The following is a 115,343-nucleotide window of genomic DNA, read 5'->3' on the forward strand; positions in this document are numbered from 1 at the left end:
CACCATCGGATAGAAACCGCGTTCCTGCATCAGTCCATGGAGGATTTTCTCGGCTTCCTCTTTCCGGCCCTGCTCTAACAGCAGGTCGGCCTGCCAGTATTGCCACTCATCTTTCTGTTTGGCTTCAACCGGCAGGCGGGCTATCCAGGTATTCAGACCGCGACGATCGTTATTGCCGAGCGACATCCTGACCCGGCGCTCAATCAGTGACGTGGAGTCGCTGCGCATCACCACATCATCACGCCAGCGGGCCTGTTCAGAGGTGATATCGTTGCCCATCAGACGCCAGGCGACCGCCTCTTTCAGATCCTGCGCTTCCCGATCGCTCATCTTCTGCGCGGTCATCAGCGACGGGATCATCGCCCGGGCATTTTCCGCGTCTTCACGCGCCACGCGAGCAAACGCCAGCGAGGTCGCCTGACGGGTGAAATCGGTTGGGCCCACGGCGCGGGCAAAGGTCACCACCGTTTGGGGATTGTTCTGCAGATCCATTACCGCGTTGGCCATGGTCTGATAATCTTCCGGCAGCTGTTTCGCGAGGAAATTGACCAGGTTGGTATTGCCTTCCTTCATCGCCAGACGCATACGCTCAAGGGTGGTGATAGGCGTTTGCTGACCAGCAGCCTGCCAGACGCTGAACAGCTTATCGCAGGTGGCTGGCAGAGACGTGCCGCGCAGCCAGATGGCTTTCGCGCCATCCCAGGCGACCTGCTGCTGCCCGGTCGCCCATTTAGCGTAATACCAGTTACAGCGCGCGGACACCGGCTTCGGCTCTTCCGGACTGAACACCAGCAAACCGCGCCAGTCTTCACGACGGGCCAGTTCGTTAACAAAGCGGGAAGGTAAGGAGCGTACCGGCGGTAAGGTCGGATACTGCTTAATAAAGGCATTCACCGCCAGCCCGGTTTCCTGATCCAGGTGCTGAGCCAGCTCACGGTATTCAAGATAAGGATAAAGAGGATAGTCACGTAACGTGGGCATCAGCTGCGCCACCGTATCCATTTGATTGCTGTCCCACGCCTGCTTAATCTGCAAATAACGACCGCGCTGCGCATCCAGCGAATCGGCGTGTGCCATTCCTGTAACTACCGTTAAACAGGCGCCTGCTATCCACAACTGCCACTTGTCCGCCATGACTTTCCCCACGTTAACGCCTCTCTTTATCCTGAACTCACGTTACAACTTCCTTCATGCTAACCAGGCTTACGCACTACTGCACTGATATGCACAAATATTTACTAAACTTTGGTCAGTTTTTTAGCGGATATGCATCACATTTCACCGATCAAGTGATTGCGGTATCCGCACCCGCCGTTAATCATGGCGCATGATTGTTACTGTGCATGACACAGGCAAAACCTGGCACACCGTTCTCCCGGTGGGTCAGGTTTTTTTATTTTCAGGGCGGATAAATGAAGATCGCAAAAATCCTTAATAATAATGTGGCGATTATCCTGGCGGACAACGGCCACGAACAGGTGGTGATGGGACGCGGTTTAGCCTTTCAAAAACGCGTCGGCGATGAGCTGGATGCAGGCCTGATTGAAAAAGTGTTCGCGCTGCAAAGCGATGCGCTGACCGCCCGTCTGAGCGAACTGCTGTCGGAAATCCCGCTGGAGGTGATCACCACCACCGAGCTGATTATCGCCGAAGCCCGTCGCGAGCTGGGCACGCCCTTACATGAGAGCCTGTCGATTGCCCTCAGCGATCACTGCCACTTTGCGCTGGAGCGGCACCGGCAAAACCTGCCGATCCGCAATGTGCTGAAGTGGGAAATCAAAACGCTGTATCCTAAAGAGTTCGCGCTGGGCCTGAACGCCCTTGAGCTGATTGAAAAACGGCTGGGGGTAACGCTACCGGAGGATGAAGCCGGGTTTATTGCCCTGCATCTGGTCAACGCCCAGCTGGGCAGCGATATGTCCGATGTGTCGCATATCACCCAGTTTATGCAGGAGATCCTGCATATCGTGAAGTACCGCCTCCAGCTGGATTACCGCCTCGACAGCCTGAGCTATAACCGCTTTGTAAACCATCTGAAGTTCTTCGCCCAGCGCATGCTCGGCAAACGCGGCGTGTGGAGTGACGATGAGTCGCTGCATGATGTGGTGCGCGATAAATATCCGCTCTCCTACCAGTGCGCGCAAAAAATTGACCAGCATATTCAGCAAAAACATCACTACACGCTCTCCTGTGAAGAACGCATGTTTCTGACCATCCATATTGAGCGGGTGCGGAAGGAAACGCTGGCGTTAGCGGAGGACGCGGACGAGGCGTAACGCCGGGCGCGAAACGCCCGGCGAGCGGTTATTTCAGTGACTCACCGTGGCTGCGGATCACCTGCTGATACCAGTAAAAGCTCTGCTTACGGGACCTGGCCAGCGTTCCTTTCCCCTGGTCATCACGATCGACATAGATAAAGCCGTAGCGTTTGGAGAACTCCGCTTTCGAGGCGCTGACCAGGTCAATCGGCCCCCAGCAGGTATAGCCCATCACTTCCACACCATCTTCAATTGCTTCGCGCACCTGCACTAAATGATCGTTCAGATACTGAATGCGGTAATCATCCTGGATGCTGCCGTCGGCTTCGACCTTATCTTTCGCGCCCAGACCGTTTTCAACAATAAACAGCGGCTTCTGGTAACGGTCATACAGCATATTCATCAGAATGCGCAGGCCTTCCGGATCGATCTGCCAGCCCCAGTCGGAACTGGCAAGGTACGGGTTCGGCACCATTGAGAGAATATTGCCGCGCGCTTTCTGATTCTCTTCTTCATTGGTGGTGACGCAGCCGGTCATATAGTAGCTGAAGGAGATGTAATCGATGGTGTGTTGCAGGTCCTGCTTATCCTGCTCGCTCACCTCCAGCGTGATATTACGGTCGGCAAAGAAACGGCGCATATAGGCCGGATAATAGCCGCGCACCTGCACATCACCAAAGAACAGCCATTCGCGGTTCTGCTGCAGGGTTTCCATCACGTCTGCCGGGCGACAGCTCAGTGGGTAAAGTAATCCGCCCAGCAGCATATTGCCGATCTGCCCGTCCTTGACGATCTGATGGCACGCCTTCACCGCGCGGGCGCTGGCCACCAGCTGATGATGGATCGCCTGATAAATTTCCGCCTCGCTGCTCTCTTCCGCCAGACCGACGCCGGTGTAGGGCGCGTGAAGCGACATATTGATTTCATTGAAGGTCAGCCAGTGCTTCACCTTGTGCTGATAACGGCTGAACACCGCACGGGCATAACGCTCGAAACAATCGATGGTGGTCCGGCTTCCCCAGCCACCGTATTGCTCGACCAATCCCACCGGCATTTCATAATGAGACAGGGTCACCAGCGGCGTAATCTGGTATTTGGCCATCTCGTCGAACAGGCGATCGTAAAACGCCAGCCCTTCTTCATTCGGCGACGCTTCATCGCCCTGCGGGAAGATGCGCGTCCAGGCAATCGAGGTGCGCAGCACGGTGAAGCCCATCTCGGCGAACAGCTTGATGTCTTCCGGGAAACGATGGTAGAAGTCGATCGCCACGTCCTTGATGCCAGCATCCCCCGGCACGCGTTCCACCCGCCCGCCAAAAATGCCATTGGGTTGCAGATCGGAGGTCGACAGCCCTTTGCCGCCCTGCTGATACGCCCCTTCAACCTGATTGGCCGCGACCGCGCCGCCCCATAAGAAATTATCCGGAAAACGTGTGTTCATGGTGAATCTCCTGTTAGTTCAATACGGTCAGTAACGGCGCACCTGCAGATACCGCGCCGTCGCTGAGGATAAGTACGTCGATGTAGTCATCGCTGTTGCTAACCAGCACCGGCGTGGTCAGGTCGTAGCCCGCCGCTTTGATCGCCTCTAAATCAAATTCCATCAGCAGATCGCCGACCTTCACAGGCTGGTCGTTGCTGACGCGCGGGAAGAAAAACTGTCCGTCGAGTTTGACGGTATCCAGCCCAACGTGGATCAGCACTTCGGCCCCGTCGTCGGAGGTCAGCCCAACCGCGTGGCCGGTGCGGAACATCGATGACACGATGCCGTTCACCGGCGACAGCACGCGCCCCTGCTGTGGAACAATCGCCACCCCTTTGCCCAACAGCCCGCTGGCAAAGGTGGCGTCCTGAACCTGCTCCAGCGGCAGCGTTTCACCGCTGATCGGGCTGACTACCGCTTGCCTGCGCGAGGAGGCTTTCTCAACCGGCGGCTCAACGGGCACCTCAACCGGCGCGGCAGATAAGCCGAAACCCCAGGTGGTTACGGCGGCAAAAATCAGCGCCACCGCAGAGCCAACAAAGGCGGCCCACACGCTGGCGTCAATGCCGGTGGGCGGCACGATTTGCAGGAAGGTGAAGATGCTGGCAAAGCCGAAGGAGTAGATGGTGGTATGGAAATAGCCGAGGATGGCGGCGCCCAGTGCCCCGCCGATACAGCCAAAGATAAACGGACGGCGATGCGGCAGGGTTACGCCATACACCGCCGGTTCGGTGATACCGAAAATGCTGGCGGTGAAGGCAGATCCGGCAATCGCTTTCAGCTTCAGATCGCGGCTTTTCAGCATCACGCCGAGGGTAGCGCCGGCCTGTCCCATCACCGCAGGCAGCAGCAGTGGCACCAGCGTGTCCTGGCCGAAGGTGGCAAGATTGTTCAGCATCACCGGAACCAGTCCCCAGTGCAGGCCGAAAATCACGCAAATCTGCCAGATAGCGCCCATAAACGCGCCAGCCACCGTCGGGCTGAGGCTGTAAATCCAGACATAGCCTTCCGCCAGACAGCGGCTCAGCCAGGTGGCAGCGGGGCCGATGATCAGGAAGGTCAGCGGCACCGCCAACAACAGGCAAATCAGCGGGGTGGTAAAGTTGCGCACCGCAGACGGCGATCGCGGATGCACTACCCGCTCAATCAGGCTGGCAACCCAGGCGGCAAAAATAATCGGGATTACCGAGTAGCTGTAATTGAGGATCTCAAGCGGGATGCCGAAGAAGTTAAGCGACTGCCCCAGCTTCTGGCTTTCCACCACCGCCATGATTTGCGGATGCACCAGCGCGGCGGCGATGGCCATGCTGATAAACGGATTGCCGCCAAATTTTTTCCCGGCGCTGAAGCCGAGCAGGATAGGCAGGAAGAAGAAAAGGCCATCGCTGGCGACAAACAGCACCTTGTAACTGCCGCTCTCCTGATGCAACACGCCCAACACCAGCATCAGCGCCAGCAGCCCCTTGATGATCCCCGACGCAATCATCACGCCGATAAACGGGGTAAAAATGCCGGACACTAAGTCGATAAAGCGCGCGAACAGGTTCTCTTTGCTGGCGTCCGCAGCTTCTGACGGCCCGTTCTCGGTACCTAACAGGCGATAGACCTCGCCGACATTATTGCCAATCACCACCTGATACTGGCCGCCGCTCTCGACCACCATAATCACCCCAGGGTTCAGCTTCAGGGCCGCCGTATTGGCCTTGCGGCTGTCTTTCAGCTTGAAACGCAGGCGGGTCGCACAATGCATGACGCTGTAAATATTGCTCTTGCCACCGACACCGTCGATGATTTCATCTGCCAGCTGCTGGTATTGCATACCCTGTCTCCTGAACGCGCCTGTGAAAAATGAGCAAAAAAAAACCTCAGGCACGGCGTCTTGGGGAAGACGCCGTGCCTGAGGTTTTGCCTGTAAACAGTAACAATCCTGTGGCCGCTATCAATCTCATTTCAGCGGCAAACAGGCAAGATTTTTAACCGGTTTCAGTGGCGAACTGTGAGGCGAGTCAAATTTCGCCGGCCTGTGCGGGGGTTAAACGGCGCGATTGAGCGGGAAAATGTGGGCAGCCTGCCGCCGGCATTGCGAGGCTAATCATCGGCTTGTGGCGTTATTCTTATTAGCGGGCTAAAACGATGATAATAATAATTATTATGCTATTATCCAGCCTTGCTCCTGCCCAAACCCTGACGATTTCTTAACTGATTCTATACTTCCGTTGATCGCAGGCTTATGTCCGTGGTCAGGGGTCAGTGAGGGTTCCCTTAAGAAGAGAAACGTTATGAACCACATAGTTTATGTTGTTGATGATGATGAGTCTGTGACCACCGCGCTGACCAACCTACTCAGCTCACAAAATTATGACGTGGCGGCCTTTTCGTCCCCTGACGCGTTTCTGGCGCATCCCTTTTACCCGTCGCCCTGCTGCCTGATTGTCGATATTAATATGCCGGGCACCGACGGATTCGGCGTGGCCAGCGCGTTGATTGAACGAGGCTATTCCATCCCCACCATCTTTCTGACCGGGTTTGGCACCATTCCGGTGACCGTCCGGGCAATGAAAGCCGGTGCCTTCGAGTTCCTGACCAAGCCGGTCGATCCCGAGCGACTGTTGCAGGCGGTGGAAGAAGCGCTGAGGATTTCCGAAGACGGTATGGCTTCCTCGCAGCAAAAGCTGGAGCTGACCGCGCGGCATCATTCGCTGACGCCGCGTGAAGGCGAAGTGATGTTGCTGGCTATTGGCGGCTTACAGAATAAGCAAATCGCCGCCGAAATGGGGATCAGCGAAATCACCGCTAAGGTGCACAAACGCCGGGTGATGGAGAAAATGCAGGTGCGTTCCCTTTCCGATTTGGTGCGGGCGGCCGAACGGCTCAATATCGAAAAAACCCGGGGCCGCTAGCAGCCCCGGCTTAACTCCTACGCGTGCGGTTCGGTCGGCAGCGTAAACCAGAAAATACTGCCGCCGCCTTCCCGATTTTCAGCCCGCAACTCGCCCCGATGCTTTTTAATGATCTCATCACTGATGGTCAGTCCCATGCCCATGCCCTCTTTCTTGGTGGTGTAGAACGAATCAAAGATCCGTTTTATCACCGGTTCAGGCAGGCCGGTGCCGGTATCGGACACCTCAAAGCGGATCAGCGCAGGCGTTGGATTGGACGACGACAGCGTCAGCAGATGCGCCCGCTGCTGGCTTTCATCCATCGCTTCGATGGCATTCAGCACCAGATTTAACAACAGCTGTTGGATCTGCACGCGATCGCAATACACTGCGTCATTGCTGGCGCGCAGCTTAAGCTCAAGGCCAATCCAGCGCCTTTCCAGCTCCATCCGGGACAGCGTGAGGATATCGCGGGCAATCAGGTGCAGATTCGCCCGGCCAAATTCAGAGGCATGATTGCGGGTCAGCGATTGCAGGCCACGGATAATATCGCCCGCCCGTTTCCCTTCGTTGATGATCTCCTGCAGGCTGGAACAGGCATTTTCGAGGTGGATCGGGTCACGGTTAAGCCAGCGCAGGCTGGCACCCGCATTCGCCACAATCGACATCAGCGGCTGGTTGATTTCATGAGCGATGGAGGAGGTCAGCTGCCCGACGGTGGTGGCGCGGGAAACCCTGGCAAGATCGGCCTGCGCCATGCGCGCAGCATCTTCCGACAGCCGCTGCGCGGTGATATCGCTGATGGTACCGAAATACTCTTTCACCTCCGCGCCGCTGTCGACCGGCTCGCCAATCCCTTTGATATAGCGACACTCGCCATTCGGCCTGAGCACGCGAAACTCCGCCTGCATGATGATGCCGTTACCCACGCTGTCGCTCACCAGCTCGCTGATACACTGGCGATCGTCAGGATGCACGCGGGTTAAAAAGTTGGCCATCGACAGGCTCTTTTGCTGTTCAGGCAGCCCGAGGATCATCCGGTATTCATCCGAAATCTCCATCATGTCCTGCTCCAGATACCAGTGCCAGGTGCCGGTATGGCTGATCTTCTCCCCAAGCATCAGCGAAGTCTGGCTGGATCGCAGCTGTTTCTCGACGCGGCGTCGCTGAATATTCTCTTCCAGCAGCTCACTGTAGAGCCGGGTGGTTTCCAGCGAAATCGCCGCCTGCGCGCCCAAAATCGCCACGATTCGGGAGTGTTCCGCGGTAAACACCTCCGGCATCAGCCGGTTTTCCAGATACAGCACGCCGACCATCCGCGCCTGCTTAAACATCGGTACGCACATCACCGCCGCGCCAGATGCCACCAGATAGGGATCCTGGCTGAACGGGCTAAACACCTCCGGTTTGCCGGTGCGGATCTCCTGGCCGGTGCGGATCACCGCCGATAAAACCGACAGCGGCAAATCCGTTGAGGTCGGGGTGACCTGCAAAATTTTCACCCGGGTGCCATCGGCCGTGGCGGTGGCCATCGCTTCGATTTCAGGAACCTGCCCTTCCAGTAAGCGGATCAGCAGGCACCGCTGCGCACCGGCCCGCTCCAGTAACATCATCATCAGGGTATTGATCAGGCGATCCAGGTTGATCTCTTCAGTCAGCGCGCGCATCGCGGCGATCACACTCTGCAGATCGCTGACCGCTTCATTCTGATCGAAGCTGACGGTATTAAAAGGCGACTGCCGGGCGGCCGGTGCCAGATAAGCATGGCGGGATCCCAACTGCCGGACTTTGGCGTCGGCTCCCCAGCGTTTCCAGGCCTTGATCGCTCCTTTCAGGTAAGCCTCTGCCGCCACCGATAATCCGCGCGCGCTGGCAAAGCGGGCGGCCAGCTCATGCGCCACGCCGTTGATGTGCTCAAACTGGCCGCTGCGGGATAAGGCGATGGCCTGTTCATAATGCTCAGCGGCGGCACTGTTATGGCCTTCCAGCCGCAGGATTTCGGCCCGCAGCAACGCCTGTTTATCGGCAAACGTTTTGGCATTTTCAGTGGCCCAGGTGGCGATTTTTTCAAAATGCGCCGCCACCTGTTGCTGCTTATCGGCAGTGAAGGTCGCCGGTTCCAGCTGCAGGGTCAGCGACAACGCGCTGTAGAGATGAAAATCGAGCATATGAATATGCCCGGGGATTAAATCCGTAAAGCGCGCCGCCTGGGCCAGGCAACGTTCCGCATGGGGGTATTCGCCCGAGAAAAAATGCGCCATTCCGCGGTAAAGCCAGTGCCAGAACTGCATCAAAAACAACGGCTGCGTGGCAATACCGCTGCCGGCCAGTCGCAGTCCGCCCGCAACAAAATGCTCGCCTGACATCTCGCTTTGCGAGCCATCACGCAGGAACAACACGAAGTCGCGCTGCATCTGCAGCACGCTTTCCACATCCTGATACTGCGCCTTGCGCACATAGGCCAGGCCGCGTTCAATGGTGGTCAGCACGCCTTCCAGGTGATCGCCTCGCGCCAGGTAGTTCATGGTTTGATGGCGTAACGCCAGACAGGCAGAGGTGCGATCGCCATTGGCCACCGCCACGTTAAAGGTTTCCTTCGCGCGCTCGATGGCATAGGCCAACGGCATGGTCCAGACGCTGACCTGATCCAGCGGCATCAGAGTGCGGGCCTTATAGCGGGTGAAATCGTGGTGATAAACCAGCTCCCGCGCCAGCAGCGCACTGGCATAGCCGCGGCTGTACTCGTCGTAATGGCTGCCGCACAGCACGCCATACCAGGACAGCGCAAAGGTCGAGGCCCCGCTGATCCCCTGGTCCAGGGTCAGGTGCAGCATTTTGCAGACGATCATAAAGTGCAGTCGCGGATTGCAAAACGCCGCAAACATGCTGGCGCTGGCCATCAGATTGATGATCGCCTGGCTCTCACGGCTGGCCATCAGCGGCAGCGAGCGGAAGCGGGTGTAGGGATTGATGCCGACATCCGCCTTCAGCAGAATCCTCGCGGCATCACATTCGGCCTTGTCGGGATGCCGATTCAGCTGGATGCCAAATACCGCCAGCCAGCCAATGGCGGTTTCCAGCGCCAGGCTGTTGTCAGACTGGCGCATATGTATTTCCGCCAGCCAACAGGCGGCGATCGCTTTATCGGTGATGTTGCCCGGTGCTGCCAGCAACTGCTCGCAGTGCGCCCGCGCCACGGCAAGATTGCCCTGAAGAAACGCCCACTCGGTCTCTTCCAGCAGCGTCCGGCGGGTAACCGACACCGATTCCAGCGGCGGTAACACAAGGGCGGCATGTTCCCTGTACCGGCAGGCGCGCAGGCCTTGCCGATCGTAACCCCATTTCTGCGGCGTGCGGCCGTGATGGATGAGGCCATCCTGCACCGCCTGACGGAAAAACGCCTGGGTCGCGAGCGGATTACCGGCGGTTTTCTCGTGGATCAGCTGCGCCAGTTCCTCTGTTGCCGCCGGACGGCCATGGAAGATGTCCGCCAGCCACAGCGCGATAGCGTTTACCGACAGGGGCTGAGGAACGATCTCAAGCGAGCGGCCCGCCGAACGCTGAAGCGCCGTTAGCTGCTGGCCGATCTGCGCACTGGGCAGCGAAGCCAGATCGTGATGGGCGATCACCAGCATCAACGGCGCATCTTCACTCATTTCCAGCAGGTTTTGCAGCAGCTGCAGGCTGGCCCGATCGACCCAGTGAATATCGTCGATCAGCATCACCAGCGGCCTGCCCGGCCGGGCCAATGCGTTGACCAGCCGACAGACCATATGGGTAAAACGGTGTCGGGCATCGGGCGATTCGACTTCGTCAGGCGCTTGCGCCTTCTGCTGCAACAACACCCCCAGCTCAGGCACAAAATCGATCGCCAGCCCGACATAATCGCCCAGCAGCCGGACAAGATGCGATCGCCAGCGGGCGACCTCCTCCGCCGACAGCCCCAGCAGATTCAGCACCACCATCCGAAACGCGGCGTTAAAGACGCCATAAGGCCGCAGCGGCGCGTAGCGATCGGCTGTCACCACCGTTAACAGCAGCGGCTTTTGCTGTAATTTTTTCACGCCTGAGGCCAGCAGCGCGGATTTTCCGCTGCCCGCCGCTCCCACGATCGCCGTCAGCGCGGATCGGCCGCTGTGCATCACTTCATCGAACTGCGCCAGCAGTTGGTCAGTCTGAGGGTGTTCGGTATTGAGGGTGCCGCAGGCAAACCCGTTGCGCTGGGTATCCTGCAAGCCTGGGGTAAAAGGCGCAATCTGGCCATCGGGCGTCAGAGTCGCCAGGCAGCGCTGCAGATCGGCCTGCAGCCCCTCCACCGTCTGATAACGCTGCTGCGGGGATTTTTCCAGCAGCTTCAAGAGGATGGCAGACAGTACCGGCGGGACATCGCTGCGCATCAGGTGCGGCGGAGGCGGCTCGGAGGCGACATGATGATGAACCCATTCGGCATGGCCGCCGTCGGCGTTGCCGAAAGGCAACTTCCCGGTCAGCAGCGCGTACAGCACCATGCCTAAGCTGTAGAGATCGCTTAATGGCGTCACCTGCTGCGCGGTGCGGCGGGTATGCTCTGGCGACATATACGCAAGCGTGCCGCCGGATGCCGGTAATCCCGGCGGTAACGGCGCCGTTGACGCCTGCGAGGCCAGCCCGAATCCGCCTAAACGAAACGTGCCGTCGTCGGTGAGAAAGAAGTTGGCGGGCTTGATGTCGCCGTGAACCAGCCCCTGCTGATGCATCTGGCTTAACGGCGCGCAAAGCCGGATGGCGCGGGTGAGAAAGTCGGCCAGCGTTTGCGGCGTCAGGCTAAGGGAGTCTGCCAGCGTGCGATGGGAAAAGAGGTCATAAATCAGCGCGTAACGCCCCTGAAAATGGCTTTGCGCCAGCGGCCGGATCGCCCAGCGTTCGCTAAGTTGCTCACGCAGCGCGTACTCATTTTTCAGCAGTGGCGTCACCTGAAAGGTGGCGTCTTCGCTGGCGGCGGTGGCAATAATAAAGCTGTCAGCCGTACTGCGGCAGAGAGTCCAGGCCAGCTGACTTTCCTGTGCCAGCGGACTGAGGGTCAGATCTTCCGGCAGCGAAAATCCCTCTTCGCCGACCAACTGCAGTGCGGCGGGTGACAGGCTCATGACGGCGCTTCTCCTGGCGATAACAGCTGGCGGATGTGAGTGAACAACGTATCAATCTCGATGGGTTTGGGCAAAAAAGCAAGCGCGCCCAACTCAATCGCCACCCACAGCATGTTCTCGTCCCCGTCGCCCGAGATAAGAATGGCAGGCGGTGCCTCCAGCCGACGGCTCAGCTCGCTGAACAGCTCAACGCCGCCGATCCCCTGCAGCCGGACATCAATGATAAACAGCGCCGCCTCGTGCAGCGCGATGTGATCCGCCAGCAGAGCCTCTGCCGACTCAAAGGCCAGCGTGCAGTAACCTTCTGATTGCAATAAGTTACTCAGCCCACTGCGGACTGAGGGTTCGTCATCCACAATAATAATGGGCCGTGAACGCATCCGGATATCCTTTTACATGGCGCGGGCGAGCGGACGTTAAGCAGCGCATAAAACAGTCCGACAAGGACACCCGCGCCCAGTGATGTGAGTAACGGACTCATGGCCATCCACCTTCATGCGTCAACGCCGGCCAGCCGCTGAAGGCTGGCCGACAGGGATCAGCGCGCAGGCACCGGTGCCAGCGTGCGGTGCTCGCTCTTCTGACGGGAAGGGGCTTTGTGCACCATGGTATAGGCGTAATCCACGCCGATGCCGTAAGCACCCGAATGCTCTTTAGCAATGTTCATCACCGCGTCATAGGTATCGCGATGCGCCCAGTCACGCTGCCACTCCAGCATCACCTGCTGCCAGGTGACCGGCACCACGCCCGCCTGGATCATGCGCTGCATGGCAAAGTCATGCGCTTCTTTGGTGGTGCCACCGGACGCATCGGCCACCATATAGATCTCATAGTCCCCTTCCAGCATCGCGCAGAGGGCAAAACTGTTGTTGCACACTTCGGTCCACAGGCCGGAAACCACCACCTTCTTTTTACCGTTGGCGGCCAGCGCATCACGCACTTTCTGGTCATCCCAGGAGTTCATTGAGGTGCGTTCGAGGATATCCAGGCCTGGGAACACGTCCAGCAGCTCGGGATAGGTATGGCCGGAGAAGCTCTCGGTTTCTACTGTGGTGATAATGGTGGGAATGTTGAAGACGTTTGCCGCTTTCGCCAGCGCCACGGTATTGTTTTTCAGCACCTGACGGTCAATTGACTGGACGCCAAAGGCCATCTGCGGCTGCTGGTCGATGAAAATCATCTGGCTGTTATGAGGCGTCAAAACTTCAAGTTTAGCGTTAGTCATTGTTGTTACCCATTGAGGTTGAAAAGCGAATTAAGCTTCCGAAAAATCACTGTCAGCCCGCAGTCTAAGGCGATTAAATCACCGTCACTATTATCTCTGCGTATAACTATACGGACGTATAGTTATCCCTTCGTATAACTAGACGATCGGCCAAACTCCTCACCATACTTCTTCTACGTTGGTGCTCTGCCTCCCGGCACGCAGCGCCCCTCTCCGTACTGCCGCCTGCGCCGGGCGGTACGGACATCTCACGTCAGGAGGATCCATGGTCACGCCCGCTAAAGCCGATCTTATTTTCACCAACGGCAGGTTCCACACCGTTGACGGTCAACAGCCCTTCGCGGAAGCCGTCGCGATTTCACAGGGTAAATTTCTGCAGGTGGGCACGGTGGCCGAGGTCATGCAGTACCACGATGACGCCACTAAAGTGATCGACCTTAAAGGCCACACGGCGGTGCCGGGCCTGAATGACTCCCACCTGCATTTGATCCGTGGCGGGCTGAATTACAACCTGGAATTACGCTGGGAAGGGGTGCCTTCATTAGCCGATGCGCTGCGGATGCTGAAGGAGCAGGCGCTGCGCACCCCGTCTCCGCAGTGGGTGCGGGTGGTGGGTGGCTGGACCGAATTCCAGTTTGCCGAGCGTCGGATGCCGACGCTGGACGAAATCAATGAAGCCGCGCCCGACACGCCGGTGTTTGTCCTACACCTTTACGACCGCGCCCTGCTCAACCGCGCCGCGCTAAAGGTGGTCGGCTACACCAAAGACACGCCGAATCCACCGGGCGGCGAAATCCAGCGTGACGGCAACGGCAACCCGACCGGCATGCTGATTGCCCGGCCAAATGCGATGATCCTCTATGCCACGCTGGCAAAAGGGCCGACGCTGCCGCTGGAACAGCAGGTCAACTCGACGCGTCAGTTTATGCGCGAACTTAACCGCCTTGGCCTGACCAGCGCCATCGATGCCGGCGGTGGCTTCCAGAATTACCCCGAAGACTACCAGGTGATCGCCGAGCTGCACGAGAAAAAGCAGATGACGCTGCGCATCGCCTACAACCTGTTTACCCAGCGACCGGGCCATGAACTCGAAGACTTTGAGAAGTGGACCGACATGCTGTCACCCGGTCAGGGCAGCGACTACTTCCGCCACAACGGCGCCGGCGAAATGCTGGTGTTCTCGGCGGCAGACTTTGAAGATTTTCTCGAGCCGCGACCGGATTTAGCGCCCGGCATGGAAGACGAGCTGGAACGCGTGGTGCGACATCTGGTCGAGCATCGCTGGCCGTTCCGCCTGCATGCCACCTATGACGAATCCATCAGCCGGATGCTGAACGTGTTTGAGAAGGTGAACCGCGACATTCCGTTCAACGGCCTGCACTGGTTCTTCGACCATGCAGAAACCGTCACCCAGAAGAATATCGACCGCATTAAAGCGCTGGGCGGTGGGATCGCGGTGCAGCACCGTATGGCGTTCCAGGGGGAATACTTTGCCGAGCGCTACGGCATTGAAGCCACCCGCCACACGCCGCCGGTGGCGCGCATGCTCGACACTGAGGTGCCGGTGGGTCTCGGCACCGACGCCACCCGCGTCGCCAGCTACAACCCGTGGACCGCGCTCTACTGGCTGGTCTCCGGGCGCACCGTCGGCGGAATGCAAATGTATGAGGCCAGCGCGCGACTGGATCGCGAAACCGCGTTGATGCTGTGGACCCAGGGCAGTGCCTGGTTCTCCAGCGAGCAGGGGAAAAAAGGCCAGATCAAGGTCGGACAGCTGGCCGATATGGCGGTGCTGAGCAAAGACTTCTTCAGCGTGCCGGAAGAGGAGATCAAAGGCATTGAATCGGTGTTGACCGTGGTCGATGGCAACGTGGTCTATGCCGCCGGGACCTTCACCGCTGAGGCACCGCCGTCCATTCCGGTGCTGCCAGACTGGTCGCCAGTGGTGAAAGTGCCGGGACATTATCGCAGCGCGCCCCCGCAGACCGCATCGAGGGTGGGGATGATGCCATCGGTGCACCATTGCAGCGGCCCGTGCGGCGTCCACAGTCATCAGCATGATGTGGCGCGCGGCGCAAACGTGCCGGTGTCGGAAGATACTGCTTTCTGGGGCGCGCTGGGTTGCAGCTGTTTTGCGTTCTGAGCCGATGAATAACGCCACGACTCCACCGTCTGAGGTACCCGAATGGCGCAGGTAAATGATATTCACAGTGCCAGCACGCCGCTGCCTGAAGATCTGCCGACGGCGAGCGTTTCGCCCTGGCAGCCTTTACGGCTGCCGGTGTTCCGTATGCTGTGGCTGGCGACGGTCGTTTCCAACATCGGTTCATGGATGAACGATGTGGGGGTGAACTGGACGATGCTGACCCTGAGCGCCGATCCGCTGTCGGTGGCAATGGTGCAGGCGGCCAGCAGCCTGCCAATGTTCCTGTTTGCGCTGCCGTCCGGGGTGCTGGCCGATATCGTCGACCGGCGCAAATACCTGCTGTTTTCGCAACTGTGGGTATTTATCGCCGCGGCGATCCTGACGGTGCTGTCGTTTACTGGCCACGTCACGCCGCTGGTGTTGCTGGTGGCGGCGTTCTTCCTCAGCGCCGGTGCAGCAATGAGCTCGCCGCCGTTTCAGGCCATCGTGCCGGATTTGGTCGACAAGCCGTCGCTGGGTTCCGCCATTGCCCTTAACTCCCTCGGCATCAATATCAGTCGCGCTATTGGTCCGGCGCTGGGCGGGTTGATCCTCTCCTTCGTGGGCCCGTGGATGGTGTTTATGCTCAATGCGCTATCGGTGCTGGGGGTCGCGCTGGTGCTGTATCGCTGGAAAGCCGAGCCAACCGTGCAGCGCCTGCCGCCCGAGCATTTTTTCTCTGCGGTCCGCGCCGGTCTGCGTTACGTCCATGCCGCGCCGGTGTTGCGTAATGTGCTGGTGCGCACCGTCGCCTTCTTTGTTTTTGGCAGCGCGGGGTGGGCATTGTTGCCGCTGGTCGCCCGCCGTGAGCTGGGGCTGGGGCCAGGCGGCTACGGCATCATGCTGGCATTTATCGGCGTTGGGGCGATTTGCGGTGCGCTGCTCCTGCCGGGGATGCGCAAACGTTTCAGTGCCGACCGGCTGATGGTGCTGGCCAGCCTGATGTTTGCCCTCACCATGCTGGCGCTGGCCTGGGTGCGTCATTTCTGGCTGCTGAACGCCTTTGAATTCTTCACCGGTTTTGCCTGGATTGCGGTGCTGTCTACCCTCAATCTTGGCGCACAGCGCAGCGCCGCCAGATGGGTAAAAGCCCGCGCGCTGGCGGTGTACCTGACGGTGTTCTTTGGATCGATGACCGCCGGCAGCGCCATCTGGGGGCAGCTGGCGTCCCACTATGGCATTCCGGCCTCGCTGTGTATTGCCACCGCCGGGATGATCCTCGCCAGCGCCACCGTCTTGCGCTGGCGGCTGGATCAGGATCCCGATCTGAATCTCGACAGCATCGCCCGCGATGAAAACGGCACCCTGCCCGATGTCCGTCACGATCGCGGGCCGGTGATGGTCAGCTATGAATACCTGATCGCCAGCGAACAGGCCCACAGCTTCACGGTCTGTATTCAGGAGATGCGCCGGGTAAGACGGCGCGGCGGTGCGATCAACTGGTGTCTGTACGAAGACATTTTGCGCCCCGGTATTTTTGTCGAAACCTTTGTCGTCGGCTCCTGGATGGAGCACCTGCGGCAAAAGGAACGTTACACCATCAACGACAGCAAAATTCAAAACCGGGTGCTGGCCTTCCATCAGGGAGACAGCCAGCCTGAAGTTCGCTATCTGGTCGCTCCGGTCTGACCGGAGCCCGTTATCACCGTTTGACTCAACGACAGGATAAACACCATGAGCACGATTAAAACCTCCGACGGCACAGCGATCTATTACAAAGACTGGGGCACCGGCAAACCGGTGCTGTTCAGTCATGGCTGGCCGTTGGATGCGGATATGTGGGACAGCCAGATGAACTTCCTGGCGGAACGAGGCTACCGGGGCATTGCCTTCGATCGCCGAGGCTTTGGCCGCTCCGATCAGCCGTGGACCGGCTACGATTACGATACCTTTGCCTCTGATATCAACGAACTGATCGTGCAGCTTGATCTGAGCGACGTGACGCTGGTGGGCTTCTCGATGGGCGGCGGCGACGTGGCGCGTTATCTCGGCACTTACGGCAGCGATCGCATTGCCGGGCTGGTGCTGCTGGGCGCGGTGACGCCGATCTTTGGCAAGGCGGATGACTATCCGGAAGGGGTGGATCTGTCGGTATTCAGCGGTATAAAAGACGGACTCAGAAAGGATCGCGCGCAGTTTATCATTGATTTTGCCGTACCTTTCTACGGCACCAACGCCGGGCAGACCGTCTCCGCTGGCGCACTGACGCAGACCCTGAACATTGCGCTGCTGGCGTCGCTGAAAGGCACCATCGACTGCGTTACCGCCTTCTCAGAAACGGACTTCCGTGGCGATGTGCAGAAAATTACCGTGCCAACGCTGGTGATCCACGGCAGTAACGATCAGGTGGTGCCGTTCGACACCACCGGCAAAGTCGCTGCGGCGATGATCCCCGGTGCCGAGCTGAAAGTGTATGACAATGCGCCGCACGGTTTTGCCGTCACCCATCAGGATCGCCTTAACGAGGACCTGCTGGCCTTCCTGCAGAGCCACTAACGTTGCGCGCCACCACGAAAAACGGCCACCTTGCGGGTGGCCGTTTTTCGTGCGTGATTAACGCGTCTGGTGATTCACTTCCACCGGCCGCAGGTCAAATAACAACACTTCCGCTTCATCACCGTCACTGAAGGTCAGCGTGGTTTCATTACGCACCCGGGCACCATCACCGGCTTTAAAGCGAATGCCGTTTACCGTCAGGCTGCCGCGTGCCAGCTGAATATAGGCATAGCGATCGGCATTCAGGGTGAAGGTTTGCTGCTCGTCACCGTTAAACAGACCGGCGTAAATCCTCATGTCCTGCCGCACGGTCAGCGCGTTATCTTCGCCATCCGGGGAGACAATCAGCCGCAGATTGCCGCGTTTCTCAGCGTCACTGACCGACACCTGCTGGTAGCCCGGCGGGGTATTTTTCTCTGACGGCATAATCCAGATCTGCAGGAAATGCACGCCTTCAGTGGCCGAGTGGTTAAACTCGCTGTGCGTGACGCCGCTACCGGCACTCATCAACTGCACATCGCCAGGGACAATCACCGAGCCGGTACCCATTGAATCTTTATGCTCCAGCGAACCTTCCAGCACATACGAGATGATCTCCATATTGCTGTGCGGATGGGCACCAAATCCGCGGGCTTTCGCTACCCGGTCGTCATTGATCACCAGCAGATCCGAGAAGCCAACCTGTTTTGGATCCCAGTAGTTAGCAAACGAAAAAGTATGATGCGAGTTCAACCAACCGTGGTCGCCCACTCCGCGTTGTTCTGACAGTCTTTGTTCGATCATGATCTGCTCCGGTAATCTCAGTGTCGGTTTCTGGAGAGCGGTTGCCCTTCCGATGAACCCAGATTACAAGTAAACTCATTTGCTCAACAATGGCCTGTAAAGGCAATCACTGTCACAAATAAGTGGACACTATGCAGATTGACGATCTGAAGATTTATCTGGTAGTGATCGCCTCCGGCAGCTTTACCGCCGCAGCCGACCAGTTGATGCTCTCCAAGCAGTACGTCAGTCGCCGGATGGCGGCGCTGGAGGACGCGCTGGGGGCCAGGCTGTTGATCCGCAACACGCGTAAGCTGTCGGTCACCGATACTGGCCACACCTTTGCCCAACACGCGCAGCGCATCCTGGAAGATATCGAGGAAGCCCAGCAGGCGGTGTCCGAGCGGCATCAGGCGCTGCACGGTGCCTTTCGCATCAGCATGCCGATGTCCTACGGCATGAGTCACCTTTCTCCGCTGATTGCCGAATTTCTGTCGCACCATCCGGCGGTTAATTTCCAGATCGAACTGGCCGATCGCTATGTCGATGTGATTGGCGAAGGGTTCGACATGGCGATCCGCATCGGCACGCTGGCGGATTCCACGCTGGTGGCCCGCAAGCTTGGCGAGTTGCCACGGGTGATCTGTGCCAGCCCGGCCTACCTGCAGCGACTGCCGCAACCGGAAAAGCCGGACGATTTGCTGCAACATGCCTGCCTGCGCTATGGCCGCGAAGGGCAAACGGGCTGGGAGCTGAAGGTGGACGGTAAGCGTAAGATCATGGCGGTCAGCGGTCCGGTGCAGAGCAATAACGGTGAGGTGTTGCTGGATGCCGCCGTGGCGGGACTGGGGCTGGTGCTGCTGCCGGAATTTATCGTCGGCGGTGCGCTGGCGCGTGGCGAGCTGGTCCGGGTGCTGGATGAGTATATCCCCTCACCGCTGAGCCTGAATGCGGTCTTCCCCCAGCATCGCCAGCGAAGCGAAATTAACCGCCAGTTCCTCGCCTTCCTGCAGGAAAGGCTGAGTCAGCCGAAACTCTGATCCCGGCGTACTCCCTGCCCTGTTTTTGCTCACTCCCTGCTCGTCCAGCGTGCACCGCTGACGAGTCGGGTTTGAAAAAACCATCAAATTCAAGCATTTACTGATTGGCACGCGTTTTGCTCAATTGAATTCAATCTTGTATACCAGATGGAATTCAACTTATGGCCCTGACCACCGGATTCACCCTTAGCGACTGGCAGCATCACTATCAGCAGCATCCTGACGCGGTTCTCGACACGCTGACCGGCCTGTTGGCCGACTTATCCACCGGGGATAACGCGTGGCTGTATCTGGCGACGCCGGCGCAGATCCGCGCACAGGTTGAACCGCTGCTGACCGCCTGGCAGCAGGATCCGACGTCGCTGCCGCTGTTTGGGGTGCCGTTCGCGGTGAAGGACAATATCGACGTGGCAGGCTGGCCGACCACCGCCGCCTGCCCGGCATTTGCTTATGACGCGGCGGCGGATGCCACCGCCGTGGCCAATCTGAAAGCCGCCGGTGCGGTGGTGATTGGCAAAACCAACCTCGATCAGTATGCCACCGGCCTGGTCGGCACCCGCTCGCCGTTTGGTGCGGTCAGCAATACCTTTAACCCGGCGTATGTCAGCGGCGGCTCAAGTTCCGGTTCGGCGTCCGTCACCGCGCGCGGTCTGGTAGGCTTTGCGCTGGGCACCGATACCGCCGGCTCCGGCCGCGTACCGGCGGGCTTTAATAACATTGTTGGCCTCAAGCCGACCAAAGGCTGGTTATCCGCCACCGGCGTGGTGCCCGCCTGTCGCCTGAACGACACCATTTCGATCTTCGCACTGACGGTGGAAGATGCGTTCCTCGCTGCCAGCTGTGCCGGCGGTTATGACGCCAGCGATGCTTATTCGCGCCGCAATCCGGGCCTGGCGCCCGCCTCACTGCCTGCCGCGCCGCGCCTGGCAATCCCCGCCACGCTGGAATTCTTTGCCGATGCCCAGGCCGAAGCGGCGTGGGAGAAATCCGTCGAGGCGCTCAACGCCACCGGTGCAACGCTGCACCCCATCGATTTCTCTGCCTTCCACCAGCTGGCGGAACAGCTCTACTACGGCCCGTGGGTGGCTGAACGCACCGTCGCCGTCGGCGAGATGCTGGCACGCAAGGAAGAGATGGATCCGGTGGTGTACGGCATCGTCGCCAGCGGCAATAACTACAGCGCCACCGACGCCTTTAAGGCCGAATACCTGCGCGCCGAACTGACCCGTCAAATTCAGCAAACCCTCAGCCAGTTCGATGCGCTGGTGGTGCCGACCTCGCCCACCATCCACACGCTGGAAGAGATGAAACAGGAGCCGGTGCGCTTTAACTCGCAGTTTGGCACCTACACCAACTTTACCAACCTCGCCGATCTCGCGGCGCTGGCGCTGCCTGGCCCGTTCCGTGAAGACGGTTTACCGGCGGGCATCACCCTGATCGCCCCGGCCTGGTACGACCGCGCGCTGGTGACCTTCGGCCAGCGCTGGCAGGCCAGCCAGGCATTAAGCCTCGGTGCCACCGGCAAATCCCAGCCGGCCATCACTCCCGCGCTGCCGTCCTCACCGCTGCATGTCCGCGTGGCGGTGGTCGGTGCCCACCTGACCGGCATGCCGCTTAACCACCAGCTCACCCGCCGCGATGCGGTGCTGGTGGAAGAGACCCTCACCGCCGCGTGCTATCGCCTGTATGCGCTGGCCAACACCACACCGCCAAAACCGGGCCTCGCCAAAGGCAGCGACGGCGCGTCGATCGTGGTGGAACTCTGGGATATCCCGCTGGCGCGCTTCGGTGAATTTGTCGCTGAAATCCCCTCTCCGCTGGGGATTGGCACGCTGGAGCTGGCGGATGGCCGCCTGGTGAAAGGCTTTATCTGTGAACCCGCCGTGCTGCCTGAGGCGACGGACATTACTGAATTTGGCGGCTGGCGCAACTGGCTGACCCGCAAGGAGACCACCCATGTTTAATACTGTCCTGATCGCTAACCGTGGCGAAATTGCCTGCCGCGCCATCCGCACCCTGAAACGCCTGGGCATCACCAGCGTGGCGGTGTTTTCGGACGCCGATAAAAATGCGCAGCACGTGAAGGATGCTGACATCGCCATTGCCCTCGGCGGGGAAAAGGCCAGCGACAGCTATTTACGCATCGACAAAATTCTCGCCGCCGCTAAAGAGACCGGTGCGCAGGCGATCTGGCCGGGTTATGGCTTCCTGTCAGAAAGCCTGCCGTTTGCCGCCGCCTGTGAAGAGGCCGGCATCGCCTTTGTCGGCCCGACGGCCCAGCAGATTGGCGAGTTCGGCCTCAAGCACCGTGCCCGTGAACTGGCGGCGGCGGCGGGCGTGCCAATGACGCCGGGCACGCCGCTGCTGGCTTCGCTGGACGAGGCGCTGAGCGCCGCAGAACGCGTGGGCTATCCGGTGATGCTAAAAAGCACCGCCGGCGGTGGCGGCATCGGCCTGACCCGCTGTGCGGATGCGGAGGCGCTGAGCAACGCCTGGGAAAGCGTCCGTCGCCTGGGCGAACAGTTTTTCAGCGATGCGGGCGTGTTTCTCGAACGCTGCATCGACCGCGCCCGTCATGTCGAAGTGCAGATTTTTGGCGATGGCAAAGGCAAGGTGATCGCACTGGGTGAACGCGACTGCTCGTTACAGCGCCGCAACCAAAAGGTGGTGGAAGAAACCCCGGCACCGCAACTGCCGGAAACGACCCGCGCCGCGCTGCTGGACTCGGCGGTCAAACTGGGCGAACTGGTTAACTACCGCAGCGCCGGCACCGTCGAGTATATCTACGATGCCGAACAGGATGATTTCTTCTTCCTTGAGGTCAATACCCGCCTACAGGTGGAGCATCCGGTCACCGAAAGCGTCACCGGGCTGGACCTGGTTGAATGCATGCTGCGCGTCGCCGCCGAAGAGGAAATTGACTGGCCGCGCCTGACGCTGGCACCGCAGAGTGCGTCGATCGAAGTGCGTATTTACGCCGAAGATCCGCTGAAAAACTTCCAGCCAAGCCCGGGCGTGCTGACCGAAGTCTGCTTCCCGGACGACGTGCGCGTCGACGGCTGGATCAGCACCGGCACCGAAGTATCAGCGTTTTACGACCCGATGATTGCCAAACTGATCGTCCATGCGGAGAACCGCGAGGCGGCGTTAGCCAAAATGCAGCAGGCGCTGAGCGAAACCCGCCTGCACGGCATTGCCACCAACCTGGATTACCTGCGGCAGATTGTCGCCACCGAGGCCTTCCGCACTGGCAAGGTGTGGACGCGGATGCTCGACAGCTTTGTGCCGGTCTCGCCGGTGATTGAAGTGATCCAACCCGGTACCTGGAGCAGCATTCAGGACTACCCTGGCCGCCTGGGTTACTGGGACATTGGCGTGCCGCCGTCCGGCCCGATGGATGATTTTGCCTTCCGCCTGGCCAACCGCATTGTTGGCAACGCCGAAGAAGCGGCGGGCCTGGAGTTCACGCTACAGGGCCCAACCCTGCGCTTCCATAGCGATAGCCTGATTGCCCTCACCGGTGCCGAATGCCCGGCCACGCTGGATGGCGATGCGGTAGCGTACTGGCAGCCGGTGGCGGTGAAAGCCGGTCAGACGCTAACCCTCGGTCGTGCGCAGATGGGTTGCCGCACCTATCTGGCGGTGCGCAATGGCTTTGACGTGCCGGAATACCTTGGCAGCCGTTCAACCTTCGCTTTAGGTCAGTTTGGTGGCCATGCCGGCCGCACCCTGCGCGTCGCCGATATGCTGGCGATTTCGCAGCCTGAGCTGGCCGCCTGCACCACGCCGGCCCCGGTCAGCGAGCCGCAGGCGTTAGACGCCTCGCTGGTGCCGGTGTACGGTGACGAATGGCGCATCGGCGTGCTGTACGGTCCGCACGGCGCGCCGGACTTCTTTACCCAGGAATCCATCGACGAATTCTTTGCCAGCGAGTGGCAGGTGCACTACAACTCCAACCGTCTGGGCGTGCGCCTGGTCGGGCCGAAACCGAGCTGGACCCGCGCCAACGGCGGTGAAGCCGGTCTGCATCCCTCCAACGTTCACGACTGCGAATATGCCATTGGCGCGGTGAACTTTACCGGCGACTTCCCGGTGATCCTCACCCGCGACGGACCGAGCCTGGGCGGCTTCGTCTGCCCGGTGACCATCGCCAAAGCCGAGTTGTGGAAAGTCGGTCAGGTGAAGCCCGGCGACCGCATCCGCTTCCATCCCATCAGCTTTGAAGAGGCCCATGCGCTGGAGCAGGCGCAGGCGAAAAGCGTGGATAACCTGCACGCCACCTCGCAGCCTGCTTACCCGGTGCCGTCACTGGCTGAAACCGAACACGGCTCGGCAACGGTGCTGGCCGCCATCAAGGCCACCGCCTTTACCCCAACCGCCGTTTACCGTCAGGCGGGCGACAACTACATCCTGATGGAGTACGGCGACAACGTGCTGGATCTGGCATTACGCCTGCGCGTGCACCTGCTGATGACCGCCCTGCGCGAGACCGGCCAGCCGGGCATTGAAGAGCTGTCGCCAGGCGTGCGTTCGCTGCAAATCCGTTATGACAGCCGCATCCTTAGCCAGAAACAGCTGCTGACGGTGCTGCTGACGCTGGAGAAAAACCTTGGCGACGTCAGCAAGATGAAGGTGCCGTCTCGCATTGTTCATATGCCGATGGCCTTTGAGGACAGCGCCACGCTGGGTGCCGTTGAGCGTTACCAGGAAACGGTGCGATCCACCGCGCCATGGTTGCCGAACAACGTCGACTTTATTCAGCGCATCAACGGTCTGCGCAGCCGCGAAGAGGTCCGCGACACGATTTTTGCTGCCAGCTACCTGATCCTCGGGCTGGGCGATGTCTATCTTGGTGCGCCGTGCGCCGTGCCGATCGATCCGCGTCACCGCCTGCTGAGTTCCAAATATAACCCGGCGCGTACCCACACCGCCGAAGGCACGGTGGGCATTGGCGGCATGTATATGTGCATCTACGGCATGGACTCGCCAGGCGGCTATCAGCTGGTGGGCCGCACGCTGCCCATCTGGAATAAATTCCTGAAAAACGAACAGTTTGCCGCCAACGAGCCGTGGCTGCTGCACTTCTTCGACCAGGTGCGTTTCTACCCGGTGACCGAAGCGGAACTGGATGTGCTGCGGGAAGATTTCCGCGAAGGCCGCGCCAGCGTCACCATCGAAGAAACGGTATTTGATTTTGCCGAACACCAGCAGTTCCTGCAGGACAATGCCGATTCAATCGCTGAATTCCGCACTAAACAGGCCAGCTCCTTCGACGCCGAAGTGGCGCTGTGGGCGCAGGAAGAGGAAGGCGCGCCGCTGACCAGCGATGAGAATCTGCTGCCAGAGGAAGTTGAAGACGGCGGCGTGCAGGTCAGCGCCGATCTGAACGGCAATATCTGGAAAGTGCTGGTGAAACCGGGCGATGAAGTGGTTGCCGGTCAGCCGGTGATCATCGTTGAAGCAATGAAGATGGAGCTGGCCATTCATGCGCCGCAGGCTGGCATTGTTAAACGCATTGCCTGTCAGCCAGGCCGTGCCGTCAGCCCAGGTGATGCCCTGCTGTGGCTGGAATAAGGAGTCAGGATGCAGGAACTTCAGTCCAAACGCGGTAAGGCCCGACCGGAAGCGCTGGCGGAAAAGGTCTACCAGACCATCAAGAACGACATTTTCGATTTCCGCCTGATGCCGGGTGACCGCTTCAGCGAAAGCGAAATGGCGGAACGGATGGAGGTCAGCCGCACGCCGGTGCGGCAGGCGCTGTTCTGGCTGGAGCGTGAAGGCTACGTCGAAGTCTATTTCCGCAGTGGCTGGCAGGTTCGCCAGTTCGATTTCGAATACTTCGAAGAGCTTTACGACCTGAGGATTGTGCTGGAGTGCGAGGCGGTGCGCCGCCTGTGCAGCATGCCGCCTGCGCGTGCCAGCGAACTGCTGAGCGCATTGCGCCTGTTCTGGATGGAGGCGCCACGGCTGGAGGACGGCAAAACGGTTTCCCTGCATGACGAAGCGTTTCATATGGCGATGGTAGCCGCCGCCGGCAACAGCGAAATGGCGCGCATCCACGCTGAACTGACCGAAAAAATTCGCATCATTCGTCGTCTCGACTTTACCCGGGAAGACCGCATTGAGGCGACCTATCACGAGCACGCCCGGATTTTGCAGGCGGTTTTACATCAACACGCTGAGGAGGCCCAACGCATTCTGACCGACCATATCGCTGTCAGTAAGGCCGAGGTCAGAAAGATCACGCTGCATATGCTGCAACAGGCAAGGCTACAACCGGATTCACAACCATAAACAACAATACTTTTGAGGGTTCGCCAGATGAAAAGACGTTCACTGCTCAAGGCTTTTGCGCTATCCGCCACGGTTGTCAGTATGGGGTTGTCATGGGGTGCGCAGGCTGCGGACACCATTAAGGTCGGGATCCTCTCGTCGCTCTCCGGCACCATGGCGATCTCCGAGACGCCGCTGAAGGATGTGGCGCTGATGACCATCGACGAGATTAACGCCCAAGGCGGCGTGCTGGGCAAAAAGCTCGAACCGGTGGTGGTTGACCCGGCCTCGAACTGGCCGCTGTTTGCCGAGAAAGCCCGTCAGTTGCTGACCCAGGATAAAGCGGCGGTGGTGTTTGGCTGCTGGACCTCGGTGTCGCGTAAATCGGTTCTGCCGGTGTTTGAAGAGCTGAACGGCCTGCTGTTCTATCCGGTGCAGTATGAAGGCGAAGAGATGTCGCCAAACGTGTTTTACACCGGCGCAGCGCCTAACCAGCAGGCGATCCCGGCGGTGGAATACCTGATGAGCGAAGATGGCGGCAGCGCCAAACGCTTCTTCCTGTTGGGCACGGACTACGTCTATCCGCGTACCACCAACAAAATCCTGCGCGCCTTCCTGCATTCAAAAGGGGTGAAGGACAGCGATATCGAAGAGGTGTACACGCCGTTTGGTTACAGCGATTACCAGACCATCGTGTCGAACATCAAGAAATTCTCGGCGGGCGGTAAAACCGCGGTGATCTCCACCATCAACGGTGACTCCAACGTGCCGTTCTACAAAGAGCTGGCGAATCAGGGCATCAAAGCCACTGACGTCCCGGTGGTGGCCTTCTCCGTCGGTGAAGAAGAGCTGCGCGGCATTGATACCAAACCTCTGGTCGGTAACCTGGCGGCGTGGAACTACTTCGAATCGATTGATAATCCGGTGAACAAGCAGTTTGTGGCCGATTACCGTGCTTACGCCAAAGCGCACAACCTGCCGAACGCGGCCACCGCAGTGACCAACGACCCAATGGAAGCGACCTGGGTCGGCATCCATATGTGGGCGCAGGCGGTTGAGAAAGCCGGCACCACCGATGTGGATAAAGTGCGTGCGGCAATGGCTGGACAGACCTTCAAGGCGCCAGACGGCTTTACGCTGACCATGGACCAGACCAACCACCACCTGCACAAGCCGGTGATGATTGGTGAAATCGAAGATAACGGTCAGTTCAACGTGGTCTGGCAGACCGATAAGCCGGTTCGTGCTCAGCCATGGAGCCCGTATATCGCCGGTAACGATAAAAAGCCTGACTATCCGGTGAAAACAACTAAATAACACCCACGGGCGGACGCCGGTTCACCCGTAAGATCCTTACCGAAAGGGCCGATGCGTCGGCCTGTTTTCTGCAACCCTGATATGGACGGGCATTGCGATGACGATTCGCCCTTTACGCACTTTCTTGCTGGCCCTGTGCCTGCTGGCACCGCTGTCGGCCTTTGCCGGTCCGGCGGCGGATTTTGCGGCGGCCAGCCGCAGCGACCAGATCACACTTTTACAGACGTGGGCGGCGACACCCGATCCGGCACGTCTGCCCTTTCTTAAGGCCCTGCGTAACGAAAACGTGGTGCTGGATGAGCACAAACAGCCGTTCAGCGAGGTTGACGGCAAACTGAGCGCGCTGGACAGCGTGGCGCAACCGACGGGCACCACCAAAAAGCTGTTTATGAACAACCGCCTGCGGGTGATGATTGCCACCACGCTGGCGGCGCATCAGCTGGTCAGCGACAGCGTGGCAACACGCCTGAGCGCGGCGCGCGCGCTGCAAAACGAGGCGCAGGCCGATCAGCTGCCGCTGCTGACCCAGCGTCTGGCGGCGGAAAAAGACGACGGCGTCCATGCGGTGCTGGCGCAGGCGGTGGCCGGTTTGCAGATTGCCGACAGCAACCCGCAGGTGCGTTTGCAGGCGGTGAAGCTGTTAGGCGAAACCAGCGACCCGCAAACCCAGGCGGTGCTTGAGCGCTTATCGCAGCCGCAGAACGAGCCGGATGCCACGGTGCGCGCCGCCGCCAGTGATGGCCTGAAGCAGATTAAACACCGGCTGGTGCTCGGCGATCTGCTGGGCCAGGCCTTTACCGGTCTGTCGCTGGGGTCGGTGCTGCTGCTGGCCGCGCTGGGACTGGCGATCACTTACGGCTTGCTGGGGGTGATCAATATGGCCCACGGCGAGATGCTGATGCTTGGCGCCTACGCCACCTGGATGGTGCAGACGCTGTTCCAGCGCTTTGCGCCGGAGTGGCTGGCGTTCTACCCGCTGCTGGCGCTGCCGGTGGCCTTCTTTGTCACCGCCGCGATTGGCATGGCGCTGGAACGCACCATTATTCGCCATCTGTACGGGCGTCCGCTGGAAACCCTGCTGGCCACCTGGGGCATCAGCCTGATGCTGATCCAGCTGGTGCGCATGCTGTTTGGTGCGCAAAACCTGGAAGTGGCGAACCCGCCGTGGCTGTCCGGTGGATTGCAGGTGCTGCCGAACCTGGTGCTGCCGTATAACCGCATGGCGGTAATTGTCTTTGTCTTTGCCGTGCTGTTCCTCACCTGGCTGCTGCTGAACAAAACCCGTCTGGGGATGAACGTGCGTGCGGTGACGCAAAACCGGGCGATGGCGGACTGCTGCGGCGTGCCCACCGGTCGCGTGGATATGCTGGCGTTCGGCCTCGGTTCCGGCATTGCCGGTCTGGGCGGCGTGGCGCTGTCGCAGTTAGGCAACGTCGGCCCGGAACTGGGCCAGGGTTACATCATCGACTCATTCCTGGTGGTGGTCACCGGCGGCGTGGGCCAGCTGGCCGGCACGGTGGTTGCCGCCTTTGGTCTGGGGGTCCTCAACAAGGTGCTGGAGCCGCAAATTGGCGCGGTGCTCGGCAAAATTCTGATCCTGGTGCTGATCGTGCTGTTTATTCAGAAACGACCGCAGGGGCTGTTTGCCTTTAAAGGAAGGGTGATTGACTGATGACGCAACCGATGACGCTGACCCTGACGCAGAAAGCGCCGCGCCTGACGCTCGGTATTGGCCTGCTGGCCTTACTGGTGCTGCTGGTGCTGCCTTTTATGGCGCTGCTGCCGGCGGATAATCCGCTGGCCCTTTCCACCTATACCCTGACGCTGATTGGCAAGATCCTCTGCTACGCCATCGTCGCCGTGGCGCTGGACCTGGTCTGGGGCTACGCCGGGCTGCTGTCGCTGGGCCACGGGCTGTTCTTTGCCCTCGGCGGCTATGCGATGGGCATGTACCTGATGCGCCAGGCCTCCGGCGACGGGCTGCCGGCCTTTATGTCGTTCCTTTCCTGGAACGAGCTGCCGTGGTTCTGGACCGGCACCCAGCACTTTGCCTGGGCGCTGTGCCTGATCGTGCTGGTGCCCGGCATCCTCGCGCTGATCTTCGGCTTCTTCGCCTTCCGCTCGAAAATCAAAGGCGTCTACTTCTCGATCATGACCCAGGCGCTGACCTATGCCGGCATGCTGCTGTTCTTCCGTAATGAAACCGGCTTTGGCGGCAACAACGGCTTTACCGGCTTCACCACCCTGCTCGGCTTCCAGGTGACCGCCACCAGCACCCGTATCGGCCTGTTTGTCGCCACCGTGCTGCTGCTGGTAGTAAGCCTCGGCATCGGTTTCGCCCTCGCCCGCAGCAAATTTGGCCGGGTGCTGACCGCGGTACGCGATGCGGAAAACCGCCTGATGTTCTGCGGCTACGATCCGAAAGGCTTCAAGCTGTTTGTCTGGACGCTCTCTGCGGTGTTGTGCGGGCTGGCCGGGGCGCTGTATGTGCCGCAGGTCGGCATTATCAACCCCAGCGAAATGTCACCCACCAACTCGATTGAGGCGGCGATCTGGGTCGCGCTGGGCGGCCGTGGCACGCTGATTGGCCCGTTGCTGGGGGCCGGAATTGTCAACGGGGCGAAAAGCTGGTTTACCGTGGCCTTCCCGGAATACTGGCTGTTCTTCCTGGGCCTGATGTTTATCCTGGTCACCCTGTTCCTGCCGCGTGGCGTGATTGGGCTGATCCGCCGGAGGAAGCATGACTGATCAACTGTTTACCCAACCCCATCCGGCCGATCGCCACCGCGACCAGACCGATCCGGTGCTGCTGCTGGAAAATATTAACGTCTCGTTTGACGGCTTTAAGGCGCTGACCAACCTCTCGTTGCAGATTGGCGTCGGCGAGTTGCGCTGCATTATCGGGCCGAATGGCGCCGGAAAAACCACGCTGATGGATGTGATCACCGGCAAAACCCGGCCGGACAATGGCCGGGTGATGTACGACCAGAGCACCGATCTCACCACCCTGTCACCGGTGGACATTGCCCGTATCGGCGTCGGCCGCAAGTTCCAGAAACCGACGGTATTTGAGGCGCTGACGGTGTTTGAAAATCTGGAGATCGCGCTGAAAACCGACAAATCGGTATGGGCCTGCCTGCGCAGCCGCCTGAGTGGCGAGCAGCAGGACCGCATTGATGAAGTGCTGAAGCTGCTGCGACTGGGTGCCGAACGCTACCGGCTGGCCGGCTTGCTCTCGCACGGTCAGAAGCAGTTTCTGGAGATTGGCATGCTGCTGGTGCAGGACCCGCATCTGCTGCTGCTGGATGAACCGGCAGCGGGGATGACCGATGCGGAAACCGAGTATACCGCCGAGCTGTTTCGCAGCCTGGCGGGGCAGCATTCGCTGATGGTGGTCGAGCACGATATGGGCTTTGTCGAAACCATCGCCGACCATGTAACGGTACTGCATCAGGGCCAGGTGCTGGCCGAGGGCTCGCTGCGCGAAGTGCAGGCCAACGAGCAGGTTATCGAAGTCTATCTGGGGCGCTGACATGCTAAAAGTGTCTGAACTGAATCAATATTACGGTGGCAGCCATATCCTTCGTGGGCTCTCCTTTGAGGTGAAGACCGGGGAAATCACCTGTCTGCTGGGCCGTAACGGCGTCGGCAAAACCACGCTGCTGAAATGCCTGATGGGCATCATCCCGGCCAAATCCGGCACCATCAGCTGGCAGGATAAAACCCTTAACGGACGCAAGCCGCATCAGCGCGTGCAGGCCGGCATTGCCTATGTGCCGCAGGGCAGAGAGATCTTTCCCCGGCTGACGGTGGAAGAGAACCTGCTGATGGGGCTGGCGCGTTTTTCGGGCGCGGAAGCGAAGCAGGTGCCGGAGGAGATCTACCGGCTGTTCCCGGTGCTGAAAGAGATGAAGCAACGGCGCGGCGGCGATCTCTCCGGCGGCCAGCAACAGCAGCTGGCGATTGGCCGGGCGCTGGCCTGCCGGCCCCAGCTGCTGATCCTTGATGAGCCGACCGAAGGCATTCAGCCCTCGGTGATCAAAGAGATTGGCGCGGTGATCCGCCAGCTGGCGCAACGCGGGGATATGGCGATCCTGCTGGTGGAGCAGTTTTACGACTTTGCCGCAGAGCTGGCGGACAGCTATCTGGTGATGTCGCGCGGCGAGATCGTCCAGCGCGGCCGGGGCGACAGTATGGAAGCCGATGGCGTGCGCAATCTGGTGGCAATTTAACGCAGCAAAAGAAGTGCCGGTAAACGGGGATAAGGGTCGGCATTATCCCCGTCTTTTATTTATATTCGCGCTTATTTACCCGACTTAATTAAAGCTGATTATAAACCGCCATCTCGAAATAAGATGTTTATCTCCGTTAATAGTTATTTCACTTAAGTTATTATTCAGACGACCATCTCTCAATAAATAATTCCATTCTGCAAAAGGTGTGAATTATTCTCATAACAAAATAAATATAATTCCGTATCATATTTTTGAAATCTTCCTATACAATCCTTGCTGAGAATGCTTTCCCTATTTTGACTTTCCTTAACCGGAGGTATGCGCTTGTCTATTTATCCGTTAACGTCCTCACAGCAAGCCGTCTGGCTGGACCAGGCACTGACGCCCGATACGCCCTGCTACAATGTGGGCGGGCTGTGGCGCATTGACAGTCCGCTGGACGCCTCCCTGCTGCACCGGGCAATCAATCTGGTATTACAGCAGCATGACGCGTTAAAAATAAAATTGACGGAAGGTGAAGAGGGAATTAATCAGACGACCGTCCATAAAAGAGAATTCATTCTCGAATGCCACGATCTCAGCAGGGAATTACGGCCGGTACACACCGCACGGGAATTATTAAACGCCCGTCTTATTCAGCCTTTCAAATTGTACGGTGAATTACTCTGGCGATCGTCTTTAGTGAAAGTGAATGCCACCACCTCTTTATGGTTAGTTAATGCTCACCATATTATTGCCGACGGCACCTCGGTGTCGTTATTAGGCCGGATGATAATCGATCGTTATAAATCGCTGTTGCTGGGACAGGCGCTCGCCGTGACGGACGCCTGCGCGGGATACACCGATTTTATTGGCCAGGACCGCGACTATCTCGCCTCCAGCCGTTACCCACGGGATCGCGCGTACTGGCTGTCGCGCTTTGCCGATGCCCCGGCGTCGCTGCTGGAAAGGCGCAATGGATTTGCCGCCAGCGAAGCCTGGCCGAGCACGCAAATCCTGCGCACGCTGCCGCAGGCGCGCTATCAGCAGCTGACGGCGTTTGCCGGACGCTATGGCGCGTCGCCAATGCATTTCTTTAGCGCGCTGATGGCGTGCTGGTTTGCCCGGCAGTGGCAGGCGGAAGACTTTACCCTCGGCGTGCCGGTGCACAATCGCAGCGGGGCGCGGCATAAGCAGACGTTGGGGATGTTCTCGGCGATGCTGCCCGTTCGCCTGCAGATTGACACCGCACAGCCGTTTTCTTCGCTGATCCGGCAGGTCTCTGCCGAGCTGCGCCGCAGCTATCGCCATCAGCGATTCCCGGTGGCCGAGCTGAACCGCCATCTGCGTCTCAGCCAGCAGGGACGTCGCCAGCTGTACGATATGAGCTTCTCGCTGGAAACCTTCCCGACCGATATTGAGCTGAACGGTACGCCGCTAAAAGTGGAAGCCCTGCATCACGGCTTTGAGCAGATGCCGGTGGCGGTATACCTGCGCCATTATCATCCTGGCGACGATCCGGTGCTGGAGTGCAACGTCAATCAGGCCTGGTTCAGCGAGCAGGAAGCCGGCAAGATTGCCGATCGCCTGCTGCACCTGCTGAACGCGATCCTCGACGCGCCGCCCGAACAGCCGATGGCGTTACTGCCGCTGCTGCTGCCCGACGAACAGCACGCGATCCTCAACTTGTGGAACGACACCGCCGCCGACTGGCCGCTGCCGGAAGGGATCCACCGCGGGTTTGAGCAGCAGGTCAGCAAAACCCCAGATGCGGTGGCGCTGAGTGGCGTGGCGGAGATGACTTACGCCACGCTGAACGCCGAGGCGAACCGGCTGGCGCACTGGCTGCGCGCGGGCGGGATCCAACCGGACGATCGCATTGCGCTGTGCGTCAGCCGCAGCGCCGACATGGTGATCGCCCTGCTGGCAATCCTCAAGGCCGGTGCCGCCTATGTGCCGCTGGATCCGGATTACCCGCAGGATCGCCTGCAACATATGCTGAGCGACTGCGGCGCAAAGCAGGTGCTGGTGGATGATGTCGGCGCCCGGGCGCTGCAACCGATCGCCAGCCTGCCGCTGGTGCATCTGCTGAATGACCGACCGCGCTGGCAGGCGGGATCGACCGACAATCTGCCGGCGCTGGCCGCCGATCCGCAACGATCGCTGGCCTATGTGATCTACACCTCCGGCTCGACCGGCAAACCCAAAGGGGTGATGAACGAGCATCTGGCGGTGATGAACCGGCTGCAGTGGATGCAGGACGCCTACCCGCTGACCGCGCAGGATCGCGTGCTGCAAAAAACGCCGTTCAGTTTTGACGTCTCGGTCTGGGAGTTCTTCTGGCCGCTGATGGTCGGCGCGCGACTGGCGATGGCCAAACCGGGCGGCCATCAGGATCCCGGCTACCTGAGCGACTTTATTCAGCAGCAGCAGATCACCACGCTGCATTTTGTCCCGTCGATGCTGCAACTGTTTTTGCGCCACGGCGAGATGGCGCACTGCCGCAGCCTGCGTCGGCTGTTCTGTAGCGGTGAAGCCCTGCCGCTGACCGCCGTCGAGCGCTGCCACCAGCAGCTGCCTGCCGTGGAGCTGCACAATCTGTATGGCCCGACCGAAGCGGCGGTCGACGTCTCTTACTGGCACTGCAAACCGGGCGAGATTGGTAGCAGCGTGCCGATTGGCCGGCCGGTAGCCAATACCCAGCTGTATATCCTCGATGCCAACCTGCAGCTTCTGCCGCCGGGCATCAGCGGTGAGCTGCACATTGGCGGCGTGCAGGTGGCGCGCGGCTACCTGAACCGCGAAGAACTCAGCCAGCAGCGCTTTATCGCCGATCCGCTGAGCGCTCAGCCGGATGCGCGGCTGTATAAAACCGGCGATCTGGCGCGCTGGCTGGACGATGGCAACATTGAGTACCTGGGCCGCAATGACTTCCAGGTCAAAATCCACGGCCTGCGCATCGAGCTGGGCGAAATCGAGCAGCAGATTGTCGCCTGCCCGCAGGTGGAGGATTGCGTGGTGCTGGCCTGCGAGGATGACGACGGCGATAAAAGGCTGATTGCCTGGGTGGTCGCGCGGCCCGATCCGCAGCTGGCGGACAGCCTGCGCCAGCAGATCGGGCAGTCGCTGCCGGAGTTTATGATCCCGGCCAGCTTCGTCAGGGTGGATGCCCTGCCGCTGTCGCCGAACGGTAAGCTGGACCGAAAAGCGCTGCCGATGCCTGCCGCCGAAGCACAACGGGCCTTTACGCCGCCGGCCACCGCGCAGGAACGGCTGTTAGCGGCCTGCTGGGGCGATCTGCTGGGCGTCTCGGCTGTCGGGCGCGATGACGACTTTTTCGATCTCGGCGGCCACTCGCTGCATGCCATTCAGCTGATGATGCGGCTGAGAAAGCGGGGCATCGAGGTGGAGATGAAGACGCTGTTTGCCCATCCCAAACTGCGTCAGCAGGCTGAAGCCCTCAGCCAGCCCGCAACGGAACAGAGCACGCAGTGGGTCGACACGCCTGCGCCGCTGGCCAATCTGCTAAAGCAGCTCAATCGCCCGCAGCAAACCTTTGATCTGATCCAGCCGTTACATGCCGCCACGCAAGGTGACGATCTGTGGATGATCCATCCGGCGGTGGTCGGCTGCGAGATTTATCAGGATCTGGCGGACAGCCTGAGCGGAACATTCAACGTGCTGGGGATCAACAACTACAACCTGCACAACCGTCCGCACATTCCGACGCTGCCGGCATTAGCCAGCTACTATCTGCAGCATATGCTGCAATGGGGCATGCCGACCGACCGGCCGGTGCGGCTGCTGGGCTGGTCGCTCGGCGGGGTGATCGCGCTGGAAATCGCCGCGCAGCTTGAACAGCGCGGCTATACCCAGCTGCAGGTTTGCCTGCTGGACTCGCTGTATCAAACAGAGGTGCAGCAACGGGTGGCGCCCGGCATGCTGGCGTCGCTGCTGAAGGCAATTGGGCTGGAAGGCGATGCGGCAAAACGCGCCATTCAGGCGGAAGAGACCGAGTTGAGCATCAATAATCAGGCGGTCAGTGCGCCATTGCATCACACCCAGGTGACCTTGCTGAAAGCCATGCAGTTCTTCGATTTAAGCGACAGCGGCACGGCAGAAGGCGATGAAGTGCTGGCAATTAAGGATAACGGCGTCGGCGCGCTGTGCCCGTCGCTGAAAATCGTGCCGCTGGCGGCCAATCACCATTCGATTATCCTCTGTCATCAGGAGATTGCCGCCGCGTTATCCTCATCGGCGGTCAGCCACGAAACTCATCCACACTGATACCGTGCTTCTTGAGCTTGTTATACAACCCGGCGCGGGAGACCCCCATCTTCTGCGCCGTTTTACGCAGATTGCCGTTGAATGACGCCAGCATGGTGACGATATGCGCCCGCTCGTGGCTGTCCAGCCGCTGCGAGTCGCCGGATTTCGGCCGCTCTTCGGTGGCGATCTCTTCCGGCAGATCCCCGGCATCAATCAGCAGCTTGTCGCTCAGGTTAATCGCCCGCTCGACAATATTCTCCAGTTCCCGCACGTTGCCCGGCCACGGATAATGCTCCAGCGCGGCCATCGCCGCCGGGGTAAACTGCATGCTGGCCTTCTTCAGTCGGGTACACATTTTCTCGCTAAACCACGCCACCAGCTGCGGCACGTCGCCGGTGCGCTCGCGCAGCGCCGGGATGCGCAGAGAGATCACGTTCAGGCGGTAAAACAGATCCCGCCTGAAGGCGCCCGTTTCGATCGCCCGTTGCAGATCGCAGTTGGTGGCGGCAATAATCCTGACGTTGACCTTCACCGGACGCTGCGCGCCGATGCGCATCACTTCGGCCTCCTGCAACACGCGCAGCAGGCTGGTTTGCGCTTCCAGCGGCATATCGCCGATTTCATCGAGGAACAGCGTGCCGCCGTCTGCCAGCTCAAACTTGCCTGCCGCGCCGCCGCGTCGCGAACCGGTAAACGCGCCGTCGACGTAGCCAAACAGTTCACTTTGCACCAGATCGCGCGGTAAGGCGCCGCAGTTGACCGCAATAAACGGCCCGCCGTGGCGCGCGCTGCCGTTGTGGATCGCCTGCGCGAACAGCTCCTTGCCGGTGCCGCTCTCGCCGGTCAGCAGCACCGTACTGTCGCTGCGGCTGCTGGTGCGCGCTTTATCGAGCACTTCCAATAGCGCGGTCGAACGTCCGCAGATCATCTCAAAGGTGTAGCTGGCACCGATACCCATCACCTGGCGGGTGATCGCCCGGATGCGCTGATTATCGCGTAGCGAGACGATCCGCCCACCGTCCGGCACCGGCATCACCGACACCAGGCAGGAGACGCGCGGCCGATCCTGCGGCTGAAACACCACTTCGCGGTCGTTGCAGAAGGTGATGCCGGTGAGCGTCACGCCCTCCGGGTTTAACGCGCTGTCGACCGATTTTCCGGTCAGCATCATGCCGTGGAAAATTTGCCGCGCGTAGCGGTTGATGGTCTTGATGATGCCGCGCGCGTCGGTGACGATCACCCCTTCGTTCAGCGTTTCCAGAATAGAGCGCTGTTCGGCCAGCAGGCTACGCAATACCAGCTGGCGGCCGATGGCTTCGGCCGCCGCCTGCACCGTGCCGAGGGTGTGATAGTGGAAATTGTCCTGGCTGGCGGTCAGGGTCAGCACGCCGATCATCCGCCCTTCCGCATTGCGCACCGGCGCGGCGGCACACTGCCGGTGCCGCTGACGCAGCGCCTGTTTCCAGTTCTCGCCATTCAGTACGTAAACCAGCCGCTGTTCGTTCAGGCAGCGCCCGGTGCAGTTGGTGCCCATCACCGACTCGCGCAGAATACTGCCAACCGGCGTCAAATCCAGCCCGCAGTAACACAAGGTCACGCCGTTGGCATCGGTCAGATTGATATGCCCGTCGGGGTTATAGGCCAACAGGCTTTGCATAATGCTGTCCGCCACGTCGATCAGCTCAGCATGGTTTTCCAGAATCGCCTTCAGTTCAGCCTCGCCAGGGAAGACGTAGTTGATGGCACCGGGATCGATACCGGCGTCGCGGCTGGCCTGCCAGGATGCGCGGATCTGCGGACGCAGAAAAGAGGGCTCCTGCCCGGCTACAAACGCCCGCCAGGCCTGCTCAAACTGGGCATCCCAGCGGCTGGCTTCTGCCCCTTGCGGCAGACTGAGTTTACCTTCGCACTCTTCAACTATCGCGCCCGCCAAAACAGGTATATGCATTTTGTTCTCCCCCTTTCTGGAATGTCCATTTTATCGACATGTTGAGTTTACATGTCGATTTTGTGTTCACTTTGTGATCGAACGCCGACTGACAGGCCGCTAATCTGCGGGTTTTGCCACTGGCATAACATTTGCTTATTAGTGATTAGCCCGCATCCCTGCGGCTGGCCACTTGAACAAATGACTTCGGAGGAAGGACATGACCCTTTTCACTCTTTCAGTGTGCGCTGAGATGGTTTTCCTGGAATTACCGTTTATCGAGCGTGTGAAACGGATCGACCAGTTGGGCTTTGGCGTGGAACTCTGGAACTGGCAGAACAAAGATATTCCGGCGCTGGCGGCCACCGGGGCGCGCTTTACCTCGATGACCGGCTACCTGTCCGGCAATTTTACCGATGACCGTGAGATTGCCAGCCTGCTGGCCAGCGCGGAGGTGTCGCTGGGCGTGGCTGAGCAGCTCGGCTGCCCGTCGCTCAACCTGCACGGCACCGGGCTGGATGACAAAGGCCTGCCGGTGAAGCCGGTGGAAGTGGTGACCGGCGCGATGTGGCTAAAGGCCGCCAGCACGCTGGAAAAACTGGCGGCGATGGCGGAACGCGCAGGCAAAGTCTTCACGCTGGAGAACCTGAATACCGCCGTCGATCACCCCGGCACACCGTTTGCCAAAGCCAGTGAGGTGCTGGCATTGGTTGAGGCGGTCAACAGCCCGCATCTGCGCATCAACCTCGACCTCTATCACGCGCAGATCGGCGAGGGCAACCTGATTGAGCTGATGAAAAGGGCCGGCAGCGCGATTGGCGAAATTCAGGTCGCCGACGTGCCGGGTCGTCAGGAACCCGGCACCGGAGAGATTAACTACCGCGCCATTGCCAATGCCCTGCGGGCGATGAATTACCAGGGTGTGGTGGCGATGGAAGGCTGGGCATCAGGCGACAGCGAGACCGCCCTGATGCGTTTCAAAGAGCAGTTCATGTTGTAACCCATAACAAAATATCCCCTTGAAGGGGAAATACCCTACAGGAAGCATCGCTATGAAATTATCTAAACCGTTACTGTTGCTCTGTACACTGGCCCTCAGCCCGTTAAGCCAGGCGAAAGATCAGACCGTGGGCGTGGCGCTAGCCAACTTCGACCTTAACTTCGTTTCTATCCTGCGTACCCAGATGGTGAAAGAGCTGGCGAAAGAGAAGATCAATGGCCAGTTCGAGGATGCCAAAGGCGACGTTGCCGTGCAGGTGCAGCAGGTGGAGAACTTTATTAACCAGGGTGTCGACGCCATTATCCTCAATCCGGTGGATACTCAGGCGGTGAAGCCGATGATGGAAGCCGCCAGCCGCGCCAAAATCCCGTTGATTTTCGTTAACCGTAAGCCGGAAATTCCGCTGAGCGCCAATATGGCCTATGTCGGTTCAGACTCGGAACTCGGCGGCAAAATGGAGATGGAAGCGCTGGCGAAAAAGATGAACTACAAAGGCAACGTGGCGATTCTGATGGGCGCACTGTCGGCGGAAGAAGCCCGTCAGCGCACCAAGGCCACCGAAGAGGTGATCGCCAAATATAAGGATATGAAGGTGGTTGAGAAGCAGTCCGCGCAGTGGATGCGTAACGAAGCGGTGGATGTCACCTCCGGGTGGTTGCTGAACGGCGACAAGATTGATGCGATTGCCGCCAACAATGACGAAATGGCGATTGGCGCGATCATGGCGCTGCAACAGGCGGGCAAAAAAGATGTGTTGGTCGCCGGCATCGACGGCACGCCCGATGCGCTGCGCTTTGTGAAATCCGGCAAGCTGTCGCTGACCATCTTCCAGGACGCGGCCGGTCAGGGCATGGGCGCGGTGCAGACGGCGAAGAAAATGCTCGCCGGTGAAAAAGTTGACAGCACCATCTGGATCCCATACCAGACCATTACCCCTGAGAACTACACCGAATTTATGACCAAGAACAGCAAGTAACCGCTGGGGGAGCCGTGCTCCCCTGTTTTACTGACGGTCAACGCGGGGTGGGCAACCGTGTAGCAAAATAGTCGCTGAGAAAATCGATACAGGTTTTAATCCGCAGTGAGTGGGAGGAGCGTTGGGTATAGACCGCCCAGATATTCGCCTGCTGATACCACGCCGGCAGGATCTGTACCAGCTCGCCGCTGGCCAGATGCTTCGCCACGTCCCACGCCGATCGCAGCACAATCCCTTGTCCGCGCAGCGCCCAGGCCAGCACCACGCTGCCGCTGTTGGACGAATGCTGACTGTTGACCCGGCAGACAATATTGTCCTCGCCGTTGGTCAGCGCCCAGTTGCCGAACGCCGCGCTTCTTTCCTGAATAATCAGGCAGTCATGCTGTAACAGTTCGTCCAGGGATGTCGGTACGCCAGCCCGACGCAGATAGTCCGGTGAAGCGCACAGGATCCGGCGGTTAGCCGCCAGCTGCCGGGCGATGTAACGGTCGTTAATTTCATCGCCGACGTGGATTTCGATGTCGATCCCTTCGTCCACCAGATCAACTTCGCGGTCACTGAGCATCAGCTTCACCTTCAGCCCGTTATGCAGGTTCATCAGCCCGGACAGGGCATCCGCCATATATTCGTGGCCAAAACCAAACGAGCAGCTGAGGGTGACATTGCCGGTCACCGCGCCGCGCAGCCCGTTAAGGTCGCTGACAAAATCGCCGACGCCGCTGACGATCTGCATCGCCCCTTCCAGCGCAATTTCCCCTTCGGCGGTCAAGCGCATGCTGCGGTTATTGCGGAAGAACAGCCGGATATCCAGCTGCTTTTCCAGCATGGCAATTCGCTTGCTGATGGTGGACGGCGACAGCCCCAGCTCCTGTGCCGCGCGGGCAAACCCGCCGTTGCGGGCCACGGTGACAAATACCGCCAGATCGTCAATGGAGGGCCAGCCCTCAACAGGCTGGCGGAGTTTTTTTCCGGCAGAAGGGGTTTTCATCGTCACCAAAAACAGAAGGAATAATAAGGATTTATAGCACTGTTTTCAGGAAGGGCTGAAGTTTCTGCAAAAAGAGATCCGCGATCTCCTCCTGCGGCGAATGGCCACAGGGCAACGCTTCGCCCTGCACGTTGAGCGCCTTGTCGCGCCAGATCGCCAGCACGTCATACAACTGGCCGACGGTGCCTTTTGCCCCCCATAACAGCTGCAACGGACAGCGGATGCGGTTCTCGCTGTCGGCCGCATCGTCCTGCAAATCAATCGTCGCCGCCGCGCGATAGTCTTCGCACACCGCATGAACCATCTGCGGATGTTGATAGCAGCGCAGGTAGTCCTGGAACACCGCTTCCGACATCGCTCCCGGAATTTTGAGCTGGCCGTCGATATGTTTGCGCAGGAAAAATTCAGGATCGTGCAGGATCAGCGTTTCCGGCACTGGCGTCGGCTGGATCAGCAAAAACCACCAGAAATAGCGGGTGGCAAAGGCCTGATTGGTCAGCGCATACATGGTGGCGGTCGGCGCGATATCAACAAAGGTACAGCAGGTGACGCGTTGCGGATGATCCAGCGCCAGCCGATGTCCCACCCGCGCGCCGCGATCGTGGCCGACAAAGGCAAAGGTCGGGTGGCCCAGCCCCGCCATCAGCTGCACCAGATCCTGCGCCATCACCCGTTTCGAATAGGGACGATGCTGTTCATCGCTGGCGGGCTTGTCGCTGTCGCCGTAGCCGCGCAGATCTGGCAGGATCACCCTGTGGGTTTTCGCCAGCGTCGGGGCGACTTTGCGCCAGCTGATATGATTCTGCGGATGGCCATGCAGCATCAACAGCGGCGGGCCGTCGCCGCCAATTGCCACTCTGAGCGTGATGCCACTCTCAAGGGTGATATCGTGCAGCCTGAAGCCCGGTACAAACGGCGAATCGCCGCGTTCGGCACGGGCAATCATCCATTCCTCCCGGCGCTCTGGCGGGCGGCTGACCGCTTCAGCCAGGGTTTCTGACCATAATGCTGCGCCTCGAACTGCTCAATGGCGGAGAGGTATTGCAGCGTCCAGCCAATCGCATCTTCGCCACTGGCGAGCATTTCCCGCTTCAGGGCGCTGACCGAAAACGGCAGGGTTTCTGCACCGGCGGTGATTTCGCAGGTTTCCAGCGAGACGGTGATGCGGTTGCTATCGGGGTCAACGGCAAGCTGGCTCAGGCGTCCGAAGCTGCTGTCGTCCAGCGACACGGTCAGCACGCCGTTATTCTGGCAGTTATCGTTGAAGATCCCGGCAAAACTGGTGCCGATCAGCGCGCGGATCCCCAGCTGGCGTAATCCCCACACCGCATGTTCGCGGCTGGATCCGCAGCCGAAATTCGGCCCGACCAGCAGAAAGGACGCGCCCTGCCAGCCCGGCTGATTGAGAATAAAGTCGGGATTCAGTTCGCCACCAACGGTAAAGCGCCGATCGAAAAACACCCCTTTATCCAGTCCCTGACGATCGATCCCTTTCAGAAACTGTTTCGGCATAATGACATCGGTATCGATATTTGCTTCCAGTAACGGTGCGAGGATGCCGCTGACCCGATCAAATGCTTCCATGATTTCCCCCTGCGTTAAGCATTGTGCGCACATCTTCAAGGTGCCCGCTGATTGCCGCCGCCGCCACCATCGCCGGGCTCATCAGGTGCGTTCTGGCCCCGACGCCCTGGCGGCCAGGAAAATTGCGGTTGGTGCCGGAGGCGCAACGATCGCCGGGTGCCAGCACATCCTCATTCATCGCCAGGCACATTGAACAGCCCGACTGCCGCCATTCGAATCCGGCATCGAGAAATTGCTGCGCCAGCCCTTCCGCTTCCGCCTGTCTTCGCACCTGGCTCGATCCCGGGACGATGATCCCGCGCACGTGGCTGGCGATTTTACGGCCCTGGATCACCGCAGCCGCCGAGCGGAGGTCTTCAATGCGGCCATTGGTGCAGGAGCCAATAAAGGCATGGGTAATGGCGATTTCCCGCAGCGGCGTGCCGGCCGTCAGTCCCATATACTGCAGCGCCTTGCGGATCGCCTGTTGTTTAATCAGGTCGGGCTCCTGTTCCGGATCCGGCACCGCGCCACCGATCGGGCTGGTTTGATCCGGGCTGATGCCCCAGGTGACTTTCGGATCCAGTTCGCTGCAGTCGATCTGCACGGTTTTATCGAATACCGCCATCGGATCGCTGCGCAGTTGCGACCATTCGGCCAGCGCCTGTTGCCATAGCGCGCCGGTCGGCATCTGCGGTTTGCCAGTAATATAGTCGAATACTTTTTGGTCCGGCGCGATAATCGCCCCGCGCGCGCCCGCTTCCACCGCCATATTGCACAGCGTCATCCGCCCTTCCATGCTCAGGTCATCGATTGCCTCGCCATCAAATTCAATCGCGTAGCCGGTCGCCCCGGACGCGCTGATTTTTCCCAGCAGGTCGAGGATGATGTCTTTGGCGGTACAGGCATAGGGCAGCAGGCCGGTGACCGTCACCCGCAGGGTTTTCAGTCTGCGGTACACCAGGGTTTGCGTGGCCAGCAGGTGTTCGATTTCTGATGTGCCGATGCCAAACCCCAGTGCGCCAAACGCGCCATAGGTAGTGGTGTGGCTGTCGCCGGCGGCAATGACCATGCCCGGCATCACCATACCCTGTTCATGGGCCACCACGTGTTCAATGCCCTGTCGTGGGTCCATCACATCAAACAGTTCGATGCCGAAATCCGCGGCGTTTTGGCGAAAGTAATCGACCTGCAGCTGGCCGCCCGCATCGGTCATTTCGGCATCGCGCGTCGGTCGGGTGGGGTTTACATGATCGACGTTGAGCAAAATATTCTCAGGATGGCGCACCCCACGGCCGCTATCGCGCAGGCCGCTGAAGGCTTGCGGGCTGGTATATTCATTGAGAATTGAGCGGTCGATATAGAGTAAAACGTGGCCGTCGTTATCCAGTTCACGCACCACGTGCGAATCAATTAACTTTTCATACAGCGTTTTATTCGACATATCTGCGTCCAAAAAATAATCACGATGAAAGGAAAAACTCAGCGTCATTGGCGAGGAATTAATCAGCAGATTATGTCATGGAATCACGGCGGTAATGATTCCATCCGGGAAAGGATAGCGTGACGAAACGTGCATCACGGGCGGGGTTGTGGGCCTTAAGGTCAAAAGCGGCTTCAGTGGTTCGGCGTCAACATAGAGCGCGTTATCCGGGATGCCGTAAATCCATCCCTGGAGGGCTTTATGGCTGAAGGGCAAAAGCAGCTTCCTGGGCAAGGCGTCAGCATAGAGCGCGTTATCCGGGACGCCGTAAATCCATCCCTGGAGGCTTGGCTGCGGCATCCCTGCCGCAGACACCCGGCTAACGCGCTCTATGCCGCCACCCAATAGCATTGGTGTCGCTGAGTGGCTTGGTGGACGCACAGGTCAAAAGCAGGCTGTTGGGTGGGTTTTGAAGTCTGTTGCTCGTGACGCTGAGTGGGTTTTGAAGTGTGTTGCCCGATAAAAACAGGCAACGCTGAAGCTTTGGGGAAGGGAGAGAGGGGGGAAAAGCAAAGCATCGGCGACAGGGATGTCGCCGCTGAGCCCCCAGGGATGGGTCTACGGCGTCTTTGTGTTCCCCCCTCTCTCCCTGAGCAAAACACCGAAACACCCAGACAACCTTCGCACTACCAGCGAAAGCGAACGTTAACCTTGCCACCGAAACACCCAGACAACCTTCGCACTACCAGCGAAAGCGCGCTTTAACCTTTCCACCAGAACATCCAGACGACGTCCCTAACACACAGGTCAAAATAAAAGATGCCTTAAGGGTTTTCGATTAGCCCGGTTTCCACGCTGAAATGCCGCTGCTCGCGCGGTTCCAACATGATCAACGTGCCGGCCTGCTTCGCCGCGTTGAAACCTTCCGGGCGGCAGGTGGCCGGTAATACATAGGCGGCCACCTGCTGATCGCTGTTGTGCAGGATCCAGCGCGTAGCATAGTTGAACTGCGCGGTCTGGAAGGTGGTGCTGAAACCGTGACCGTCCGGCGATTGCAGGGTAAAGGTCACCGTCTCGCCGTACTGCGCCAGATTATCAGCAAAGAACACAATTTCCGGATCGTACATTTCCGGGCGCGTCAGGCCGCCAAAGGCCTGCGGTTCCGCCGCAAGCTGACGGGTATAGTCCAGCCACACCGGCGTTGGATGCACGTGGCCAGGAATCGAGGTCCGCAGCGCAAAGGCACTGTCCGGTATACTCTGGCTGAAACTGCCGTTCTCGACATAGGCGCTGTTCATATGGCACATGTACTGCAACGGCATCGCCGTGCCGGACAGATTGGTGACCGCCATCTCGATGCGCAGGCGCGGCCGATCCGCCAATAACGTTACGCCTGGCAATGCGCGATAGTGGTGGCCAAAACCTTTGATGTACTCCACCTCGCCGCGCACCGACACGCCCTCTTCTTCCAGCACGATCCAGGCGCTGTCCATGCGGGCGCAGGCCATCTCGCCGTGCAATGCATGGACATCGCCCTCGCCAGGACAACCGTTGGCCAGCAGGCCGGAGTGGAAGGCGAAGCAACCGTAGGTGTCAATAATGTCCTTGCCCGGCACAGGTTGCTTAAAGCCGTTGCCCATGGTCATCCGCTGACCGTCGAAAGCCGCATCCCACACCATCTGCCCGTAATATGGCAGCACAATCACATAGCCACGGCGGTTCTCCATCCGCACCGCCTCAATCCCTGAGGGGTAACGGAACAGTTCGACCTTGACGTCGGCGTTATCCAGCAGCGTGCGCGGCGTTTCTCCGAACAGCGAGGGATGCAGTGGCAGCGTGGTTCTCATCGTGCCTCCTCAGCCAGACGACCGCTGACCGCCGGCTGTTTTTTGTGGCGCAGTTCGCCCCAGAAGTAGAAGCCCACCCAGGCGAAGCACAGCAGCGAGACGCCAAACGCCATCTGCATCGAGCCGAGACGGTCAGACACCAGACCCTGCAAGGCCGGGATAAAGGCGGCACCGACAATCGCCATCACGATAAACGCGCCGGCTACTTCGGTGTATTTGCTCTCGACGGTAGACAGGGTGCCGGCATAAATCGTCGCCCAGCACGGCCCAAACAACACGCTGACAAACACGGCGGCATAGACGGCGGTGAAGTTCGGCACCAGCATCACGTAAGCCAGCGTGGCCACACCGACGATCGAATAAGCAATCAGCACCTTCTCGGCGCGGAAGCGCGTCATCAGGAAGTTGGCGACAAACTTGCCGATAAAGAAGCAGATAAAGCTGTAAATCATAAAGTTAGAGGCATGACGCTCGTTGGCCGCACCGAGGTTCAGCGCCAGACGAATGGTGAACGACCAGACCGCCACCTGCATCCCCACGTAAAGGAACTGCGCAATGATGCCGCGCTTAAAGTGGCGGTTTTTGGCCAGATAGCTAAAGGTTTCACCGAGGCTCGGCAGCTTTTTCTCATTGCTCTGCGGTTTGCAGTGCGGATAACGGGTCAGCAGGAACAGCACCATCACCACCACCAGGACCATCACCAGGTATTTGTAAGGTTCCAGCGTGTGCTCCAGCATGGTCAGACGGAACTGGTGCAGCTGTTCCGGGTTCATGCCGGCCATCTGGCTGTGCAGGCTGTCGCCATCCTGGAACACCAGGTATTTGCCCAACACGATGCCCATCAGCGCGCCAATCGGGTAAAACGTCTGGCTGACGTTCAGCCGCAGCGTGGCGTGATCGCGGTGACCGATCATCGAGCTGTAGGTATTCGCCGCCGTTTCCAGGAAGCTCAGCCCGATAGCAATCGCGAAGATCGCTGCCAGGAACATGGTGTAGGTCGCCATATGCGAGGCAGGATAGAACATCACGCAACCGGCGATATACAGCGCCAGCCCCAGCAGGATTGCAATCTTGTAGCTACTGCTGCGGATCACCAGCGAGGCCGGGATGGCAATTAAAAAGTAGCCGCCGTAAAAGGCGCTCTGTACCAGCGCGCTGGCGAAATCGCTGAGGGCGAAAACGCTTTTGAACTGGGTGATCAAAATATCATTCAGGCTGGCGGCGCAGCCCCACAACGGGAACAGGCACGAGAGCAAAATAAACTGAAACAGTGGCGTCTTATTCAAATAGCCATCAGGCTGCTGGACGATGGTCGGTTGCATAGCGAATCCTCAGTTAATCGTTGAGAAAACGGTGGAAGGTATCGGCATCAGGGTACGACAGCTGGGTTCCCCGTCCGGTGACGCTACAGGCGGCATAGTCGGAGGCAGACTGCATTGCCTTCGCGATATCGCCATGCTGGATCAAAAAGTGGGCAAAGCAGCCGATAAAGGCATCCCCTGCGCCACTGGTATCAATCGCCTTCACCGGCGTGGGCTTAATGCGGTGGACGGCATCCCCCTGCATCCACACCGAACCGCGGCTGCCGAGGGTGATAATCAGGTTTTTCAGGCCGCGCCCCAATAGCATCTGCCCGGCGCGCAGCACCTCCTCTTCAGTGCTGACCGGCAGGCCCGTCAGGATCTCCAGTTCGGTTTCGTTAGGCATAAAGAAGTCGCACTGGCAGGCGTAATCAATGTCCAGCCCGGCCACCGCTGGCGCGGGATTGAGGATCACCTGAATGCCGTTCTGCCGCGCAAAGTCGATGGCGTAGTAAACCGTCGGCAACGGGATCTCCAGCTGCAACACCATCAGACGACAGCGCTTAAGATCGTCCGCCGCGGCATCAATATCTGCCGGAGACAGGTGCGCGTTGGCCCCTTTAATAATCAGGATGCGGTTTTGCGACTGGTCATCGACAAAAATCGGTGCCACGCCGCTGGAGGTGCCCGCCGCGACGGTGACGTGCTGTGCGTCGACGCCGAACCGCTGCAAGTTTTTCACCGTGTTGTCAGCAAACAGGTCTTCGCCCACTTTGCTGACCATCATCACGCTGGCACCCAGCTTCGCCGCCGCGACGGCCTGGTTGGCGCCTTTGCCGCCGCAACCCAGTGCAAAGTCAGGCGCTTCTAAGGTTTCACCGGCTTTCGGCATGCTGTTGGTGTAAGTGATCAGATCGACCATATTGGAGCCGATGACGGCAATATCCATGACGTATTCCCCGTGTAAATTTTCATCATTAAATGTTGTAGAAATAACAATAACAATCATCTCATGTTATTTTTGTGACACCCGTCTCAGCCTGCAAATCCCGGTCGCGAGATGTTAATTGGCGATTGACGCCAGAATGAAAATGTTATTATTTTAACAAACACACCCCATCTGCTGAGGAGCTTCCCGTGCAAAACCTGGACTATGCCCGCTACATCGACCACACCCTGCTGGCGGCGAATGCCACCGTGCAACAGATCGCCACCCTGTGTGACGAAGCCATCGCCCACCACTTTTACGCGGTGTGCGTCAATTCGGGTTATGTGCCGTTAGTGGCGGAGAAGCTGGCGGGAAGTGAGGTAAAGGTCTGTTCCGTCATCGGTTTTCCGCTGGGTGCCGGCCTGACCAGCGCCAAAGCCTTCGAAGCGAAAGCCGCCATTGCGGCCGGTGCGCAGGAGATTGATATGGTGATTAACGTCGGCTGGCTGCAAAGCGGTGAGGTTAAGGCCGTCAGCGCCGATATTCAGGCAGTGCGCGAGGTTTGCGGCCCGATCCCATTGAAGGTAATATTAGAAACCTGCCTGCTTAGCGATGCGCAAATCATTCAAATCTGTGAAATTTGTCGTGAACTGAAGGTTGCCTTTGTCAAAACCTCTACCGGTTTCAGTACCGGCGGCGCGCGCGAAGAGCACGTCCGTCTGATGCATGATACCGTGGGTCCTGATGTGGCGGTCAAAGCGTCCGGCGCTGTCCGCGACCGACAGACGGCAGACATCATGATCCAGGCGGGCGCCAGCCGTATCGGCACCAGCTCCGGCGTCGCCATCGTTAACGGCAGCGCTGCCGGCGAGGGATATTAACCGTATTATCAGGAGTGACTGACCATGGAAACCCGCCGCGACGAGCGCGTAAATAAGCTGGCATCCGCGCTTAAGCGAACCGATAAAATCCACCTGAGAGAGGCGGCGCGACTGCTGGGCGTGTCCGAGATGACCATCCGTCGCGATCTCAACGAACAGCCGTCGGTGGTGGTGTTATTGGGGGGCTACATTGTCAGCGATCCAAAAAGCAATCAGGGTCACTACTTTGTCTCCGATCAGCAGGCGCACAACGTCGAGAAAAAGCGGCGTTTGGGCCAGCTGGCGGCGGCGCTGATTGAGCCGGGTGATACGGTGTTCTTTGACTGCGGCACCACCATGCCGTGGATTGTCGATGCCATCGATAATGAGCTGGCGTTTACCGCCATCTGCTGCGCGATGAACACCTTCCTGGCGCTGAAAGAGAAACCGGCCTGTCAGGTGATCCTCAACGGCGGTGAGTTTCATGCTGACAACGCCATCTTCACTCCGCTGGGCCACGGCTCGGTGATGGACAGCCTGTGTCCCGACAAAGCCTTTATCTCTGCGGCAGGCATTGATGCCGGTCAGGGCGCGACCTGCTACAACCTCAACGAATTGCCGATGAAGCATCAGGCGATGCAGCGTGCCAGCCACAAGATTCTGGTGGCTGACAGCAGTAAGTTTGGCAAAGTGTTGCCCGCCCGCATCGGCGAACTCAGCGCCTTTGAGACGCTGGTCAGCGACGACGCCCCGCCGAAAGAGCTGGCGCAGAAGCTGAAACAGCTGGGCATTGAAGTGATGGTCGGGCAGAAAGCGCGTTAGGTCAGCCTCTTACGCCCAGCGATTAAGGATCTCTTCGCCATCGCGTAAGCGGCGCAGGTTTTCACACACCCCCGCCACGTTGCCGTTCAGCGAATTATCGGTGACGCCGCCGATATGCGGCGTGGCGATCACGTTGTACTGAAACAGCGAGTCATCCGGCTCGGGCGGCTCCTGCCAGAACACATCCAGCCCGGCGCCCGCCAGGTGATTCACCTCCAGCGCCGCCAGCAACGCCTGTTTTTCAATCAGTCCGCCCCGCCCCAGGTTGATCAGGAAACTGCCCGGCTTCATCTGCGCCAGCGCGGTTTCATCGATGATATGGCGGGTGTCGGCATTGTCCGGCAGGCTGAGGATCACAAAGTCGGCGTCATTCAGCAGCGCGGGCAGATGGGCCATATTGCCCAGCCAGTCCAGCTGATGCGCTTTAGCAAAGGCCTGATCGGCGGTGCGTTTCACGCCAATCAGCCGAACGCCAAAGGGGGCCAGTCGTTTCGCCAGTGCTTTACCGATGCCGCCCAGCCCTACCAGCCCGACGGTTTTCCCCATCAGCCCCATGCCCACCGGCAGGCCTAGCTGACGCGTGGCGATCATCTCAGGGATCTCGCGGGCTTTGCGCGCCAGGCCAATCATCATCCAGATCCCCAGCTCGGCGACCGAATCGGCATTGCCGGATCGGTCCGACGGCACATTAGCCACCTGAATGCCAAGCGCTTTGGCACTGGCCAGATCCACCCCTTCCAGCCCGGCACCGGCCTGCTGAATCAGCTTCAGCCGGTCAGCGGTCTTCAGCAGCTCAGGCGTGACTTTTGCCATACCGGGAATTAAGGCATCGTATCCGGCCAGGCTTTCGGCGGCGTGGCCCGCCGAAGCCGTAAACTCGACGTCTGGCAAGGTGTGACGAAACTGTTGGATCATGCCGCCCCAGGCGTTCTCTTCCGCCGCGATCAGAACTCTCATCGTTATCTCCCTGCTTTGTAAGGCAAAAAAACAGCATAAAGCCATCGGCTCAAAAATCAATCAATAATCCGCCACGTGAGCGCACCCCTGGCGCTGACGCGGGTCAGTGAATGGGGCAGCCAACGCACCGATAACCTGAAGCAGGAAGGATATTCCTCGGGTGGCGGCTGTGATTAGCAAGCAAAACCAGCTAAACTTCGTCATCTGAGTGGGCATCTGCTGCCCCAATTAACACACAGACACCAAGAGGCTCATCCTACGTGGCTCAATTCGTCTATAGCATGCATCGCGTCGGCAAAGTGGTTCCGCCGAAGCGTCACATTCTGAAAAATATCTCCCTTAGCTTCTTCCCTGGCGCCAAAATCGGCGTGCTGGGTCTGAATGGCTCCGGTAAATCCACCCTGCTGCGCATCATGGCCGGTATCGATAAGGATATCGAAGGGGAAGCGCGTCCACAGCCCGGCCTGAAAATCGGTTACCTGCCGCAGGAACCGCAGCTGAATATGGAACACACCGTGCGCGAATCCGTTGAGGAAGCGCTGGCGGAAGTGGTTGGCGCGCTGAAGCGTCTGGACGAAGTCTACGCGCTGTATGCGGAAGAAGACGCGGACTTCGACAAGCTGGCCGCTGAACAGGGCAAGCTGGAAGAGATCATCCAGGCCCACGACGGTCATAACCTGAATACCCAGCTTGAGCGTGCTGCCGACGCGCTGCGCCTGCCAGAGTGGGATGCGAAAGTCGCCACCCTGTCCGGTGGTGAACGCCGCCGCGTGGCGCTGTGCCGCCTGCTGCTGGAAAAACCGGACATGCTGCTGCTGGACGAACCGACCAACCACCTGGATGCAGAATCCGTGGCCTGGCTGGAGCGCTTCCTGCATGACTTCGAAGGCACCGTGGTGGCAATTACCCACGACCGTTACTTCCTCGACAACGTGGCCGGCTGGATCCTGGAGCTGGACCGTGGCGAAGGTATTCCATGGGAAGGTAACTACTCTTCCTGGCTGGAGCAGAAAGATGCCCGTCTGGCGCAGGAAGCGTCAAGCGAAGCGGCCCGTCGCAAATCCATTGAGAAAGAGCTGGAGTGGGTTCGTCAGGGCGCTAAAGGCCGTCAGTCTAAAGGCAAGGCCCGTCTGGCCCGCTTTGAAGAGCTGAATAACACCGATTACCAGAAGCGTAACGAAACCAACGAACTGTTTATCCCACCGGGCGCGCGCCTGGGCGATAAAGTGGTGGAAGTCACCAATCTGCGTAAGTCATACGGCGACCGCCTGCTGATCGATGACCTGTCGTTCTCAGTGCCGAAAGGCGCTATCGTCGGCATTATCGGGCCGAACGGTGCCGGTAAATCGACCCTGTTCCGCATGATGTCCGGTCAGGAAGAGGCGGATTCAGGCAGCATCGTGCTGGGTGATACCGTGAAGCTGGCCTCTGTCGATCAGTTCCGCGACAGCATGGATAACAGCAAAACCGTGTGGGAAGAAGTCTCCGGCGGGCAGGATATTATGCGTGTCGGTAACACCGAGATGCCAAGCCGCGCCTACGTGGGCCGCTTCAACTTCAAAGGGGTTGATCAGGGCAAACGCGTTGGCGAGCTGTCCGGTGGTGAGCGTGGCCGTCTGCATCTGGCCAAGCTGCTGCAGGTTGGCGGCAACATGCTGCTGCTCGATGAACCGACCAACGACCTGGACATTGAAACCCTGCGCGCGCTGGAAAACGCCCTGCTGGAGTTCCCGGGCTGTGCGATGGTGATCTCGCATGACCGTTGGTTCCTCGACCGTATTGCCACCCACATCCTCGACTATCAGGATGAAGGCAAGATCGAGTTCTTCGAAGGTAACTTTACCGAATACGAAGAGTACAAGAAGCGGACGCTGGGCGCAGAAGCGCTGGAGCCAAAACGCATCAAGTACAAGCGTATGACCAAGTAATATTCAGAGGGCGAAGCGATTCGCCCTCTGCTTTTCTTCTGCGGGACGCACTCGCGTTGTCCCCTGCTTCCCAACGTTACTGATAAAACTCCCGAAACACCGGCGACTGCAAGGCGTAATCAATAAAGCGCGCCACCGCAGGCGAATTCAGCTTACGGCTCGGATAGACCAGCCACAGCTCATTGCCTTCCACCTGCCAGTCCGGCAACACCTGCACCAATTCTCCGCCCGGCAGAATGTCCTGAGTTAAAAACCTCGGGAGCAACGTGATCCCGGCATCACCCAGCGCACACTCACGCGCATACACCAGGTTATCGGTCATATGCGTAGGTGGCAGCAGCCAGCGGTAATACTCTTCCCCGCGGTTCAGCAGCCATTCGCTCCACGCCCGGTGCGCAATGCAGCGGTGTTCAGCCAGCTGCTGCGGATGCGTGATCGCCTCATATTGTTCAAGGTAACCCTTCGAAGCCACCAGCAGCCGCTCGCAGTAACCAATTCGCCGCCCAATCAGCGAAGAGTCCTGCGGCTGTCCGGTGCGCAGCGCCACGTCATAGCCCTCCAGCACGATATCCCGCACCTCATCGGACACCGAGACTTCCAGCGTGACGTCCGGATATTCCTGCTGAAACGCGGCGTTTAAACGCGCCAGCAGCGTGGCGCCAATTCCCGCCGGTGAGGTGATGCGCAGCCGTCCACTGGGGTTGTCCCGCAGACGTTCAATCGCCACATTGGCGCGCTCGCTGGCCTGCATCATCTCCTGGCAATGCACCAGATAGCGCTCGCCGGCAAAGGTCAGGTTCAGCTGGCGGGTGGTACGGTTAATCAGCCGCAGCCCCAGCGCCTGCTCAAGCTGACTGATGCGCTGACTGACGCTTGATTTCGGCAATCCTGCCTTTTTGGCCGCCCCGGTGAAACTGCCGCATTCGGCCACCAGGGCAAACAGGGCCATATCTTGCAGCTGTTTAAACATGATTGTTTACCTGAAACGAACACTTCGTTAGTTATTGTGCGTCTTATCATTAGCCTGCTTAGGTTCTACACTGAATAACACACCTTAAAGGAGATGCGCTATGACAATCAAAGCGATTGCTATCAATCCAGAAAAACCGCAGCAGTTTATTGAGATCCAGGTCGAGAAACCGACGCCAGGCGAATACGATCTGCTGGTCGACGTTAAAGCCGCATCGGTGAATCCCGTGGATACCAAAGTGCATAAAGGCGCACAGAAAAACGGACTCCAGCACCCGCGCATCCTCGGTTGGGATGCCAGCGGCGTGGTGGTGGAAGTGGGCAGCAAGGTCAGCGGATTCAAGGCCGGTGACGAAGTGTATTACGCCGGCGACATCACCCGTCCGGGCAGCAACACCACCCAGCAGCTGATCGATTCACGCATTACCGGCCACAAGCCGACGTCGTTAGACTGGGCAGAATCGGCGGCAATCCCGCTGACTGCACTGACCGCATGGGAAGGTCTGTTCGACCGGCTGCAGCTGGATAAGGCCGAAGAAGGCAAAACGCTGCTGATTGTTGGCGGTGCCGGCGGCGTCGGCTCGCTGGCGATCCCGTTTGCCAGGCTGCACAGCAAGGTGAAAGTGATTGCCACCGCATCGCGTCCGGATTCGGTGCAATGGTGCAAGGATCGCGGTGCCGATCTGGTGATCAACTACCATGACATGCCCGGCGAACTGGAGAAGCATGGCCTGAAGCAGGTGGATTATATCTTCTGCCTGAACGACACCGACGGCCACTGGGAAGCGATGGCGAAGCTGATTGCACCGCAGGGGCATATCTGCACCATCGTCGAAAACGAAAAACCGTTAGATATGAATGAATTGAAGCTGAAAAGCGCGTCGCTGCACTTTGAGTTTATGTACACCCGCAGCATGTATACCACGCCGGATATCGCCCGTCAGGGTGAAATTCTGGATGCCACGGCGAAACTGCTGGACGCCGGTAAGGTCAGCAGCTCGCTTAGCAAAACACTGCACGGCCTGAGCGTGGAAACGCTGTCAGAAGCGCACCGGCTGGTGCTGGAAGGCCACATGCGCGGCAAAGTGGTGATGGTTTACTGATGCCGATCCCGGCCTGCTGAACAGTGGGCCGGACGCTTTTTTAATGCGCTACCAACAGCCGTTCAGTTTTTCACGGCTGTCGGCTGTCCTGCTGAACGGCTGTATTGAGGCTTAGGCCCGCAGCATCTCCTTCACCAGCTCCACGCAGCGCAGGAAGCGCTCATCGTAGCTGTCCTGCTCAACGTGCACGTAGCTGATGTTGTTCTCTTCCAGCATCGACACCAGCAGCGTCTGGAACTCTTTGCGATCCACCGAACTGCCCAGACTGCGTAATCCATCGGCCACCCAGGGCACGTTATTCTCGACCAGGATCACCAGGTCAAAACGATATTCATCAATCAGCGCCTGCACAAAGGGGTGCTCGCGACCTTCGTATTTTTTGCAGAAGGCCTGGGTGGTGACGAAATCGGTGTCGATAAAGGCCACTTTATTGGCGTACTTCACCGCAAAGTCGATGTACTGCGCCTGGCCCAGCGCGATCTTGTCGTAATCGGAATACTGCAGCGCCATCTCATCGCCACCGAGATGGGAGAAGACGTAGTCGCGGCCAAATTCCCAGGCACTGGTGGTGTTAAAGATGTTGGCCAGCTTGTTGACCAGCGTGGATTTCCCGCTGGATTCACCGCCCAGGATCGCCACCGTGCGCACAAAGAACGGCTTCACTTCGGTCGGAATATATTCCCAGTAGCGGAACGGATCGTGACGGATCTGCGCGCCGCTGATGCTCATAAACGAGCGTTTGGCATCGACCACCACCGCTTCAATGCCCAGATGCTGCTGATACTGCGGGGCATCGAACTCTTCGCTGGTGTAAACCCGGTTCGGCACAATGCCGTGGTTTTCCATAAAGTCGTTAATGCCGCGGCTCCAGACATCCCAGCCGTGCGGATAGGGCTCCATTCCTTCCTCGTTGAACGAGTGGATACGGATGTTTTTCTGGTATTTGAAGGTTTGCAGCAGCCAGCGCAGGCGATCGCTCACCGTCGGCTGCTGCGACATGGCGCTGGCTTCAAACAGCTGACGGTCACGCGGCTCGTCGTAACCCATAATGATATGCAGTTCGTCGACCTGACTACAGGCGCGCTGGATCAGGTAGATATGGCCGGTATGCAGCGGATAGAATTTGCCGAACACCACGCCGATGGTTTTTTCCCGGCGCGGGAATTCCAGCCCCAGAAAACGGTGCAGCGCTTCCAGCTTCTGCGCGCTGGGGCTTTTGATTTTGGCATTCAGCAGCTGGCTCAGATAGCCCTTGGTCATGCCACTCGCATCCGCCACCTGTTGCAACGTACAGCCCTGCTGGCGGATGGCGGTTTTTAAATACTCAAAGGGTGACATCAGTGCCTCCTGCGTTATAAGTCCTCAAGGATCGCCAGCGCATCGGCCAGCTTCTTCACGCCATACACTTTCATATTTTCCGGGGGTTTCTTCGGCACGTTAGCCGCCGGCACGATAGCACGACGGAAGCCGTGCTTGGCCGCTTCAGAAATGCGTTCCTGCCCGCTTGGCACCGGACGAATTTCACCCGCCAGCCCCACCTCGCCAAATACCACCAAATCCTGTGGCAGTGGACGATCGCGCAGGCTGGACACCATCGACAGCATCAGCGCCAGATCGGCACTGGTTTCGGTGACTTTAACGCCGCCGACCACGTTCACGAACACATCCTGATCGGCCATCTGCAGGCCACCATGACGGTGCAGCACCGCCAGCAGGATCGCCAGACGGTTCTGCTCCAGCCCGACGGCAACACGCCGTGGGTTGCCCATCATCGAATGGTCCACCAGCGCCTGGATCTCGACCAGCAGCGGACGCGTGCCTTCCCACAGCACCATCACCGAGCTGCCGGAGGTGACTTCTTCTCCCCGACTGAGGAAGATGGCGGACGGATTACTGACTTCACGCAGCCCCTGTTCGGTCATGGCGAACACGCCCAGCTCATTCACCGCACCAAAGCGGTTTTTGTGGCTGCGCAGCGTGCGGAAACGGGAGTCCGCATCGCCATCCAACAGCACCGAACAGTCGATGCAGTGCTCAAGCACTTTCGGCCCGGCCAGCGAGCCATCTTTGGTGACGTGGCCGACCATGATGATGGCCACGCCACGGGTTTTGGCGAAACGGGTAAGGTAAGCGGCGGTTTCACGCACCTGCGCCACGCTGCCCGGCGACGACTGAATATCCGCCATATGCATCACCTGAATCGAGTCGATCACCATCAGTCGCGGTTGTTCCTGCTCGGCGATCAGGCAGATCTGCTCAATGCTGGTTTCCGACAGCATGTTGAGGTTTTCGGTCGGCAGGCCCAGGCGGTGCGCACGCATCGCCACCTGCTGAAGTGACTCTTCGCCGGTGACGTACAGGGTTTTCATCCCTTCGGCCAGCTTGCACAGGGTTTGCAGCAGCAGCGTACTTTTCCCGGCACCGGGACTGCCGCCAATCAGAATGGCACTGCCTGGCACCACGCCACCGCCCAGCACCCGGTCAAACTCTTTGAAGCCGGTTGAGAAGCGCGGCAATGCCTCAAGGCTGATTTCCGACAGCTTCTGCACGCGGCTTGGCCCCGCGCTGCCGGCATAACCGGTGAGGCGCTCGTTGCGCGCCACGGTCGGCGACGCCGCCAGCCGCACTTCGGTGATGGTGTTCCAGGCCTGACAGGCGCTGCATTGCCCCTGCCAGCGAGGATAATCGGCGCCGCATTCATTACAAACAAAGGCGCGCTTTACCGCTTTGGCCAAATCTACCCCTTAACGCTCTTCATGGATCAGGCTGCCGCTGAGAATACACAGCACGCCCATTAAATCCGCATGGCGGATGATCACTTCTGTCTGCTCGTTTACTTTCGGCTTGGCGTGATAGGCAATGCCCAACGCGGACGCCTTAATCATCAGTAAATCGTTAGCGCCATCACCGATCGCCACGGTCTGCTCAGGCGCGATTTCAAAACGCCCGGCCAGCTTTAACAGCGTATCGGCTTTGTATTGGGCATCAACGATATCGCCCAGCACTTCGCCAGTCAGCTTGCCGTCGCGAATTTCCAGCACATTGGCGGCAATCGCAGACAGACGCAGCTTATCGCGCAGGTACTCGGCAAAGTAGGTGAAGCCGCCGGAGGCAATCGCCACATGCCAGCCCAGCGCCTGCAATTGCTGCACCAGCTCAGTCAGGCCCGGCATCAGCGGCAGTTCGTCACGCACTTTTTTTAAGATATTGGCATCGGCATCTTTCAGGGTCGCCACGCGCTGACGCAGGCTGGCGGCAAAATCCAGCTCGCCACGCATCGCGCGTTCAGTCACTTCCGCCACCATTTCACCGCAGCCCGCCAGTTTGGCGATCTCATCAATGCACTCGACTTCGATGGCCGTCGAGTCCATGTCCATCACCAGCAGGCCAGGGGTTTTCAGATGCGGGATTTTCCCCAGCGGCGCAACGTCCAGACCGGCATCGTGGGCCAACTGCGTGGCGCGCGCGGTCAGCGATCCGGCCAGACGCACAACGTGGTAATCCGCCACGCGCCAGGCACTGACAATCACCATCGCCGCACCCAGCTGATGCTGAAGATGCGTCAGGCTGTCTTTATTCAGATCGCGACCATACAGAAGCCAGCCGGTACGGCCAGCGCGGTAGTCCAGCGGCATCACTTCGTCGCCACTGAGAGAAAGAGGTAAACCCGGCCAGAGAGAGACATCAGATGGCAGGTCGCACCAGGTCAGACTATTTGGCATTACAGCTCCTGAAAGGACATTTTAACCACGCAAGAGGCTACCCTGTCAGCCCCGCTTCTGGCAACATAAAGCTCGAGACGAACGCTGGTTCGTGCATAAAGTGTGAAGGGTACAGATGGCAAAGGCCAAACTTAAATTTCGTCTGCATCGCACGGCAATCGTGCTGATCTGCCTGACCTTACTGGTGGTGCTGATGCAGGGTGCGTCGTGGTTCAGTCTGAGCCACCAGATGGCACGTTCCGAGCAGGTGGATGAACTGGCCCGCACGCTGACGCGCCAGGTGGCGTTCAGCCTGACGCCGCTGATGGAAAACAGCGACGATAACCACCAGCAGATTGTCGATATCCTCGCCCAGCTCACCAAAGAGAGCCGCATCCTTGATGCCTCTGTCTATGACGACGACGGCACCTTACTGGCCCACAGCGGCGAAACCATTAACGTGCGCGACCGTCTGGCGCTGGACGGGCAGCGAGCCGGGAGTTACTTCAACCATCAGCTGGTGCAGTCGCTGGACAGCGCTGAAGGTCCGCGCGGCTTCCTGCGCGTCACCCTGGATACGCACGTGCTGGTGACGGAATCCAAGCAGGTGGATAACACCACCAATATTCTGCGCCTGATGATGCTGCTGGCACTGGCTATCGGGATCATCCTCAGCCGGACCCTGCTGCGCGACCGCCGCACCCGCTGGCAACAATCGCCTTTCCTGCTAACCGCCAATAACCCGGTGAAGGAAGACGACGACGAAACCCGCGACGCGCCGGCCCAGGCTGAGAAGCCGTAATCAGGCCATGCGGGCGATGTGGGGCTCAAGCGATTTGAGCCCTTTTTGCATCTCCTGCGCAATGCGCCGAAAATCCTCACTCCAGGTATCATCGCTACTCATCTGTAGCCAGTAACGATCGGCCATGGCCAGTGCTTTTTGCCAGACCGTTCGCCCCACGCTGCTATCCAGTTCAATCACCGGCGCGTCTGTACGCATATAGCCCGCGCTGTTTGGGGCGAAGCTCATCGGCAACATGTCGTAGGCCGGCGTCAGCGTCAGCGTCGGCGAGGTGAGGAAAAAGGCCAGGTTGCCAGCATGCATATCGCCATTCGCGATCAGCTTGCCAAATGCCCATTGCAGGGTGCCGCGTTCGGCATCCGGCGTCACAATCATTTTTTGGCTGACCAGCGCGCTGAGTGCCTGCGGCCAGCGGGATTGCTGGCCAGTAAATTCGGCCTGTACAGACTCCAGCGATACCATGCTGCGTCGGCCTCTTTCGCCCAACCGATCGAACCTGACCACTTCAAGAAACAACTGCTCTTCCGGCCCTGAGAGGATGGTAGCCTCGGCCGCCGACACGCCCTCTTCCCTCAGAACCTGCAAGGCCAACGCCTCGGCCCGCAGTAAATCACACCAACGCTGGCTGTTTTCGTTACGCCGTGCGGGCGTGAACTTCACCAGCACATGCGCATTCTCGCCATTCGCCAGCTGGGTGTAACAGGCAAATTTTGGCTGTTCGCCGCCCGCCGAAGAACCGACGTCTTCTCCCGCCAGCACTTTCTGCGCCAGTTCCGGATACAGAGCCGACGTCACCAGCGTTGGCGCGGGTTGCTTAAGCCACTGTTGGTAACTTTCACGGCCAATCAGCCAGCTACCCGAGATATCGCTGCCTCTGGCAGTCAATGCCAGCAGGCTGTGATCGTCATTCCACTGGCGGATATCTTCCGGCAACCCCAGCTGGCGCGCGCACTCGCGCCCCCATGCCCTGCCGAGAAAACCCTGCGGGCGCATGTCACTGAGATACCAGGGCAATCCCGCAAAATGCTGCCAGTTACCCTGGACATCCTCCACCACGCAGCTGCCGGCTGGCCAGACGCTGAACAGCTGCCCGGCCTGGTGGGAATGACCCTGTTCATCAATCTGCCAGAGCGGGAAGTGACTCTCCTCACGCAACGGACGCAGCAATGCATAGCGGGTCGCGCGTGCGCGACCATATTTCATCACCTGCGGATGGGCAGCAATCAGACGCGAGAGCGTGGCCTGGCTAATCGCCAGACGGGCTGTCAATGTCGTTGCATCCAGCGGCCCTGGCAAAAGAAGCGTGGTTAAATCAGACATAGTGAATAGATTCGTGAATAGATACTTGAATAGATAATTAGCATTTAATCAGCTGAAAAGACATAAAAATGATAAAAAATGGTGAGGAAAGATGAATAGATACTTTCGTGATTTCAACTGAGGGCTTAACGGAGATGGACGGTCTTGAATATCACTGCTGGCCGGATTGCCCGGCCAGCAGAAGGCGTTACGTTACGCTTCTTTATCGCCCAGCAGCACAGATTCCAGCGCGATTTCAATCATCTCGCTGAACGTGGTCTGGCGCTCAGCCGCCGTGGTTTGCTCACCGCTGCGGATGTGGTCGGAAACGGTACAGATGGCCAGCGCTTTCGCACCGAACTCTGCTGCCACGCCGTAAATACCGGCGGCTTCCATTTCCACGCCCAGGATGCCGTACTTCTCCATCACGTCGAACATCTGCGGATCGGGCGTATAGAACAGGTCTGCAGAGAAAATGTTGCCAACGCGGGCAGACACGCCCAGCGCTTTGGCTGCATCGACGGCGTTACGCACCATCTCGAAATCGGCAATCGCGGCGAAATCGTGATCTTTGAAACGCATGCGGTTCACTTTGGAATCGGTAGATGCACCCATGCCGATCACCACGTCACGCAGCTTCACGTCTGAACGCACCGCGCCGCATGAACCCACACGAATGATTTTCTTCACGCCGAAATCGGTGATCAGCTCTTTCGCATAGATTGAGCAGGAAGGAATGCCCATGCCGTGGCCCATCACCGAAATTTTACGGCCTTTATAGGTGCCGGTGTAGCCCAGCATGCCACGCACGTTATTCACTTCTACCGCGTCCTGCAGGAAGGTTTCTGCGATATGTTTTGCGCGCAGCGGATCGCCCGGCATCAGCACTACGTCAGCGAAATCACCCATTTCTGCATTAATATGAGGGGTAGCCATTTTTCATCCTTTTTTCAGTCTGGCCAGCGCCTTAGCGCTGGTCGTTTAGGTTGCGCAGATTACAGCATGGATTTGCCGTATTCCATATCGGAAAGGCCAAAATAGTTCGCGACCGTCTGGCCGATGTCGGCGAAGGTCTCGCGATAGCCTAACGATCCCGGCTTCACGCCTGGGCCGTAAATCAGCACCGGGATGTGCTCGCGGGTATGTTCGGTGCCTTCCCAGCTTGGGTCGCAGCCGTGGTCGGCGGTGAGGATCAGAATATCGCCCTCTTTCACCTGCGCCATCAACTCCGGCAGACGGCGGTCGAACAGCTCAAGGCCACCGGCATAACCCGGGATATCGCGACGATGCCCCCAGGTGGAGTCAAAGTCGACAAAGTTGGTGAAGACGATGCTGTTGTCCGGTGCGATTTTCATCTCGGCAACGGTGGCGTCAAACAGCGCATCCAGCCCGGTGGCCTTCACTTTTTTGGTGATGCCAACGTGGGCGTAGATATCGGCAATTTTACCGACCGAAATCACCTGGCCCTTCTGCTCATCCACCAGCTTTTTCAGGATGGTTGGCGCAGGAGGTTCTACCGCCAGGTCGTGACGGTTGCCAGTGCGCTCGAAGTTGCCTGGCTTGTCGCCAACAAACGGACGGGCGATCACCCGGCCGATGTTGTAGCCGCCTTCGGTTAAGGCCTCACGGGCGATTTCACACAGCGCGTACAGACGCTCCAGCCCGAAGGTCTCTTCGTGGCAGGCAATCTGGAACACCGAGTCAGCGGAGGTGTAGAAAATCGGCTTGCCGGTTTTCATATGCTCTTCGCCGAGCTGATCGAGGATCACCGTGCCTGACGAGTGGCAGTTGCCGAGGTAGCCCGGCAGGTCGGCCTTCTCAACCAGCAGATCCAGCAACTCCTGCGGGAAGCTGTTTTCTTTGTCGCTGAAATATCCCCAGTCGAACAGCACCGGCACACCGGCGATTTCCCAATGGCCTGACGGCGTGTCTTTGCCGGAAGACAGTTCGCTGGCATAGGCATAAGCGCCGGTAATTTCGGCGTCTTTATCCAGCCCTAACGGGAATTTTCCGGTCGACTCTTCCGCCGCTTTCCCCAGCCCTAAAGCCGTCAGATTTGGCAGGTGCAGCGGGCCTTTACGTCCAATGTCCGCTTCGCCCTTGAAGCACGCCTCGGCAATGTGTCCGAGGGTATCAGAGCCTTCATCACCAAATTTATGGGCATCTTTGCTGGAGCCGATCCCGAAGGAATCCAACACCATGATAAATACACGTTTCATCCTGATCTCCTGCGTCTGTGACGCGCTGAGCGTAAATTTTATCGATCCGAACAGTATGACGCTTATCCGCTAATTCTGCGATAGATAACTGGGGTCTGGGCCGGCGCATTTTCGCTTAAGGTCACCGCGCGCTTCATCGCCTCAGCAGCTTCCTGCCAGGCGGTTTCCGTAGCGGCGTGGATCACCGCCAGCGGACGCTGGTTGTCTGCACGGTCACCCAGCTGCGCCATCTCACTGAATCCGACGCTGTAATCGAGCGGATCGCTGGCCTGGCGACGACCGCCGCCCATCGACACCACCGCCATGCCCAACGCCCGGGTATCCATCGCGCTGACGATCCCCGGCTTATCGGCATACACCGCCTTGCTGAGCATCGGCGCCGGTAAATATTTATCCATCAGCTCGATAAAGTCTGTCGGGCCTTTTTGCGCCGCGACCATGCGCGCAAAAATTTCCGCTGCCTTGCCGTTATCCAGCACCGCCTGCAGTTTGCCAGTGGCCTCGTCGGTATTGGCCGCAAGCCCGCCGGATACCAGCATTTCCGCACTCAAAGCCAGCGTCACTTCCAGCAGACGCGGATTGCGGTATTCGCCGGTCAGGAAGCGCACGGCTTCACGCACTTCCAGCGCATTACCGGCGCTTGACGCCAGCACCTGGTTCATATCGGTTAACAGCGCGGTGGTTTTGCAGCCCGCGCCGTTCGCCACGCCAACAATCGACTGGGCCAGCAGCTCGGACTGTTCGAAGGTCGGCATAAAGGCGCCGGAGCCGACTTTAACGTCCATCACCAGCGCATCCAGACCTTCCGCCAGCTTTTTGGCGAGGATCGAGGCGGTGATCAGCGGAATCGAATCGACGGTCGCGGTGATGTCGCGGGTGGCGTAGAAACGCTTATCCGCAGGCGCCAGCGAGTTGGTTTGACCGATAATCGCCACGCCGACGTCTTTGATGATGCGACGGAACGTCTCGTCATCAGGGAAGATATCAAAGCCCGGAATGGCTTCCAGCTTGTCCAGCGTACCGCCCGTGTGGCCGAGGCCACGGCCAGAAATCATCGGCACATAGCCACCGCAGGCCGCCACCATCGGGCCGAGCATCAGCGAGGTCACATCGCCCACGCCGCCGGTTGAGTGCTTGTCCACGATCGGGCCGTTGAGGTTCAGCGCCTTCCAGTTGAGCACCGAGCCTGAGTCGCGCATCGCCATGGTCAGCGCGACCCGCTCCTGCAGCGTCATATCGTGGAAATAAATGGTCATCGCCAGCGCGGCGATTTGCCCTTCAGACACGGTGTTATCTCGCACGCCATTGATAAAGAAGCGGATCTCCTCTTCGGTCAGTGGCTGGCCATCTCTTTTTTTACGGATAATTTCTTGTGGCAGGAACACGTTGCCCCCTGGTGGTTGCGGTAATGAGGGCGAAATGATTTTCGCCCTTGCGGCTGAGGTTGGCGGGGTCGCCAGTCAGACTAGTAAGCGGAGTCGCTCTTGGCTCCAGCATGACCCGCCGTTTCCAGCAGGCTGGCTAACAGGCTGGACGCGCCAAAACGGAAGTGACGGGCATCGGCCCAGTCGCTGCCGAGAATGTCATCGGCCAGCTTCAGGTAAATTGCCGCATCGTCCGCGGTACGCACGCCGCCAGCCGGCTTGAAGCCCACCTGGTGCTTAACGCCTTTATCAGCAATCACTTGCAGCATGATTTTTGCCACTTCCGGGGTGGCATTGATCGGCACTTTACCGGTGGAGGTTTTGATAAAGTCAGCGCCCGCCTCGATGGCAATTTCAGAGGCTTTACGGATCAGTGCCGCATCCTTCAGCTCGCCGGTTTCGATAATCACCTTCAGCAGCACGTCGGCTTCGGCACAGGCTTCTTTACAGGCGCTCACGATCTCGTAGCCAATCTCTTCGTTACCGGCCATCAGCGCGCGGTAAGGGAACACCACGTCGACTTCGTCAGCCCCGTAGGCGATCGCTGCGTGGGTTTCTGCCAGGGCAATTTCTTTGTCGTCATTGCCGTGCGGGAAGTTGGTAACGGTGGCAATGCGAATATCCGGCGTGCCCTGCTCGCGCAGCGTTTTACGGGCAATCGGGATAAAGCGCGGATAGATGCAGATTGCCGCGGTATTGCCCGCCGGGGATTTCGCCTGATGGCACAGCGCGATCACTTTCGCATCGGTGTCGTCATCATTCAGCGTGGTCAGATCCATCAGTTTCAGGGCACGTACGGCCGCTGCGGTTACGTCAGTCATTCTGTTCTCCAGACAAGGTTTAAGGCGGCTTCCCGGATGCCGGGCAGGAATTCCTTCCGCCTGAGCCCGCGAAGGGCTGTGATGTTAAAATAATAACGGAAAAGGCTGAGCCACTTCCGTGATGAAATTCACGAACAGGGAATTACTGTTGCAAGCATTGTACATGCAATGTGATTAATATCACATAAACAGCCTGTTAACCTGCCAGATATGGCCATTGTTGCGCAACAAAGCCTGATTTTAGCTGACATCATCAGAAAATGTTATAATTATAACATTCATCATTCAGTGTAGCAGATGCAGATGACAGTAGACCCGGCAGGCCAAAGGCGCACCGTCTCGCAGGGGACTTTAAGAGTTTAGCCAGTCAGAGCTGAAAAAGAGTGCGTGTGTTCTCAAGAAGGGTTTCGGCTATTTCCTGCGGGGATTCTTCCCGCAGTTCGCACAGGCTCTGCCAGACATTTTTTACCCGCTCGGGGCGATTGGCCTGGCCCTGAAAGCCCTGTAGCGGCATATCCGGCGCGTCGGTTTCCAGCAGTAGCGAGCTCAGCGGCAGCCGTGCGATTGTATTGCGGGTTTTGCTGGCGCGTTCATAGGTGATGGTGCCGCCCACACCGATGGCATAGCCGGCGCGGATAAAGGCCAGCGCCTGCTGTTCGCTGCCGGCGAAGCCATGCACCACGCCACGGCGCGGAAGATCGAGGCGTCGCAGATGCAGGGCTAATTTATCGTGGGTGCGGCGGGAGTGCAGGATCACCGGCAGATCGTACTGCTTTGCCAGCCGGATTTGCGCATCCAGCACCCGCTCCTGCTTATCAAACTGGGGATTGTCGATAAACAGATCGAGGCCGATCTCGCCGATCGCCACCAGCTTTTTCGGCCGCTGTTTCAGGTAGTCTTCCAGCTGGTCCAGATGTGAATCATCATGTTGTGCGATCGCCATCGGATGGGTGCCCAACGCGGCATATAAAGGTGGCCATTGCTCTGCCAGCGCCATTACCCCCGCGAAGCGGTCAGCCGACACCCCAACCACAATGATTTTCTCCACCCCTGCCGCTGCCGCCAGACGCAGGCTCTCTTCTTCGTTGCCAGAAAACGGCGCAAAATCGAAGTGACAATGGGTATCGATAAACGTGGGTGTCATGCCAGCGAGCCCTTATCGTAATCGGCATCGTTGCCCGCCAGCGGATCGAGAATAACGCCATCCCGCACCGGTTCGTTGGCCACCGGCGCAGGTGGAACCACCGGTTTGGTACTCAGCAGCGTCTCATTTTCCTGCAACCATTGCCCCACCGTGGCGAGGAAATAGCGGCCGCAGCGGCGTCCCAGATGATAATCCTGATTCAACGAGGCCACGCGACTGCCCAGCGCCATGCTGGCGAGCGCATGCGGCGGGAAGATCTCAATAATCCGCAGATTACCCGGCGGATTTTCAATAAAGTCCTGCGTCTCGCGGTAGCTGTCTTCATGCAGATGCATGATATTGACCAACGGCTGCAGCGCACTGTCGCTCAGCCAGCGCTCAATGCGCTTCAGCCACTGTGGCGTATAGGTCATCTGCGAAGGAACGGTGCGGATCACCACGATGGTATCGGCCCCGCGACGCGCCGCTTCACGCACCGGAATGGCATCACTGATCCCACCATCGAGATAGCTGATGCCATCCATATCCACGCCGGGACGATACAGGCCCGGAATGGCGCTGGAAGCCTTAATGATGTTCATCCAGTTGGCGGCGGTCGGAGCAAAATAGCCCGGCGAATAATCGTCGCTGCGGCAGGCGCACATATAGAATTCGCGGCCTGCGGAGAACATCTTCTCACCGGCTTCTATCGCCAGCGGGAATTCCTGAGAGGTGACATCCACCAGCCAGTCGAGATCGATGAGGTGTCCGCCGCGCACAAAGCGCAACGGATCGAAAAACAGTTTACTGGTGGTGTAACGGGTGATCACTCTGCGGGCATAGCCCGGCTGGCCGCAGACATAGGCAGAAAGATTCTGCGCCCCGGCAGAGGTGCCAAGCATCAAATCAAAGGGGTTGAATTTTGCCCGCTGAAATTCATCCAGCACGCCGGCAGTAAAGATCCCGCGCTGCCCGCCGCCTTCGCAGACCAGGGCCAGTTTGCCCGGACGAAAAGGGGTTAACGCCAGCGGCTCAATATTGCCGAGGGTTATAGGGATGCGCTTGCCCAATGGTGAGATCCTCTGAGGGAGTTGAAGACCGGAGGATACCCTGGATGGACGGTAACTGTTTGCCGTTTTTTGCGGCAGAATGTGTAAAGCCAGAAATGCTAAAGGCCAGTCAGTGACTGGCCTTCATTGAAACATCTGTTATTGGATCTATAACTTCTTGCGGCCGGTGAACAGGCTGATCAGGAAGATAATGATACCGACAACGAAGACGATTTTAGCTGCCCATGCGGCTGTACCAGCCAGACCACCAAAACCTAACGCTGCTGCGATAAGCGCAATAATCAGAAAAATAATGCCCCAACGAAACATAAGCTTCTCCTTACCCTATATGTAGAAAATCAAACTGCCTGATTTATTTACTCTGCCGAATCCGGCGAGTGTGGATTATTTTCTTCAAACATTTCAGCTGCGGACCGTCCTGTTATCAGCCGGCCCGCGTCTGCTTTATGACTTCACAGTCAGATCGTTTTTAACGCTTTTCACACCATCAATCGCTTTAGCGATGCTTTCGGCACGTTCAGACTGTGCCTGGCTTTTCACCGTACCGGAAAGCTGGACAACACCGTTGGTGGTTTCAACTTTCACGTTACGTGATGGCACGATGTCGTCAGCTAACAGTTTAGCTTTAATTTCGCTGGTCGTTGCCGTATCACCGGCATAACCGCTGACGCTGGCTTTAGTGCTGTCTTTTACGTGTAGTTTGTCGCTAACAGATTTAACGCCTTCGACTTTTTTGGCCGCCGCCACAGCCAGTTCGGCCTGATCCTGAGACGGTACAAAACCACTCAGCGTCACGACGCCTGAATGTGTCTTAACAGAGATATCTGTGCTTTTGATTGCGTCGTTGTCTACCAGAGCGGCTTTCACCTTGGCAGTCACGCCGCTGTCATCCATGTACCCACCGACTGATTTCATTGAACTATCGATTTTGGAACCCGCGTTGTCAGCAGCATTCTGCGTTTTGTTCATCATGGTGTCTTCTGCCATTGCAGAACCACTTACCAGCGCAGAACCTACCAGTACAGCCATCAGAGTTTTAGTAATCTTAGTCGTGTTCATCGATTATTCCTTCTTCATGTGTTTTGCACTCACAACTGTGAGGTTTCAGTCACAAACGGCGTGACTGCAGTAGGAGAGACGTTGCAGCTTACCGCCGCATATTTTGCGTCCGTTGAGATTAAATATAGACGCTCGTCAGGATTTCACCGCCGCTTGTGGTTGATATGATGGATAAATGCACAAAAAGCAGGTTTTTTAAGAGCAGTCTGTAAAAAATGGGGGGCGGAAAGCGGCGCGGAAAGGAAGGCGAAAAAAAAGCGATGCATATTGCATCGCTTTTTCCAGTATAGACCAGGCCTGATTATCTGTTAATGTTCGCGCGTTTTGCGGAACACCACTTCAGGATAACGTTCCTGCGTAATGTTCAGGTTCACCATTGTCGGCGCGATGTAGGTCAGGTTATCCCCGCCATCCAGCGCCAGGTTCACTTCGTTTTTACGCTGGAACTCATCAAACTTCTTGGCATCGCTGCATTCAACCCAGCGCGCGGTTGAAACGTTGATCGCTTCGTAGATGGCTTCCACGTTGTATTCGCTCTTCAGACGCGCCACAACCACTTCAAACTGCAGCACACCCACGGCGCCGACAATCAGATCGTTGTTGTGTACCGGACGGAACACCTGCACGGCGCCCTCTTCCGACAGCTGAACCAGGCCTTTCAGCAACTGCTTCTGCTTCAGCGGATCGCGCAGACGAATACGACGGAACAGCTCAGGTGCGAAGTTCGGAATCCCGGTGAACTTCATGTTTTCACCCTGGGTAAAGGTATCGCCGATCTGGATGGTGCCGTGGTTGTGCAGCCCGATGATATCGCCCGGATAGGCTTCTTCAACGTGCGAACGGTCACCGGCCATAAAGGTCAGCGCATCGGCAATCACCACATCTTTGCCCAGACGGACCTGACGCAGCTTCATGCCTTTTTCATATTTGCCGGACACCACGCGCATAAAGGCCACGCGGTCACGGTGTTTCGGATCCATATTCGCCTGGATCTTAAAGATGAAGCCGGTGAACTTTTCGTCGGCCGCAGTCACGGTGCGCAGCGTAGTCTGACGCGGCATTGGCGACGGTGCCCAGTCGCACAGGCCATCCAGCATATGGTCCACGCCAAAGTTACCCAGTGCAGTACCAAAGAATACCGGACTCAGCTTACCGGCGAGGAACTGTTCTTTATCAAACTCGTGGGAAGCGCCCTGCACCAGCTCTAACTCTTCGCGCAGCTGAATGGCCAGCTCTTCACCAATGGCGGCATCCAGATCCGGGTTATTAAGCCCTTTCACGATGCGCACGTCCTGAATGGTGCGTCCTTTACCGCTCTGGTAGAGGTAGGTTTCGTCTTTATAAAGGTGGTACACACCCTTAAATAACTTGCCACAACCGATTGGCCAGGTGATCGGCGCGCAGGCAATTTTCAGCTCGCTTTCGACTTCATCCAGCACTTCCATCGGATCGCGGATATCGCGGTCCAGTTTGTTCATAAAGGTCAGGATCGGCGTGTCGCGCAGACGGGTGACTTCCATCAGCTTGCGGGTACGATCCTCAACGCCTTTTGCGGCATCGATCACCATCAGACAGCAGTCGACCGCCGTCAGCGTACGGTAAGTATCTTCGGAGAAGTCTTCGTGTCCCGGCGTATCCAGCAGGTTAATCAGGCATTCGCGGTACGGGAACTGCATCACGGAGGTGGTGATCGAGATACCACGCTGCTTTTCCATCTCCATCCAGTCCGATTTGGCGTGCTGGTTAGAGCCACGACCTTTTACCGTACCGGCGGTCTGAATAGCCTGTCCGAACAGCAACACTTTTTCAGTGATGGTGGTTTTACCGGCATCCGGGTGAGAAATGATGGCAAAAGTGCGGCGACGAGCCACCTCTTGCATAAAGGGTGCATTAGACATGAAAAAACTCTGTTTGGTGCTGTGCTGCCGCTGCGCAGACGGCGCGGGGGCAATTTCACAGGCGATTAATCATCAATGGCCGGCATTTTCGCCGATCCGGCGGTTATAAACAATGCAGAACGCCGCGTTATCCCCATAAATGCGTAGCGCAGCGAAACCAGATGGCTCCAGCTGCTGTTTTTTTCAGCCATTTTGCGGCGGGGTTCCGGGTTCTACACTGGCCTGACCTCTTGATAATGTTTTTGCTGGCCTGATTACAGCGGGCGGTTGAGGGCTTCGCGCTGCTGCTCGAATTTGTCCCGACACTGGCAACCCGCCAGATGATCGTTAATCAGCCCTAATGCCTGCATCAGCGAATAGGTGGTCACCGGACCTACCCACGTCCAGCCCCGTTTTTTCAACGCTTTGGACATGCGCACTGATTCGGGTGAGGTTTTGGCATTCTGCCAGTATTCCAGATCGACGGTATGAGGCCGTTCGCCCGGCTGCGGCTCAAACTGCCAGAACCACGCCGCCAGCGATCCGGCTTCTTCGATCAGTTCGATGGCCCGCTGCGCATTGTTGATGGTGGAAAGAATTTTGGCGCGATTGCGGACAATGCTTTTATCTTCCAGCAAACGGGCAACGTCCTCGTCGTTGAACTGCGCGACGGCGTGGAAATCAAAATCCTTAAAGGCGCGACGGAAGTTTTCCCGTTTGTTGTAAATCAGCTGCCATGACATGCCAGAGTGAAAACCTTCGAGACAAACTTTTTCAAACAGGCGGCGGTCATCCACCACTGGTTTGCCCCACTCGTTATCATGATAGTCAGGCATTGAAGGCTGCCAGTAGCAGCACACGCGTCCATCTTCGGTCAGTGTCAGTCCGGCTTCTTTCAGATCTGCCAGATAATGCTCATCCATTCTGTATTCCCGTTGAAGAGTGTGAAGAGTGCTGCGTAAAGATAAACGCCGGTCAGATCCTGATGCTATACCTGACATCCGATGTAACAACCGCGTTTGGTTTTTTGTGCAGACAGCAGCTATTTTTAGACCATCATCGGCAAGACGTCTGTGGGCTTTGCTCCAGGATGCGCCATTTTTTTATCAGAAAGGGGATTTTCGGACATGAGCACCAAGGATTATCAGCCAGCCAAAGTCTGGTCAGAGAACAAAGAAGCCGGCGGCACCTGGGGCAGCATCAACCGCCCGACCGCTGGCGCACGTCACGAAGCCGAACTGCCGGTGGGCAAGCACCCACTGCAGCTGTACTCAATGGGTACGCCGAATGGCCAGAAAGTGACCATCATGCTGGAAGAGCTGCTGGCGCTGAACGTTAACGATGCGGAATACGATGCCCATCTGATCCGCATTGGTGAAAGCGATCAGTTCTCCTCAGGCTTTGTCGACGTGAACCCTAACTCAAAAATTCCTGCGTTGCTGGACTGCTCAACCAAGCCCGCCACCCGCGTGTTTGAGTCCGGCGCGATCTTGCTGTATCTGGCCGAGAAGTTTGGTCACTTCCTGCCGAAAGATCCGGCTTCCCGCACCGAAACGCTGAACTGGCTGTTCTGGTTACAGGGTTCTGCACCTTATCTCGGCGGCGGTTTCGGTCACTTCTATAACTACGCGCCAGTGAAAATCGAATACGCGATCGATCGCTTCACCATGGAAGCCAAGCGTCAGCTCGACGTGTTAGATCGTCAGCTGGCAAACCATCGCTATATTGCCGGTGAAGACTACACCATCGCCGATATCGCAATCTGGCCGTGGTATGGCGCGCTGGTCAGAGGAACCGTCTATAACGCAGCGGAGTTCCTCGACGCCAAGTCATACAAAAACCTGGTGCGTTGGGCAGATGAAATCGCACAGCGCCCGGCAGTGCAGCGCGGACGCATCGTCAACCGTACCTTTGGTGAACCTTCTGAGCAGTTGCATGAACGCCACGATGCGTCGGATTTCGATCTGCGCACCGAGGATAAGCTGGCGAAATAACGCCGCTTAATAAGACTAAGGGCATCCTTCAGGGTGCCTTTTTTTGATGGACTTCGGTGAAGGCATAGCAGACGCACTGGTATGATCCCCGAAGCCCTCCCTAGAGAAAATGTCAGACGCTGATGCATTTGGCTCAGATTAGCGGAGAAAAATAAAGCCGGAAGGATCATTCGGGATCGCTTCAAGCCTATTATACAAGACTACAAATCAGGTGATGTACTTTTACGAACTATAATATATTTATTATTAATCGTAAAATAATTTGCATATGTAAACCATCTTGCCTTTTAATAAAATTAAAATTTATTTCCCCAATTGTTTTCGAAAGAAAACCTAACATTATTGATTAAATTAATAATTTTTCTATAAAATCATTAACTTACCAAGAATGTGAAAGAATTCTCGATAAACCACATCCAAGAAAAATAATTTAAATTCAAACCTCTCCAACTTCAACAAAAATAACCCCATTAAATTCACTTCCGAACTTTTTAATGAATTTATCAGTGACAAAATATGTTGAGGATAAAACCTTGTCCCTAAATATACATTGTCCATTAACTACTTTTTCATCAAAAGTATATTTACCAGTTCTAAACATCTCCTTAAGCTCATCCGTACTGTGATATTTTAGTGATGGCAATATATTTATTACATTTATATATTTAAAATCTTTTTTATTATCAGTATGGACTGACAAAGCTTCTACTTCATTAAATCCATTAAATATATTAAAAGCTAAATCTTTAGACACATATAGTAAACCATCATCGAAACATGATGAATTTATATCCTCTCGCAGTTCCTTTTCTTGTTTTGTTTTACCTTCAAATAAAAACACATTGAATGGAACCCAACCATCAGACAGTTTAGCACCATGATTTGAGAATGCCTTAACTGCTAGTGGATCTTTATCATCCTGAAGATAAAATTTATATCTTGAGTGGTCGTGTTTAATCTTATATATTTTCATAATATTACTAGTATATATTCCTATTAAATAATAGATCGTCTCTGATAGCATTCAACTCATCGATAACACCTTGTTTCCCGTCTATCAGATCTGCATTCTGTATACGTGACACTACATTATCATAATACTTATTTGTATGAATTACCCGGTGATAAGCTCCAGGTTGAAGTGAATTGAGATCAATGTGCTTTAAGAATATTCCATTCTCGGCAGAATCTATGTGGATATCGTGTTTTTCAAGTATTACGCGAGCTCTTAGGGCTCTGGGGTCATCCCATGCAACGATGTGATGTGCTGCAGATCCCCGAAACTTATTCCATGCACTCATCATATAGCCTTCAACGCTGGCTAATGTTTTGTTAGCCTTTCTCATGGCCCGATTCAATGCTCTGGCACAGCCTGCAAGCCCCAGCGGATCAACCCAAACCAGCGGATCACCAACATAACTATAAGTATTCAATCCACCCATCAACCCTATCGGGTCAGGCTGGGTAAATCTACCGCCCACTGGGTCATAATAGCGGAATAAATTGTAATGCAGCCCGGTTGATTCGGCACCTGCGGTGCCTCACCCCTTTGGGGCCATCGCTGAAGCGATGTTCAAATTTGCTGTCGCAAATTAGTCCCTGTCCAGGTACTGCCCCTGGAAGCGCAGATTTTGCGGCACTGACTGGAAGCCGCTGCTGCTCTCCTGTCCGGTCATTCCCCAGGTTGAAAACCGGCCGCGCCATACCACTTCACCCTCTTCATTGGTCATCCGCTCGGGCAGACCATTCAGTTCGGTGTGGTACCAGAAAATATCCGCCTGTTCGCCAATGCTGTCGACCCGTGCCAGCGGCTCCCAGCTTCCTTCGCTGTACAGATACTGCGTGTTGCGATCCGGCGTTAAGCTGCTGCTTTCGCCCACCATCCGCAGGCCGCTCCACAGGAAGGAAATCGTCTCCTCCGGCTTGTAGTGGCGATGCAGGATTTTATGCGTGCGGCGACCTAAAGCATCGTAGCGGTATTCTGCCCGGCTGAACTCTTTATGCCCGCTAAAACGTACTTTCGCTATCCGCTGCTCATCATCATAGCGGTAATGCTGCTCTACGGCATCTGGCCCGGTTTTTCGCCAGGTCATCCGCCCAAAACCATCGTATGCCCAGCGCGCGCCTTTCAGCCTCTGCAACAAATTGTGCCAGACTATCTGACGCGGTTTATCCGTCCTGGAGACGTGGCTGAGGCGGGAATTGCGGCGCTAACCGACGTCAGCCTCGCGGTGCTGTACGACTGTCTGCTGCTGATCCCCGACAGCCGCGAGGAGAGGCGGCCGCGGGCAATGGAACAGCAGCTTAAGGCGCAGCAACAAGAGCTGGAACAGACTAAGCAACGGATGATTGAGATGCTGGCGTAATCAGTGGCTCAGGGTAAAGAGCCGGAAGGATCTTGGGGATCGCTTCCGGCTATAATTTAGATATAGGACATTAATCTTTTATAAACATATTCAATGAAGTCATTTGCATACTTTTCTTCTTTATTTCCAAAGAAAACATACACAGATGCAATATCGCTAGTTTTAAAATAAAACTCCTCACCAAAATCAGTATTAGATAAGACTATTTTACCAAGAGCCAAATTTTTATTTGCAATAGTGTTTTGATAGACTATATCCCCGCCTACCGCTTCATCAAATGGCATGCAGTAAATACTATATATTTCTTCCCCGCATATTTCCCCCCCCCCGAATTCACCTAAAAACCATTTATAATCTTCTGGCAAGGTAACACCCAGCGCTTGCTCACACTTATCGATCCACTGAGATTCCGGCGCATCTTCTGAACTTCCCAAGTTAACAATATCTTCATGTTTCTTAAGAACATCCAGTAAGTCGTTTCTGTTCATAAATATTCACCCGCTCTATGCATCCAATATTGTGTTCGCCAAGTATTAAACTCGGCCCTGTTAATACCGGATGGTATTGTATTAGGATTTATATGAATCACACCATGATTAACTTTATGGAAGGTTTGACTCATCTCGGCAATCGGGCCTTTTTGAGATTGCAACATATGATGTAAATTCACGGCATTCCCATCATATCCAACCGGTGCCCGCCCTGTAGCCATTCTGTCAATATTTGTACCTTTGAATACCTTACCTTTATCACGCCAGGTAGTCATTTTATAAGGATCAAACAAATCATCACGCTGATAAACTTTATTACCTTTAAATTGAACCGGTTCATTCGGCCAATGTTCTCTACCCGTTGAGCACTTACTCAAACCAAGAGGATCGATCCACCCATACGGATTAGGCGCATACGCATACAGGTTATCACCACCCATCAACCCTATCGGGTCAGGCTGGGTAAACCTACCGCCCACTGGGTCATAATAGCGGAATAAATTGTAATGCAGCCCGGTTGATTCGGCACCTGCGGTGCCTCACCCCTTTGGGGCCATCGCTGAAGCGATGTTCAAATTTGCTGTCGCAAATTAGTCCCTGTCCAGGTACTGCCCCTGGAAGCGCAGATTTTGCGGCACTGACTGGAAGCCGCTGCTGCTCTCCTGTCCGGTCATTCCCCAGGTTGAAAACCGGCCGCGCCATACGACTTCACCCTCTTCGTTGGTCATCCGCTCGGGCAGGCCATTCAGTTCGGTGTGGTACCAGAAAATATCCGCCTGTTCGCCAATGCTGTCGACCCGTGCCAGCGGCTCCCAGCTTCCTTCGCTGTACAGATACTGTGTGTTGCGATCCGGAGTTAAGCTGCTGCTTTCGCCCACCATCCGCAGGCCGCTCCACAGGAAGGAAATCGTCTCCTCCGGCTTGTGGTGGCGATGAAGGATTTTATGCGTGCGGCGACCTAAAGCATCGTAGCGATATTCTGCGCGGCTTTAGCATCTGCAACTGGAGATGGACCCGGCAGCAGACCCTGGCGTTGCTAAATAGCTGCGCCTAATACCGCTACACCTGCCATTTTTTTACATGTAGCTATCGCGGAAGACCAACGCATCGCAAACCCGATGCAGCCCACCTGACAGAGAGAACAGCTCCAATCCTTTGTCACGCAAGGGCTAACCAAAAGTGGAGCAATATTCCGCGCAGCTATTTAGCTCAGGTAAGCGGTTAAAAATAAAGATGGAAAGATCGGGGGGATGGCTTTCGGCTTGTTATCAGCGATTAGGCATCATTTTCAGCATACTGGATCAACCGTAAGCACCGATCTTGTGCTGAAGGTTTCTGATCAAGGTTCGACAGCCAATCTTCTAAAAACTCTATTGCAAGGAATATTTCTATAAAATATTCTGCATTTATTTTTGCAGCTTGATCCGGCACACCACCACTATCAGGTTCAGTCGCGACAACAACTTCAGAGTCAGGTTTCCAAGGTTTTTTCACATAAATAGTATCGTCGCTATCGAAGCTATCCAGCTGATTTATAACGTCAATCAAAGTCATTTTATTTCCCCCATACGGCATACCCGCCGTAACCATTAGGATGTAATATTTTCCATAAATCACTACCAGGAGTGTGCTTCTTGAAGTCCCCTCACCAGAATTAAAAACATCAAGTGTTTTTTTAATTGAATCGTCAAAATTAACCGAGCCACCATTAAACTTAGCTATTTCTGCACGTAGGAAAACTGCATGTTATAACCATATCCAATAATCATAATCGTTTTCAAATTGAATGACAGTCAATTTATCGATAATTAACTCTGAATTTTTTTAATTCGTCAAAAACATAAAAAATGCATGTAAGTTTAGTTAACGATTCAACAATAGCCTAATCAGTTCTTTTATTTTACATGAAGTATGTTCAATATTTAATCTGATCGATGATTTTACACTTGATAGCTCATGAAGAATATTAGCAAACCTCATTTAACCTTCATATTTATTTGGAAATCGAATCACAGTTAAAAAAAACCACGCGCATTAAATCTTCTTAAATAATTGAAGATTTAATGCTTCCCTAAAAATCATCAAAAATTATATGTCCTCAATAGCTTCTCTAATACTCATCAGCAAAAAACCACCATAACTTTCCGATATTATTTTTTTATCACCTGTACTCTTGAATGACAATTCAGTTTCAACCACTGCAGGTTCGCCATTTTGCCCCAAAATATCTAAATCCAGTGAAAAAGATGGGCCATATCCAGATGATTTTACTTTTATCATTCTTTCACTAATATCACCTCTAGACCTAGCATCCAGAGTTGAAAATAAAACACATGGAACCTGATTTTCTTCTTTACCTTTTTGAGTAATACCATAATAAGTATCACCACAAAAAGATAATGCTCCATAAGCCTTTAAAAAACACTTGTAAGACTCTGGGAATTTCACTCCAAGAAGCGATTCGAATTCCATTATTTTTGCATCCGAAGCCCCTCCAGTGATAAAAGACTCTTCCCCACTAGACTTAATCTCTTTTTCAACATCAGAAATATAACTCATATCCATCTCCTTAGAAATCTAAGGCCCTTGTTTTCCAGTAGGATTTCTTCCATTTATTGAATGGACGCCTATCCATTGAATCTGGAGCGCTGTTGTATGGTCTTCTAATTCCATCAGGTCCAACCCAAAATTTATCCCATTGATTGGAATACATATGGAGGATCCTGTCATTTTCACTGTGATAACTACTTAATATTTCGGCCATTGAACCTGGCTCGTCCTGAGTCAAGTGGTGTAGATTAACCTCAAGTCCATCATTACCTATAGGTGCATCACCTTTTCTCATCCTTTGAATATTTGTTCGCCCAAAAGCATCGGTATAATTAGGATCAAAAAGATCGTTGCGTTGATAAACCTTGCGACCTGCGACTTCTTTAGCTGCCCAACAAGCAAGCCCCAGCGGATCAACCCAAACCAGCGGATCCCCAACATAACTATAAGTATTCAATCCACCACTCAACCCTATCGGGTCAGGCTGGGTAAACCTACCGCCCACTGGGTCATAATAGCGGAATAAATTGTAATGCAGCCCGGTTGATTCGGCACCTGCGGTGCCTCACCCCTTTGGGGCCATCGCTGAAGCGATGTTCAAATTTGCTGTCGCAAATTAGTCCCTGTGCAGGTACTGCCCCTGGAAGCGCAGATTTTGCGGCACTGACTGGAAGCCATTGCTGCTCTCCTGCCCGGTCATTCCCCAAGTGGAGAACCGGCCGCGCCAGACGACTTCCCCCTCTTGGTTGGTCATCCGCTCGGGCAGACCATTCAGTTCGGTGTGGTACCAGAAAATATCCGCCTGTTCGCCAATGCTGTCGACCCGTGCCAGCGGCTCCCAGCTTCCTTCGCTGTACAGATACTGCATGTTGCGATCCGGCAACAAGCTGCTGCTTTCGCCCACCATCCGCATGCCGCTCCACAGGAAGGAAATCGTCTCCTCCGGCTTATGGTAGCGATGCAGGATTTTTTGCGTGCGGCGCCCCAGCGCGTCATAGCGGTATTCTGCCCGGCTGAACTCTTTATGCCCGCTAAAACGTACTTTCGCTATCCGCTGCTCATCATCATAGCGGTAATGCTGCTCTACGGCATCTGGCCCGGTTTCCCGCCAGGTCATCCGCCCAAAACCATCGTATGCCCAGCGCGCGCCTTTCAGCCTCTGCAACAGATTGTGCCAGACTATCTGACGCGGTTTATCGGTCTGGGAGACGCGGTTGCGGCGGGAGAAAATTAGGCTAAAACGGCATAGGCGGGATATTAAGCAGAGCCGGCAGCAGGGGCTGGCCTTAGTCAGCGGCTAAAAATTAAGCCGGAAGGTTCAGAGGGATCACTTCCGGCTTATTTAACTATACTTCTCTTTCTAAATAGCTATCGACTGCTTTTTCCATTCTGTCCAAGACATCTGTAATTGGATTAAGGTAGTAGTTATACATTTCTGCATAACGACGGGCAAAGCCTCTTAACGGATTATTCTTTATTTCATTATTAATGACTTTCACTTTTAACCGTTCAAGATCATTAATAATAGTTCGCAAATCTTCTTTGTGCTCAGTTTTTATAACCGCTTCAATATTATTAATTGTTTTATCTATTTCAGATAAAAGTGGTTTTTTATCCAAGAGTAATATCCTTCATAAAATTCTCACATCACTTATCCAGGATAGAGGATAACCCTGTGGTAACAGTACCTGGTCTGCTCCTCCTTCAAGTACAGAACCAGACAGCATAGTTTGTTTTTCAACTTTACCTACCTGAAGAATAGTTCCTTTAGGTACGTTAATTACCGCTTCAAATTGCCTTGTATTCTTCCACTTAGGTAATAGAGTGGAATCTATTTTAGACTGAATTCTATTTAAAGCAGGAGATGTGCTAACAAATGAACCATCTATTTTCGCATGACCACCAAACATCCGATATAAGGTAACATCTTCAGTAGTCATGACTGTTTTATATTCGCCATTTTTAAATGAATCTTTAATCCATCCTGGTAAGCTGGCCTTATCTATTTTTTTATATTTACCGTGCAGACCACATTTACTCAGCCCCAGCGGATCAACCCAACTCAACGAATTCTGTGCGTAAGCGTACTGGTTTAATCCACCACTTAACCCTATCGGGTCAGGCTGGGTAAACCTACCGCCCACTGGGTCATAATAGCGGAATAAATTGTAATGCAGCCAGGTTGATTCGGCCCCTGCGGGGCCTCACCCCTTTGGGGCCATCGCTTAAGCGATGTTCAAATTAGCTGTCGTAATATAGATATAGTATCGGTATTAATTTTTAGTGGCGTCAACTGTCGGAACTACTGATATATATGGTTGTACAGATATCTCATAATTTTATTTTTTTTCATAGCCATGATAAAAGGAATATCCCAGCGCCATTAACGCTAATGATGCACTGGAAATAGAAATGATCAAGTTTTTTTCTCCATATTTAATTCCATAATTTTTCTTCCTTGTGGTAGTAAATGATTAGATACTAATAAATTTAAAGTTAATATCAAATCTCATTTTAACATTAAAATTCACTATAATTAATTTTTAAAATATCAGTTTGTAATAAAGGCTCTATCTCACCAGGCACATTACCAAACCGCTTCAAATAAAAAGTCGGAATCGGATAATCGCTATCGCTTTGAGAAAATGCATTTTTTACGTAGAGTTTCAGACAAACATACCCACCAATTCCATTTATTTCAATAGATGGCCAGATTTTCTTTTTACAAGCATTCCAATCTTGCAACTCATTACCTGGAATAATACTATACTTCCCCACTCCCTCTCTAAACTTATAAACACCACGATAACCAGTATACTCCCCAATTAACAACTCAAGATCTTCATGCTTACTAGAATTAATATAGTACACCCAGGGAGTGTGCCCCCAGCTTAATATCATCAACCCTTCGTCAAAAATCTCACTTGCTATCTCAGTAGTCGTAAACTCTTCAACAAGATCATTTGATTTCGCTTTAGCAGAAATAAAGCCATCAAATGCATCGATGTCTACAATGACAAATCCTAATGCTCCATAAGCATCAAAAACTTGGACACTATTTTTAATGGTATCAATTTTATTGGCGCTAGAATTTTTTTCATCAGAAATCACTACATATAAATTAAATATCTTTGCAATTTCCACGTAATCCCTTTTAGACTCAGGAATATGGCCTTTAGCGACATAGGGAATATCAGTCGAACTAAAAATAAATAATCTTTTACCTTCTAATAAGTTTATAGATATAGATTCATCATAAAAGTTATTAACTTTATTATCATTAGTATTTAACTCGAACTTCAAATCAGAATAAACACTCTTTTCTAATTCTAACTGAAAACTTTCCTTAATATAAATAAAGCTTTCATCTAAATTATCAACTTCTTCAAAATTAAGAATCAGTTTACCTCGAAATCCCTTAGGGAAAAATGTTCTTAAGTCAATAGATTTATTATCAATAGTTAGCTCTGCTCGATTAACTGACGTTGTACTATCTACTGCATAGATTTTCTTAGTATTCACTATTTACCCCCACACTTAACTGTATTTGCCCAGTTTTTGGTAACATCCCAGGCTTGAGCTGCCGTCACATTTTTCGCCAAAAGTTGACCTTTTGTACCAGAGGAAGTAATTAAATGGACATCTCCTCGAATATTTTTCAACTCTGGATTATTGTAATGTTTTTCAAGAGAATTTAACCATTCATCCTTCGTTAGTCCAGACTTTATCACTGCAGATGGTTTAACTAATGGCTTCGTGCTTGTTCCAATTCCGTTATAACCATGCATTGCACTGTGCTCGATATTCGACCATTGAGAATTATCCCAATACATAGCTGGAACGTTCGTCTGAGAATTGAACGGCGTAATGTCCAAATGAGTTGCAACTTCATGAGGGACCATATGATGACCTTGATTCACAGGGTTACTCAATGGCATTAGCCCCAGCGGATCAACTATAGACATCGGGTCAGTCACATAGGCATAAGTATTCACCCCACCCATCAACCCTATCGGGTCAGGCTGGGTAAACCTACCGCCCACTGGGTCATAATAGCGGAATAAATTGTAATGCAGCCCGGTTTCCCTGTCCAGGTACTGCCCCTGGAAGCGCAGATTTTGCGGCACTGACTGGAAGCCGCTGCTGCTCTCCTGCCCGGTCATTCCCCAGGTCGAGAATCGTCCGCGCCAGACGACTTCACCCTCTTCGTTGGTCATCCGCTCGGGCAGGCCATTCAGTTCGGTGTGGTACCAGAAAATATCCGCCTGTTCGCCAATGCTGTCGACCCGTGCCAGCGGCTCCCAACTTCCTTCGCTGTACAGATACTGTGTGTTGCGATCCGGCGTTAAGCTGCTGCTTTCGCCCACCATCCGCAGGCCGCTCCACAGGAAGGAAATCGTCTCCTCCGGCTTGTGGTGCCGATGCAGGATTTTTTGCGTGCGGCGGCCTAGCGCGTCGTAGAGGTATTCCGCGCGGCTGAACTCTTTATGCCCGCTAAAGCGGACTTCCGCTATCCGCTGCTCATCGTCATAGCGGTAATGCTGCTCTACGGCATCTGGCCCGGTTTTTCGCCAGGTCATCCGCCCAAAACCATCGTATGCCCAGCGCGCGCCTTTCAGCCTCTGCAACAGATTGTGCCAGACTATCTGACCCGGTTTATCGGTCTGGTTGCCAGCCGCGTCCCAACTGAAATGTTCCGTGTTATGGGGCTGAACGGCGCCGGTAATCTGCCCCGTCGCATCGTAGCCAAAGCGTTGCTGGTACTGTGCCCATTCGTTCTGACCCGTGGCGCTGTCCAGAACCCGTTGCTGCAAGACCTGATCCAGACGATCCCAGTTATAACGACGCTCAAAAACAGCGCCCGAACGATCTTCAAAGCCACTGCGCCGCATCACAATACGGCCCACCGGATCGTAGCGGGTTTGCTGATTCAACGGCCCCTGAGTCCGTCCCACTTCGCGGTGGAGCTTGTCACGCTGATAGCCGGCAATCTCAACCTGTTTACCGCCCAGCTTCAGGTTCATCTGCAGCAGATGCCCGGTACCGTAGCGTAGGCAGTTTAGTTCGCGGCCGTCCGGCAGCGTGCTGCCGATAAGATTACCCAGCACATCGTACTGATGGGCGATCGCCCCAGCGCTGCTTTCCTCGAAAGTGAGGTTGCCGACCGCATCGCTGGTCAGCGTAATCACCTCAGCGTCAGTGACCTCAAAGCCGCCTGTCCGGGCGCGCTGCCAGCTTTCGAGAGACATCTTTTTGATATCCACCCGATCGGGGCCGTAGTGATATTCGGTACGGTTCTGCCGGGTGAACTTAGCCGTCAGACGGTTCACCACATCGTATTCAAACCAGGTCGAGTGCGGTGAAAGCTGTTCATCTGCCGCATTCAGCGGTGACTGGGTGACCTCGATAACCTGACCCAGATCGTCATAGCGATAGCTTTTACGTCTGCCGGCATAGTCGATCTGCGCAAGCAGACGTTGGCCGTTATCATATTCAAACTGCCAGCGATCGTTGTTGGGGTTGATCAGTGCGGTCAGGTGGCCAAAACGATTGTACTGATAGCGGGTCTGATGCCCGGCCTGATTGATTTCCGTGACGATCTGCCCACGAACATTGCGCTTAACCCGACGTTCGGAAAAACCGTCAATATTTTCACCGGTGAGCATCCAGGCGGCATCATATTCATACTCGGTATCGCGACCATCCGGACGGGTCAGACATTGCAGTCGCCCGGCGTTGCTCCACTGATAGCGGGTGGTATTTCCTTCGGCATCGCAACTGGCGATCAGCCTGCCTGCCCCATCATACTGGTTATGGCTTTGATGGCCGGAACAGTCCTCATCACGTTGGATCTGACCGCGATCGTTCCACCAGAAGCGATGCGTGTTCTCCAGCGCATCGGTGCGGGTGACCAGGTCACCCTGCGCATTCCACGTGAAGCGGGTTAACCCGCCCAGCGGATCGATCACCGCCACCACATCACCGGCAACGTTGTACTGGTATTCCCAGACCGCACCGTCAGGCAGGACTTCTTTCAGTGGGAAAGCGTAAGAAGGATGCCAGGTGGTGATGGTGGTTCGATCCGCCGGATCGCGCACCATCGTCAGGTTGGCACGCTCGTCATAGCCGTATTCCCATACCCTTCCACCCGGCGCCTCGGTTGCCATCAGCAACTCGCCTGCCCAGCGCCAGCGCCAGTGCGCCCCGTAGCTGTCGGTGTATTCCGTAATACGGCAAAATTCATCCCAGCGATGCAGGGTGGTTCCGCCGGAAAAACAGGTCACTGACGCGCTGCGATCCTGTTCATCCGCGTCGATCACCCAGTGTTCGAGTGTGGCCCTGTTTTCATCCAGCACCTGATACTCATAAACCCGCCAGTAGCGCGGATCGATCGACGGCTTCCACTGATATTCCACCGTCAGTCCGGTGGCATAACTGTGCGATGCCATCAGATCGCTGGCACGATCCCAGCTGAAGCGTCGGGTGATCACGCCATCAGCATCCTGCACCGTCGTCAGCTGTCCTTCAGGATTGTAGCTGTAGCGCACCAGCGGCCGATGTTCTTCCCCCACCACCTGATGCAGTGCAATCAACCGCCCCTGCACCGGCTCATAACTCAGCCGGACATCGAGGGCCTGGTTATCTCCCTCAATGGCCACCAGCTGCCCGGCGTCATTCCACTGGAAGTGCTGACAGTTTTCATGACGATCGTAAATGCGCCCAATGCGCCATTCACCTACGCGGGTGGGATCGGGCTCATACAGGTGAAACTCGCCCTGCGCGGTTTGCATAATGATCACCCCCTGAAGGGTGCAATAGAGCGTGAAGCCCTCTTCATCAAAATGAATCACATCGCCAGGGCTGACTTCCCCTAATCCCAGCTCCTGCCCGGAGATATCCCGCCACATAAACGCGTATGAACCATCCTCATGACGGAAACGAATCAGACGGGTTTCAAACGGCAGCATCCAGCCGGTCCCCAGCATTCCACGGCTGAGATTTCGGCTGTTATAGATACGTTGCCAGTAAAGCGGAAGGCGATCTTCAAGCACAAAATCCAGCTCTTCTTCGCCAGCAAGGATCTTCGCGCCGGTGGCGTAATTCACCGGATGCGAACCCTGTACTGCGGCGATGGCAACCGCGCCCGCCACCTGTCCACCGGCCTGAGAGGCGATGATGCAGGTGATCTGGCGCAATGCACGTCGGGCAGCAATACGGGTAAAGAGTTGCTTCAGCAACTGCGCCCCTTCTTTACCGATGCCACCGCCCACGATTCCGCCAAGGAAATACGCGAGGAAGTTTTTTCCACTGCGAATATCACGGACCACAACACTGTCGCCACCGATACGCACCCGGGGATTTTCACTGACCTGAATTTTGGCTTCACAGGTACTGCGGTCGCCATTACGTGCAGCCGGGTGCCCGTTAATCAGCACTTTTTTCGACCCTTCAGCGATAAAATTCACGCTTTCGGCGAGATGTCCTTTGGTGCAGGCCACCGTATCTTTGCTGGCTGGCGTGGCATACGGGCTGGCACTGGCCACCGTCGGTTGCACCAGGTCATCCCACAGGCTGCCAAACCAGTGTTTTACCGAGTCACCGCTGGTGCTGCTGACTTTATCCCACAAGGCACTGGCGGTTGCGCCAGGATGGCTGACCGCAGAGGCGATACCCGCCGCCACGGCCATAGCGATATCCAGTGCGCCGGGCTGTTCTTCACTTCCTGCCTGAGGCGAATTAAGCCATTCATGATTAACCGTGCCGGCGGCGCGCGCGGCGGGTTTACCCATTATTCTGACAGTGTCTGAACCACTGGTGATGAACGCATCCGGTGGGCCGCGCATGCCCAGCATATCTAACAGGCCATCAACCGCCTCTCCGGCCTTATTCCCCAGCTTTTCCGGATAACCGGACGCCATGGCGGCCACGGTTAAACCCACCCCGACGGCGAGCCCCACGCCGGTGCTGGAGATCAGCGCGGCACCAAACAGAATTCCGCCGTAAATCGCCCCTTCAACCACGCCACTGACAAAATCGGCAATGACAGAGCTGTGAACCAGCGGATCGCCCAGCCGGGCAGCAATCAGTTCGTCAGACATGAATCAGGCCTCCTTGCCTGTGGCAGGAACAAAGCCCAGCTTGATGTTTTGCCAGGCCGCCAGAGAGGCCTCATCGAAACTGGCTGCACGGCTGAAGGTGACCGCCATCAGGTGGGTGTCCAACATCACTACCAGCAGCTTTTGCATCACCACCACGCCATGATTTTCAAAATGCATACTCACTTCACGTGCAGGGATGCCGCCAAACGTCGTGTCCTCCACGGCGTCTGCAGCAAACTTTTTCATGTCGCGTTTTACTTTCGCTAACTGCTGCTGCAGATAGGCTTCTTCCTCACCCGCCTTCACTTCCCAGGCACGGGTAACCACCAGCGAAGCCCCGATCTTTGGCAGTTTTAGCAAGGTGATGCTTTGTTCCTGTACGGCTTCCGGAAGCGGAAGCGTGCCTTCGGTAAGGTGATAATTAACTGGCTGACTCATTTGCTGCTCCCTTTATTCTGAAACGCTTCCATAACGTCATTTTTGATTTCATCCGGCGTTGGCGAAGGCTGAGCCGCCGTGCCCGGCACATTAATATTGAGGTCGAGCGTCCCGCCGGTATTGATTTCACCCTGCCCGCTGGCATTGATTTGGAACTGTTTGCACTGCATGGATATGGTGCCGTTAGGCATAAGCGTCAGCATGCTGTCACCTGAAACCAGACTGATACCTTCCCCGGAGGCCAGCACCATTCCTCCCTGCACCTTCAGCACGTAATCGCTGCCGACCAGCTCACTGCGCGTCCACTGTGTTTTCTGATCGTAAGTCCCGGACACGGTGCTGCTGAGGGCTTTTTCCACGCTGATGGTCTGGTTGCCACCGACGGTTTGCGTTTCATCCGCCTTCACATGGGTATCCATGTTCTTCTGCGCCTGGATCCACACCTGCTCTTCCCCGGCCTTATCTTCAAAGCGCAGGGCGTTGGCGTTGTCCGGCGAACCGTCCTTCGAGCGGCTGAGGAAGCCCATCTGGGTAGCCGCTGCCGGCAGTGCCCACGGCGGCATGCTCGCTTCGTTGTAGACCCGGCCGGTGACGATCGGCCGGTCCGGATCGCCGTTGATAAAGTCGATCACCACCTCGTCGTTGACGCGCGGGATCTGCACGCCACCGAAGCCCTGACCCGCCCAGGCGCTGGAGACGCGCACCCAGCAGGAGCTGGTGTCGTCGCCTTTTGCCAGCCGGTCCCAGTGGAACTTCACCTTGATGCGGCCGTATTTGTCGGTCCAGATCGACTCGCCTTTCGGCCCCACCACCTTCGCCGTCTGCGGGCCGTGGGTGCGCGGCCATTCTGCCGTCGGCTGCGGCCGGAAGGTGACGTCGGACGGGATCACCACGATATCCACCTTGTGGATGGTGCTGCCGCTGTTGCTGCTGGCGTAGCTGTTCTCTTCGAAATCGTAAACGGCCTTAATCGTCAGGTATTCGCCGTTATCGCTGAAGAACGGCGCGTTCAGCAGGGTGAAGGTGTTGCCCGGCGCCAGCCCCAGCGCGGTGCCGGAGGCGGTGACCTGCTGGTGCTGGGCCTGCCACACTTCCTGACGAATTTTGGCGTAAAACTCGCCGTGGTCGTGGTCGATAAAATGACCCGGCCAGTCGTAGACGTCGATTTGCCCCGGCGACGGTGAGGCCGGATTCTGCCGGGCCTGGAACATCCACGCGTTGGGCTTGCGGAAGTCGTAGTCATCGATGCTGTACAGCCCCGGCGTCACCTGGTCTTCCAGGCTCCACAGGCTGATGCCCTCTTCGCTGGTCGAGCCGCCGGACGGGGTGACGTGGTACGGAATGGTTTCGTAGCCGCTGAACGGCTGATGCTGCTGCGCGCTGTCCATCAGCACCATGGTGTGTTTATCCGCTTCATGGCGGAAGTAGTAGTAAATCCCTTCCAGCTCCATCAGGCGGCTGATGAAGTTAAAGCTGCTTTCCTGATACTGCACGCAGTATTCCCACACGCGGTAGTTGCCGGTGAGCTTGTCTTCTACCGTTACGTTGTATTCGGAAAGCAGCGTTTTGATGATTTGCGTTACCGTCTGGCTCTGGAAGATGCGCAGGTTTCTGTCGCGCTTCAGGGGCCACAGGTCGGGCTCCATCACCAGGCTGTAGACCGCATAGCGCGTGCCGCTCAGCTCGGTGCTGCTGACCGACACTTTGGTGATTTTCCCGTTCAGGTAACGGGTTGCCATCAGGTTCTGGGTGGGGATGGAGACGGTCATGGGCTGCCCCAGCAGGGCCTTACGCTCAATGCGGGCATCGGTGCTCAGGAGCTGGACGGTGATTTCAAACGCGCTGGAAAGCGCCTCCGTGCCGTTCAGTTTCCAGAACAGCAGGCCGTCCATCGGCAGTTGAACTGTAATGCGATCAAGCATGATGATTTCCCTGAAAGACTGCGCCCGGCCGGTGATGGGCCGGGCTGAATGAAGAAGAGGGGGAATGCAAAAAGAACCGTACCTTCAGAAGGACGTTGCGATTAAATAGGGCAGAAGAGTGTGTGTTCAAAAAATCTATCCGAACGATCCGGACAACCAAATTCCATAAAAAATCAAAATACTGCCAAGTGATATAAGACATTTTGCCAATATAAAAAGTGGAGGTCCAAAACGCTTAGAGATATCGTCTATTTCTGGGTAATTATCTTTATTGTGGTCACGATGAAATAAAATTATTCTTGAAAAGATACCCCCTATCATTACAATAAGAAACCTATTCCTAATAAAAGCGTTAATCGACATCCAAAGCATTGCCGTGAGGTTTCTTCCTGTGGAAAGTGAAATAACACCCACCACAGTTGCAAGAAATTTAAAAACAAATGCTAAGATAAACATAATGCAGAAAGAAGCCAGGAATTTTAGGCCAAATAAAACCCATTCCTTCTTGTTAAAAGAATCCTTTCCATTCCAGATATAAAAAATAGTAATTGACAAGAAAAAAGCAAATGCTAGATATCTCATTTAAATACCATCATAGTTTTGTAAAGTGGCCCCAACATTCACCGATCAAAAAGTCCTTTCTCCAACAAAATAATAGCAATAGTTCCTAAAGTTCCCAGAACAACAAAATCGCCACCACTTCCAATTATTATTAAAACCATTCCCATTAAATACACACATGAATATAATGAATAAAAAACACACAAAACCTAACCATTTTTTAATAGCATCATATGCGAAAAATATAATTAACCGACTGAGATAAAAACCAATAAGAATTTTCGATATTTATTCATAAGCAATTGAGCGAGCTTAAACTCTTTCTAATTAGCAAGGTTATACTGCATTCTATTACGAAGTTGGCGAGAAACAGGAAGTAAGAGATGCCTGTATCGGTCTGTATAATCTCCCAAGATAACCTCATATTCTCTTATGTCGATCATGGTCTTTCTCATATTTTGATATTTAATCAATAAAGAAACCGACACATAATAAAACAACCGAATCACCATAACATTTTATAATTAAATAGATATTACAAAAAATGACACTCGAGAGGTGTTTATTTTTTTGATATCCCTATATTTTAATTTATTCATTCAATTCATCATTTAACTTCAGGTGAAGTTTAAAAACATCTTTGTCATGAGGTATATCCGGTGATATTTCCCAAGATCAAAGCATATGAACCATAGGACCTCCTACCTATATTCATCTTAAAAAAACCCTCTAACCCAGATACTTCAGAAATCCTCGCTTGTAAATTACTCCGGTATAATTTTAGATGACAGTGATGAAAATATATTTCAGATTTAATAATCGCGAAATTCTCATTTTGAATTTCTTCATTATCTAAAGCAGCATACTAATATATCATCAGGAATCAATTTTAGTAAGCTGGTGCCCCTCTTACTAAATCTTTCTTAGTTAGGTCAAGTGAATAGTGCCAGTCATACCAACCCTCTAATTTTTCTTCAAAAATGCAAATTATTAAAACATTATTTGATTGATCTTTTGTCAGATAAGAAAAACAAGCCCCATCAGGAGGAGAACATGAAAATAGCTTAACACCATATGCATTAATTACTGTCAATATATCAGGATAGGCTTGTGGGCCACTTAAAATCATTATTATTTTATTACATTCATCTTCTGATACTTGATCGATATTTTCAATTATATAGCCATATTCTTTCTCATCAAAACTCCATTTAACTGAGCCCTTATCTTTATCTATTTCTAAATTTCTTATCATTTTATTATCGTGGCCTTACATAGTTAAGGTTTAAGTGGTTGCTCATCGAGAACTTCCAAATAATTCATCCTATCTCTCGGCGAAACATTCATTTCAACTTGAGAACCACCGCCTGTGAGATAAGTACCAGCACCTTTATCAACTTGAGGTCCAACAGCCCCTATTTTAACTGGCAATGGATGTTTGACTTCATAAGTTATAACTCGATCTATCTCGGGTTTCCATTCGTTTTTAACTGCAAGTTCGTTCCGAACATAGGATACATTTGGAATATCATCAAATGTTGCAAATCCACCGGGCCTTGTAGCAGGTTGCCCTGGAGAGACAGCCATCTTTATTCTTATTTCGGGTATGAGAGTGGCTTCTAAAGGTGAGCTATTTACTGGCCAAGGAGACTGTTCACGAATGAGTTTCTGGTAAGCTGCAGCAGATTCGGTTGAAGTTTTGAAATGACCACGATGCTGCCGCTGGAATGCATTCCAAGTGTTATCGCGACTACATTTAGATTTTAAACCTAAGGGATCAACCCACCCCAGCGGATTCGGCGCATAAGCATATAAGTTAATCCCACCCGCCAGCCCTATCGGGTCAGGCTGGGTAAACCTTGCGCAGTCGGGGTCGTAATACCTGAACAGATTGTAGTGTAACCCGGTTTATTCGGCCCCTGCGGTGCCTCACCCCTTCAGGGCCATCGCTGAAGCGATGTTCAAATTTGCTGTCGAAAAATAGTCCCTGTCCAGGTACTGGCCCTGCATTCTCAGGTTTTGCGCAAATCCGGGCGATTTTAACGGCTCTTCACGCAGCAATTTCCCCCAGGCGCCGTTATGTCCGTGCCAGCGGAGCTGGCCCTGTTCGTCGGTTAACCGCTCCGGCGTGCCGTTGGGATGACAGTGATACCAGTAGATTTCCGGTTCAGTCACCCCGTCAATACGGGCCAGAGGTTCGTAACTGTTCTGATCCGCATAGACATAAGTCAGCGGGATGCTGTCCTGAATTTCCTGTAAAAGCCGCAATCCTTCCCAGACAAAACAGGTTGTCCGTGGTTGACCAATCTGCTCACCGTTCCTGATATTACGGCTGGTTTTGCTGATACGGCGGCCCAGCGGATCGTATCCGAAGCTGACATGAACCCCACCACCATGCCTGGCTTAACGGACGACGTCACTTTCTGTGAAATAATATAAACTTGACTTTTAACTAGCCGTAAAAATAGTCAAAGAACCTGTCAAAGTTTTCATCACCTAATATAGGTTTAATGCGAGCATTCATTTCTGAAACAAAACTATCTTTTATTACATCTTCATCATCGGCTATATCAAAAATTGAGTAACCCCCATATACTATTTCAACAAGCTCAGTTATAGCTGAAATAAAAACACTTAAATCATCAGATATTTTAAAAGGACTTCCAGAATCATAATTAGCATATACAGGAGTTCCAGCTTCATCAACTATAGCCATAATAGGTTTACCACCTCCATTGTCGTCTGCAAAAACGATATGATTTTCTGGTAATCCTTCGTAACCTATTTGGGCCTTATCAAGCTGCTCAGCTGAAAATAGCTTAATCGGTGTAAAGCCTGTCTCTATCTTTTCTCCGGAAGGATTGAATTTATCAAAATAAAGCTCAAGCCCCTGAGATTTTGATAATTTTACTTTAATCTTATCTGAAAAAATATTCTTCGGTTTCTTTCCTGCATTTAAAGATATTGAATATTTTTCACAAACATCAATGAACTGGTCCAAAGATTTTTTGAGGCACTCAAAAAATAAAGTTCTAATTATAATAATTCGCATCAAAGTAATCCTAGACCATCCATAATAGTAATGAGTTTATAAACGTAATACCCTGCCCAAGAACCGCCCTCAGAAGCTTATATTTTGCCCACATACATGAAATTGATACAGGTTCCCTACTCAGTAACTTCCAAGTGGAGACGCGGTCGCGCCATACCATGCGACCCTCATTGCTGGACATTTGCTCTGGTAGTCCCCACAGATTTGAGTCATATCAGATAATATCAGCCTGTTTACCAATGATGCTGAACTGAAGGTGCGGAAATGTTTGAACCCGCTTTACGGCTAAAAACTATTAAGTTCAATGGAATTGCTTTCTGTATTTGAGTTGAGAATATTTATGCCATCCGCATCACACATTCCCGAAGGCGTTTCAACAACTCTGGATCCTCAAGGCAATCGACCGGTCTAATGCCATCTAGCGCCGGAACTTCTTGTTCTATCCACCATAATGCTTCTTTTATTCCTCTTTTACCATAAATAATTACTGCAAGATCCAAACAGCCATTTAACTCATCCGCCAATAAATGGGCATTATCATCCAGATAAGCTTCTGAAAATATTTTTACCGATAGTTCCCATGTTTCATCCCCAGCATAATATTTTTCTAATCCCGCCATAACTAAAACCCTAAAAATGAAATTAAATTAGACCCCGTTGGATTTCGTGCTGACGGTGCCAGTATACCATCATAACCTTGTATTTTAGCCCATTTTCCCAATTGGTGAGTCACATCATACTCTTTTCCGGTAATATCTTTTAACGATATACCAAGCTGGTCTCTAACATCTTTCCGAGTTAAATCCAAAACATTATTAAGCTGTACTTTTTTACTGGTCAATTCACGAGAAGATAAATCCACTTTCCAATGTGTTACTTCCGCCAAAGCTGTTTTTTTAGAGTTTGCGCCATAAACTCCACCACTTCCTACATCGGTATAACGGTGCCTTGAGCCTATATTCCCGGGATGAGTGGTCCATGTCGTACTCATTCGACGTGGTTCTTCAAATCTGTAAACCGTCCGGTTAATTTTTCTTCCTTTTGGTGCAACTGAACACTTCATTAACCCCAGCGGATCCACCCACCCCAGCGGATTCGGCGCATAAGCATATAAGTTAATCCCACCCGCCAGCCCTATCGGGTCAGGCTGGGTAAACCTTGCGCAGTCGGGGTCGTAATACCTGAACAGATTGTAGTGTAACCCGGTTTCGCGATCCAGGTACTGCCCCTGCATTCTCAGGTTTTGCGCAAATCCGGGCGATTTTAACGGCTCTTCACGCAGCAATTTCCCCCAGGCGCCGTTATGTCCGTGCCAACGGAGCTGGCCCTGTTCGTCGGTTAACCGCTCCGGCGTGCCGTTAGGATGACAGTGATACCAGTAGATTTCCGGTTCTGTCACCCCGTCAATACGGGCCAGAGGTTCGTAACTGTTCTGATCCGCATAGACATAAGTCAGCGGGATGCTGTCCTGAATTTCCTGTAAAAGCCGCAATCCTTCCCAGACAAAACAGGTTGTCCGTGGCTGACCAATCTGCTCACCGTTCCTGATATTACGGCTGGTTTTGCTGATACGGCGGCCCAGAGGGTCGTATCTGAAACTGACATGAACCCCAGCACCATGTCTGGCTTCACGGACGACGTCACTCAGCCGGTGTTCTCCGTCGTACTGATAGCGCCAGCGCTCACCGTCCCGAACTTTCTCTACCGTCCTGCCGTGAACGTCATATTTCCAGCGGGTTCCATGTAATTCCGTCACCCGGTTATGCATCACCGGCTGGTCGCTTTTATCCAGCGGGTTAGACGCGGCATCCCATCGCCACTGCTCATGGTCAGGTAAGCTGCCGTCCTGTTTCAGTAACCTGCCGGCCGCATCATATTGCCACTGCCGCCAGGCGAAAGGATTGTCGTCATGCTCTTCACGCACCAGGTTATTGCGGTAATCATAATCCCAGCGGCGGGACCACTGCCTGGGAGCCGGGCGCTGGCGGGAACCGGTGAACACATCCCGCTGACAAAGCCTTCCAAGCCGATCGTAAGAAACCCGGCTGATTAATTCGCCCTGCGTGCGGCTGGTTTCACGGTGCAGGTTGTCACGACTGAAGCCGGTAATCGGCAGGTTGTCGAGCGCGATATTTAACAGGTGGCCGCTGCCGTAATAAAGGTTTCGCAACCTGCGGCCATCAGGCAGCGTCGTCGCTGTCCGGTTGCCCAGGGCGTCCCACTCATACTCAACTGCACCCTGTTCCCCCGTCTCTTTGATTAACCGTCCAAGCGGATCGTAGGTGAAATCCAGCGCCTGTTCTGGTGCTTCCGTGACGCTCTGATTATCCAGAGCAGGATGGTAAGAAGCCCTGAGCAGCTGGCCTATCTTTGAGTAGTCGAAACGGGTTTCCCCATCGGGCGAGCGTCTGCCGGTTACCTGTCCCCGGGGATCGTAGCGAAAGAGATGGCTGAACTGTGCTGAAGTATCCGCAGCAAAAATACGTTCGGCCACGCGCCCGCTTGCATCATAGCCATAGCGGGTTACAACGCCATCCAGACCGCGCTCTTCAAGTAAAAGCGAGTCGGCTCCCCACTGGAAACCATAGCGCTCGCCATTTTCATTAATCAGGCTGGTCAGCCGGCTGCGGTCATCGTACTCCCGCAATACCTCGCCGCCCTCGGGACTGCGGGTGGCAATTAATCTGCCCGCTTCGTCATACCTGAAGTGACTCTGTTTTCCATCCGCTGCCAGATGCTCAACGGGTAGGCCGCGTTCACTCCAGTGCAGTGTCTCTTCCCAGCCTTCCGGACGTTGCAGAGCTATGGGGCGTCCTGCAGCATCATAAACGTAGTGAGTTTCTTCCCCATCGGGTGCAATTTCAGCGATCAACCAGCCAAGCGGATGATAGCGATAATGGGTGGTAAAACCTGAGCAGTCCATGACGGCAACCACCTGCCCGGCAGCATTGTATTGGTATTTAGATACGCCGCCAGCGGTATCCGTACGGCGGATAACCAGGCCAAAATCATCACGCTCCAGCTGCTCGCTCAAGCCTTCGGCGGAGAACACCTTCGCCAGACCATAGCGTTCGTCATACATGAAACGTACGCCGGTACCGTCAGCTTCGATAATGTGGGTCGGCAAGGCCCGCGTCTCAAGCCACTGCGTGGTGCGGACATACCCGCACGCATCCTCTTCCTCAACCCGGTTGCCCGCTTCGTCGTAACGAAATTTCGTCGTATTACCCAGGGGATCAACCGTTTTGATCAGCTGCTGGTTTGCATCCCAGTCAAAGCGCCAGATTTCTCCCCGCTCATCGACATAACGGGTAATTAGCGATTGAGCATTCCAGAAATGACGATGCTCACGCCCATCACCATGGACAACGCGGGTTATCCCGGTATCCAGCGCATAGGTGAGCGTGCTGCTGTCGCCGGCACTGGTTCTCGTGGCGACCACCCGCCAGTGATCAAAGTACTGCCAGCGATACTCACTGAGCATTCCGCCCGGCAAGCGGTGCGAGCTCATTAGCCCCTCGTCGTTATAGGTAAATGCCCGGGTCACTACGCCGGAGGCATCTGTGACCTGTGCCAGTTGGCCGGACTCAGCATAGACATACGCTATCAGCGGCCAACGGGTTGTACCGTCATCATGAGTGAGGGAGGTAACGCGTAGAGGGAAACGCAGATCTGCATAATCCAGATGAACGTCAATAGCACAAGGCGCATCATGAATGCGGCAAGGGCGTCCCTGCTGGTCATAGTCAATCTCCAGCATGTTGCCATACTCATCACTGAGCGAGGCCAGACGAAGCTGCTCAGGCATACCGCGAAGAGGACGATAGAGGCGCCATACGCTGCCATCCTCGTCAGCAATCGCCAGCTCACCGCCTGGCCCCCGCCGGAAAATCAGGCCATCAGCAGGGCTGTAGAGAGGTTCATTTTCGGCGGGTAATGCAAAACGAAGTTCGCGCCCAAATTCATCGAACCAAAGGCAATCAGTACCCGTGATTTCAAGTCGGGTATCGAACAGAGTTGTCCACCCTGTACCGAAAAGACCTTCCAGCCGTGAACGACTGTTGTAGTTACGTTGCCAGCGGAGAGGAAAGCGCCCCGGCAGGGTAAAATCCAGATCGCTGTCGTCATTAAGCACCTTCGCACCCGTTGCCGCATGCACAGGGTTAGACGAGGAAAAAACAGCGTTAACCAGCATATCCGCTGCCATGCCGCCAATAGCGCCTGAAACCATACAGGGCATATTGCGCAGCACCTCACCGGGCCGCCCTCTGAGTAGCGGTAACAGCATCATTGCTACGGCCAGACCGGGCGTTTTACCGCTTTTGATCTCCCTGACGACCACACTTTCACCACCGATAATGACATCAGGAGAAACGTTATCGGCAACGGTTGCCTCGCAGGTAGAACGGTCGCCGGCGCGGATTGCTGGCTGCCCATTGATCAAAACTGACGAAGACCCTTCCGCCATAAACTGCGGCCCGGGGTGCTTCTCGCAAGCGACCATATCCTGCTGAGTCGGGTCTGCATTCGCCACCGGCCCGGCGACGGAAGGTTGCCAGAACGAATGCGCAATCTGCCCCAGGCTTCCCAGTAATTCCCGTCCGTAGTCCATAAAACTCATGGGGGACTGGCTTTCCGGCACTACCGTGGCGGCTGGCAGTAATTTGGCCGCCGCACGGGCAGCCATTTTATTATTCGTCAGAACGTTATCTGAGCCGCTGATGATTTTTCCGCATACGGACGGGGGAAAAAGGAAGTCACCGACACCACTGGCGACGTTTGCAATGTCATCTGACAGCCCGGTCGCATTGGCCAGCAGGCCACCGATGATGCCACTGAGAACACAGCTTCCTCCTACTGTTGCCAGACCCGCTGCCACTGCGCCCGCTCCTGCCAAAGGCGCGGCGGCCGCAGCTGCGGCACCTACTGCTGCGCCAATAGCGGCATAAGCGGCACCCTCCACCACGATACTGGTTATGTTAGCAAAAATGCTGGAGTGAATAAGTTCGTCATCCTTGCGCGCAGCAGGTTTATTACTCATGACTCAGGCATCCTGTCCGGGAGTGTGGAGGGCTAAGGTATTTTTCAACGCATCCCAGCGGATGGCGTCTTCGTCGGTAAAAGGTCGCAGGGCAGAAAAGGTAAAAACCATCAGCGTGTTTTTTTGTGGAACCTGAACAGCAAGCTGATGCTGATAAAGTGCCTGTCCGTTACGTTCAAACTGACTTGTCACCTCTACAGCACGTATCTGCTGCCCGGCACCCACGCTCACGCGCAAAAACTCAGACTGTTGCAAGTGGGTCATCTGCTCACGCATGCTGTCCCACTGACGGTGAAACTCTTTTTCGAAATCACTGCCGTCCGGAACAGGACCACGGCTGACAATCACCGAGATCCCATTGGCATCATCCCGCAGCACATTCATGCTGTTATCCAGCCAGTCGCTGGCTGGCAGCGAAAAAGATCCTTCATTTAGATGATATTGCATGGCAGTTACTCATTATATAGAGAAAAGATTTAATGGTCAGAAGGCCAATAGCATTGGCTAATTAAGGTTTCAGCGGAGATAAAGCATGAGAATATTTATTGGCGCGCTCGAGTGTCATATCCAGAATACAACCGGTACGCATTGCTACCTGGCGCTTCAATAGCATATTCAGCATCGCATTCTGCATCTCTGAAGGTGATCCAGGCTCGCTGGGATTTTATTGCAGCCGTACGTAAGGCAGCATTAATATTTGCGAGATAGCGTCGATATCCCTCGTTAAGGCGTTTATCTTGAGCCACAGTTTCAATCCTATTGCAATTGACTGTTTCAGCAGATGCACCATTCGCCTGATTGAGACACAAGGAATAATTGCTTGAGCATTCATTTGTTGCGGAATATACATTCAAAGGAAGCATGAAAAAACAGGAGTAAATATATGGCACTTGATTTATTTTATGACATGAAGATAACCTAACCAACATTCCTAAATACCTATAACTTATCGAATTAATTCGAGGAATAATAAAGTCGGTTTTCATCAGGAGTAGAGTGAAAGTATAAATAGCTTTGATTTATCAATTAATTTTTAATAATTACACTACTTAAACATTCAGCCTTATTTTCTGCAAAACTAAATGTCACCACTTGACCTTTTTCATCAGGAACTGAAGAATAGCCGGTAACATCTTCAGATGAGTGTCCTTGAGGTGTTTCGGTAATCACAAGAGAAGGATAATGTTTCCTCACCTCTTCCAATTTAATGCAACGGTCTGATACGTCGACATAGAAAATGAAAGGCTTCTTATTTTCTTTTTTATTTACCCGTAGATTGAGGTTTTTTAACTTTGTTCCATCCAATAACGTGAACTCGGATGAATGATAAAAAGAAAAGTAATGATTTTCTTTATATATATTTAATGGCCCGGGGAGTAATGGCTGTAAAGCATCAGCCGAAACTGATAAAGCAGGGCGAACGCTGTCAATGAAAGACCATATGTTATCATGCATCACTGCTGCTCCTCTGGCAAAGTTCATTATTAGTACCCCTGCACATAGTAGAGAGAATAAAAACTTATTTCGCAGGGAAGTTTTTATCATACCATCCTCCATAATAATCTTCATAGGTCTGCCCCGTATTCGATGTAACCTCTCCTTTACCGAAAATCCTTCCTATAGATTCTTCAGCTTGTACTTTTGTCTTCGCACCACTCTGAAGTTCATCATATACCCTGTTATAAGATGCAGTATTTTCATGATTCCCGGCGACACCGATATCTTCCCCTCTATTGGAAAGGATCTCTCTTCTGACTTCAATATTTTTAAGCGTAGCGGCGCCCTCATCACTAAGTGCACTGTTAAGGTAGCTGTCTTTTGATGAGAAGTCATTTCTAGGTATATATAATGCGTGGCCAGTTTCATGAGCGATTGATTGAACTGCATTGGCGGGATCCTTCAAGTCATTACTGTCAACGGTGATAACTTGCTTACTCCGATTGGCTGTTGTTCCTCCTCCCGCCTTTCCTTCCTTTAGTTCCCATCCTTGCTCCTGAAGCTTCTTAAGATCTTCAGCCAATGTTGGTGATTCGCTGACAAGTTTGTCAATATCTTGCCCAAAAGGCGTGACATCTGGAATATGAGTTTTAGTCGTTGAAAGTGGGGCTGGAGCCAACGCAGGAGCACCAGCCTTACTGCACTTTTTTGCCGGGAATAGCGCCTCCACTGCACTTTTGATATCTGCTTTATGGCCTGCGCCAGGTGCAGCAACTGCCGCAGCGGTGCCATCATTCAGGTTGAGCTTGCCGCCACTGGTGTTGATGTAGCCCTGCCCCTCGACGAAGATATTGAAGCCTTTCCCTTTCATATTGATCTGCCCGGCTGCCGTGAGTTCAATTGCGCTCTCGCCGCACAGTAAACGCAGCGTGGTGCCTGATGCCAGTACGTATTCATCTACAGCTGAATCACTTTTCTTACTTCCGGTGAGGATAGTTTCTCCCACCTTCACACCATGTAACCGGCTTGCTTCAACACGGTGTTGCTCATTTTGCCCTACGTAATGCGAGTGATTTTGGCCGACAGTATGACTGGCATCCGCCTTCACATGGGTATCCATGTTCTTCTGCGCCTGGATCCACACCTGCTCTTCCCCGGCCTTATCTTCAAAGCGCAGGGCGTTGGCGTTGTCCGGCGAACCGTCCTTCGAGCGGCTGAGGAAGCCCATCTGGGTAGCCGCTGCCGGCAGTGCCCACGGCGGCATGCTCGCTTCGTTGTAGACCCGGCCGGTGACGATCGGCCGGTCCGGATCGCCGTTGATAAAGTCGATCACCACCTCGTCGTTGACGCGCGGGACCTGCACGCCACCGAAGCCCTGTCCTGCCCAGGCGCTGGAGACGCGCACCCAGCACGAGCTGGTGTCGTCGCCTTTTGCCAGCCGGTCCCAGTGGAACTTCACCTTGATGCGGCCGTATTTGTCAGTCCAGATCGATTCGCCTTTCGGCCCCACCACCTTCGCCGTCTGCGGGCCGTGGGTGCGCGGCCATTCTGCCGTCGGCTGCGGCCGGAAGGTGACGTCGGACGGGATCACCACGATATCCACCTTGTGGATGGTGCTGCCGCTGTTGCTGCTGGCGTAGCTGTTCTCTTCGAAATCGTAAACGGCCTTAATCGTCAGGTATTCGCCGTTATCGCTGAAGAACGGCGCGTTCAGCAGGGTGAAGGTGTTGCCCGGCGCCAGCCCCAGCGCGGTGCCGGAGGCGGTGACCTGCTGGTGCTGGGCCTGCCACACTTCCTGGCGGATTTTGGCGTAAAACTCGCCGTGGTCGTGGTCGATAAAATGACCCGGCCAGTCGTAGACGTCGATTTGCCCCGGCGACGGTGAGGCCGGATTCTGCCGGGCCTGGAACATCCACGCGTTGGGCTTGCGGAAGTCGTAGTCATCGATGCTGTACAGCCCCGGCGTCACCTGGTCTTCCAGGCTCCACAGGCTGATGCCCTCTTCGCTGGTCGAGCCGCCGGACGGGGTGACGTGGTACGGAATGGTTTCGTAGCCGCTGAACGGCTGATGCTGCTGCGCGCTGTCCATCAGCACCATGGTGTGTTTATCCGCTTCATGGCGGAAGTAGTAGTAAATCCCCTCCAGCTCCATCAGGCGGCTGATGAAGTTAAAGCTGCTTTCCTGATACTGCACGCAGTATTCCCACACGCGGTAATTGCCGGTGAGCTTGTCTTCTACCGTCACGTTGTATTCGGAAAGCAGCGTTTTGATGATTTGCGTTACCGTCTGGCTCTGGAAGATGCGCAGGTTTCTGTCGCGCTTCAGGGGCCACAGGTCGGGCTCCATCACCAGGCTGTAGACCGCATAGCGCGTGCCGCTCAGCTCGGTGCTGCTGACCGACACTTTGGTGATTTTCCCGTTCAGGTAACGGGTTGCCATCAGGTTCTGGGTGGGGATGGAGACGGTCATGGGCTGCCCCAGCAGGGCCTTACGCTCAATGCGGGCATCGGTGCTCAGGAGCTGGACGGTGATTTCAAACGCGCTGGAAAGCGCCTCCGTGCCGTTCAGTTTCCAGAACAGCAGGCCGTCCATCGGCAGTTGAACTGTAATGCGATCAAGCATGATGATTTCCCTGAAAGACTGCGCCCGGCCGGTGATGGGCCGGGCTGAAGAGAGGTGATTAACTTTGCGGATTCAGCAGCCACACGCCTTCACGATCCACCGTGATGCTCTGGTCGCGGGTCTGGCCGTTATTGCTGATGCTGAAGCGGTAGTCGCCCGGCGGCAGTTGCAGCATGGCAAAGCCGTTTGGCGACGGGACCAGCGCCTGCGGATTGCCGTTCATGGCGACCCGATCACCCGGCAGCAGCTTGATATAGACCTGCGCAACCGGGGCTGGCGGTGGCGGCGCAACGGCTGGGGTCGCCTGTTCGGCACCGGTCTGGGTTTCCGAACCGGCCGGCGTCGCCGACGGATTTGCGCGGGCGGTTTCCGTTGGCTGCGATGCCGATGCTGGTGCGGTTGTCGATGCTGGCCCAGTTGCCGCGCTCTCAGGCTGGCTGTTGCTGCCGCCCCCGGCAATCAATGCCCCGACGCCGATGCCCACCAGCACGCCCGCGGCAATCAATCCCGGAACCATAAAGCGTTTCAGCGGAGAAACGGGCGTCGCCGCCACCTCTTCTTCTGGCTCCACCGCCACCAGCATGGTGCCCGGACCGCTGACTTTCACTTCATGGATCTCGTTGATGTCGGTCGGGGTGAACTCCATCAGCGCGGCAAACTCATCGACGGTCTGTGGGCGATCTTCTGGCTGCAAGGCCAGCGCCCGATCGATGGCATTCAGCAGCGCCAGCGAGTAGCCAAACGGCTGTCGCTGCATCAGCGGCTGGTAGTTATCTTCAATGCTGCGCACCACGCTGACCGGCGGCGGCGATCCCACAATCAGCGTGTGCAGCACCGCGCCCAACGCATAGATATCGGTCCAGGTGCCCTGCTCGCTCTCGCTATCGTCGCTATATTGCTCGATAGGGGCGAAGCCCGGCTTGAGCATGGTTTCGGTCTCATCGGACAGGTTGCCGATGGCCTTACGCGCCGAACCAAAGTCCAGCAGCACCGGCACGCCGTTCTCCTGAATCTGGATATTATCCAGCGAGATATCGCGGTGCAGATACCCTTCGTGATGGATGGTGTTGATCGCGCCAAACAGCGGCGGCAGCGCAGTGCGGATCCAGGCTTCGCTAATCATCTCCGGACGTTGCTGATGCAGCTGCGAAAGCGTGGTGCCGGTATAGAACGCGGTGCCCATATAGGCGGTGTCGTTCTGTACCCAGAAACGCAGCACGTGCAGCAGGTTCGGGTGATTGAAGCGGGCCAGCAGGCGCGCCTCCTGAATAAAGCTGTTCAGCCCGGCGTGGAAGGTTTTGCTGAAGCGTTCGCTACGCAGCACCAGCGTCAGGTCATCATTACGCACGGCCAGCGAGGCCGGCATAAACTCCTTGATGGCAATGGTCCGCTCCAGCTGATGGTCCCAGGCGCGGTAGACAATGCCAAAGCCGCCACCGCCAATCACTTCCTTGATTTCAAACTCGTTAAAGCGGTAGCCCACCGGTAAGGCATTCGGGACTGCGCGCGGATTATCGTGTTCTGACATATTGGACAACTCTCTGATAGTGACAGGCCTTAAGCCTCAAACTGACACTGGAATTCGCCCTGCTGTAAGGTCACACGCAGGCGGCGATACTGTTCATCCCGCGCGCTGGCGGTGAGCAACATCTGGCTCATCTGCGGCAACAGGGTATTGGTAAGGATGGCGTCAACCATGCGACCGCCGGATTCCACCTCGGTGCAGCGCTGCACAATCTGGGCAATCACGCTGTCGTCCACCTCGGAAACAATGCCGTGGTTCTGCTCCAGGCGACGCTGGATACGCTTCAGCTGCAGGCGAACAATGCTGGCCAGCATCTCGTCGCTGAGCGGGTAATAGGGCACCACCAGCAGACGGCCCAACAGCGCGGGCGGGAAGACCTCCAGCAGCGGAGGACGCAGCGCAGCGGCCAGTGCATCGGGCTCCGGCATCAGTTCAGGATCGGCGCACATCGCGCTAATCAGCTGGGTGCCGACGTTGGAGGTCAAAATGATGATGGTATTGCGGAAGTCGATATGACGTCCCTCACCGTCTTCCATCCAGCCTTTGTCGAACACCTGGAAGAAGATTTCGTGCACGTCCGGGTGCGCTTTTTCGATCTCGTCGAGCAGCACCACGCTGTAAGGCCGACGGCGGACGGCTTCGGTTAACACGCCGCCTTCGCCATAGCCGACATAGCCCGGCGGTGCCCCTTTCAGGGTCGAGACGGTATGCGCTTCCTGGAATTCACTCATATTGATGGTGATGATGTTCTGCTCGCCGCCGTAAAGCGTCTCGGCCAGGGCCAGTGCGGTTTCGGTTTTACCGACGCCCGACGGGCCGCAGAGCATAAACACCCCGACCGGCTTGTTGGGATCGTCGAGTCTGGCGCGCGAGGTCCGCACCCGCTTAGCAATCAGATCCAGCCCGTGTCGCTGACCAATTACCCGCTCGTTCAGCGTATCCGCCAGCTTCAGCACCGCATCGATCTCGTTTTTCACCATGCGGCCCAGCGGGATGCCGGTCCAGTCGGAAACCACCGCCGCAACCACGTTGGCATCCACGGCGGCAAACAGCAGCGGCGATTCGCCCTGCAAATCCTTTAACTGCTGCTGACGTTCTTTCAGCGTGGCATGCAGGTCAGCCACGTCTTCCGCACTGTCCTGATGCAGCTGGGCACGCAGGGCGATGATGCCATCGACCAGCTCGCGCTCAGCCTGCCAGCGGGCGGTGAGTGCCTCAGCCTGCGCGGCCAGTTCGGCCAGCTGTTCGCTTAATGTTTCAACGCGCGCGCTGTCGCCAATGCCCACTTTCAGCTCGCGTCCGGCAATCTCTTTTTCGATTTCCAGCGCGTGGATGCGGTGCAGGCAGTCTTCCAGCTGCGGCGGCTGAGCGCTCTGGCTGACGGCCACGCGGGCGCAGGCGGTATCCAGCAGCGCCACGGCTTTATCCGGCAACTGACGCGCCGGAATATAGCGATGCGACAGTTTCACCGCCGCGGCAACCGCTTCGTCCAGCAGCAGGACGCGGTGATGTTTTTCCAGCGGGCTGACGGTGCTGCGCAACATCAGCAGCGCCTTCTCTTCATCCGGTTCCTGCACCTGCACGGTCTGGAAACGGCGGGTCAGCGCCGGATCTTTCTCGATATATTTTTTGTATTCGGCCCAGGTGGTCGCGCCAATGGTACGAAGCTGACCGCGTGCCAGCGCCGGTTTCAGCAGGTTAGCCGCATCGCCGGTCCCCTGCTGACCGCCCGCGCCGACCAGCGTGTGGATCTCGTCGATAAACAGCACGATCGGCGTTGGGCTGGACTGCACCTCGTTGATCAGGGCCTGCAAACGCGCTTCAAACTCGCCCTTCATGCCGGCACCGGCTTGCAGCATGCCGATGTCCAGCAGCCACAGCTGCACGTCCTGCAACGGTTGCGGCACGTCGCCTGCGGCAATGCGCAGCGCCAGTCCTTCCACCACGGCGGTTTTACCGACCCCGGCTTCCCCGGTCAGTAGCGGGTTGTTCTGGCGACGACGCATCAGGATGTCGACCATCTGGCGGATCTCTTCATCACGCCCGGCCACCGGGTCAATTTTGCCTTCGCGCGCCCGCGCGGTCAGGTCCTGGGCATATTGCGCCAGCGTGCCCTGCTGCTGAGGAACCGTACCGGCATCAACCGGGGCGGCGCTCACCTGCTGTGCCTCTTTGCTGTTGGCAGACACGGTGTCGAACTGTTCCAGCAGCGCGTCCACGCTGATGCGACCAAACTGCGGTGAGATGCCCTTCAGCAAACTGGCAAGGTTGAAGGTTTTCAGCATGCCGATCAGCAGATGGCCGCCACGGATTTTCTGCACGCCGAATTTCAGCGAACCGTAAACCCAGGCGCGCTCGACGGCACTGTCGATATGTTCCGACAGATCGGAGACGGCGCTGGCTCCGCGCGGCAGGCGATCTAACGCCGCCACGATATCCCGCGTCAGCGCCTCTTCATCCAGCGAGAAATGGCGGATCGCCTGTTGCAGATCGCCCTCCTGATGCTGCATCAGCTGATGAAGCCAGTGCACCAGTTCAACATAGGGATTGCCGCGCAGTTTGCAGAAGGCGGTCGCACTTTCCAGAGAGGTGAATAACAGCGTGTCCAGTTTGCCGAACAGTACGGCGCGGCTAATTTCTGACATAGTTTTTCTCAGTAGTTGAAGGCGGTGATAAGCGGGAGGACAACGTCCTTACATCCCAGGGGTTTCAATCGGTTCAGGGCTGAAGGTCAGATCGTTACGCGGCTGCGGATGTTCAGGGCAGCCCAGCCAGCCATTGTAACCCAGCTGAGCCGGGCCACCGAGGCTGACGCCCTGCACGTCTTCCGCCGCCAGGATCAGCCGCAGGTCCCAGACGTATTCGATGCCCAGATACTGCCGAACCCAGTCGCGCAGTTGCTGTGCCCACGGTGTGCCGGGCAAGAACCGGTTGTAATTTGCCAGGCTCAGCGGCCCCAGTTCGATGCGGAATTTGTGCTGCACATCGCGCACAGCCACGCCGAGAAAGGCGGACTGCCCCAGTGTCGGCATCCTTCTTCCGGCACCCAGCTGCGCGCGCTCGCGGCGATCAATTGGTTGCCAGTGCGGCACGTTCTCCACCAGCGTGACCGGCACCTTAAAATAGTGGCTGAGGATTTTTTGCAATCCTTCGGCATCGCGCCCGTTGCGGGTTAAGTGCCCGGCCACCGTATAGCGCGCATGTTCGCTGAGGCTGCCTTTCTCCAGCTGGCCGGGCTGGCCCATGCCAATCAGGCTGGCCAGATAGCGCTCAAAGTGATGGGCATCTTCCCGATCCAGCGACACCGTCGGCTGCGCATCAGCCCAGGCACGATAAAACAGCAGCGTCAGGCGATGATGGAACAGATCCGCAAAGGCGCTCAGGCTGTGATCCTGATGATGGTAAATGCGCTCGCGGGCATATTCGGTCAGGTGAACCGGCAGCGGGCCGTTGGGGCCGAACAGGCCGAAGCTGAGGATCGAAACATCGTGTAGCGGGCTGTTCTCACGCACGCTGGCGCTGGCGAGCGTGGAAGGTGCGAAGGCCAGCGAAGGTGTCTGACCGATGCGCAGCGGCTCGTGGCGCGGCAGCGGCGCCCGTCCCAGCGGATAGCGTTCCCCGCCCTGCGCATCCAGCCGCCGCAACAGCTGAAACAGATCGTAGCGCCAGGGTGCCAGCGTCACGCCTTGCCAGAAATGTTCCGGCAGCCGCTGAATTTTGCGGAATCGTAACGTCGGTGGTGCCGTCGTATCACTCATATCAGCGCCCTTTTGCCCATCCTCGGCGACCAGTAACCCACTTCACCGCGCTGCTGACTCATCAGCGTCACTTCGGTAAAGCTGTTCATCGCCACCAGCCGCGAAAAGACCCGTTCCAGCACGCTGCCCAGTAACCACGGACTGGAACCGGAGAACGCCTGTTCATCCACGCTCAGTACGATGCCCACGCCCCGCGCAAAGACGATTGGGCCAGGTTCCGGCACCCGGCGATACACCGGCTTTAACTGACAGTGGCGAATGCCGTCGATCTGCCTGGCCACCGGTGCCTCCGCCAGATTGGCATACAGGCCCAGCAGCTGGCGCAGCGCGGCAGCGCCCTGGCCCTCATCGCTGTCCATCAGGCTGAGGTAGTTCATTTGCAAATGGCTGATCAAGCGCCAGGTCGTCAGCCCTTCGGCCAGCGCCGGACGCGGTGGCGTTGGCCCTTTCTTCAGCGTTAACTGACCGACCGGAATCGAGTCTGGCATCAGGAAGTTGCCCTGATCCTGTTGCAGCAGCATCAGCGGCAGATCGCGGCTGGTGCACAGCACCTCAGCGGTCAGATGGCGCAGATCATCGCTCCACGGGGAATGACGTTCGTCCACCAGCGACAGGAAAACTTCCGAGCCGACATAGCCGGTCCGCGTGCCGTAACGCTGCGCGCGTTCTGACAGCGTGCGCTGTTCGCGGCGCAGCGAGAAATAGGCGCCGTAATCCCCGTGGTCCTGACTGAAGGTGCTCCAGAACGGGCGGAAAACCTGTTCGTCACGGCGCTTATCACCGGTGGCATACAGCTTCTGAACCGAGTAAATCTCGTAATCCAGCGGGCGAATATTGTCGACCACCAGATGATATTCATGCACGCCGTCGCTAATTTTCTGCCGCTCGGCCGTTTTCGGGAACAGGTTGATCACCGGCGTGCAGTGCAGCGACAGATGGCTTTTATCAATCACCCTTTCCAGCGCCGCATCGGCTTTATCCAGCAGCAGCACGATTTCAAACGCCTTCACCTCCGGGCCGCACTTGCCGAGAATGCCGCGCAGCTGGCTGATGTTGATGAACTGGAAACGGGCCGGAAAAGCAAAGTACTCCTGCAGCAGCCGGTAGCCGTCGAAGTTGCGCAGATCGTCCGGCAGCAAAGCCTGATCTGGCGAAAATCCTTCCTGGGTCAGCGCCTCATCGTTCATCACCACCCGCTGCGGCTGGGCTTCCACCGTCTGACAAAAGCTGCCCACCGTGTGCTGCATAATCAGCTCAAGCAGCTTTTGCGCCTGAATATCCGGGCCGCTGAGGAAGAACATCAGATCGTCGAAAGTCAGGGTGTTCAGCGTCACGTCGTTGAAACAGGTCAGGCGAATGCGTAGCGCACTTGCGGCACCGCGCTGGCTGAGGCCCATCGGCCCCAGCGGAATATCCGCCGGCACGCCGCCCAGCTCGACGCTGGCGATGGTCAGCGGCTGCAGCATCACATCGTGCGCGGTGCTGTAGCTGCAGGTGACGCCACTTTTCTTCAGCGTCTGGCTGTCCATCATCGTGCCGCGCGGGACGCGAAAGCCGCCGCTGATGTCGCCTTTCTGGCTGTCCGGATGCAGCTCCGCAATCGCCATCGACGGCGTAGGGGCCAGGTAGTTTGGCGCAATCATCTCCAGCATCCGCTGGGAGAAACGCGGGAACTCGGCATCCATTTTTAACTGCACGCGGGAGGTCAGAAAGGCAAAGCCTTCCATCAGCCGCTCGACATACGGATCGGCGACATCAATCCCGCGCATCCCCAGCCGTCCGGCGACTTTTGGGTAGCGTTCGGCAAACTCCGCCCCCATCTCGCGCAGGTACGCCAGTTCACGGTTGTAATAATCGAGCAGTTTGCTGTCCATGATTACCCTACGTCTTTAAACTCAAAATGGCCGTTTTCCAGGTCGACATCGGTGCGGAACAGGAATTCCAGCGGATAGGGCACGCACCATAGCCGCCCCTTGATTTCAATCGACAGCACGTTGTGCAGGTCCAGTGAGGTGGTGTCCGATATGCAGCGCACCTGTAAACCGACTGGCAAAATGCGCGGCTCAAAATGCAGGATTGAGTTGGTGAGCTTGCGCTGCACATCCTGCCATTCGATATCGGACATGCGCTGCCCGGAGAGCGGTGCCACGCCATAGTTCAGCACCGAGCGTTTAACCTCCGCGAACGGCTCCAGATCCTGCTGCCCTTCGTTATTGATGCTGTTAAACAGCCACTGCAAATCCCGCAGCACATTGCGCCGCAGCGTGGTGTGGGAGATGACCGTATTACTCGCGGACTCTTTCAGCTTGTCCGGGGCGTTATCGGTCAGCCGATCCAGCAGCGAAGGCTGCATTTTATCGCGGGCGTTTAACGCTTCCTGCTTGTTGCGGTGACGGTAGCCGCCGCGCAGCAGATCGCTTCCCTGCTGCGGCTGATTCAGATCGAAGTCATTGCTCATAGCGCCTCGTCGAAGGTCAGCACGTCCAGGCTCAGCAACGGATAGTCCGCGTCGCCGCTCAGCCAGGTTTTCTGCCCCAGTCCGCTAAAGTGCAGACCTGCACGATCCAGCGGCTGCCATTCGGTGACGCTGGCCAGCAGCAGGTTATCAGCAGCCTCAGCGCCAAATGGATAGCGCACCGGGATCTGACATACCTGCTCGCTGCCATCGGTCAGCCGGACCGAGGTATGACGCCAGACCAGATCGGTCACGCTGGCCGGTGCCTGAAAACGCAGTTCGCTGATGGCGCTGAACGGCAGCCAGGTGTAGCGCCCGTTGACGATCAGCTCGCAGATTGGGCCAAGGCGGCCATCGCCATCAATCAACCAATCGACCGCCTGCGCTGACTCATCCTTCAACTGCTTCAGGCGGCCGGGATTGATTTCAGCCGCCTCGAATGCCGCCGCACGCAGCTCGTCAGCCCGCTCGGTTTTGCCCGCCGCATCGGCCCGCAGCGCGCTTAACAACCCTTCGGCCCAGTTAAAGGCGTCGCCGGGCATCATCGGCGAGGCCTCGCCAGCAAACACCGCCGCGCGCAGCACTTCTCCCGCCACCGCCTGCTCCAGCAGCGTCACCGTGGGTTTGGCCTGGGGCTTCAGCGCCGCCCAGGATTTCATCTGGGTGGTGGCGCGCGTCCAGTTTCCGGCCAGGCACAGCAGCTGCACGAAGGCCGCGCGCAAATCGGCATCCGCCGGGTTGGCTTTAATTTTGCCTTCGACGCGCGCCAGCGTTTCCGCAAGCGAGGCGCCGGACATCAGGGTGCTGAGGGAGTACATAAGCTTTCCTTTGACGTGCAGTGAACTAGTTGAGGGTGCGGAATGCACCGGCTGCCGGGTCTTTCAGCTGCGGATGGAGCGCCTGCACCAGCTTGATGGTCAGCGTGCTTTTATCCGCCAGGTAAGGGGACCAGACTTTACGTACCTCAGCGAGGCGCGCCTTCACATCGCTTTCGTCGCTGGCCTGTGCGGCGGTAATTTCTACCACCACCGTGCCATCCGTTTTCCAGCCGTTAACCGCCGGGTCGAACGGCACCACCATCCAGCTCTGCGGCGACTTCTCGTCGCTCAGCACCATCCGCTGATTATTCACGGTGGTGATTTGCAGATCCTGGCTGAGCGCTTTGCTGGTCAATCCGGCCACCGGGAAGCCCTGCAGGAAGGTCATGCGCACGTTTTTGCTGGCCCCTTTGCCCAGCTGAGCAATCTGGCTTTCGCCGCTCAGCCAGCCATCGCTGCCACAGCTGACGCCGCCTTTGGCAGGCACAAACAGGGCGCTGGTTTGATTGCCGCTACGAAAATAGGTGCGGAAGTGGCAACCATCGAGCAGGCTGAACTGCACCCAGGGCGTGGTATCGGCTGGCGGGGAAAGATCGGCCGCCGCTGGCGTGGCTGCCGGTGCGGTTTCGGCTGCCGGAGGCGCTGCGGGAGTCGTCACCGGCGCGTCAGGTTCCACTTTCACCGCCCACGACTGGGCTTTGGCGGCGGTGCCTTTTGCCAGCGTACTGCCGTTGCTGTCGGTCATCTGCCAGTGAATGGATTCCATCTTGCCGCACTGATGCTGCAAGACCTTGCCGACGCGCGGTAGAAAATCTTCCAGCACCTGCGGATCTTTTTTGCCTTTTGCCACGATGCGCAGTGGCAGCTCACGCGTACACCAGTCCGCCGCGTTTTTGCTTTTAACGTTATCGATCCAGATATCCAGTTTCTGCGAAGGCGAAGAGACCACGAGATAATCCTGCGCCCAGGCGCTGGACGCGATAAACAGGGAGAGCGCGCCTGATAGCCAATATTTCATATAAGTCCTTTAAGGCCGTTAATCACGAAGAGGGAAAAACTGGGCTGCCTGCGACAAGGAGTGCAGCAGCGTGGTGTCTTGTGGATCGCCAACCCAGACCGCCACAGCGCTGTAGTTGTCCTGGCTGGCCTCGGATTGCTGGTCATTCTTGCGGATCACTTCCTGCATCAGCGTCAGCCACTCGTCCGGGGTGTTCACCATATGCAGCGACTGCTGCATCAGTTCTGGCGAGAGGGCGTGCCAGAAGCCGTCCGTGCAGAGTAAAAACGCATCGCCATCTTCAATCGGCACCACATCGCTGTAGCTGGCATCCCGCTCTTCATCGCCCATGCCCAGCGCAAAATAGAGCAGATTGCTGTTGATCCCTTCGGTCTGGTGTCCGGCATCTTTCATCTGCTGCACCAGGCTGTGGTCGGTGGTGACGTGATAGAGATAGCCCCGACGAAACAGGTACAGGCGACTGTCACCGGCGTGCGCCCAGTAAGCCAGCTCAAAATCCCGATCGATAAACAGGCTGACCATGGTGGTGCCCATACGTTTGTAGTCGGTCATGGCTTTCTGCTGCTGGCGGATGGCGCCATTGGCTTCGTTGACGTAGCGGCGGATGCTCTGCGCATCCAGATGCCGATCGCCGTTGAAACGTTCCAGAATGGTGTTGCGCGCAAGTTCCGCCGCGACATCACCGCCTGGCAATCCCGCGACACCATCGCAGACCACAAAACAGGCCGACCGCTCACCGATGATCTCACCTGTCTGGTCCTGATTGCTTTCGCGGGCGCCCTGATTCGACATAGAGGCAATGGTGATATTCATCATTCTTCCGATCTGATTTGAGAGTCTTTGTACTGGTTCACTTCCATGTCATAGGCATGCAGAAACGCCTCGCCAAACAGGGTATGGAAGTCGTCTTCGATTTCACCGGCGGTTTCGCCATAGCGTTTGGTGAAGTGTTCCCACAGCGCGGCTTTGCGGCTGCCCGGCAGGGAGATGCGCGAAGTGATCCCCTCCTGTTTCGCTTCCTCTTCCAGTTGCTGAGGGTTAAAGGATTGCAGCATCGAGGCGATGATCGCGCGGATCCCGGCGATCATCCCCAACTGGTGCGCCTGCAGATCGACCAGCGCATCACGCACCGACTGTTTAGGCGGCATAAAGCCCGGCATGCGGCTGCCGAACATCTGCATCAGCACCGATTTACCTGACGGCAGCAGCTTGAACGGGTTGTTCGCCTCGTCGAGGATCACCGTCATTTCTGCCTTCACGCCGCGCTTGAGGATCGAGCGGGAAGAGAGCAGCGCCACGGTCCCCTGCGAGAACATGCTGAGCATCTGCCCAAGTTCCTGCATGGAATCGCGATCGATGCGCGGCGTCGGTTGCAGATCGTTGAGCCCCATGCCGCCGATTAATGCGTCCAGCAGTTCACCGTCGAGCACCTGGCCACTGGAGGCCGATGACGACGACTGCTGCGAAGCCGTATTGGAAACAGGATCGATGCGCAGACGGCCTTTTGGCGGCGGCGTGGTATTGCGGGCCACCGCCTGCGGCGTGGGCAGCGTGATGCCGCCGTAATCCGGTTGAGCGGCCGTCGGCGGCTGATCAAACAACGGCGAGTCAGTCTGATTTGCAGAAGACTCAGCGAACAGCGGTGAATCGGCCAGATCTGCAGAGGATTCAGCAAACAGCGGCGAATCGGCCAAATCCGCCGGGGATCCCGCCGACTGCGCCGGAGCGTCGTCGCCATGCTGTGGCGCATTATCAAACAGCGGCGAAGCGTGCTGCGGGTTGGGTTTGTCACCGGCAAAAAGATCGAAGTCACTGTCCAGCGCGTGCGGCGCTGGCGGCACGATGGTGTGCTGTGGAGGCTGCTGCGTCGCCGGACGCGGCTGGTTGCCAGACGCATCCATCGGCGTTAGCGGCACGGCATTGCCCATCATCAGGCCCAGCGGATCGTCGCTGTTGGCCTGAGCCGGTGCACCACCGCCGCTGCCACCGAACAGGGCCAGCGGATCCAGCTCATCCTTCCCTTTACCCGGCTGCTGAGGCTGAGCCGCAGGCTGCTGCATCAGGGTGCTTGGCGTGCTGTCATTGAAGATGCTGTCCTGCTTAAACAGGCCATCGTCATCGGTGAACAGGGAGTCCGGCGTTTGATCGCGGCGATCGAAGTTCAGGCTGTCCGGCTTGCTGACAAACTGCGCCAGCGGATCCACCGGATTGCGATCCGGTGCCGGAGCTTCGGCAAACGGATTCAGGTTGGCCGGCTGTGGCTTGCTGCGATTAGACAGGCTGTCGGAGATGGAAAACTCCTGCGCCAGGCTGTCCCAGATTTCGCTGGGGATGGCAGCGGGCGAGTTCTCTTTTGCAGCAGGCTGCGCGGCATATGCAGTTGCAGCCGCTGCCTGCGGTGCCGTGTTCGGCGGTACAGGTTGCGAAGCAGCGTTGGGAGTCGCCGATGGTGATGATACGTGTTGTGGTGAGGCCTGCACTGAAGCTGGCGCATCGCTTACCACTGCGCGGGAAATTGGCGCGCTAACAATGGGTTGCGCGCCCGCACCCAGCTCGCTGACCTGCAGTGCGTAATCGTCAATACGGATGATATCGCCATCCTGCAATTCCACCTGGCGACCGCGTTGCAGAGGAATATCATTCAGGTGCACCAGAGTAACGGTGCCGCGATTAGTAATTTGGCACTCGCCATTGGCGCTGACATGCACAATCGCCTGCAGGCGGGAGATGGAGCGGTTCTCATCCGGCAGCACCAGATTATTTTCAGTTCCCCGGCCAATGGTACCGCCCGGCGGCATAAAGTCGCAGCTACCCTGTGGCGGTTGCTGACCCGATTTGGTCGCTATTATCGTAAATCGCATAACGGTTTCCTGCGTTGGATTTAGTCGGCATTCAAGCCTCGCGGCTCTTTAAATAAAAGCGGCGAGGTTTGCAGGCTGAATTAGGGGGAGATGGCGATCAAACTCATGGCGGATGGATATCTCCCTCCGCTATGTGAATTCAAAAATGTTTTATTCAGGACTCACCATTCATAACTGACTGCATAAATTCAGCGAATCAGCCATAGGGCATTTCTTTAAACTGTGCGATACGCTGTTTGTCTAATTTATTTATGCAAATACTGACCATGCCAAGATGCGCACTGCTATCTTCGTCTGCAAGGCTGGCTTCCATTTTACACTGCCCTTCACGATACTTTAACCAGTTGCGCTGAGTTTCCAGCAGGGTTTGTAATTGAAATTTTACGATACTGCTATCACTCTTGTATTCTTCTTCGATACGTTTCTTTGCAGCAGAGTACTCTTTATTTAAAATCGCCTCGGTGGCATCTTTATTTCTTACGCTACAATTATCCACTTCCCAACTGATGGTTTTACTGCTGCAATCTTCATCTGCTCGGGCGAATTGAGAAACGGTGAGAGCTGTTACTGAAATTAAAAACAAAGCGAACTTTTTCATTTAATCCCTTACTGGAAATTGGGAAGTAGGCGGAGGGTCAACGAATTTTTTCATCTAAAAGCAGGAGGGTACTGCTCGGCAATTGCTGGAAATAAAAGTAAATTTACTAGTGAAGTTAATATCGCTATGGTGTTTAATATTCATAGAAACCTATCTATGGAACAACAAATAAACCTACTGCAAAGTCCCAACATCTCCTGCAATTGCCTTATCATTTTTAAAAATATTTAAGTTCCATTTTTCAAAGTCATTAGTCGTGAATGAATACGTATAGGCACCGTTTTTAAAGCTATACCCTCGAAAATTACACGACTCTGGACAATTTACATTGACGGTTTCCCCTTTAAGGTGAATACCCGCACCTGTTTTATTACTCTTCGAGTATGCAGTCACATCCTCACATGAGACATTTCCTTCAGAACAATGCTCAGTTATCTTTGCAGTGTATTTACTTCCAGAAAAAACGACTGTTGAATCAGCATGAGAGGGATTTGACCATCCGAGTAAAGAAACAACAATACATATTAATGCAGTATATATCTTCATGTTTTAATCATATGTATAATTTAGGTTAGGTGAGATATTAATTGTAGTAAATAAAGTCACCTAACAAAAATAAAAATTGACATTAATTAATTATTGACCGTCAGTTATCGAAGACAAAACATTCATTCTATTGACCATGACATTTTTTAGACACTCCTTATCACTACCACAAGCATTTCGTTTTTTTAACCATTCTTTTTGAGAGTTTATAATTTCTTTCAGCTGTTAATTATTACCAACAGAAACAGCTCCTTCTTTTGCTGATTTCCATGAGTTATTTACACTTTTATCATAAGACGATAGTTCATAATCAGAACAGATTGCTTTCTCTGATGAACTTTGAGCTTTTGAACAACTGAAAGAAGGCTCTGGAGTTGCTCCATTACTTAAAGGTGACAGAGTGAGGATGGATCCATCATACCAATTCACAATCCGTTACAAGGCCAACAAAGAATATCTATGAAAGAGTTTATAAACGTAAAATGCATATCCCCTTCCAGGGATACGCTCAATTGCATCATGATAAGTTAACAATAATCGCTCAAATAAGCCTAAAATAATTACTCATTTAGATATTTTTCTTTTAATTCTTTAATCGTTCGAGCTCCTGAAGAACCTATCTTCTTGGTCAATTCACTATCTAACTCAAGATCACCAGTCGAGCTAACTACTGAAAATATAACTGACTCATCAGCAATTGCATTGGGAGACGAAGCCTCATAAATAACTGCAATATTCGGGGCGGGGTTGTTATTGCCTGAAATAACCTCCACGGATTTTGTCTTATTACATTTCTCAGCTTCCCAGTCATCATAACCGATGGTAGGGATTACTGTATGAATCACGGCTAATTTCTTAGACCCACCGACAAAACAAACATTTTCATCCTGCGCATTAAAACCACTTCCTGCGATGAACGTTCCCAGGGTTTTGCCATTATCTTTCATAGTAAAGCTTTGCCCATCAACAGGTGCGCCCCCTTCAATCGATTTTTCAGATGATTTTAGATATAAATCTTTTTGAAATGCGGTATCACTTACAGCATGTAACGATGTCTGCGCCAATACGCCCGTCGGCAGTAGTAACCACATGACCATAACAATTAACCGCTTATGTTCTCTCAGACTCATTAAGAGAAAATTGAAAATAATTGGCAATTAAAAACAACACTATGAATTTATGCCGAGAGTAGTGCCATAGCCAAAAATGCGCTTTGAATTAGATCATTGCGCCTCCATTCCAACATTCAGTTGCCCGGCCAATGGTGCCGCCCGGCGGCATAAAGTCGCAGCTACCCTGCGGCGGCGGCTGTCAGAATAGATATTTGTAATTTATTCATTTCTTTCTCAGCGCTCTCCATGACGTCATTCAATCCTAAAACTCTAATGATTGAATGAGCGAGTCTGAAAAGCGCCTCCTGATTATTCTGCGGGTTGTAATAATGACAGATTACCGTCTTCAGGATCGTCCTTATCACTAACCATCTGATGCGTTTTTTGATCAACATAGACACTAAACAAGCGATGCTGAACCTGAGGATCGCCAGGGCAAGTCCCCCCCTGTTTTTCCATGACATCAACCAGATCCATCCCTTTTTCTGCATCTTTGGTGAACAAATAATCTGTACAGGCGGGATCGCTGACCAGTTTCTCCTTCTCGACAGTACTTTTAACCTG

At 55.8% G+C, this 115,343-nt stretch carries 90 protein-coding genes and 6 pseudogenes (2 of these 96 running past the window's edge); 24 read left to right on the plus strand and 72 right to left on the minus strand.

What is annotated here, in order from left to right; genetic code table 11:
• On the minus strand, nt 1–1,134 hold the 5' portion of the coding sequence (gene sltY, locus AC1UKS_RS18445) for a murein transglycosylase (RefSeq protein ID WP_482434751.1). It extends 789 nt beyond the left edge of the window; only the first 1,134 of its 1,923 coding nucleotides appear in the window; its start codon is at nt 1,132–1,134; the stop codon falls past the left edge of the window.
• Nucleotides 1,135–1,412: 278 nt separating this feature from the next.
• Between sltY and licT the strand changes: the two genes are divergently transcribed.
• Nucleotides 1,413–2,276 carry a BglG family transcription antiterminator LicT gene (gene licT / locus AC1UKS_RS18450; protein ID WP_482434752.1) on the plus strand — a complete coding sequence of 288 codons (864 nt, stop codon included), beginning with the start codon at nt 1,413–1,415 and terminating at the stop codon, nt 2,274–2,276.
• Nucleotides 2,277–2,304: 28 nt separating this feature from the next.
• Here the strand turns inward: licT and AC1UKS_RS18455 are convergent, their stop codons facing one another.
• A complete protein-coding gene (locus AC1UKS_RS18455) occupies nt 2,305–3,699 on the minus strand; it encodes a glycoside hydrolase family 1 protein (RefSeq protein WP_482434753.1) in 1,395 nt (464 codons plus the stop codon).
• Between the two features lie 13 nt (nt 3,700–3,712).
• The gene (gene bglF / locus AC1UKS_RS18460) at nt 3,713–5,560 is read right to left on the minus strand and encodes a PTS beta-glucoside transporter subunit IIABC (RefSeq protein ID WP_482434754.1); all 1,848 of its coding nucleotides are present in this window, start codon (nt 5,558–5,560) and stop codon (nt 3,713–3,715) included.
• A 460-nt stretch (nt 5,561–6,020) separates the two neighbouring features.
• On the opposite strand from bglF, the gene AC1UKS_RS18465 reads away from it, so the two are divergent.
• Nucleotides 6,021–6,641: a response regulator transcription factor gene (locus AC1UKS_RS18465; protein ID WP_053145510.1), complete on the plus strand. Its 621-nt coding sequence runs from the start codon at nt 6,021–6,023 to the stop codon at nt 6,639–6,641.
• 17 nt (nt 6,642–6,658) lie between these two features.
• Here AC1UKS_RS18465 and AC1UKS_RS18470 read toward each other — a convergent pair whose 3' ends face one another.
• From AC1UKS_RS18470 to AC1UKS_RS18485, 4 genes are read right to left on the minus strand one after another with little or no spacing between them, the layout of a single operon-like run.
• On the minus strand, nt 6,659–11,746 hold the full coding sequence (locus AC1UKS_RS18470) for an AAA family ATPase (RefSeq protein ID WP_482434755.1): 5,088 nt from the start codon (nt 11,744–11,746) through the stop codon (nt 6,659–6,661).
• A complete protein-coding gene (locus tag AC1UKS_RS18475; RefSeq protein ID WP_265908897.1) occupies nt 11,743–12,126 on the minus strand; it encodes a response regulator transcription factor in 384 nt (127 codons plus the stop codon). The genes AC1UKS_RS18470 and AC1UKS_RS18475 overlap by 4 nt, the downstream gene beginning before the upstream one ends.
• Nucleotides 12,069–12,233 (minus strand): DUF1427 family protein, encoded by a 165-nt coding sequence (locus tag AC1UKS_RS18480; protein ID WP_482434756.1) that lies wholly within the window; start codon nt 12,231–12,233, stop codon nt 12,069–12,071. The genes AC1UKS_RS18475 and AC1UKS_RS18480 overlap by 58 nt, the downstream gene beginning before the upstream one ends.
• A gap of 51 nt (nt 12,234–12,284) precedes the next feature.
• Nucleotides 12,285–12,971 carry a hydrolase gene (locus tag AC1UKS_RS18485; protein ID WP_265908898.1) on the minus strand — a complete coding sequence of 229 codons (687 nt, stop codon included), beginning with the start codon at nt 12,969–12,971 and terminating at the stop codon, nt 12,285–12,287.
• Nucleotides 12,972–13,236: 265 nt separating this feature from the next.
• On the opposite strand from AC1UKS_RS18485, the gene AC1UKS_RS18490 reads away from it, so the two are divergent.
• The 3 genes from AC1UKS_RS18490 to AC1UKS_RS18500 are packed head-to-tail and all read left to right on the plus strand — an operon-like array spanning nt 13,237 to nt 17,652.
• Complete coding sequence (locus tag AC1UKS_RS18490) at nt 13,237–15,114, plus strand: amidohydrolase (RefSeq protein WP_482434757.1); 1,878 nt, start codon at nt 13,237–13,239, stop codon at nt 15,112–15,114.
• A gap of 42 nt (nt 15,115–15,156) precedes the next feature.
• Nucleotides 15,157–16,785 (plus strand): MFS transporter, encoded by a 1,629-nt coding sequence (locus AC1UKS_RS18495; protein WP_482434758.1) that lies wholly within the window; start codon nt 15,157–15,159, stop codon nt 16,783–16,785.
• A gap of 45 nt (nt 16,786–16,830) precedes the next feature.
• Nucleotides 16,831–17,652: an alpha/beta fold hydrolase gene (locus AC1UKS_RS18500; protein WP_482434759.1), complete on the plus strand. Its 822-nt coding sequence runs from the start codon at nt 16,831–16,833 to the stop codon at nt 17,650–17,652.
• A 57-nt stretch (nt 17,653–17,709) separates the two neighbouring features.
• Here AC1UKS_RS18500 and AC1UKS_RS18505 read toward each other — a convergent pair whose 3' ends face one another.
• A complete protein-coding gene (locus tag AC1UKS_RS18505; protein ID WP_482434760.1) occupies nt 17,710–18,435 on the minus strand; it encodes a pirin family protein in 726 nt (241 codons plus the stop codon).
• A 131-nt stretch (nt 18,436–18,566) separates the two neighbouring features.
• Between AC1UKS_RS18505 and AC1UKS_RS18510 the strand changes: the two genes are divergently transcribed.
• From AC1UKS_RS18510 to AC1UKS_RS18555, 10 genes are all read left to right on the plus strand, one after another.
• The gene (locus AC1UKS_RS18510) at nt 18,567–19,454 is read left to right on the plus strand and encodes a LysR substrate-binding domain-containing protein (protein WP_482434761.1); all 888 of its coding nucleotides are present in this window, start codon (nt 18,567–18,569) and stop codon (nt 19,452–19,454) included.
• 161 nt (nt 19,455–19,615) lie between these two features.
• Nucleotides 19,616–21,418, plus strand: a complete 1,803-nt coding sequence (gene atzF, locus AC1UKS_RS18515; RefSeq protein ID WP_482434762.1) for an allophanate hydrolase — start codon at nt 19,616–19,618, stop codon at nt 21,416–21,418.
• Nucleotides 21,411–25,028, plus strand: coding sequence for an urea carboxylase (uca, locus tag AC1UKS_RS18520; RefSeq protein ID WP_482434763.1), 3,618 nt, complete (start codon nt 21,411–21,413; stop codon nt 25,026–25,028). Before atzF ends, uca begins: the two co-directional genes overlap by 8 nt.
• A gap of 9 nt (nt 25,029–25,037) precedes the next feature.
• Nucleotides 25,038–25,748 (plus strand): GntR family transcriptional regulator, encoded by a 711-nt coding sequence (locus tag AC1UKS_RS18525; protein WP_482434764.1) that lies wholly within the window; start codon nt 25,038–25,040, stop codon nt 25,746–25,748.
• Nucleotides 25,749–25,775: 27 nt separating this feature from the next.
• A complete protein-coding gene (gene urtA, locus AC1UKS_RS18530) occupies nt 25,776–27,044 on the plus strand; it encodes an urea ABC transporter substrate-binding protein (RefSeq protein WP_482434765.1) in 1,269 nt (422 codons plus the stop codon).
• A 97-nt stretch (nt 27,045–27,141) separates the two neighbouring features.
• Nucleotides 27,142–28,716 carry an urea ABC transporter permease subunit UrtB gene (urtB, locus tag AC1UKS_RS18535; RefSeq protein WP_482434766.1) on the plus strand — a complete coding sequence of 525 codons (1,575 nt, stop codon included), beginning with the start codon at nt 27,142–27,144 and terminating at the stop codon, nt 28,714–28,716.
• Complete coding sequence (gene urtC / locus AC1UKS_RS18540) at nt 28,716–29,792, plus strand: urea ABC transporter permease subunit UrtC (RefSeq protein WP_482434767.1); 1,077 nt, start codon at nt 28,716–28,718, stop codon at nt 29,790–29,792. Before urtB ends, urtC begins: the two co-directional genes overlap by 1 nt.
• The gene (gene urtD / locus AC1UKS_RS18545) at nt 29,785–30,576 is read left to right on the plus strand and encodes an urea ABC transporter ATP-binding protein UrtD (RefSeq protein WP_265908909.1); all 792 of its coding nucleotides are present in this window, start codon (nt 29,785–29,787) and stop codon (nt 30,574–30,576) included. The genes urtC and urtD overlap by 8 nt, the downstream gene beginning before the upstream one ends.
• Before the next feature lies 1 nt (nt 30,577).
• Nucleotides 30,578–31,276: an urea ABC transporter ATP-binding subunit UrtE gene (urtE, locus tag AC1UKS_RS18550; protein WP_482434768.1), complete on the plus strand. Its 699-nt coding sequence runs from the start codon at nt 30,578–30,580 to the stop codon at nt 31,274–31,276.
• Nucleotides 31,277–31,597: 321 nt separating this feature from the next.
• Nucleotides 31,598–35,545, plus strand: a complete 3,948-nt coding sequence (locus AC1UKS_RS18555; protein ID WP_482434769.1) for an amino acid adenylation domain-containing protein — start codon at nt 31,598–31,600, stop codon at nt 35,543–35,545.
• On the opposite strand, the gene AC1UKS_RS18560 is transcribed toward AC1UKS_RS18555, so the two are convergent.
• Nucleotides 35,520–37,475, minus strand: a complete 1,956-nt coding sequence (locus AC1UKS_RS18560) for a sigma-54-dependent Fis family transcriptional regulator (protein WP_482434770.1) — start codon at nt 37,473–37,475, stop codon at nt 35,520–35,522. The two genes, AC1UKS_RS18555 and AC1UKS_RS18560, sit on opposite strands and share 26 nt — an antisense overlap.
• Before the next feature lie 199 nt (nt 37,476–37,674).
• On the opposite strand from AC1UKS_RS18560, the gene AC1UKS_RS18565 reads away from it, so the two are divergent.
• Nucleotides 37,675–38,454 carry a TIM barrel protein gene (locus tag AC1UKS_RS18565; protein ID WP_482434771.1) on the plus strand — a complete coding sequence of 260 codons (780 nt, stop codon included), beginning with the start codon at nt 37,675–37,677 and terminating at the stop codon, nt 38,452–38,454.
• A gap of 52 nt (nt 38,455–38,506) precedes the next feature.
• A complete protein-coding gene (locus AC1UKS_RS18570; protein WP_265908914.1) occupies nt 38,507–39,430 on the plus strand; it encodes a sugar ABC transporter substrate-binding protein in 924 nt (307 codons plus the stop codon).
• 37 nt (nt 39,431–39,467) lie between these two features.
• Here the strand turns inward: AC1UKS_RS18570 and AC1UKS_RS18575 are convergent, their stop codons facing one another.
• The 7 genes from AC1UKS_RS18575 to rbsK all read right to left on the minus strand — a co-directional run bounded on the left by AC1UKS_RS18575 (nt 39,468) and on the right by rbsK (nt 47,501).
• A complete protein-coding gene (locus AC1UKS_RS18575; protein WP_482434772.1) occupies nt 39,468–40,418 on the minus strand; it encodes a LysR family transcriptional regulator in 951 nt (316 codons plus the stop codon).
• A gap of 31 nt (nt 40,419–40,449) precedes the next feature.
• A complete protein-coding gene (locus AC1UKS_RS18580) occupies nt 40,450–41,364 on the minus strand; it encodes an alpha/beta fold hydrolase (protein ID WP_482434773.1) in 915 nt (304 codons plus the stop codon).
• On the minus strand, nt 41,361–42,002 hold the full coding sequence (gene leuD / locus AC1UKS_RS18585; RefSeq protein WP_482434775.1) for a 3-isopropylmalate dehydratase small subunit: 642 nt from the start codon (nt 42,000–42,002) through the stop codon (nt 41,361–41,363). Before leuD ends, AC1UKS_RS18580 begins: the two co-directional genes overlap by 4 nt.
• Nucleotides 41,989–43,425, minus strand: a complete 1,437-nt coding sequence (gene leuC, locus AC1UKS_RS18590) for a 3-isopropylmalate dehydratase large subunit (protein WP_482434776.1) — start codon at nt 43,423–43,425, stop codon at nt 41,989–41,991. The genes leuD and leuC overlap by 14 nt, the downstream gene beginning before the upstream one ends.
• Nucleotides 43,426–44,228: 803 nt before the next feature.
• A complete protein-coding gene (locus tag AC1UKS_RS18595) occupies nt 44,229–45,251 on the minus strand; it encodes an aldose 1-epimerase family protein (protein ID WP_482434777.1) in 1,023 nt (340 codons plus the stop codon).
• Nucleotides 45,248–46,573, minus strand: a complete 1,326-nt coding sequence (gene fucP, locus AC1UKS_RS18600) for an L-fucose:H+ symporter permease (protein ID WP_106382159.1) — start codon at nt 46,571–46,573, stop codon at nt 45,248–45,250. Before fucP ends, AC1UKS_RS18595 begins: the two co-directional genes overlap by 4 nt.
• Nucleotides 46,574–46,586: 13 nt before the next feature.
• Nucleotides 46,587–47,501 (minus strand): ribokinase, encoded by a 915-nt coding sequence (rbsK, locus tag AC1UKS_RS18605; protein ID WP_265908411.1) that lies wholly within the window; start codon nt 47,499–47,501, stop codon nt 46,587–46,589.
• A gap of 188 nt (nt 47,502–47,689) precedes the next feature.
• Here rbsK and deoC (AC1UKS_RS18610) point away from each other — a divergent pair, with 188 nt between their 5' ends.
• Entirely contained in the window at nt 47,690–48,361 is a 672-nt protein-coding gene (gene deoC, locus AC1UKS_RS18610) for a deoxyribose-phosphate aldolase (RefSeq protein WP_482434779.1), read from the plus strand.
• 24 nt (nt 48,362–48,385) lie between these two features.
• Nucleotides 48,386–49,162, plus strand: coding sequence for a DNA-binding transcriptional repressor DeoR (gene deoR, locus AC1UKS_RS18615; RefSeq protein ID WP_482434780.1), 777 nt, complete (start codon nt 48,386–48,388; stop codon nt 49,160–49,162).
• Between the two features lie 9 nt (nt 49,163–49,171).
• Here the strand turns inward: deoR and AC1UKS_RS18620 are convergent, their stop codons facing one another.
• The gene (locus AC1UKS_RS18620) at nt 49,172–50,119 is read right to left on the minus strand and encodes a 2-hydroxyacid dehydrogenase (RefSeq protein ID WP_482434781.1); all 948 of its coding nucleotides are present in this window, start codon (nt 50,117–50,119) and stop codon (nt 49,172–49,174) included.
• A gap of 260 nt (nt 50,120–50,379) precedes the next feature.
• Here AC1UKS_RS18620 and ettA point away from each other — a divergent pair, with 260 nt between their 5' ends.
• The gene (ettA, locus tag AC1UKS_RS18625) at nt 50,380–52,047 is read left to right on the plus strand and encodes an energy-dependent translational throttle protein EttA (RefSeq protein ID WP_265908405.1); all 1,668 of its coding nucleotides are present in this window, start codon (nt 50,380–50,382) and stop codon (nt 52,045–52,047) included.
• 76 nt (nt 52,048–52,123) lie between these two features.
• Here ettA and AC1UKS_RS18630 read toward each other — a convergent pair whose 3' ends face one another.
• Nucleotides 52,124–53,020 carry a LysR family transcriptional regulator gene (locus tag AC1UKS_RS18630; RefSeq protein WP_482437039.1) on the minus strand — a complete coding sequence of 299 codons (897 nt, stop codon included), beginning with the start codon at nt 53,018–53,020 and terminating at the stop codon, nt 52,124–52,126.
• A 97-nt stretch (nt 53,021–53,117) separates the two neighbouring features.
• Between AC1UKS_RS18630 and AC1UKS_RS18635 the strand changes: the two genes are divergently transcribed.
• Nucleotides 53,118–54,119, plus strand: coding sequence for a zinc-binding alcohol dehydrogenase family protein (locus AC1UKS_RS18635; RefSeq protein ID WP_482434782.1), 1,002 nt, complete (start codon nt 53,118–53,120; stop codon nt 54,117–54,119).
• A 111-nt stretch (nt 54,120–54,230) separates the two neighbouring features.
• Here AC1UKS_RS18635 and nadR read toward each other — a convergent pair whose 3' ends face one another.
• From nadR to serB, 3 genes are read right to left on the minus strand one after another with little or no spacing between them, the layout of a single operon-like run.
• Nucleotides 54,231–55,457 carry a multifunctional transcriptional regulator/nicotinamide-nucleotide adenylyltransferase/ribosylnicotinamide kinase NadR gene (gene nadR, locus AC1UKS_RS18640; RefSeq protein WP_482434783.1) on the minus strand — a complete coding sequence of 409 codons (1,227 nt, stop codon included), beginning with the start codon at nt 55,455–55,457 and terminating at the stop codon, nt 54,231–54,233.
• Nucleotides 55,458–55,471: 14 nt separating this feature from the next.
• Nucleotides 55,472–56,854, minus strand: a complete 1,383-nt coding sequence (radA, locus tag AC1UKS_RS18645; RefSeq protein WP_013200651.1) for a DNA repair protein RadA — start codon at nt 56,852–56,854, stop codon at nt 55,472–55,474.
• Nucleotides 56,855–56,863: 9 nt separating this feature from the next.
• Nucleotides 56,864–57,841 carry a phosphoserine phosphatase gene (gene serB, locus AC1UKS_RS18650; RefSeq protein WP_013200650.1) on the minus strand — a complete coding sequence of 326 codons (978 nt, stop codon included), beginning with the start codon at nt 57,839–57,841 and terminating at the stop codon, nt 56,864–56,866.
• A 115-nt stretch (nt 57,842–57,956) separates the two neighbouring features.
• On the opposite strand from serB, the gene AC1UKS_RS18655 reads away from it, so the two are divergent.
• Nucleotides 57,957–58,622, plus strand: a complete 666-nt coding sequence (locus AC1UKS_RS18655) for a YtjB family periplasmic protein (protein WP_265908402.1) — start codon at nt 57,957–57,959, stop codon at nt 58,620–58,622.
• Here AC1UKS_RS18655 and yjjJ read toward each other — a convergent pair whose 3' ends face one another.
• The 12 genes from yjjJ to AC1UKS_RS18715 all read right to left on the minus strand — a co-directional run bounded on the left by yjjJ (nt 58,623) and on the right by AC1UKS_RS18715 (nt 70,437).
• Entirely contained in the window at nt 58,623–59,942 is a 1,320-nt protein-coding gene (gene yjjJ, locus AC1UKS_RS18660) for a type II toxin-antitoxin system HipA family toxin YjjJ (protein ID WP_482434786.1), read from the minus strand.
• Between the two features lie 192 nt (nt 59,943–60,134).
• Nucleotides 60,135–60,857: a purine-nucleoside phosphorylase gene (gene deoD, locus AC1UKS_RS18665; protein WP_013200647.1), complete on the minus strand. Its 723-nt coding sequence runs from the start codon at nt 60,855–60,857 to the stop codon at nt 60,135–60,137.
• A gap of 59 nt (nt 60,858–60,916) precedes the next feature.
• Nucleotides 60,917–62,140 (minus strand): phosphopentomutase, encoded by a 1,224-nt coding sequence (gene deoB / locus AC1UKS_RS18670; RefSeq protein WP_482434788.1) that lies wholly within the window; start codon nt 62,138–62,140, stop codon nt 60,917–60,919.
• 62 nt (nt 62,141–62,202) lie between these two features.
• Nucleotides 62,203–63,525, minus strand: a complete 1,323-nt coding sequence (gene deoA / locus AC1UKS_RS18675; protein ID WP_482434790.1) for a thymidine phosphorylase — start codon at nt 63,523–63,525, stop codon at nt 62,203–62,205.
• Between the two features lie 80 nt (nt 63,526–63,605).
• Entirely contained in the window at nt 63,606–64,385 is a 780-nt protein-coding gene (gene deoC / locus AC1UKS_RS18680) for a deoxyribose-phosphate aldolase (protein WP_482434792.1), read from the minus strand.
• Nucleotides 64,386–64,752: 367 nt separating this feature from the next.
• Complete coding sequence (locus AC1UKS_RS18685; RefSeq protein WP_482434793.1) at nt 64,753–65,529, minus strand: TatD family hydrolase; 777 nt, start codon at nt 65,527–65,529, stop codon at nt 64,753–64,755.
• Nucleotides 65,526–66,578 (minus strand): patatin-like phospholipase family protein, encoded by a 1,053-nt coding sequence (locus AC1UKS_RS18690; RefSeq protein ID WP_106382145.1) that lies wholly within the window; start codon nt 66,576–66,578, stop codon nt 65,526–65,528. The genes AC1UKS_RS18685 and AC1UKS_RS18690 overlap by 4 nt, the downstream gene beginning before the upstream one ends.
• A gap of 147 nt (nt 66,579–66,725) precedes the next feature.
• Entirely contained in the window at nt 66,726–66,887 is a 162-nt protein-coding gene (locus AC1UKS_RS18695; protein ID WP_013200641.1) for a DUF1328 domain-containing protein, read from the minus strand.
• Nucleotides 66,888–67,022: 135 nt separating this feature from the next.
• Nucleotides 67,023–67,637 carry a molecular chaperone OsmY gene (gene osmY / locus AC1UKS_RS18700; RefSeq protein ID WP_013200640.1) on the minus strand — a complete coding sequence of 205 codons (615 nt, stop codon included), beginning with the start codon at nt 67,635–67,637 and terminating at the stop codon, nt 67,023–67,025.
• A gap of 308 nt (nt 67,638–67,945) precedes the next feature.
• Entirely contained in the window at nt 67,946–69,535 is a 1,590-nt protein-coding gene (prfC, locus tag AC1UKS_RS18705) for a peptide chain release factor 3 (protein ID WP_265908395.1), read from the minus strand.
• A 65-nt stretch (nt 69,536–69,600) separates the two neighbouring features.
• Nucleotides 69,601–69,726 (minus strand): hypothetical protein, encoded by a 126-nt coding sequence (locus tag AC1UKS_RS18710; RefSeq protein ID WP_258167144.1) that lies wholly within the window; start codon nt 69,724–69,726, stop codon nt 69,601–69,603.
• Nucleotides 69,727–69,789: 63 nt separating this feature from the next.
• On the minus strand, nt 69,790–70,437 hold the full coding sequence (locus AC1UKS_RS18715; RefSeq protein ID WP_053140460.1) for a DNA-3-methyladenine glycosylase I: 648 nt from the start codon (nt 70,435–70,437) through the stop codon (nt 69,790–69,792).
• 204 nt (nt 70,438–70,641) lie between these two features.
• Here AC1UKS_RS18715 and yghU point away from each other — a divergent pair, with 204 nt between their 5' ends.
• Nucleotides 70,642–71,508 (plus strand): glutathione-dependent disulfide-bond oxidoreductase, encoded by an 867-nt coding sequence (yghU, locus tag AC1UKS_RS18720; RefSeq protein ID WP_265908392.1) that lies wholly within the window; start codon nt 70,642–70,644, stop codon nt 71,506–71,508.
• A gap of 436 nt (nt 71,509–71,944) precedes the next feature.
• Here the strand turns inward: yghU and AC1UKS_RS18725 are convergent, their stop codons facing one another.
• Together AC1UKS_RS18725 and AC1UKS_RS18730 are read right to left on the minus strand one after the other, a co-directional pair.
• Nucleotides 71,945–72,481 (minus strand): hypothetical protein, encoded by a 537-nt coding sequence (locus tag AC1UKS_RS18725; protein WP_482434797.1) that lies wholly within the window; start codon nt 72,479–72,481, stop codon nt 71,945–71,947.
• Nucleotides 72,482–72,488: 7 nt separating this feature from the next.
• Nucleotides 72,489–73,691: pseudogene (locus AC1UKS_RS18730) on the minus strand (RHS repeat-associated core domain-containing protein); the annotation flags it as partial.
• 3 nt (nt 73,692–73,694) lie between these two features.
• On the opposite strand from AC1UKS_RS18730, the pseudogene AC1UKS_RS18735 reads away from it, so the two are divergent.
• Nucleotides 73,695–73,874: pseudogene (locus AC1UKS_RS18735) on the plus strand (SymE family type I addiction module toxin); the annotation flags it as partial.
• Between the two features lie 56 nt (nt 73,875–73,930).
• Here the strand turns inward: AC1UKS_RS18735 and AC1UKS_RS18740 are convergent.
• From AC1UKS_RS18740 to AC1UKS_RS18920, 37 genes and pseudogenes are all read right to left on the minus strand, one after another.
• Nucleotides 73,931–74,362: an SMI1/KNR4 family protein gene (locus AC1UKS_RS18740; protein ID WP_106382138.1), complete on the minus strand. Its 432-nt coding sequence runs from the start codon at nt 74,360–74,362 to the stop codon at nt 73,931–73,933.
• Entirely contained in the window at nt 74,359–74,640 is a 282-nt protein-coding gene (locus AC1UKS_RS18745; RefSeq protein WP_482437041.1) for an HNH/ENDO VII family nuclease, read from the minus strand. The genes AC1UKS_RS18740 and AC1UKS_RS18745 overlap by 4 nt, the downstream gene beginning before the upstream one ends.
• An 84-nt stretch (nt 74,641–74,724) precedes the next feature.
• A pseudogene (locus AC1UKS_RS18750) lies at nt 74,725–75,351 on the minus strand (RHS repeat domain-containing protein); the annotation flags it as partial.
• A 289-nt stretch (nt 75,352–75,640) separates the two neighbouring features.
• The gene (locus tag AC1UKS_RS18755) at nt 75,641–75,919 is read right to left on the minus strand and encodes a hypothetical protein (protein WP_482434799.1); all 279 of its coding nucleotides are present in this window, start codon (nt 75,917–75,919) and stop codon (nt 75,641–75,643) included.
• 534 nt (nt 75,920–76,453) lie between these two features.
• Nucleotides 76,454–76,924: an SMI1/KNR4 family protein gene (locus AC1UKS_RS18760; RefSeq protein ID WP_482434801.1), complete on the minus strand. Its 471-nt coding sequence runs from the start codon at nt 76,922–76,924 to the stop codon at nt 76,454–76,456.
• A 10-nt stretch (nt 76,925–76,934) separates the two neighbouring features.
• Entirely contained in the window at nt 76,935–77,210 is a 276-nt protein-coding gene (locus tag AC1UKS_RS18765; protein WP_482437043.1) for an HNH/ENDO VII family nuclease, read from the minus strand.
• Between the two features lie 95 nt (nt 77,211–77,305).
• Nucleotides 77,306–78,122 (minus strand): annotated as a pseudogene (locus tag AC1UKS_RS18770) (RHS repeat domain-containing protein); the annotation flags it as partial.
• 139 nt (nt 78,123–78,261) lie between these two features.
• A complete protein-coding gene (locus AC1UKS_RS18775) occupies nt 78,262–78,534 on the minus strand; it encodes a hypothetical protein (protein WP_482434802.1) in 273 nt (90 codons plus the stop codon).
• Nucleotides 78,535–78,546: 12 nt separating this feature from the next.
• Nucleotides 78,547–79,098 (minus strand): annotated as a pseudogene (locus AC1UKS_RS18780) (RHS repeat-associated core domain-containing protein); the annotation flags it as partial.
• Between the two features lie 337 nt (nt 79,099–79,435).
• The gene (locus AC1UKS_RS18785; protein WP_482434804.1) at nt 79,436–80,437 is read right to left on the minus strand and encodes a hypothetical protein; all 1,002 of its coding nucleotides are present in this window, start codon (nt 80,435–80,437) and stop codon (nt 79,436–79,438) included.
• Nucleotides 80,437–85,014, minus strand: a complete 4,578-nt coding sequence (locus AC1UKS_RS18790) for an RHS repeat-associated core domain-containing protein (protein ID WP_482434806.1) — start codon at nt 85,012–85,014, stop codon at nt 80,437–80,439. Before AC1UKS_RS18790 ends, AC1UKS_RS18785 begins: the two co-directional genes overlap by 1 nt.
• 3 nt (nt 85,015–85,017) lie before the next feature.
• On the minus strand, nt 85,018–85,452 hold the full coding sequence (locus tag AC1UKS_RS18795) for a DcrB-related protein (protein WP_482434807.1): 435 nt from the start codon (nt 85,450–85,452) through the stop codon (nt 85,018–85,020).
• Entirely contained in the window at nt 85,449–87,374 is a 1,926-nt protein-coding gene (locus tag AC1UKS_RS18800) for a type VI secretion system Vgr family protein (RefSeq protein ID WP_482434809.1), read from the minus strand. The genes AC1UKS_RS18795 and AC1UKS_RS18800 overlap by 4 nt, the downstream gene beginning before the upstream one ends.
• Nucleotides 87,375–87,509: 135 nt before the next feature.
• Nucleotides 87,510–87,956, minus strand: a complete 447-nt coding sequence (locus AC1UKS_RS18805; protein ID WP_482434810.1) for a hypothetical protein — start codon at nt 87,954–87,956, stop codon at nt 87,510–87,512.
• Nucleotides 87,957–88,824: 868 nt separating this feature from the next.
• A complete protein-coding gene (locus tag AC1UKS_RS18810; protein WP_482434811.1) occupies nt 88,825–89,190 on the minus strand; it encodes a hypothetical protein in 366 nt (121 codons plus the stop codon).
• Nucleotides 89,191–89,213: 23 nt separating this feature from the next.
• Complete coding sequence (locus AC1UKS_RS18815) at nt 89,214–89,522, minus strand: hypothetical protein (protein WP_482437079.1); 309 nt, start codon at nt 89,520–89,522, stop codon at nt 89,214–89,216.
• A 168-nt stretch (nt 89,523–89,690) separates the two neighbouring features.
• Nucleotides 89,691–90,314, minus strand: a pseudogene (locus AC1UKS_RS18820) (RHS repeat domain-containing protein); the annotation flags it as partial.
• A gap of 73 nt (nt 90,315–90,387) precedes the next feature.
• Nucleotides 90,388–90,987 carry a hypothetical protein gene (locus AC1UKS_RS18825; RefSeq protein WP_482434813.1) on the minus strand — a complete coding sequence of 200 codons (600 nt, stop codon included), beginning with the start codon at nt 90,985–90,987 and terminating at the stop codon, nt 90,388–90,390.
• 338 nt (nt 90,988–91,325) lie between these two features.
• Nucleotides 91,326–91,607, minus strand: coding sequence for a hypothetical protein (locus tag AC1UKS_RS18830; protein ID WP_482434814.1), 282 nt, complete (start codon nt 91,605–91,607; stop codon nt 91,326–91,328).
• A 2-nt stretch (nt 91,608–91,609) separates the two neighbouring features.
• A complete protein-coding gene (locus tag AC1UKS_RS18835) occupies nt 91,610–96,028 on the minus strand; it encodes an RHS repeat-associated core domain-containing protein (RefSeq protein WP_482434815.1) in 4,419 nt (1,472 codons plus the stop codon).
• Between the two features lie 3 nt (nt 96,029–96,031).
• Nucleotides 96,032–96,475 (minus strand): DcrB-related protein, encoded by a 444-nt coding sequence (locus tag AC1UKS_RS18840; RefSeq protein WP_151038343.1) that lies wholly within the window; start codon nt 96,473–96,475, stop codon nt 96,032–96,034.
• A gap of 95 nt (nt 96,476–96,570) precedes the next feature.
• Nucleotides 96,571–97,014: a lysozyme inhibitor LprI family protein gene (locus AC1UKS_RS18845; RefSeq protein ID WP_482434817.1), complete on the minus strand. Its 444-nt coding sequence runs from the start codon at nt 97,012–97,014 to the stop codon at nt 96,571–96,573.
• 40 nt (nt 97,015–97,054) lie between these two features.
• Nucleotides 97,055–97,510 carry a hypothetical protein gene (locus AC1UKS_RS18850; RefSeq protein WP_482434818.1) on the minus strand — a complete coding sequence of 152 codons (456 nt, stop codon included), beginning with the start codon at nt 97,508–97,510 and terminating at the stop codon, nt 97,055–97,057.
• A 37-nt stretch (nt 97,511–97,547) separates the two neighbouring features.
• Nucleotides 97,548–100,088, minus strand: coding sequence for a type VI secretion system Vgr family protein (locus AC1UKS_RS18855; RefSeq protein WP_482434819.1), 2,541 nt, complete (start codon nt 100,086–100,088; stop codon nt 97,548–97,550).
• A 58-nt stretch (nt 100,089–100,146) separates the two neighbouring features.
• A complete protein-coding gene (locus tag AC1UKS_RS18860; RefSeq protein WP_482434820.1) occupies nt 100,147–101,616 on the minus strand; it encodes a serine/threonine protein kinase in 1,470 nt (489 codons plus the stop codon).
• Nucleotides 101,617–101,645: 29 nt separating this feature from the next.
• Complete coding sequence (tssH, locus tag AC1UKS_RS18865) at nt 101,646–104,258, minus strand: type VI secretion system ATPase TssH (RefSeq protein ID WP_482434821.1); 2,613 nt, start codon at nt 104,256–104,258, stop codon at nt 101,646–101,648.
• 48 nt (nt 104,259–104,306) lie between these two features.
• A complete protein-coding gene (gene tssG, locus AC1UKS_RS18870; RefSeq protein ID WP_482434822.1) occupies nt 104,307–105,371 on the minus strand; it encodes a type VI secretion system baseplate subunit TssG in 1,065 nt (354 codons plus the stop codon).
• Complete coding sequence (gene tssF / locus AC1UKS_RS18875; protein WP_482434823.1) at nt 105,368–107,245, minus strand: type VI secretion system baseplate subunit TssF; 1,878 nt, start codon at nt 107,243–107,245, stop codon at nt 105,368–105,370. Before tssF ends, tssG begins: the two co-directional genes overlap by 4 nt.
• Nucleotides 107,246–107,247: 2 nt before the next feature.
• Nucleotides 107,248–107,829, minus strand: coding sequence for a type VI secretion system baseplate subunit TssE (tssE, locus tag AC1UKS_RS18880; protein WP_265911394.1), 582 nt, complete (start codon nt 107,827–107,829; stop codon nt 107,248–107,250).
• Nucleotides 107,826–108,644, minus strand: a complete 819-nt coding sequence (locus tag AC1UKS_RS18885; protein WP_265911395.1) for a type VI secretion system accessory protein TagJ — start codon at nt 108,642–108,644, stop codon at nt 107,826–107,828. The genes tssE and AC1UKS_RS18885 overlap by 4 nt, the downstream gene beginning before the upstream one ends.
• 25 nt (nt 108,645–108,669) lie before the next feature.
• Complete coding sequence (locus tag AC1UKS_RS18890; protein ID WP_482434826.1) at nt 108,670–109,662, minus strand: hypothetical protein; 993 nt, start codon at nt 109,660–109,662, stop codon at nt 108,670–108,672.
• Nucleotides 109,663–109,680: 18 nt separating this feature from the next.
• A complete protein-coding gene (locus tag AC1UKS_RS18895) occupies nt 109,681–110,475 on the minus strand; it encodes a PP2C family protein-serine/threonine phosphatase (protein ID WP_482437044.1) in 795 nt (264 codons plus the stop codon).
• Complete coding sequence (tagH, locus tag AC1UKS_RS18900; protein ID WP_482434827.1) at nt 110,475–112,523, minus strand: type VI secretion system-associated FHA domain protein TagH; 2,049 nt, start codon at nt 112,521–112,523, stop codon at nt 110,475–110,477. Before tagH ends, AC1UKS_RS18895 begins: the two co-directional genes overlap by 1 nt.
• 196 nt (nt 112,524–112,719) lie before the next feature.
• A complete protein-coding gene (locus AC1UKS_RS18905; RefSeq protein ID WP_482434828.1) occupies nt 112,720–113,121 on the minus strand; it encodes a lysozyme inhibitor LprI family protein in 402 nt (133 codons plus the stop codon).
• A 174-nt stretch (nt 113,122–113,295) separates the two neighbouring features.
• Nucleotides 113,296–113,667: a hypothetical protein gene (locus tag AC1UKS_RS18910; protein ID WP_482434829.1), complete on the minus strand. Its 372-nt coding sequence runs from the start codon at nt 113,665–113,667 to the stop codon at nt 113,296–113,298.
• Between the two features lie 560 nt (nt 113,668–114,227).
• Nucleotides 114,228–114,758: a hypothetical protein gene (locus tag AC1UKS_RS18915; RefSeq protein WP_482434830.1), complete on the minus strand. Its 531-nt coding sequence runs from the start codon at nt 114,756–114,758 to the stop codon at nt 114,228–114,230.
• Between the two features lie 330 nt (nt 114,759–115,088).
• On the minus strand, nt 115,089–115,343 hold the 3' portion of the coding sequence (locus AC1UKS_RS18920; RefSeq protein WP_265911401.1) for a hypothetical protein. Its footprint extends 111 nt past the window's final position; the window shows 255 of its 366 coding nt (coding positions 112–366); the start codon falls outside the window, past its right edge; the stop codon is at nt 115,089–115,091.

The organism is Erwinia sp. AK-PDG3-5 (assembly GCF_056821705.1).

Bases quoted from the DNA above. Each gene is read 5' to 3' on its own strand.
- licT (WP_482434752.1), top strand. From the start codon at position 1,413: ATGAAGATCGCAAAAATCCTTAATAATAATGTGGCGATTATCCTGGCG.
- AC1UKS_RS18455 (WP_482434753.1), bottom strand. From the start codon at position 3,699: ATGAACACACGTTTTCCGGATAATTTCTTATGGGGCGGCGCGGTCGCG.
- bglF (WP_482434754.1), bottom strand. From the start codon at position 5,560: ATGCAATACCAGCAGCTGGCAGATGAAATCATCGACGGTGTCGGTGGC.
- AC1UKS_RS18465 (WP_053145510.1), top strand. From the start codon at position 6,021: ATGAACCACATAGTTTATGTTGTTGATGATGATGAGTCTGTGACCACC.
- AC1UKS_RS18470 (WP_482434755.1), bottom strand. From the start codon at position 11,746: ATGAGCCTGTCACCCGCCGCACTGCAGTTGGTCGGCGAAGAGGGATTT.
- AC1UKS_RS18475 (WP_265908897.1), bottom strand. From the start codon at position 12,126: ATGCGTTCACGGCCCATTATTATTGTGGATGACGAACCCTCAGTCCGC.
- AC1UKS_RS18480 (WP_482434756.1), bottom strand. From the start codon at position 12,233: ATGGCCATGAGTCCGTTACTCACATCACTGGGCGCGGGTGTCCTTGTC.
- AC1UKS_RS18485 (WP_265908898.1), bottom strand. From the start codon at position 12,971: ATGACTAACGCTAAACTTGAAGTTTTGACGCCTCATAACAGCCAGATG.
- AC1UKS_RS18490 (WP_482434757.1), top strand. From the start codon at position 13,237: ATGGTCACGCCCGCTAAAGCCGATCTTATTTTCACCAACGGCAGGTTC.
- AC1UKS_RS18495 (WP_482434758.1), top strand. From the start codon at position 15,157: ATGGCGCAGGTAAATGATATTCACAGTGCCAGCACGCCGCTGCCTGAA.
- AC1UKS_RS18500 (WP_482434759.1), top strand. From the start codon at position 16,831: ATGAGCACGATTAAAACCTCCGACGGCACAGCGATCTATTACAAAGAC.
- AC1UKS_RS18505 (WP_482434760.1), bottom strand. From the start codon at position 18,435: ATGATCGAACAAAGACTGTCAGAACAACGCGGAGTGGGCGACCACGGT.
- AC1UKS_RS18510 (WP_482434761.1), top strand. From the start codon at position 18,567: ATGCAGATTGACGATCTGAAGATTTATCTGGTAGTGATCGCCTCCGGC.
- atzF (WP_482434762.1), top strand. From the start codon at position 19,616: ATGGCCCTGACCACCGGATTCACCCTTAGCGACTGGCAGCATCACTAT.
- uca (WP_482434763.1), top strand. From the start codon at position 21,411: ATGTTTAATACTGTCCTGATCGCTAACCGTGGCGAAATTGCCTGCCGC.
- AC1UKS_RS18525 (WP_482434764.1), top strand. From the start codon at position 25,038: ATGCAGGAACTTCAGTCCAAACGCGGTAAGGCCCGACCGGAAGCGCTG.
- urtA (WP_482434765.1), top strand. From the start codon at position 25,776: ATGAAAAGACGTTCACTGCTCAAGGCTTTTGCGCTATCCGCCACGGTT.
- urtB (WP_482434766.1), top strand. From the start codon at position 27,142: ATGACGATTCGCCCTTTACGCACTTTCTTGCTGGCCCTGTGCCTGCTG.
- urtC (WP_482434767.1), top strand. From the start codon at position 28,716: ATGACGCAACCGATGACGCTGACCCTGACGCAGAAAGCGCCGCGCCTG.
- urtD (WP_265908909.1), top strand. From the start codon at position 29,785: ATGACTGATCAACTGTTTACCCAACCCCATCCGGCCGATCGCCACCGC.
- urtE (WP_482434768.1), top strand. From the start codon at position 30,578: ATGCTAAAAGTGTCTGAACTGAATCAATATTACGGTGGCAGCCATATC.
- AC1UKS_RS18555 (WP_482434769.1), top strand. From the start codon at position 31,598: ATGCGCTTGTCTATTTATCCGTTAACGTCCTCACAGCAAGCCGTCTGG.
- AC1UKS_RS18560 (WP_482434770.1), bottom strand. From the start codon at position 37,475: ATGCATATACCTGTTTTGGCGGGCGCGATAGTTGAAGAGTGCGAAGGT.
- AC1UKS_RS18565 (WP_482434771.1), top strand. From the start codon at position 37,675: ATGACCCTTTTCACTCTTTCAGTGTGCGCTGAGATGGTTTTCCTGGAA.
- AC1UKS_RS18570 (WP_265908914.1), top strand. From the start codon at position 38,507: ATGAAATTATCTAAACCGTTACTGTTGCTCTGTACACTGGCCCTCAGC.
- AC1UKS_RS18575 (WP_482434772.1), bottom strand. From the start codon at position 40,418: ATGAAAACCCCTTCTGCCGGAAAAAAACTCCGCCAGCCTGTTGAGGGC.
- AC1UKS_RS18580 (WP_482434773.1), bottom strand. From the start codon at position 41,364: ATGATTGCCCGTGCCGAACGCGGCGATTCGCCGTTTGTACCGGGCTTC.
- leuD (WP_482434775.1), bottom strand. From the start codon at position 42,002: ATGGAAGCATTTGATCGGGTCAGCGGCATCCTCGCACCGTTACTGGAA.
- leuC (WP_482434776.1), bottom strand. From the start codon at position 43,425: ATGTCGAATAAAACGCTGTATGAAAAGTTAATTGATTCGCACGTGGTG.
- AC1UKS_RS18595 (WP_482434777.1), bottom strand. From the start codon at position 45,251: ATGAGAACCACGCTGCCACTGCATCCCTCGCTGTTCGGAGAAACGCCG.
- fucP (WP_106382159.1), bottom strand. From the start codon at position 46,573: ATGCAACCGACCATCGTCCAGCAGCCTGATGGCTATTTGAATAAGACG.
- rbsK (WP_265908411.1), bottom strand. From the start codon at position 47,501: ATGGATATTGCCGTCATCGGCTCCAATATGGTCGATCTGATCACTTAC.
- deoR (WP_482434780.1), top strand. From the start codon at position 48,386: ATGGAAACCCGCCGCGACGAGCGCGTAAATAAGCTGGCATCCGCGCTT.
- AC1UKS_RS18620 (WP_482434781.1), bottom strand. From the start codon at position 50,119: ATGAGAGTTCTGATCGCGGCGGAAGAGAACGCCTGGGGCGGCATGATC.
- AC1UKS_RS18635 (WP_482434782.1), top strand. From the start codon at position 53,118: ATGACAATCAAAGCGATTGCTATCAATCCAGAAAAACCGCAGCAGTTT.
- nadR (WP_482434783.1), bottom strand. From the start codon at position 55,457: ATGTCACCCTTTGAGTATTTAAAAACCGCCATCCGCCAGCAGGGCTGT.
- serB (WP_013200650.1), bottom strand. From the start codon at position 57,841: ATGCCAAATAGTCTGACCTGGTGCGACCTGCCATCTGATGTCTCTCTC.
- AC1UKS_RS18655 (WP_265908402.1), top strand. From the start codon at position 57,957: ATGGCAAAGGCCAAACTTAAATTTCGTCTGCATCGCACGGCAATCGTG.
- yjjJ (WP_482434786.1), bottom strand. From the start codon at position 59,942: ATGTCTGATTTAACCACGCTTCTTTTGCCAGGGCCGCTGGATGCAACG.
- deoD (WP_013200647.1), bottom strand. From the start codon at position 60,857: ATGGCTACCCCTCATATTAATGCAGAAATGGGTGATTTCGCTGACGTA.
- deoB (WP_482434788.1), bottom strand. From the start codon at position 62,140: ATGAAACGTGTATTTATCATGGTGTTGGATTCCTTCGGGATCGGCTCC.
- deoC (WP_482434792.1), bottom strand. From the start codon at position 64,385: ATGACTGACGTAACCGCAGCGGCCGTACGTGCCCTGAAACTGATGGAT.
- AC1UKS_RS18685 (WP_482434793.1), bottom strand. From the start codon at position 65,529: ATGACACCCACGTTTATCGATACCCATTGTCACTTCGATTTTGCGCCG.
- AC1UKS_RS18695 (WP_013200641.1), bottom strand. From the start codon at position 66,887: ATGTTTCGTTGGGGCATTATTTTTCTGATTATTGCGCTTATCGCAGCA.
- osmY (WP_013200640.1), bottom strand. From the start codon at position 67,637: ATGAACACGACTAAGATTACTAAAACTCTGATGGCTGTACTGGTAGGT.
- prfC (WP_265908395.1), bottom strand. From the start codon at position 69,535: ATGTCTAATGCACCCTTTATGCAAGAGGTGGCTCGTCGCCGCACTTTT.
- AC1UKS_RS18710 (WP_258167144.1), bottom strand. From the start codon at position 69,726: ATGGCTGAAAAAAACAGCAGCTGGAGCCATCTGGTTTCGCTGCGCTAC.
- AC1UKS_RS18715 (WP_053140460.1), bottom strand. From the start codon at position 70,437: ATGGATGAGCATTATCTGGCAGATCTGAAAGAAGCCGGACTGACACTG.
- yghU (WP_265908392.1), top strand. From the start codon at position 70,642: ATGAGCACCAAGGATTATCAGCCAGCCAAAGTCTGGTCAGAGAACAAA.
- AC1UKS_RS18725 (WP_482434797.1), bottom strand. From the start codon at position 72,481: ATGAAAATATATAAGATTAAACACGACCACTCAAGATATAAATTTTAT.
- AC1UKS_RS18740 (WP_106382138.1), bottom strand. From the start codon at position 74,362: ATGAACAGAAACGACTTACTGGATGTTCTTAAGAAACATGAAGATATT.
- AC1UKS_RS18745 (WP_482437041.1), bottom strand. From the start codon at position 74,640: ATGACTACCTGGCGTGATAAAGGTAAGGTATTCAAAGGTACAAATATT.
- AC1UKS_RS18755 (WP_482434799.1), bottom strand. From the start codon at position 75,919: ATGACTTTGATTGACGTTATAAATCAGCTGGATAGCTTCGATAGCGAC.
- AC1UKS_RS18760 (WP_482434801.1), bottom strand. From the start codon at position 76,924: ATGAGTTATATTTCTGATGTTGAAAAAGAGATTAAGTCTAGTGGGGAA.
- AC1UKS_RS18765 (WP_482437043.1), bottom strand. From the start codon at position 77,210: ATGAGAAAAGGTGATGCACCTATAGGTAATGATGGACTTGAGGTTAAT.
- AC1UKS_RS18790 (WP_482434806.1), bottom strand. From the start codon at position 85,014: ATGTCTGACGAACTGATTGCTGCCCGGCTGGGCGATCCGCTGGTTCAC.
- AC1UKS_RS18795 (WP_482434807.1), bottom strand. From the start codon at position 85,452: ATGAGTCAGCCAGTTAATTATCACCTTACCGAAGGCACGCTTCCGCTT.
- AC1UKS_RS18800 (WP_482434809.1), bottom strand. From the start codon at position 87,374: ATGCTTGATCGCATTACAGTTCAACTGCCGATGGACGGCCTGCTGTTC.
- AC1UKS_RS18805 (WP_482434810.1), bottom strand. From the start codon at position 87,956: ATGAGATATCTAGCATTTGCTTTTTTCTTGTCAATTACTATTTTTTAT.
- AC1UKS_RS18810 (WP_482434811.1), bottom strand. From the start codon at position 89,190: ATGATAAGAAATTTAGAAATAGATAAAGATAAGGGCTCAGTTAAATGG.
- AC1UKS_RS18815 (WP_482437079.1), bottom strand. From the start codon at position 89,522: ATGGCTGTCTCTCCAGGGCAACCTGCTACAAGGCCCGGTGGATTTGCA.
- AC1UKS_RS18825 (WP_482434813.1), bottom strand. From the start codon at position 90,987: ATGCGAATTATTATAATTAGAACTTTATTTTTTGAGTGCCTCAAAAAA.
- AC1UKS_RS18830 (WP_482434814.1), bottom strand. From the start codon at position 91,607: ATGGCGGGATTAGAAAAATATTATGCTGGGGATGAAACATGGGAACTA.
- AC1UKS_RS18835 (WP_482434815.1), bottom strand. From the start codon at position 96,028: ATGAGTAATAAACCTGCTGCGCGCAAGGATGACGAACTTATTCACTCC.
- AC1UKS_RS18840 (WP_151038343.1), bottom strand. From the start codon at position 96,475: ATGCAATATCATCTAAATGAAGGATCTTTTTCGCTGCCAGCCAGCGAC.
- AC1UKS_RS18845 (WP_482434817.1), bottom strand. From the start codon at position 97,014: ATGAAAACCGACTTTATTATTCCTCGAATTAATTCGATAAGTTATAGG.
- AC1UKS_RS18850 (WP_482434818.1), bottom strand. From the start codon at position 97,510: ATGAACTTTGCCAGAGGAGCAGCAGTGATGCATGATAACATATGGTCT.
- AC1UKS_RS18855 (WP_482434819.1), bottom strand. From the start codon at position 100,088: ATGCTTGATCGCATTACAGTTCAACTGCCGATGGACGGCCTGCTGTTC.
- AC1UKS_RS18860 (WP_482434820.1), bottom strand. From the start codon at position 101,616: ATGTCAGAACACGATAATCCGCGCGCAGTCCCGAATGCCTTACCGGTG.
- tssH (WP_482434821.1), bottom strand. From the start codon at position 104,258: ATGTCAGAAATTAGCCGCGCCGTACTGTTCGGCAAACTGGACACGCTG.
- tssG (WP_482434822.1), bottom strand. From the start codon at position 105,371: ATGAGTGATACGACGGCACCACCGACGTTACGATTCCGCAAAATTCAG.
- tssF (WP_482434823.1), bottom strand. From the start codon at position 107,245: ATGGACAGCAAACTGCTCGATTATTACAACCGTGAACTGGCGTACCTG.
- tssE (WP_265911394.1), bottom strand. From the start codon at position 107,829: ATGAGCAATGACTTCGATCTGAATCAGCCGCAGCAGGGAAGCGATCTG.
- AC1UKS_RS18885 (WP_265911395.1), bottom strand. From the start codon at position 108,644: ATGTACTCCCTCAGCACCCTGATGTCCGGCGCCTCGCTTGCGGAAACG.
- AC1UKS_RS18890 (WP_482434826.1), bottom strand. From the start codon at position 109,662: ATGAAATATTGGCTATCAGGCGCGCTCTCCCTGTTTATCGCGTCCAGC.
- AC1UKS_RS18895 (WP_482437044.1), bottom strand. From the start codon at position 110,475: ATGAATATCACCATTGCCTCTATGTCGAATCAGGGCGCCCGCGAAAGC.
- tagH (WP_482434827.1), bottom strand. From the start codon at position 112,523: ATGCGATTTACGATAATAGCGACCAAATCGGGTCAGCAACCGCCACAG.
- AC1UKS_RS18905 (WP_482434828.1), bottom strand. From the start codon at position 113,121: ATGAAAAAGTTCGCTTTGTTTTTAATTTCAGTAACAGCTCTCACCGTT.
- AC1UKS_RS18910 (WP_482434829.1), bottom strand. From the start codon at position 113,667: ATGAAGATATATACTGCATTAATATGTATTGTTGTTTCTTTACTCGGA.
- AC1UKS_RS18915 (WP_482434830.1), bottom strand. From the start codon at position 114,758: ATGTGGTTACTACTGCCGACGGGCGTATTGGCGCAGACATCGTTACAT.